The organism is Deltaproteobacteria bacterium (assembly GCA_026129095.1).
Classification (GTDB): Bacteria; JAGRBM01; JAGRBM01; order JAGRBM01; family JAHCIT01; genus JAHCIT01.
In genome coordinates, this window is record JAHCIT010000002.1 from 1 (window position 1) to 115343 (window position 115343).

The 115343-nt window shown below is 63.5% G+C and carries 41 protein-coding genes, 1 tRNA gene and 1 other RNA gene (1 of these 43 running past the window's edge); 22 read left to right on the top strand and 21 right to left on the bottom strand.

Annotation, left to right across the window (positions count from 1 at the left end; all coding sequences use genetic code 11):
• On the top strand, positions 1-1740 hold a 1740-nt coding region (locus tag KIT79_02740), incomplete at its 5' end, for a hypothetical protein (GenBank protein ID MCW5828212.1).
• A gap of 9 nt (positions 1741-1749) precedes the next feature.
• Positions 1750-2058, top strand: a complete 309-nt coding sequence (locus tag KIT79_02745) for a hypothetical protein (protein MCW5828213.1) — start codon at positions 1750-1752, stop codon at positions 2056-2058.
• Positions 2059-2155: 97 nt separating this feature from the next.
• On the opposite strand, the gene KIT79_02750 is transcribed toward KIT79_02745, so the two are convergent.
• Positions 2156-2473, bottom strand: a complete 318-nt coding sequence (locus KIT79_02750) for a hypothetical protein (GenBank protein ID MCW5828214.1) — start codon at positions 2471-2473, stop codon at positions 2156-2158.
• A 155-nt stretch (positions 2474-2628) separates the two neighbouring features.
• Here KIT79_02750 and KIT79_02755 point away from each other — a divergent pair, with 155 nt between their 5' ends.
• From KIT79_02755 to KIT79_02770, 4 genes are all read left to right on the top strand, one after another.
• Positions 2629-3564, top strand: coding sequence for an MBL fold metallo-hydrolase (locus tag KIT79_02755; protein MCW5828215.1), 936 nt, complete (start codon positions 2629-2631; stop codon positions 3562-3564).
• Positions 3561-4205, top strand: a complete 645-nt coding sequence (locus tag KIT79_02760) for a methyltransferase domain-containing protein (protein ID MCW5828216.1) — start codon at positions 3561-3563, stop codon at positions 4203-4205. The genes KIT79_02755 and KIT79_02760 overlap by 4 nt, the downstream gene beginning before the upstream one ends.
• 363 nt (positions 4206-4568) lie before the next feature.
• Positions 4569-14045 carry an SDR family NAD(P)-dependent oxidoreductase gene (locus KIT79_02765; GenBank protein MCW5828217.1) on the top strand — a complete coding sequence of 3159 codons (9477 nt, stop codon included), beginning with the start codon at positions 4569-4571 and terminating at the stop codon, positions 14043-14045.
• A gap of 54 nt (positions 14046-14099) precedes the next feature.
• Positions 14100-15671 (top strand): methylmalonyl-CoA carboxyltransferase, encoded by a 1572-nt coding sequence (locus tag KIT79_02770; GenBank protein MCW5828218.1) that lies wholly within the window; start codon positions 14100-14102, stop codon positions 15669-15671.
• A 1-nt stretch (position 15672) separates the two neighbouring features.
• Here KIT79_02770 and KIT79_02775 read toward each other — a convergent pair whose 3' ends face one another.
• Positions 15673-16761, bottom strand: coding sequence for a mannose-1-phosphate guanylyltransferase (locus tag KIT79_02775; protein MCW5828219.1), 1089 nt, complete (start codon positions 16759-16761; stop codon positions 15673-15675).
• Between the two features lie 83 nt (positions 16762-16844).
• Here KIT79_02775 and KIT79_02780 point away from each other — a divergent pair, with 83 nt between their 5' ends.
• Positions 16845-18038 carry a pyridoxal phosphate-dependent aminotransferase gene (locus KIT79_02780; GenBank protein MCW5828220.1) on the top strand — a complete coding sequence of 398 codons (1194 nt, stop codon included), beginning with the start codon at positions 16845-16847 and terminating at the stop codon, positions 18036-18038.
• Positions 18039-18046: 8 nt separating this feature from the next.
• Here the strand turns inward: KIT79_02780 and mutS are convergent, their stop codons facing one another.
• From mutS to smc, 3 genes are all read right to left on the bottom strand, one after another.
• The gene (gene mutS / locus KIT79_02785; GenBank protein MCW5828221.1) at positions 18047-20722 is read right to left on the bottom strand and encodes a DNA mismatch repair protein MutS; all 2676 of its coding nucleotides are present in this window, start codon (positions 20720-20722) and stop codon (positions 18047-18049) included.
• 86 nt (positions 20723-20808) lie between these two features.
• On the bottom strand, positions 20809-22116 hold the full coding sequence (locus KIT79_02790; protein MCW5828222.1) for a HAMP domain-containing histidine kinase: 1308 nt from the start codon (positions 22114-22116) through the stop codon (positions 20809-20811).
• A gap of 64 nt (positions 22117-22180) precedes the next feature.
• Complete coding sequence (gene smc, locus KIT79_02795) at positions 22181-25765, bottom strand: chromosome segregation protein SMC (GenBank protein ID MCW5828223.1); 3585 nt, start codon at positions 25763-25765, stop codon at positions 22181-22183.
• 233 nt (positions 25766-25998) lie between these two features.
• Between smc and KIT79_02800 the strand changes: the two genes are divergently transcribed.
• The 5 genes from KIT79_02800 (at position 25999) to KIT79_02820 (ending at position 33397) form a co-directional block, all read left to right on the top strand.
• On the top strand, positions 25999-26709 hold the full coding sequence (locus KIT79_02800) for an ABC transporter ATP-binding protein (protein ID MCW5828224.1): 711 nt from the start codon (positions 25999-26001) through the stop codon (positions 26707-26709).
• The gene (locus KIT79_02805; protein MCW5828225.1) at positions 26706-28007 is read left to right on the top strand and encodes an ABC transporter permease; all 1302 of its coding nucleotides are present in this window, start codon (positions 26706-26708) and stop codon (positions 28005-28007) included. Before KIT79_02800 ends, KIT79_02805 begins: the two co-directional genes overlap by 4 nt.
• Before the next feature lie 201 nt (positions 28008-28208).
• Positions 28209-28616 (top strand): response regulator, encoded by a 408-nt coding sequence (locus tag KIT79_02810; GenBank protein MCW5828226.1) that lies wholly within the window; start codon positions 28209-28211, stop codon positions 28614-28616.
• 315 nt (positions 28617-28931) lie between these two features.
• On the top strand, positions 28932-31871 hold the full coding sequence (locus KIT79_02815) for an EAL domain-containing protein (GenBank protein MCW5828227.1): 2940 nt from the start codon (positions 28932-28934) through the stop codon (positions 31869-31871).
• A complete protein-coding gene (locus tag KIT79_02820; protein ID MCW5828228.1) occupies positions 31868-33397 on the top strand; it encodes a HEAT repeat domain-containing protein in 1530 nt (509 codons plus the stop codon). The genes KIT79_02815 and KIT79_02820 overlap by 4 nt, the downstream gene beginning before the upstream one ends.
• A 5-nt stretch (positions 33398-33402) precedes the next feature.
• Here the strand turns inward: KIT79_02820 and KIT79_02825 are convergent, their stop codons facing one another.
• On the bottom strand, positions 33403-34086 hold the full coding sequence (locus KIT79_02825; GenBank protein MCW5828229.1) for a TetR/AcrR family transcriptional regulator: 684 nt from the start codon (positions 34084-34086) through the stop codon (positions 33403-33405).
• A gap of 297 nt (positions 34087-34383) precedes the next feature.
• Between KIT79_02825 and KIT79_02830 the strand changes: the two genes are divergently transcribed.
• The 6 genes from KIT79_02830 (at position 34384) to KIT79_02855 (ending at position 39635) form a co-directional block, all read left to right on the top strand.
• Positions 34384-35463, top strand: coding sequence for an esterase (locus tag KIT79_02830; GenBank protein MCW5828230.1), 1080 nt, complete (start codon positions 34384-34386; stop codon positions 35461-35463).
• Positions 35464-35552: 89 nt separating this feature from the next.
• Positions 35553-36437: an alpha/beta hydrolase gene (locus KIT79_02835; GenBank protein MCW5828231.1), complete on the top strand. Its 885-nt coding sequence runs from the start codon at positions 35553-35555 to the stop codon at positions 36435-36437.
• Positions 36438-38150 (top strand): AMP-binding protein, encoded by a 1713-nt coding sequence (locus tag KIT79_02840; protein ID MCW5828232.1) that lies wholly within the window; start codon positions 36438-36440, stop codon positions 38148-38150.
• Positions 38093-38923 (top strand): hypothetical protein, encoded by an 831-nt coding sequence (locus tag KIT79_02845; GenBank protein ID MCW5828233.1) that lies wholly within the window; start codon positions 38093-38095, stop codon positions 38921-38923. The genes KIT79_02840 and KIT79_02845 overlap by 58 nt, the downstream gene beginning before the upstream one ends.
• A gap of 85 nt (positions 38924-39008) precedes the next feature.
• Positions 39009-39085: transfer RNA gene (locus KIT79_02850), tRNA-His, on the top strand.
• Between the two features lie 280 nt (positions 39086-39365).
• Positions 39366-39635, top strand: a complete 270-nt coding sequence (locus KIT79_02855; GenBank protein MCW5828234.1) for a DUF4388 domain-containing protein — start codon at positions 39366-39368, stop codon at positions 39633-39635.
• A gap of 61 nt (positions 39636-39696) precedes the next feature.
• On the opposite strand, the gene KIT79_02860 is transcribed toward KIT79_02855, so the two are convergent.
• Entirely contained in the window at positions 39697-40119 is a 423-nt protein-coding gene (locus tag KIT79_02860) for a hypothetical protein (GenBank protein MCW5828235.1), read from the bottom strand.
• A 515-nt stretch (positions 40120-40634) separates the two neighbouring features.
• On the opposite strand from KIT79_02860, the gene KIT79_02865 reads away from it, so the two are divergent.
• Positions 40635-41414, top strand: coding sequence for a hydroxymethylpyrimidine/phosphomethylpyrimidine kinase (locus tag KIT79_02865; GenBank protein ID MCW5828236.1), 780 nt, complete (start codon positions 40635-40637; stop codon positions 41412-41414).
• A gap of 8 nt (positions 41415-41422) precedes the next feature.
• On the opposite strand, the gene KIT79_02870 is transcribed toward KIT79_02865, so the two are convergent.
• From KIT79_02870 to KIT79_02900, 7 genes are all read right to left on the bottom strand, one after another.
• The gene (locus KIT79_02870) at positions 41423-42295 is read right to left on the bottom strand and encodes a ParB/RepB/Spo0J family partition protein (protein MCW5828237.1); all 873 of its coding nucleotides are present in this window, start codon (positions 42293-42295) and stop codon (positions 41423-41425) included.
• Complete coding sequence (locus tag KIT79_02875; GenBank protein ID MCW5828238.1) at positions 42292-43095, bottom strand: ParA family protein; 804 nt, start codon at positions 43093-43095, stop codon at positions 42292-42294. Before KIT79_02875 ends, KIT79_02870 begins: the two co-directional genes overlap by 4 nt.
• 98 nt (positions 43096-43193) lie before the next feature.
• Positions 43194-61247, bottom strand: a complete 18054-nt coding sequence (locus KIT79_02880; protein MCW5828239.1) for a hypothetical protein — start codon at positions 61245-61247, stop codon at positions 43194-43196.
• Between the two features lie 648 nt (positions 61248-61895).
• On the bottom strand, positions 61896-75443 hold the full coding sequence (locus KIT79_02885) for a hypothetical protein (protein ID MCW5828240.1): 13548 nt from the start codon (positions 75441-75443) through the stop codon (positions 61896-61898).
• Positions 75444-75849: 406 nt separating this feature from the next.
• Positions 75850-89373 carry a hypothetical protein gene (locus KIT79_02890; GenBank protein ID MCW5828241.1) on the bottom strand — a complete coding sequence of 4508 codons (13524 nt, stop codon included), beginning with the start codon at positions 89371-89373 and terminating at the stop codon, positions 75850-75852.
• Between the two features lie 276 nt (positions 89374-89649).
• Positions 89650-101190 (bottom strand): hypothetical protein, encoded by an 11541-nt coding sequence (locus KIT79_02895; GenBank protein MCW5828242.1) that lies wholly within the window; start codon positions 101188-101190, stop codon positions 89650-89652.
• 466 nt (positions 101191-101656) lie between these two features.
• The gene (locus KIT79_02900) at positions 101657-102700 is read right to left on the bottom strand and encodes a hypothetical protein (protein ID MCW5828243.1); all 1044 of its coding nucleotides are present in this window, start codon (positions 102698-102700) and stop codon (positions 101657-101659) included.
• Positions 102701-102815: 115 nt separating this feature from the next.
• Between KIT79_02900 and KIT79_02905 the strand changes: the two genes are divergently transcribed.
• A complete protein-coding gene (locus KIT79_02905; GenBank protein MCW5828244.1) occupies positions 102816-104126 on the top strand; it encodes a HEAT repeat domain-containing protein in 1311 nt (436 codons plus the stop codon).
• 9 nt (positions 104127-104135) lie between these two features.
• On the opposite strand, the gene KIT79_02910 is transcribed toward KIT79_02905, so the two are convergent.
• The 5 genes from KIT79_02910 to KIT79_02930 all read right to left on the bottom strand — a co-directional run bounded on the left by KIT79_02910 (position 104136) and on the right by KIT79_02930 (position 108919).
• Positions 104136-104498, bottom strand: a complete 363-nt coding sequence (locus KIT79_02910; GenBank protein MCW5828245.1) for a hypothetical protein — start codon at positions 104496-104498, stop codon at positions 104136-104138.
• Between the two features lie 342 nt (positions 104499-104840).
• Positions 104841-106433 (bottom strand): hypothetical protein, encoded by a 1593-nt coding sequence (locus KIT79_02915; GenBank protein MCW5828246.1) that lies wholly within the window; start codon positions 106431-106433, stop codon positions 104841-104843.
• 163 nt (positions 106434-106596) lie between these two features.
• The gene (gene dnaX / locus KIT79_02920) at positions 106597-108123 is read right to left on the bottom strand and encodes a DNA polymerase III subunit gamma/tau (GenBank protein ID MCW5828247.1); all 1527 of its coding nucleotides are present in this window, start codon (positions 108121-108123) and stop codon (positions 106597-106599) included.
• 56 nt (positions 108124-108179) lie between these two features.
• Positions 108180-108277, bottom strand: an RNA gene (gene ffs, locus KIT79_02925) — signal recognition particle sRNA small type.
• A 90-nt stretch (positions 108278-108367) separates the two neighbouring features.
• A complete protein-coding gene (locus tag KIT79_02930) occupies positions 108368-108919 on the bottom strand; it encodes a YaeQ family protein (GenBank protein ID MCW5828248.1) in 552 nt (183 codons plus the stop codon).
• A 139-nt stretch (positions 108920-109058) separates the two neighbouring features.
• Here KIT79_02930 and KIT79_02935 point away from each other — a divergent pair, with 139 nt between their 5' ends.
• The gene (locus KIT79_02935) at positions 109059-109553 is read left to right on the top strand and encodes a universal stress protein (protein MCW5828249.1); all 495 of its coding nucleotides are present in this window, start codon (positions 109059-109061) and stop codon (positions 109551-109553) included.
• Between the two features lie 15 nt (positions 109554-109568).
• On the opposite strand, the gene KIT79_02940 is transcribed toward KIT79_02935, so the two are convergent.
• Together KIT79_02940 and KIT79_02945 are read right to left on the bottom strand one after the other, a co-directional pair.
• Positions 109569-111854 (bottom strand): Rne/Rng family ribonuclease, encoded by a 2286-nt coding sequence (locus tag KIT79_02940; protein ID MCW5828250.1) that lies wholly within the window; start codon positions 111852-111854, stop codon positions 109569-109571.
• A gap of 43 nt (positions 111855-111897) precedes the next feature.
• On the bottom strand, positions 111898-113007 hold the full coding sequence (locus KIT79_02945; protein ID MCW5828251.1) for a metallophosphoesterase: 1110 nt from the start codon (positions 113005-113007) through the stop codon (positions 111898-111900).
• A gap of 420 nt (positions 113008-113427) precedes the next feature.
• Here KIT79_02945 and KIT79_02950 point away from each other — a divergent pair, with 420 nt between their 5' ends.
• Positions 113428-115343 carry the 5' portion of a 4Fe-4S dicluster domain-containing protein gene (locus KIT79_02950; GenBank protein ID MCW5828252.1) on the top strand. The gene runs 355 nt beyond the window's last position, so only the first 1916 of its 2271 coding nucleotides appear in the window; the start codon lies at positions 113428-113430; its stop codon lies off the right edge, out of view.

The following is a 115343-nucleotide window of genomic DNA, read 5'->3' on the forward strand; positions in this document are numbered from 1 at the left end:
TGGGCTTGGGGGCCGGGCCCAACGGGGGGGAACGTTTTTTTTTCCAACCCCCCCCCCCCCCCCCCCCCCGATAACACCGTTAACGTCAATATAATTTCGTTCGAACTCGATTCTGAAATTATTCGAGATGGCGAGAGCGCCACGCTTTCGTGGACGGTCGAAAACGCCACAAGCTGTTCCATCGATCAGGGAATCGGAACCGTCGATCCCGAGGCAGGTTCGGTAGCAGTCAGTCCAGATACCGATACGGTTTACACGCTCGAATGCTTGCAGACAGGCGACAGCGATGCCGCCGAAGCGGAGCTGACGGTTTACCCTGCGGCCGGAACGTTCGATAACGCAATCCAGGAAGGGGGGACAGGAGGCGACGGATTGTATGAGATGGCGGTCCACACCAATGGGTCGCTGTACGTTTCCGGGGCCTATGGCACCTCGGATTCCATCTGGGGCGAACCGCCCTCACAAACGACACTATCCGCTTCCGGTGCGAACAGTAACGGCGTTTTCGCCAAATACGATTCAAGCCTCAACCTTGCATGGGCCAAGCGGCTCAAAAACGTTGTCGCCACGAATCTCTCTTTCCTTGGCAACGGGCAGGTCGTAATCAGCGGAACGACAGCGGGCGACGCAGAATTCAATCCAGGCGAATTAAACTCCATACCACTCACTAATACGGGGTATAATCCTTTCGTCGCCGTTGCGGATTCCGATGGCACAGTGCTCTGGGCGCGCTCTGCGACTGGCGGGAGTTCTGTTGGAGCCGGAACTAACGATTCAGCGAGGCTCAGCGATAACTCGATACTGCTCATCGGGAGTTTCTCAGGCTCCCTGACGTTCGCTCAGGGAACGCCGGGTCAGGTGACAATCACAGCCACCGGTGTCGCCAGTGGATTTATCGCCAGATATGAAAGTGACGGGGATTTCCTCTGGGCAAAAAGGATAACGGCAGGAGGAACCGGAAAAGTATATCCAGCGGCCGTGTCAGTGAATGCCGACGATACGTTTGTCATTGGCGGTGCCATTTCGGAATCGGCGATATTTGGCCCCGGTGAAGCCAATGCCACGACCTTGACCGCAACACCTGCTCCGGGATTTGGCTACAATGCTTTCATTGCAAAATACAATGCCAATGGGACACTGGCGTGGGCCAAGCAGGCAACCTCAGGAGCCAATTCCGTCATTTACGATATGAGCCGGATGGCCGGTGGCGATCTGATCGTGTCTGGTCATTTCGGCTTCTCACCAAGTTATCTCTCAGTGACGATTGGGCCGGGTTCCACGTCACCTGTCATTTTCACGGGAAGCAATCATGATCAGCATGCATGGATGGGGCGCTTCTCCGCATCCGGCGAACTGAACTGGGCCAAAAGAAGCAGCTCCGGAACGGCCAGCATCTGGAGAAACACGCTATCTAGCGGTGAAGACGAAGTGTTTTCTATGGGATCCTGCTCCGGCGGGACTGTGTTTGGCGATGGCGAAGCCGGAGAAATGGCGATTCCGGGTGAAACCACAAGCGTCTTCTCCTGCTTCACCCGGTTTTCCAGTTCAAATGGCCTGCTTCAGGATGGCTTTGCGTTCCCAAAATCTTCGAATTCGTCGCCGTCGTTTGCCATATTTGATGCCTACCGGATGGCCTACGGCGGGAATCTCGGGGAAACCACGATTTTTGGAGAAGGCTCAAACCAGAAAACGATCGTTCCCGCCGGGGGCGATGCATTTATCGCCACTTACTGGAAATAAGGAGAGTCCATGAGCGACGAAATCACCATGGGAAATGACGAGTTCATCCTGCATTTGAGGAAACGGTACAAATGGGGTGGAGATAACCGGCTGTTGGGTGAAGAAATTTGGAGAACCATCCAGGAACTAGACAACAATGCCAGGCAGGAACCGGAAGGAAAAGCTACGCCGGTCTTATGGCCCACCGAGGGAGAAAATATTGCTCCGGATCGGTTGCCGACAGCCGCACACCAGTTCGTATTCAACCGTGAAATTCTTCCCGATTTATACAGAAGACTCGGTGAGATTGGCAAAAGAATCAAAGGGTCTTTCTCCTAATACACTTCCAGAACTCCGAAAGTAGATACCGAAGTCGCCGCCACCGGGTGAAGTCACCGCATCCGGCAGTGGCACTGGCCACGGCGCCGTGAGTTGATCACTCCCCCGCCCGCGCGAGGATTTTCTCCGCCTGGGTCTCCACAGCCTCCGCCGGACTACCGGCCGGAATCTCCATGAGGGGTGCGATGTCCGGGCGGTCATGGCCGGTGCCGGGCCAGATATGGATACCGCCGGGCAGGCTTGAAAAGACGAACGCCCGGCCACCGGGGAGTTCGAACCGCAGACCCGCCAGCATCCGGCCGCCGGGGAGCGTCCTCCGGACAAAGCGGCTCGAACCGCCAAGTGCCTTCACGCGGGCGATCAGCACCTCCGACAGGGCGAGCGCATAGGCTGGAAAATCCGGGGCGTTCTGCATGACGGGAAGAATAGCTGTCCGGCCCCTTTCCTGCTGCCCTGAAATAAATACAGCCCGTTTTCGGCAAATCCGGATTTTTCGTCTATCCTGCCGATTGACGCGCTGCATCCGGCATGGGGCCGGAGCGGAATGTGTTCGCGCAGGAACTCTCCCCCATGCCAGCAGATATCGTTTCCACTGACCACGGCGTCCGGATCGGCGACCTCGAAGTGCTGTTCGGTGTCGCGGTGAAACGCCAGCTCCTCCGGGCCAACTCGCTCATTCTCCACGGCCCGCGTCCCATCGTGGTTGACCCGGCCGCGCAGGAGCCGCGGCACAGGGAGCTCGCGGCCGGAAACCCCATTCTCTATTTCACCCACTACCACGCCGACCACCGGGCGGCCGAGCACGTGTACCCAGCCTCCACGGAGGTATGGGCGAGCGAGGCCGACGCCGAGGCGATCGAGAGCATGGAGTCGTTCGTCAACCGCGTGGACCGGGGCAGCGACGGCGAGCAGCTCAGGAACTCCATCCGGGGCCTGCAGATGATGTTCCGCATCGGACCCAGAAAGGTCAGCCGCCGCGTTACCGACGGCGGCCTGCTGGAGGCGGGCGGCTGCACGGGGAAGGTCATGGCGCTCCCTGGACATACGCCGGGCCATTCGGGAATTTACTTTCCCGGGCAGTCGCTCCTGTTCATCACCGACATCGACCTCACGGCCTTCGGCCCCTGGTACGGAAACGATGCCTCCGACATCACGCTGTTCAAGGCATCGCTACAGCGCGTGAGGGAGTTCAAGTGCGACTACTACTTCACCTCGCACGGCGAGGAAGTGCTCACCCGTGGCCGGTTCCTCGAAAAACTCGACGCCTTCGAGGCCCATTTCGACCGCCGCGACCGGCTGCTGCTGGAGGCCCTCTCGACCGGTGAGAAATCCGTTGACGAGCTGTGCCGGCTGGAGCTGGTCTACCGGTCGAAGACGCTCGCTGCGATGGAACACATGATCCACTTCGAGCGCAAGCATGTGAAAAAGCACCTGGACCTGCTGGAGGCTGCCGGCAAGGTCCGCCCGGTGGATGAAAGCCGCCGCCGCTACCAGCTCACCGCATGAGAACCGACAGGAACACCTCCGGATCCGGTCCGGCCAACGCCCGCGGCGTTTCGCTCCTCTTCAGGCTGTGGAGCCGCTTTTACGACAACCCGCTGCCCCAGCAGCTTTACTACCGCCGGGTTCACCGGAAGATCCTGAAGAAATGGGAACCACGGCCGGGCGAGAAAATCCTCGATGTGGGATGCGGGACGGGGATGTTCCTGCGTGATCTTGCCGTGCATTACCGGGGACTCGACCTGACCGGTCTCGACTTTTCAGGCGAAATGCTTGAGCAGGCCCGCCGCCCCCTGCCGGGTGCATCGGGTGGCGAACCCCAGTTCGTCCAGGGGTCGGTCTATGAAATGCCGTTTGCGGACAACACGTTCGACACGGTACTGAACACAATCTCCTGCCACTTCTATCTGGAGCAGGTCCGTGCGTTCCGTGAAATCTGCAGGGTGATGAAACCCGGCGGCCGGTTCCACTGCGCCGCAATCCGGTACGGCGTCCGGGGGCCTTTTGCGCGCAACTCGCTGACGGATATTGCCGTCTACTATCCGCCGGAGATCATGACGGACCATTTCACAGAGGCAGGGTTCAAGGTGCTGGGCTACGAGGATCTGTTCCCGAACGTGGTGATTTTCCGGCTCATAAAGCCCTGATTTTCCGGAAAAAGGCCGTCCTTCAGGCGTAAAGCCTCCTTCGCACCTGCCGCATAGGGCGGTGCGTAGGGGGGTTCCCGTTTCAGCCAGGATAACGGTGTTCCGGCCCGGAAATCTGTGGATATCACACCAAATCGCCTTTTCGTGCAGGTGTTTCGGACTGAAATACCCATATTTCATCCAGTTTCCCCTTTTGGTACCCACCTTGCTGTAGCGGGCCAAACCGGGAGGCCCGGAGGCTCCATCCGTTATTAAAGCCGGATGACCGCTCCCTTCCAGAAATAACAGGCGACACTCGAAACCGGACAGGCTGTAAATGCCCGTCCTTGTTTGGGAGTTCGCGATGAAAACGGAGACAGCCGCGTGAGCGACGCAGCAGGCGAGATTTGTTTTACCCTTTTTCCCCCATCCCGGTATTTCGATGCGGAGGCCCGGGCCCTTCGGGCCGCCGGTGCACTTCCCGTAGTGGATCTTTCCTATGCCGAGGCTGACGCAAGGGCCAAAGTCCTCGCTGCTATCCCGGCGGATGTCTCAATCGGTGTCATAATCGCACCCGACCTTGCTCCGGCGGAACTTTCCGGCCGCTCCATTCAGGCCGTGATCGTTCCTGTTGACTGGGAACTCGATGAAGGGGTGGACCTCGCCCAGTTCATCGCCCCCTTCCGTGCATTCCCTGTTTGGGTCGAAGTCACCTCCCGCGCCGGATGGGAACGTGCCTCGAAGGCAAGTCCCGCAGGCATCATCCTCAAGGGATTTGAGGCGGGTGGTGTCGTTGGCGAGGAGTCCAGTTTCATCCTCCTGCAGCGCTACGAGGGGAAGCTACCCGTCCTCGTTCGCGGCGGTATCGGACCCGATACGGCCGCCGCTGCAGTGGCAGGCGGTGCCCACGGCGTCGTGACCGACATTCAGACGTGGGGCGCGCTCCCGCTGGCTGACGATATCCGCCAGGCCATCCTGTCGCTTCAGGGAACCGATGCGGTGACGCTCCGCCTCACTGACCGGCACGTGATCCGGGTCGCCGGCAAGATGGGCGCCAAGGCGATGCGGACACTCCGCCAGGCCGAAGAGGCAATGCTGGTGGCCACCGTCGGCGAGCGGACGCCGGAAACCGACAAGATCCGCTCCGAGCGGGCTGAACTGCTGTACCGGGAACTCCAGAAGATCTCGACCGCTGCCTTCACTCCCGAAACCGGAAAGGTATTCGCCGTTGGTCAGGAAGTGGGCTGGGCCAAAACCTATGCTGCCCAGTACAACACTCCGGCTGCCATTGCGGCTGAAATTCTCAAGGTAATGAAGTCCTCCCCGCGCCGGGCGACGGAACAGTTCCCCTGGGTGGAAAACTCGGCCTTCGCCAGATCAGTGGGAGCGAAACTCCCCATATTCCAGGGACCGATGGCCCAGACAAGCGATGTCGCCGCCTTCGCCGAAAAGGTCATGGACCACGGCGTCGTGGCAAACCTCGCGCTGGGCAACATGCCGGGGACAGTTTGCGAAAAGCTCCTCAAGGACACACTGGCCATTTCCAGGGGCCGTCCTTTCGGCGGCGGGATCATCGGCCTCGAAGCCAACGCCTTTTTCCGCGACCAGCACATTGCACATATGAAGGCACTCCGTCCGCCGCTTGCTGTCGTCGCCGCCGGTACGACCGAGCAGGCACTCGACCTCACGGCGGCAGGTATCCGGTCATTCCTTCACACGCCGGTCCACACGCTGCTCGTAAACGCCATGGACCAGGGCCATTCCGATTTCATTCTCGAAGGAACCGAAGCCGGCGGCCATATTGGAAAGCTCACCTCGTTCGTCCTGTGGCAGTCCGTCATGCAGGCGCTTCTGGACCGGCCGGCCGGTCGCGCCGCCAATGTCGTGCTGGCTGGCGGATTCGGCAATGCGAAGGGTGCGGCGATGGCCGCCGCCCTCTGCGCCCGTGCCCAGGCCGCTGGTCACACCTTCGGCATCCAGATGGGAACGGCTTTCCTCTTCACGAAGGAAGCGGTCGAAACCGGCGCCACCTCGTCCATGTACCAGGAGGTGCTGGTTGAACTGGAGCGGACCGAAACCATCGGCGACACGGTGATGACTCCGGCCCGCATGGCTCCGACTCCCAAGCTTTTTGCCATCCGCCAGAAGGAATACGAGCGGATGAAGTCGGGCGAGACCCTCGATCACCGCAAGCACCTCTACGAAAACGACAACCTGGGCGGACTCCGGGCCGCTGCCAAGAAACAGAAGATCGAAAAGGTGCCTGAAGGCGGCATCCGATTTGTAAATCTGACCGATAACGAGCAGATGGACCTTGGTCTTTTTCATGTCGGCATGTGTGCTGCGCTCCGCCGGGAGATCACCACCATCGCCGAAGTGGTCGCCGACAACACGGTTCGTGCCCGTGAACTTCTGAAGGCCCGTGTGGAAACGCTTTCCCGTCCGTCCGCACAGGCCCAGCCGGCAGTCCAGATTCCCGCCCAATCCCCGGTCCAGAATCCGGCGCTGCCTCCGCAGGCTCCCGCCGCCTTCAAGGGGGCAAACGGGCACAACCACGAAGGTATTGCCATCATTGGGCTGGGCGGCATGTTCCCCGACGCGCAGAATATCCCCGAGTTCTGGCGCAATATCACAACGGGCAAATATTCAATCCGCGAGGTGCCCGAGGACCGCTGGGCAACGCGGCTTTTCTATTCGCCCGACCGCAACGCCCCGGACAAGAGCTATTCCAAAATCGGCGGATTCCTCACCGAGCCGGAGTTCGATTCCAAGTCGTTCCGGATTCCGCCGGCCGTCGCCTCGACGATGGACCTCGCCCAGCGGGTAAGCCTGCTCGCCGTGCGTGAGGCACTCCAGGACGCGGGCTATTACAATGCCAAGCCGTTCGACAAGACCCGCTGCGCCGTGATCGTCGGCAACTCGCAGGGTGGCGAAAACACGCACCGCTACGCCTACAGGCTGGCACTGCCGATGATCCTTGAAAAACTGGAGCAGGATCCGGCGTGGAAGTCGCTGCCGGAAGCGCAGCGCCGGGAGATTACCGGAAATATCTCCAGGAAGTTCCTGGGCGAACTGCCGGAGATCACTGGCGGCTCCATGCCTGGCGAACTGCCGAACGTGATCGCCGGACGCATCGCCAGTGTATTTGACCTCTCGGGACCGAACTTCGTTTGCGACGCCGCCTGCGCCGCGTCGCTCGCCGCCGTGCACACGTCTGTGCTGGGCCTTTTGGCGGGCGAATATGACATGGCGATCACGGGTGGCGTGGATCGCGGCATGGACGCCGACAGCTACATCAAGTTCTGCAAGGTGGGAGCCCTCTCCGACACGATCTCCGCGCCGTTCGACAAGCGGGCAAGCGGATTCGTCATGGGCGAAGGCGTCGGCATCCTGGTGATGAAGCGACTCTCCGACGCCGTTCGCGATGGCGACAGGATTTATGGCGTTCTGAGCGGACTTGGCGCTTCCAGTGACGGAGCCGGCCGCGGCATCACCGCTCCCAGTCCCGCCGGACAGCGCAAGGCGATCGAACGGGCCTACCGGATGGCTGCCGGGCTTGATCCCAGGACCGTCACGCTGGTCGAGTGCCACGGCACTTCGACTCCGCTTGGCGATGCCACGGAAACGACCGTCCTGAAGGAATGGTTCACCGAACATGGCGCCACATCACACTCCGTGGCCGTGGGCTCGGTAAAGAGCCAGATCGGGCATCTGAAGTCGGCTGCCGGCGCGGCAGGACTCATCAAGATACTGCTGTCGCTCCACCACAAGACGCTGCCTCCCTCGATCAATTTCGAAAGCCCCGCCGCGGGCACGGGACTGGGCGAGGGCTCTCCCCTGTTCGTCAACACCAAGGCCCGGCCCTGGAATCCGCCTGCTGGTGTTCCCCGCCGGGCGTCGGTGTCGGCCTTCGGTTTTGGCGGCACCAACTTCCATGTCCTGTGCGAGGAATACACCAGCTCGACCCCGGCCAGGCTGACGGTCCCGGCAGAAAGCCGCACCCTGACTGCCGGCAATGCGGCTGTAGCCTATGCTGCCCCGGCTGAACCCGCCGCTCCTGCACAGGCAGCTGTTTCAAATCTCCCGGCAGCTCCAGTGGCGCTCGTGAACATGGACAAGGCCACCATCGAAAAGATCGTCGTCCAGACGCTCGCCGACCAGACCGGCTACGAGGCAGAGGATCTCGGCCGCACGCTTGATCTGGAGGCTGATCTTGGCATCGACACGGTGAAGCAGGCCGAGGTATTCGCGGCCCTCCGCGAGCACTACAGGCTGGAGAAAGACCCGAACCTCAAGCTCCGCGACTATCCCACCATCGAGAAGATAGTGGACTATCTCGCCATGCGGCTTTCCAGCGGGAGTTCAGCGGCACAGCCCCAGGCTGCCGCTCCCGTATCCGAAACTCCAGCGCCACAAGCATCGCCTGTCAGCGTAAACAAGAGCGATATTGAGACAGTTGTCGTCCGGACGCTCGCCGACCAGACCGGCTACGAGGCCGAGGATCTCGGCCGCACGCTTGATCTGGAGGCCGATCTTGGCATCGACACGGTGAAACAGGCCGAGGTATTCGCGGCCCTCCGCGAGCACTACAGGCTGGAGAAAGACCCGAATCTCAAGCTCCGCGACTATCCCACCATCGAGAAGATCGTGGACTATCTCGCCATGCGGCTTTCGGGGAGCGCGGCCACTGCATCAGCCCCTGCCGCCTCCGCTCCACCAGAACCGGCAGTCCAGGCCGCCGCAGAAACGCAAGCGGGGAACGACGGCCCCAGCTATGTGGTGGTTCTGGGCCATGACGCCGCCAGCCTGGCAGACAACCTGGAGACCTGGGCCGAGAACCCCTCCGGCACCCGCTTTGGCAGCGGAAGCAAGACTGCCGCGTTCGGGTTCCTGAACCGTAACGAGGCGTCCAGTCGTGCCCGGCAAATCGCACAGACTGTGCGCGCCGGAAAGCGGCCACCGCCGGCGCTCAATGCGAAGCTCGGTGAAGCCCGGACAAAGAAACCCCGGATCGCCTTCGTTTACCCCGGACAGGGTTCCCAATATGTCGGGATGCTCCGCGAACTGATGGTTTACCCGGAAGTCCGGGCCACCTTCGAGGAAGCCGAGGCGGTGGTTTCCCCGCTCATTGGCCGGTCGCTGCTGGCAATCATCCACCCGGCTGACACTTCCGAGGAAAACCTCAGGCGCTGCGAGAACGAGCTCAAGCAGACGGAAATCACCCAGCCGGCGGTACTCACTGCCGACATCGCCATTCACCGGTTCCTCAAGGCCCGCGGATTCGGTCCTGACGCTGTGGCAGGCCATTCGCTCGGCGAATACGGCGCAGCCGTTGCCGCCGGAGCAATGTCGTTCCGCGACGCGCTGGAGGCGGTTGCGGCCCGCGGACGCGAGATGGCCAACGTCAAGGTGGATGACAACGGACTGATGCTGATGGTCCCGATGGGCACGGCCGAGGTGGAGCCGCTTCTGGGCGGAATCCCCGGATATATCGAGGTCGCCAACCGCAATTCGCCGCAGCAAACGGTGGTCGGCGGGTCATCGGCTTCGGTCATGGCACTCAAGGGACTTCTGGACAAGAAAGGCGTTGATACCGTTCTCCTCAACGTCTCGCATGCTTTCCATTCCAAGATCGTCGCACCGGCTTCCGAGCCGCTCCGACGCGTACTGGGACGCCTGGGTATCCGGTCGCCTGAAATCCCGATCTACTCAAACGTGACGGCGAAGCCATACCCCACCGGTGCAAGCGCACCGGCAGAGATCGTGGACCTGCTCTCCCGCCAGATTGCCGCCTCGGTGGACTGGATTGGTTCGGTCGAGAACATGTACCGCGACGGCATTGAGGTGTTCGTCGAGTGCGGCCCCAAACGTGCGCTGGCCGGCCTAGTGGAGGCGAACCTCAAGGGCCGTCCGTCGGTGGCGATCCAGACCTGCCATCCCAAGCGCGGCGAACTGCTCTCGCTGGTGGAAGGACTCGCGCATCTGTCGGCGGAGCTGGTGACAGACGACACTCCCGCCCCCGTGAAGGCTTCACGTCCGGAAACGGCCGCTCCAGCCCAGTGGCAGGAACAGCCGCAGGTTCCGGCCCAGCCCTCGCTTCCTTCCGCTGCCGGTCCGGCGTCTGCCGGGACGAACCCGCTCGCCAGGTGGATGAACGATCCGCGGTTTGAATACTTCTGGCAGAAGAACGGGCGTGCGGTCGAAAACATGATCTCGCACCTGTGGGCGGTGACGATGAACGAGGCGCCCGCGCGTACCGTGCAGTCCGAGGCTCCATCAGTCTCGCCACGGCGGCTCACCATCGCCATGTCGATGCCAGTGCTGACCGATACAGCACCCCTCGCTCCGTCCGATCCCGGCCGCAATGTGCCGATGCAGCTCTGGAAAGCCGCGCATCCCATTGGCCGCCGTGTACCGGTCTACGTATCCGAGCCCAAGGCTCCTGCCGACACCCGGTGGCTTGACGGAAAATCGGTGGCCATCTGGTCCGTGACCAAACAGTCGGAAACGCTCTCCGCGGCCCTTGCCGCCCGCGGCGCGAAGCTGGAGTCCCCGTCGCCTTTCGGAACTCCGTTCGCCACCGGATGCGATCTGCTGGTCATTGACGCCCGTGCCAATGCACGCACGCCGGACCGGTTCGTTCCGGATCTTATCTTGCGCCTTAACGACCTTATCGCCCTCGCCCGAAGCGGCCGGGAAAACCTGACCGTGGTTGGGCTCGGAACGCACAGCATCGAACTCGATCCCAGCCAGGCCATGTTTCAGGCGGCGGTGCGCGGATTTCTTCTGACACTCAGCCATGAGTTCCCCGGCTGGAAAGTGCGCTGGACCATGGCAACCGCACTGGATGATGCCGGACTTGCCCGTGCCATCGAAGCCGATGCCGCCAGCCCCGCCCAGGTTGTGCAAAGCCGGTGGTCGCGGTTCGGACGCGCCCTGCTCGAAGGTGTTCCTGCCTCCATCCAGGGCGCAAGCGGCCTCAAGCCGCGGCCGGACCGCGTCTGGCTCGTCACCGGCGGCGCCCGCGGCATCACCCGTGAAATCGTTCTCGACCTCGCCCGCCACATGGGAGGCAGGTTTGCGCTCGTGGGTTCCTCCCCGGAACCTTCGGGTGACGTGCAGATAGCCGACGAAAAGACGCTCCGGAAGGAAATCCGCCAGAGTGCCAAGGCACAGGGTCTTCAGCCCTCGGCTGCCGAAATCGAGACAGAGGTGCGTGCACGGCTGGCAGCGGCAGAAATCCGTGACGCCCTGGTGGCACTGAAGGAACTGGGCGTGGAAGCCCGCTACTATTCCTGCGACCTTTCCAGTTCATCGAACGTGGACACACTGGTCAAGCGTGTGCGTACCGATCTGGGCGGCATCAACGTGGTGATCCACGGTGCCGGCCGGGAAATGAGCCGTTCCACCGCAGAAAAGACGATCGACGACATCCGCTCCACATTCGGCGTAAAGCTGGAGGGCGCGCTGTTTCTTGCCCTCGAAACCCGGTGCGATCCGCTCGAGGCGTTCGTCATGTTCGGTTCGGTCGTGGGCCGGTTCGGGAACACCGGACAGGCTGACTATGCTGCCGCCAACGGCGCACTGACCGGACTCGTCCGCCATTTCAGCGCTGTAGGCAATCCCCTGGCCCGCCCGCTTCTTATCGACTGGTCGGCATGGGCCGAAGTGGGCATGGCCTCCCGCGGCGTAGCGAAAGACCATTTCCGCGAATCGGGGGTCGATCTCATCTATCCCGCCACCGGTGCGCCGCTCGTGCGCGCCGAACTGCTGGCCGGCACAGCTGGCGAGATCATAGCCTGCGGCACGCTGGGGGAACTGGACCGGGCCGGAGTAGTGAAGCCGCCGTCTGGCGGGAAAACCGCCTCAAGTGAAACACCCCGGAAGGCATCCACCGGAAACCGCCTTGCGGTGTCCGCCTCTACCGAGCCCTGGCTCTCCGATCACAGTATCGAAGGTGTCGCCGTGTGGCCGGGCGTCGGCGGCATCGAACTGATGCGACAGTCGGCCGGTTTTGGTGGCAAGCCGTTCGAAGCTACCGAAGTCCGGTTTGAGCGTGCCATCAAGATATTCCCGGGCAAGACAGGCGAACTGGAAGCTTCGGCCGCAGGCGTCGCCGTCCAGGTTCCAGCTCCATCCGGTCCGCAGTTTCGCCCGCACTTTACCGCCGGTCACTTCTCTATTCCGAGCGTAAAGCCCGAATGGACTGCCCCGCTGGAGCTTTCGCCTGATGCTGCCGTCCGTGCGGCGATTTACCAGGTCTATTTCCACGGACCCCGGTTCCAGCTCATGACGGGAGCCATCCAGCCCACGGCCCGTGACTGGTTCTTCGGTGCACGGGCTGGCGACGTATTCACCGGCGGCAGTGCCCTCAGGACTCCCGACGCCACTGCCTCGGCCATTGAGGCCGCCTTCCAGGCAGCAGGACTGAGGACCATGATCGAAACCGGGACGAGCGTGCTGCCTTCGGGAATCCAGTGGCTTTCCGTGCACCGTCCAGTGCGGTCCGGTGAGCAGCTTCAGGTGAACGTGGCCCCGGTAAGCCATCCATCTGAGCATGTCTGCCGGTGCAACGTCCGTGTGTTCGACGCCGCCGGCAACGAGCTGCTGAGTCTCGTTGGCTATGACCAGGTGGTGACAGGCCAGGTGAAGGAACTACCGGCTGCACTGGCCCGGCTTCGTGACAGTTGCCCGGCCGAAGTGACGCCTGCGGTACCGGTCAATCCCACCACAGCACCTTCTGCCAGGCCCGCTGCCTCCCGTGGCGATGTATTCGGCAAGATCATGGAAGTGCTCTGCCGCGAGACCGGTTACGAGCCGGAGGATATTTCTCCGGCAGCCGATCTGGAGGGCGATCTCGGGATCGATACGGTCAAGCAGGCCGAAGTGTTCGCACAGGTTCGGACAGCCTACGGCCTCGAAAAAGACCCGGACTTCAAGCTCCGGGACTACCCTACCTTGAACAAGCTCACTGATTATGTGCTGAGCCGGCTTGGCGGAGCGTCTGCCGCGCCCGTATCTCAACCGGAAATCGCGCCTGCGGCGAAAATACCGAGGGCTGAAGTCTCCGCTCCCGCTTCTCCACTACCAGAGCCCTGGGCGCGCTATGCCGTTATCGACATTGGTTCGGTGCTCCGTGAACTGGATACCGATCCCGCCGGAGTGCTCGGCCGCCTGTCAGCCGACGAACGGGCCGATTACGGCACGATGACCTTCGAGAAGCGCCGGCTGGAATGGCTGGCGGGGCGGCTGGCCGCACGGCAGGCCCTCAAGGGTTTCGGCACCAGTTCGGACGTTACTGTCAAGGCTGACGATTCGGGCGAGCCACGGTTTGCCGGACCCCTCGGCGACAAATACGGGCTTACCATATCGCATTCGAATATCTGGGCCACCGCGATCGTATGGGAACGGAAGGGCCAGCTCGGCGAAGAACGCCACGTCGGCGTTGACATCGAGCGGACCGGCGACCGAAGCGAGGCATTCCTCGAGGACAACTTCTCGGCTGCCGAACGCGCAGCACTGCCCTCAAACGGACTGCGGAGCGAGACCGCCACTCTTATCTGGTCGTTCAAGGAATCGGCACTTAAGGCCCTTGGCACCGGTCTTCGCCTCCGGCCTGACCAGGTATCGGTCACGCTGGACACCGGTGCAGCTACGGCCCGCATCACCCTTTCCGGCGAGGCCGGGACCGTCCAGCAATCACTGGGCCTTTCGGAACTCACGGGGCGGTACGTCCGCGCCGGGGAATATGTCGTCACGGCAATCGAGGCGCCGCGTTACCCCGGCTCCGGCACAAAGATTGATGCCGGACAGGGATGGACGCTCGGTGGCTTCAGCCTGAATGCAAAGAACAAGTCCTGATATTTCAACACGAGGGTAATGGCCGCACCGACGCGGCATGAGGAAACAACGATCATGGCCTGGAAACTCCGCACACTCACCCACGAAGAACCGGCAAAGCCCCTGCCGCCGCCGGCATCCGTCAGGACGCCCGCCGCAATACCGGCAATCCCGCGTCCGCTCACTCCGGCCGAGCCGGCCCAGACCGGACCTTCTCCAGCAGAAAATATCCCTGCCCGGCGGCTTCAGACCCTGTTCGACGATGGCCGCTACGAGGAACTGGACGCTCTCGTCCAGCATCAGGCCCGCGGCTGGGGAATGGAAGGAAAGCGCGCACATGGCGACGGCGTAGTGGTCGCCACCGGCAAGATTCACGGACGCCCAGCTGTGGCGTTCGCCCAGGACCGCCGTTTCATGGGTGGTTCGCTCGGCGAGGCCCACGCCCGCAAGATCTGCAAGGGCATGGACATGGCTGAACGGATCGGGGCGCCGATCATCGGCCTGCTCGACTCGGGCGGCGCGCGAATCCAGGAAGGCGTCGCCGCGCTGGCTGGCTACGGAGAGATCTTCCGCCGTAACGTGAAGCTCTCGGGCCGTGTCCCGCAGTTTTCGGTCGTTCTGGGTCCCTGTGCCGGTGGAGCAGTCTATTCGCCCTCCATCACCGACTTCATCATCCTGTCGGAAGCCGATGCCCTCATGTTCGTCACCGGCCCCAAGGTGGTAAAGCAGGCGATGTTTGAAGACATCGATGGCGAGTCCCTCGGCGGTGCGCGGGTTCATTCCGCCAAGAGCGGGGTCGCGCACCTTGCCCGTCCCGATGAAAAAGGGGCGATCGGCGTCACCCGCGACATCCTGGGTTATCTGGTGCACCAGAAGATCGAGGCCGTCGAACCGGCCACGAACATCCCGCTGACCCAGATCGTACCGGAAAATTTCCGCAAGCCGTACGACATCCGCGACGTGATTGCGCAGATTGCCGACCGGAACACTTTTCTGGAAATACAGCCGGATTACGCAACGAGCGTCGTTGTCGGGCTCGCCCGGCTCGCCGGCCGCTCCGTAGGGATCATCGCCAACCAGCCAATGGTCCGCGCCGGTGTTCTCGACATCAATTCATCCCGGAAGGCTGCCCGGTTCATCCGGACCATGAGCTGTTTCGGAATCCCGCTCGTCTCCCTGGTGGACGTGCCCGGCTTCATGCCGGGATCGGTGCAGGAGCACAACGGGATCATCACTCATGGCGCGAAGCTCCTCTATGCCTATGTGGATGCACGCGTTCCGCGCCTTACGGTCATTCTCCGCAAGGCATTCGGCGGCGCCTATATCGTCATGTCATCGAAGCACCTTGGCTCGGAAGTGAACCTTGCGTGGCCATCGGCACAGATATCGGTCATGGGCGCAGAGGGTGCGGTGGAAATTCTCCACGGCAAGGAGATCAAATCAGCCGCCGATCCCAAAGCCCGCTTCGAGGAGCTCTGCCAGAAATACCGCGAGCAGTACATGTCGGTGGGGCTTGCAGCCGAGCGTGGCTGGATTGATGAAGTGATCCAGCCCAACTCCACGCGGCACAAGATGATCCATTACCTGGACATCCTGTCCGCTTCCCAGGGCGAACCGGCCCCGCTGCACGGGAATATCCCGCTCTAGGTCAGACCTGTTTCGCGCCGCGCCTCTTGAGCTCGGCGACGGCCTTCGCCACATCCTGGGAGCGGCCGGCAGGCACGACAAGCACGCCGTCAGCGGTGACGGCAACGACCACGTTGTCCATCCCCACGACAGCAACGGCCATTCCGGGCGCGTCGCTCACGACGACGGAGTTTTTCGTACCGATCAGCACCGGATCGCCTGCCGTCACATTCCCGTCCTGATCGGGTATCATTGACCGCTGGAGCGACTCCCAGGTACCGAGGTCATCCCACCCGAAGCCAGCCGGTATCATCCAGACCTTACGAGCCTTTTCCATGAGTGCGAAATCAATGGAGATATTCTCCAGTGCGCTGAACAGGCTGGTGGCCTGTTCACTGTCCTTGGCTCCAAGGGCATCCGCAAGGGGCCGGACCACTGCCTCCAATCCAGGATTCGCAGCGGCCAGTTCCCGGCAAAACTCATCCAGCCGCCAGAAGAACATCCCCGAGTTCCAGAAATGCCGGCCTGAAACGGCATACCGGGCGGCGGTTTCCTGGTCCGGCTTTTCGCGGAAAGCCTGCACTCTGGCTGCCTTTCCTGTCTGGGTGGCTGCCACCTCGATATATCCGAAGCCGGTGGCGGGCCGGGCCGGAGGAATACCGATCACCACCAGCCCTCCTTCCTTTTCGGCTGTTTCCAGCGCGAGTCTCACATCCTGCCGGAATCTTTCATCCGGACCAATCCGGTGATCGGCAGTAAAAACCGCCATTGACAGGTTGCGGTCACCAAACTTCGCCAGCAGGGCCGCCGCAGCATAGATAAGCGCCCCAGCAGTGTTCCGCTTGGCCGGCTCAGCCAGTACGTTTTCAGGCGGAAAACCGGAACAGGCTGTCCGGATAGGCTCCGCAAGGTGGGTGCCCGTGACGATAAAAGTCCGCTCCGGAGGAAACAGGGGCCTGATACGATCAAGGGTCTGTTCCAGCATCGAACGTGCCGGATCGGCCAGTTTCAGGAGCTGCTTGGGCCGGTGCTGGCGCGAAAGCGGCCAGAACCGCTCGCCGGAACCACCGGCCAAAACCACGGCAACCCGTATCGGTGTGTCATCAGACATCGAACTCTTATCTGTCCCGAAGGCAGGCAGGGGGCAAGGGGGGCTTTCCCGAAGGCTCCGGCAAGGCTATCGGTAGCCAAGCCATGTTTTCCCGGCGGACACCTTCCCGGTACGACCTGAACCCGCTCGCCCGGGCGCTCGAAAAGGCGCGGCAGATGCCCGGCGACATCCTGGACCTCACGGTTTCCAATCCCCAGCGGGCAGGAATCATCCCGCCCGAAAATCTTGTTCTGGCGCCGCTCCAGCACGGTGGCGCGATACACTATGAGCCCGACCCCCACGGCCTCCCGTTGGCCCGTTCGGCTGTCAGTACGCATCTCGCCCGGCGCGGGATTCGGTCCGATCCTGAAAAACTGTTCCTGACCGCCTCCACCAGCGAGGCCTACGGATTCCTGCTGAAGCTGCTTTGCGATCCGGGCGATGCGGTACTGGCACCAGAGCCCAGCTACCCGCTGCTGGATCACCTGCTGGATCTGGAGTCAGTACGTCGGGTTCCTTACCGGATTGCCTACGAAAACGGCTGGAAGCTGGATCTGGATTCGATCGGCAAGGTGCTTGCTGACAGCAGCCAGCCCCGAATTCGGGCCATTGTCATCGTAAGCCCCAACAACCCGACCGGAAACTACCTGAAACGGAACGAGCTCGATCACCTTGCGGAGCTGGCCCTCCGCCATGAGCTGGCTCTCGTCTCAGATGAAGTCTTTTTCGACTACCGGCTGGGAGATCCAGCCCCCGGTTCCATTTCGCTGGCCAGCGGAAGTTCAGTTCCCGCGTTCACCCTGGGCGGGCTCAGCAAGACGCTGGGATTGCCACAAATGAAACTGGCGTGGATCATCGTCAATGGCCCGAAGGCATGGCTTCCGGGTTGCCTCGAACGGCTGGAACTGATTGCCGACACCTATCTGTCCGTGGGAACCCCGGTGCAGCTGGCGGCCGGAACCTGGCTGGAGGCGGAGGCTATTTTCCAGAAGCCCATCCACGAACGCGTGCGCGGGAACTGGGAGATGCTTCAGCATGTTTTTTCCGGCGCACCCGGGCAGGCCGAACTCCTTCCGGCTGAAGGCGGGTGGTATGCCATGCTCCGTGTTCCCCGGTATGAAGATGACGGGACCATGGCCGTTTCCCTGCTGGAGCATGAACGGGTACTGGTGCAGCCAGGCTATTTCTATGACTGCCATGCAGGGGCGCATTTCGTTGTCAGCCTGCTGACAGAACCCGGAGTACTGAAGCAGGGGACAGGCCGGCTGATCGACGGACTCAGGCGAATCGGCGGGTAACATTCCGCCTACTCTTTCAGCTTTTCCTTCCAGCGAATCAGGAGATTCAGCGCATCGATGGGGCGCGTGTCGTTGGGATCAAGGCGGGCAAGCTCCCTTTCCAGTTCGCGCATCACCTGCTCTTTCGGATCGGCGAGGAGCGAAAGCTGTGGCGGCGGCGTTGCCGGGAGCCCTTTTGCCGTAGAGCGCATGCGGGCCGCTGGCGCGTGGACAGCCGTTTCAGACGACGCGCCGCTTTCAAGATCACGAAGAACGGACCGCGCCCTGTCCACCACCTCACGGGGAAGGCCAGCCAGCCGGGCCACCTGGATGCCGTAGCTGCGTGGAGCCGATCCCCGTTCCAGCGTGTGAAGGAAAACAATATCGTCCTGCCACTCCCGGCAGGCGACCGTATAGTTTACTGCCCTCACCTTCGTATCCGTGATCCGGGTCAGTTCATGGTAGTGAGTGGCGAAAATGGTACGGACACCGGGGCCGCTCCCGTCCGTTGCAGGCGTATCATGCAGGTGTTCGGCGACCGCCCATGCGATTGAAAGCCCATCAAAAGTGGATGTGCCGCGTCCGATCTCGTCCAGCAGGACAAGACTCCTCGGCGTCACCCGCCGGAGGATTGCCGCCGTCTCGGTCATTTCCATCATGAAGGTCGAAAGGCCCCTGGCAAGCGCATCGGAAGCCCCGACACGTGTGAACACCCTGTCAATGATACCGATCGACGCCTCGGCCGCGGGCACAAAGGAGCCTGCCTGCGCCAGAATGGAAATCAGCGCCACCTGCCGCATGATCGTCGATTTTCCCGCCATGTTGGGGCCGGTCAGGATAATCAGCTGCTCGCGCTCGCCATCAAGGTCGAGATCATTCGGCGTAAACCAGTCGCGTCCGGCGGCGGCTTCCACTACCGGATGCCGGCCGCCACGAATCCGGAGCTCGCGGGTACCGGCAAGAACCGGACGGCACCATTGCTCCGTGCTGGCCAGTTCGGCCAGGGCCGACACCACATCCAGCTCTGCCAGCATCCGCGCCTGCGCTTTCAGTGCCGCCGTCCCGGTCTTCACCCGGCCGCGGAGCTCAACAAACCGCCCGTACTCCAGCTCCTTCAGCCTGTCCTCGGCGCTTAAGACCTTCTCCTCGATCTCTTTCAGTTCCGGCGTCACGTACCGTTCGGCATTGGTCAGCGTCTGCTTGCGAATCCATTCTGCCGGAACCCGGTCCTTGTGGGTATGCGTGACCTCCAGAAAGTATCCGAACACCTTGTTGAATCCGACCTTGAGGTTCGGGATGCCGGTCCGGTCCTTTTCGGATGCCTCGATACGGGCGATCACGGCGCGTCCGCCCGAACGCAGTTCCCGCAGTTCATCTATTTGGGGATCGGCTCCCTCGCGAACGAGCCCCCCTTCACGGAGCGCCACCGGCGGATCATCTTTCAGCCACCGGCGGATATCGGCACAAACGGGTTCCAGCGGATCGAGGCTGGCCTGCAGCCCCATCAGTGCCGGATCCTGTATATGGGCTATGTCCGCTTTCAACTCCGGTATCTTCTCAAGCGTGGCCGCCAGTGCCACCAGATCGCGGGCCGAGGCCGATTCCAGCGAGATGCGGGCGAGGATACGCTCAATATCGGCAGTCCGCTCCAGCCGTTCGCGCACGTTCCGGCGGGCTGGCCCGTCCAGCAGAAGGCTTTCGACCGAGCCCAGCCGGCCTGCAATTTCCACCACATCCAGAAGCGGATACCGGAGCCGCTGCTTGAGGAGACGCGAGCCGGCGGCGGTCTTCGTCCGGTCGATGACGGAAATCAGTGTGCCCCGTTCAGTGGAGTCCTGCTGGCTGCGGAATATCTCCAGATGCCCGAGCGTCCGGTCGTCCAGCAGCATGGACCGGCGAGAGGGAAGCGTACGGATTTCACTCAGATGTGCCAGCGCCGCCTTCTGGGTATCGCGCACGTACCCCAGCAATGCCCCGGTGGCCCGCAAGCCCGGCTCCCCGATACCCAGCCCTTCGGTCGTTCCGATGTTGAACTGCTGGCGAATCAGGTCCATCGCCCGGTGTACATCCCACCGCGAGGGATCGGCCGTCTGGACGTAACAGCTTCCGGCGAGTGCCGGCGGTTCGTAGCCATCCGGACGGAGCAGTTCGCACGGCCCCAGACGGGCCAACTCGACCGACAGTTCCTCGGCCGATTCGGGTTCGGCCACAGGAAAATCCCCCGTGGCAAGATCAATGGCGGCGAGTCCGGCCCTGCCACCGGGATCCAGCCACACGGCCGCGACATAACGGCTCTCGCGCTCGGCACCGTCCTTGAGGTGAAGTCCCGGTGTAAAGACGCGAACCACGTCACGCTTTACAAGGCCCTTCACCAGCTTCGGATCCTCAAGCTGCTCGCAAAGGGCAACCTTGTATCCAAGGTTCAGGAGGCGCTCAAGGTATCCTGCATAGGAATGATGCGGAACTCCTGCCATGGGAATCGCATCTTCCGATTTGGAGCGTGATGTGAGCACCAGCTCCAGCAGCGGTGCGGCAGCCTGGGCGTCCTCGAAAAAGAGCTCGTAAAAATCGCCCATCCGGAAGAACAGGATGCAGTCCGGATACTGGGCCTTGAGCCGCCGCCACTGCTCCATTGCGGGCGATAGCTCACGGCCCGCCAGCTGGGCGGCAGCCGCCGGAGTGGATGACGTGGGGATCCCGGCCATGCAGGAAAAGTTATAACCGTCCGGAACGCCCTTGTCTGTACGGGCCCGCGTGGAAATGCCGCCAGGCTGGCGGGAATCACTTCGGTTCAGTTCAGGGCGCGGGGAAGACTGAATTCGAAGGTCGTGCCCCTGCCCACCTGGCTGCGCACACGGATCGTCCCCCCGTGCAACTCCACGAGCCGTTTGGCGATCGGCAGCCCCAGACCCGTACCCGAGTGCTTGCGATTAAGGGCCGAATCCACCTGCTTGAACGGATCAAACACTTCCTCCAGCCGGTCGCTGGGGATGCCGCGTCCCGTATCCGAAACGGCACAAACCAGACTTCCGTTCTCCCGGCTCAGGCTCACACGGATACCGCCATGGTCTGTAAACTTGACGGCATTCGAGAGCAGGTTGAAGAACACCTGCCGGACACGGGCAGGATCAGCCTCCACAATAGCCAGGGTCTCATCCCCTTCGGGCCCGGATATTTCCAGGGAAAGTCCCTTGGACGTATAGGCCGGGAGCAGAGCTTCGGCTGATTCGCGGGCGAGCTGGATCACATCGCACCGTTCAGGTTTCAAGCGCAGATCCCCCGACTGGATTTTCGCCATGTCGAGAATGTCATTCACTATGTTGAGGAGATACCTGCCGCTCCGGTGGATCGATTCGAGGTCTTCGCGCTGGGCGGGTGAAACCGGCCCTTCCAGTCCCTTCAGCATCAGGTCCGAAAAGCCGATGATCGAGTTGAGGGGGGTCCTGAGCTCATGGCTGACCATATGAAGGAACTCGCTCTTGTACCGGTCTGACCGGGAGAGGTCGATCATCCGCTGCCGGAGCTGGAGGTTGGCGTGCTCTAGGGCGGATGAACTGCTATCGGCTTCCTGCTGATGGATATCCAGCGTGCGCTTCGCGTAGTACGATACTGCACCGATCAGCGCCAGATAGCCGCCCACGAACATAGCTTCGAATGCAGTCACAAGGGGCGTTCCCAGCGTGTATTCGGGCAGGACCGCCATCGCCAGCAGGTAAATGATGTACGCCTCGGCCGCCATCCAGACCGCGGTCGAGGGCTTGTCTACCAGCCCTGCAAAAACGACCGTGATGCTGCAAACCGCGTAGACATGGTAGTGCCAGGGGGCAGCGAGCTGGTAAACGATGTAAAAAACGAATGCCAGATCCACTGCGAAGTGCGCCAGCAGGATGACGGTGAAGTGACGGGGCCAGCGGTCGATGACCGGCTTGGTCCACCACCAGGCTGCCACCGAGTAGGCCGCCGCCCAGAGCAGAAACCAGGCGGGCTGGGGTTCGTGGTCCAGAAGCCGCCGGATAATCCATACAGCCACCAGAATACCGGCAGCGGCGAGCCGTGCCGACTGGCCGATAAAAATCAGTTTGAGGCGGGTTGTGTTCATGGCGGCGGGACAGCCCTGCACTGATCCCTTCTGGAACCGGCTGCTTCCGGAAGAGCGGGCGGGTTCAGTGCAGCTTGACGCTGACCAGCTTGCTGACGCCCGGCTCTTCCATGGTGACACCCGAGAGGGTATCCGCCACTTCCATCGTCTGCCTATTATGGGTGATGACCACGACCTGCGCCAGCCGGGTCAGCTCCCGGACCACGTCATTGAACCGGCCTATGTTGGCGTCGTCCAGCGGAGCGTCCACCTCATCGAGCAGGCAAAACGGCGATGGCCGGGTGAGGAACATCGCCAGGACAAAGGCGATGGCGGTGAGCGCCTTTTCGCCGCCCGACAGCAGATTCACATCCTGAAGCTTCTTGCCCGGCGGCTGGGCCATGATTTCGATACCCGATTCCAGCAGGTTGTCCGGATCTGACAGGTGGAGTTCGGCCCGCCCTCCGCGGAACAGCCGGACAAACACCTCGCCAAAACGCTGGTTGACGAAATCGAACGTCTCCTTGAAGCGGTCACGGGTAGTGCGATTGATCTTCTGGATCGAATCGCGGAGGTCTTCAAGGGCTTTCTTGAGATCCCCCTCTTCTTCCATCAGCTTTTCGAGCCGCTGGTTCACGTCGCTCTGCTCGTCGAGCGCCTCGATGTTAACCGGACCCAGGCGGTCCCGATCGCGGCGGATCTTCTGCACTTCCTCGTCAAGCGTCTCGTACGATTCGTACTCCGCCGATGCCCGGAGCTCATCTTCGGTGGCTTCGGGAAGGGGAAGGTCCGTTTCGTACCGCTCGCGGACCTCCCGGACCAGATAGTCAAGCTGAAGGTTCTGTTCATTCTGGCGAGCACGCCAGCCAGCCAGCTCACCCTGCACTTCCGAGAGTGAATCCTGGGTCCGGTGCAGGCGGGTCTCAAGCTCGGCCACCTGCGCCCGTCCCTGTTCATACGCTGCGACAGTGGCTTCCACATTGGAAGCTGTCTTCTGCTTTTCAGTTTCGATGCCCTGAAGCAGTTCCTGGAGCTCCTCCAGTTCCCGGCGGCGGCTGGCGATTTCGGCCGCACGCTGCTCCGAAGCCCGCCGGATCGCCTCGGCTTGGCTCGCAGAAACCGACTGCTCATGCTCCAGCCGTGCGCGGTTTTCTTCATGGCGGCGGAGTGCGGCCTCAAGCCCGACGATATCTTCCCTGAGTCCCGCAAGTCCCGATTCAGCCTCCCGGGCCGCCACATCGGCCGCAAGGAACGCCTCTTCATGGCCGGCAAGTTCTGCTGCCAGCCGTTCACGGTCAGCCTTCAGTTCCGTGATCTTTCCGTCGAGCGCCATCCGCTCGCCCGAAATGCGGGCAAGGTCTTCCTGCACACGGTCAAGCTGTGCCCGGAGGCTGGCGATGCCGTCAGACAGCCCGGCCTCGCGGTCGCGGGCCTGCTTCAGGTCGCTCCCGCCCCTCACGACGCGGATGTCCTCGCGGTGGAATCCGGCCCGCAGTTCATCAAGGGCCGTTTCGGCAGCGATCCGGTCCTCCTTGATACGGCTCAGCTCCAGTTCGGCGGACGCCAGATCCGAGGCGAGTTGGCGCACGGTCTGGTCGATTTCGCGCAGATCGCGCTTCTTCCGCAAAATGCCCGACTCCTGCGGCAGCTTCCCGCCGGTAATGACCCCCTTGGGGTCCACCACGTCCCCCGCCATCGTGACCAGCATCTGCCGCTGTCCGGTCCGGGACCAGATATGGAGGGCGTTATCGAGGCTGTCCACAAGCAGCACATCCCCCAGCAGTACGTCCACCACCGGGTCAAAACCTTCCTTGACCTGCACCCGGTCGCGGAGCGGACCAATCAGGCCCGGCGCATCGCCTCCCTGCACTGCATCGGCGAAATAGGCGCGGCCCGACAGCGGCACGAAGGAACTGCGGCCCACCGACATCTGCTTCAGGTAGTCCACCGCCTCGATACCGACTTCCTGGCTCTTGACGACGACCGACTGGAGACGGCTTCCCAGCACGCTTTCCACCGCCATCTCGACGTCGGCTTCCGGCTCGATCACGTCGGCGACCAGGCCATAGATTCCATTCTTGCCCTCATGCGCGAGCCGGTGCTCGGCATGAAGCATGATCGCCTTGACACCTTCGTCGTAACCTTCGTACCGGGCCTCGAGCGCCCGGAGGGATTCGAGCTTTGCCGCTTCGGCCGAATGCTGGCGGCGAATCTGGTCCACATGACCGGCGGCGGCCTCCTCACGGCGGACGGCCCCGGCGACCCCCGCCTCGGCTTCCCCAATGCGCTGCTTCAATGCGTCGCGGCTTCTCTCCGCGTCCTTCAGCTCGTTTTCGAAACCGAAAGCCATCTGTTTCAGTTCAGCGAGCTGGGCCTCGCGGGCGGACAGATCAGACTCCACGCCGCTCCGCCGCCGGATCAGCTCGTCGATCCGCTCAGAAGCGGTTTTTGCCGCCTGCTCGCCCTTTTCCAGCTCCTTTTCGGTCTGGAAAGCGGCTTTCTGGACTGCCTCGCGCCGGGCAGCGTGCTCGCCCCTTACATGGGCAAGTTCCCTTGCCCGGCCAGACTGTTCGGCAAGCCGCGCCCGTGCGGTTTCAAGTGAAGCGGACGTTTCCGAAATAGCCCGGATGGTAGTTTCGGTCTCGACGGCCATTACTGCGATCTTCTGCTGAAGGCCCTCTATCTCGGTCGCGGCCTTCACCTCGTCGGATTCCAGGTGACTGATGCCGCCTTCAACGAGCCGCACCTTTCCGAGCGTGCTCTCGCGGTCCACATCCGCACGGCGCATCATTTCACGGGCGTCGTTCATCGCCTTCTCAAGCCGCTGGAGCTCGAGCCGTACTGTTTCGCGCAGGGACTGGTCTTCGGTGGCGGCACGCTGCCGTTCGGTCAGCTGCGTCTCCAGGCCGGCCACCCTGGCAGAGGCTTCCTCCAGCGCACCCGAAATCCGCTGGTGCAGACGCCGGAGCCGCTCACGGTCGAGAAGGTTCAGCCGTTCCGACAGCTCCCGGTATTTGCGGGCCTTGCCCACCTGCCGCTCAAGGTAGGAAACGTGACGGCTGAGTTCCTTCACCACATCGCCCACGCGGGCGAGATTCTGCTCGGTGCGCTCCATGCGCGAGAGCGCCAGTTCCCGGCGGCTCCGGTACTTGACGATTCCGGCCACTTCCTCGAGGAACAGGCGCCGCTCCTCGGGCTTGGCCGTGACAAGACGGTCCACCTGCCCCTGCTGGATGATCGAAAAACCGCGGAGCCCGCCGACTCCGGCATCCATGAAAAAATCCTGGATGTCACGGGCCCGGCACTGGACGCGGTTGATGAAATACTCGCTCGTGCCGTCACGGCTGAGACGCCGCCGGATCTCCACCTCGCTGTAGTCCTTGAGCGCGCCCTGCACCCAGCCCTTGCCGTCGTTGACGAAGGTGAGCGCCACCTCGGCCGTATCCTGGGGCTTGCGGCTGTCGGAGCCCTGGAAGATCACGTCGAACATTTCATGGCCGCGCAGGTACTTCGCGCTCCGCTCGCCCATGGCCCAGCGGAGGGCGTCCACGATGTTCGACTTGCCGCAGCCGTTGGGACCGACGATGGCCGTAATGCCCTCGTGGAGATCCAGCGCGATACCGTCTGCAAAACTCTTGAAGCCCCAAGCTTCGATTCGTTTGATTTTCACGACATGCCCTTTTTACGCGGCACCCAGTTTACCGCGTCCACCTACCGTTGTGGGGTTCTTTCCTGATACCATACCATACATATATGGTAAAGAACTATTTCATTAAACCTGTGGATAAGTTGTGGTAAACGCCACTTTCCCGTCTATGGGTTGTGGTTGTGCTGGCTTGATACGTGGTGAGCCGTGGTGAAGCGTGGCGGCCCGGCCCTCACCCTTGTGCTACCCTCCCCGGCATGGCCGCCCCCGCCATCGAAATTGCCGGACTCCGCAAAACTTTCCCGCTCCCCGGCGAAGGGGGTGCGGAAGTCGAAATCGTGAACATACCGGCCTTTAGCCTGGAGACTGGATCCCAGACAGCACTTGCCGGGGAGAGCGGTTCGGGAAAAACGACCCTTCTCAACCTCATATCCGGCATCCTCATGCCCGAATCGGGCAGCATCCGGATAGCGGGAACCGACATCACCGCCCTTTCTGAAGCCGCCCGGGACCGCCACCGGGCGCGGCACACGGGCTATGTGTTTCAGTCGTTCAACCTGCTGCAGGGCTACTCGGCGCTGGAAAACGTTACGCTCGCTTCCAGCCTCGCGGGCACTGCGAATACAGCACGGGCAAGGGAACTGCTGGACCGTGTGGGCCTCGGCGGAAAACTCCGCCACCGGCCACGGGAACTGTCGGCCGGACAGCAGCAGCGGGTCGCCGTGGCACGGGCGCTCATCAACCGCCCGACGGTGGTATTGGCCGACGAACCCACCGGAAGTCTCGACGCCAGAAATGCCGCCGCCGTTCTGGATCTCCTGCAAACGCTCTGCCGCGAGGAAGGTGCGGCCCTGCTGCTGGTGAGCCACGACCCGAAGGTGACGGGAGCATTCGGGACGGTCATCGCCTTCAGCGAACTGAACCAGGCATCAGGAAGCAGGGGTATCCAGGGGGGAAACGCCGCATGACGCTTTTTCTCATGGCCCGCCGGAGCCTGCAGCAGCACGCCGCCGCCGCGTGGCTCACGGCGCTGTCGGTGGCGCTCGCCTCGGGGCTCGCCATGTCGGTCTGGGCAGTGGAGGCACAAGCCTTCCGTGCGTTTACAGGCGGGCCCGCCGGATTCGACGCCGTGCTGGGAGCGCGGGGTAGCCAGCTCCAGCTTGTGCTCAACACCGTGTTCCATCTGGAAACCTCGCCCGGCAACATCCCGTGGTCGCTCTATGAGGAGATGAAAAGGGATCCCCGCGTCGAACTCGCCATTCCGTATGCCGTGGGGGACAACTACCGGGGGTTCCGCATCGTCGGAACCACGGAAAGCCTGTTTACCGATTTCCATTACCGCGAGGGACAGCGGTTCGGGCTGGAGCCGGGCGGCAGATGGTTCGCGCCAGACCAGCCGGAGGCAGTGATCGGCAGCGCAGTTGCCCAGCGGACCCGGCTGAAAACGGGAGCGCGGTTCAGGCCTTCGCACGGGCTCTATTCAGCCGCAGGCAACGGGCACGGGCACCATGACGGGGACCATGAAGACGACGCCGATGAACACGCCCATGAGGACGTCTACACGGTTACAGGGGTCTTGAAGCCCACCAATTCACCCTCGGACCGGGTGATCTGGATACCGGTCGAGGGTTTGTTCCGGATGGACGGGCACGTGCTCCGGGGGGCAGGCGCCGAATACCGGCCGGAACCCGGCGTCGAGATTCCGGACGAGCACAAGGAAGTGAGTGCCGTCATGCTGAAACTGAAAACCCCCATGGCGGGATTCGCCCTGCACCAGTCGGTGAACCGGCAGGGCAGGGAGGCAACGCTCGCCTGGCCAGTAGCCAGCGTGATGGCCGGCCTGTTCGACAAGCTGGGATGGATGAGCCGGGTGCTTCGCCTGGTCGCCCTGCTGGTGGCCGCCGTCGCGGCGGCATCGGTGGCGGCGGCGCTGTATGCGAGCCTGAACGGGCGGCAACGGGAGTTTGCCATCCTGCGGGCGCTCGGCGCCCGGCGCCGGACGCTGCTTGGCGCAGTGATGCTGGAGACGGCGGCCATTTCGGCTGGCGGCGCCATGCTTGGGTGGGCGGTTTATGGAGCAATTCTCGCCCTGACAGCCACCGTGATCCGTCAGCAAACAGGAGTTGTCATTGCGGTTCTTGAGTGGCATCCAGCGCTCGTTGCTGTTCCGGCAGCCCTGACCCTGCTCGGTACTGCCGCCGGACTGTTGCCGGCAGCGCGGGCCTACCGGACCAGCGTGGCCACCGGGCTGGCACCCGCGAACTAGGAAACCTGAAATAAAGACGTGGATTGTTACCCCAGTCACCGACAGGGCAGGCGGGATCAATTTAAGGTGTTTACGTATTCGGTATCGTTGACGCGATGCGTTGGATGCGGTTATATTCCGCTTGACTCCCTGCTTGCCGGGCGGGGAGTATTTCGACCTTTCAAAGTCTCTGGTATTTCAAAATGATTCGCGGGTAGGGAAATGGGCGAGAACGGGCCAGCTAAATCAACAATTCTCATCGTCGAGGACAATCCGATGATGCGCACGTTTTACCAGCTTGCGTTCAAGGCTTCGCCCATCAAGCTCGCGTTCGCCGATCATGGACAGAAGGGGTACGACCTCGCCCGGCAGATCCGGCCAGACCTGATTGTCATGGACATCAACCTGCCCGGAATGGATGGTCTGGTTGCCACGAAACTGATCCGGGCAGACAATGACCTGGCAGGGGTGCCGATCCTCGCCGTCACTGCCCGGCACAAGGAAGACCCTTCCCTCCGGACCGGCACATTCACCTCCATCCTGTTCAAGCCGGTCAAGGTGGACGAACTGCGCGATGCAGTGATGAGGCTACTGCCCGATTTCGAGGGCGAACCTGACCTGAACCCGTAAGTTCACGTACCAGGAGGTTCTGCTTCTGTACGGCCATCTGGGACCACTACATACGGACACCCACCAGTTAATACACAAGATATCTGGACAACCGTACCGCTACGATACATAGCGCAAGGATTTCTGCTTTAAGATTTCCTGCAACTTCATATCATCCCCATAAAAGACCGGGATTCGTGGCCGTGACGACGGCCAGTCGCTATAATAAACCGATTACAGTTTCGTTTTGTCGAATGACATCGATCATGGAGCGCTTGCGCCCAGCTGATAACATTTGAATCAGCAGCAAGTCCGCTACCGCACTGGAGTCATCAGGTGATTGGCGAGGCCGAAAAGAATACACCGCCCGCAGCGGACTCCAGCCGGACCGACCTGATTGGTTTCAGATTTCTGCCACTGCTCGTCTTCGTGGCCTTCAGTATTACCTGGATATACTTCACGGACGCTCTTGTCGCCCTGGTGGTCAGTGACTCCCGGATCGTAGCTGACCTCCAGACGGCAAAAGGGATGATCTATATTGCTGGATGCTCCCTGTTTCTTTACTGGCTGCTTCGCCGGCATCAACGCTCGGAGGCAGAGGCACAAGGGCGCGCCAGCCTCTATGCCAGCGATGCCAGGCACGCCCGCACCGAGCGGGACCGCCTGTTTGACCTTTCCCAGGACCTCCTGGCCGTCGCGACCAAAGATGGATGGCTGATCCAGGCGAACCAGGCCTGGACGGATACCCTCGGCTGGTCGAAGAAAGAACTCCTTTCGACCCATGCCCTCGATACCACCCATCCGGACGACCAGGAGCAGTTGAAACGTTTTTTCGCCGAAGCCCAGGCCGGGAAGGAGCATTTCTCATGGCAGGACCGGACCCTGACCAAGGACGGCGGTTACCGGTGGATCGCCTGGAGCGCACGGATGGTTCCCGAGACAGGTATCGTCTATCTGGTCGGACGGGATATCACCGCCGCCCGCGAGCAGCAGGAACAGATACAGCACCATTCGGAAGCGGTGGAGCGGCTGAACCGCTCATTCCGTGTAATCCACGAGTGCAACGGTATTCTGGTGGAGCCCACCAGCGAGCCGGAAATGCTGCAGGCCATGTGCAAAATACTGAACGAGCTGGGCGGTTACCGGCTCGCCATGATCGCAATGCCCGAGCAGGATGCGAAAAAGACTGTCCGGATCGCCGCGTTTGCCGGACTCGACAGTTCGTTCATCGAATCCCTCAATCTTTCATGGGGTGAAGGCGAACGGGGCAACAGTCCCAGCGGCATTGCCCTCCGCACGGGCGAGCGTGTGGTTTCCCGCGACATCGCCACCGACAATTTCATGACACCGTGGCGTGACGCCGCCCTGTCGCGGGAGATCCGGTCCATCATTGCGCTTCCCCTGAAAACTGCCGGGAAAACAGTTGGCGTTCTCAGTATCTCCGCAACGAAGCCGGATGCTTTCGACAAAGATGAGATCGAGCTCCTGGAGGAACTCGCCGGAGACATCGCCTACGGTATTCACGCCCGGCGCATGGCAACCAGCCGCCAGCGTGATGAGGACGAACTCCGGCTGGCGGCCGGGGTGATGGAAACCTCGCTCGACGCGATCCTGATCGTCCGCGAGGACGGACGCATCCGGACGGTGAACTGGAGTTTCTGCGGACTGACGGGCCATGCGGCGGACGAAGTAACCGGCAAGTCCATGGAGTCCCTTCTTGTCCTGAACGAAACCGGGTTCCGGCAGCAGAAGGAGGCGGTCGCACGGCGGGGGGCCTGGCAGGGGGAGTGCGAAATCCGCAAGCGGGATGGTTCACGGATTCCGTGCCAGCTCCGTCTGACAGCAGTATCGGCAGGCGGCGGGAAGATTGCCGCATATGTGGCCAGCCTGCAGGACGTGACCCCGCTGAAACTCGCTGAAGGCGACCTGATGAAATCGAGCCAGTATGACCGGCTGACCGGACTGCCCAACCGGCTCAAGTTCCTCGGCGATCTGGACGCAATCATCCGGTCAGTCAGGCTCCGGCGTGAAACAGTCGGCGTTGCGGTGATTGATGTGGACCGGTTTGGCAGCATCAACGAACTGTTCGGCCATGAGGCGGGCGACGGCCTGCTTCAGGAAATCGGCCGCCGCCTTGCGGACAACCTCAAGCAGGGAAGCTGGGCGGCCCGGCTCGGCGATGACGAGTTCGGGATATTGATCGCGGGAGCCGCGAATGTGACGGAAGTGACGGCGGAGGTGCAGAGGCTCCATAGCCGGCTGTCGCAGCCTTACTTGCTGGACGACCGGCAGGTCTTCCTGAATGTCAGCATGGGCATCTCCACGCACCCTGGCGGCGGCGAGACTGCCGCCGAACTTCTGCTGAATGCCGGAATCGCCCTCAAGCATGTGCGTGAGGAGGGCGGCAACCATTTCCTGCTGTTCCAGAACCACTGGAAGCAGCAGAGCCGGACCCGGTTCGATATCGAGACGCGAATCCGCCATGCGGTCGAGCGTGGCGAACTGGTTCTGCACTACCAGCCCGTTGTGAATATCGAAACCGGCCGGATCTCGGGGCTTGAAGCCCTGGCGCGATGGACCAATCCGGATCTGGGCCCGGTTTCACCATCCGACTTCATTCCCGTGGCCGAACAGAACGGGACCATCCTCTCGATCTGCGAATGGTCCATGGAGACCGCCTGCCGGCAGATTGTGGAATGGAAACAGGCAGGCCTCCGCCCGCCACCGGTGGCGATCAACCTGACCGCCCGGCAGTTCCACGAGCGGGATCTGCTCCGGTGGATCACCGATCTTCTGGAATCGTACAAACTTGGCGGATCCCATCTGGCTTTCGAACTTACCGAGGGGAGCGTCATGCGGCAGGTCAGCTATGCGATGGCCGTGCTCCGGGCAATCAAGGCACTGGGCTCCCCCGTCTATATCGATGATTTTGGAACGGGCTATTCGTCATTCAGCTACCTGACGCGGCTCTCCATCGACGCGCTCAAGATCGACGCCTCGTTCATCCGGAACCTCCACCGCAATGCGGACGACCAGACGGTTGTCCGTTCGATGATCCTCATGGCGCACAACCTGGGCCTCAAGGTCGTAGCCGAAGGCGTGGAAACCCCGGAGCAGGCCGACTGGCTGCGGAACGAAAAATGCGACCGGATCCAGGGATTCCTGTACAGCCCGGCGGTGGACGGTAACTCCATCGCCCGGATGCTGCAAAACGGGAACCTGACTGGCTCCGCAGCCATCCAGCCGCCCATTAAAGGCACGGAGAAGTCCCTGTGATACGGACGGAACTCCGGACCGTGTGTGCGGCTGCCCTGGCGGGCCTATTTTTTGCTGGTTTGGCCGCCGCCGAATCCGGACGGTGGCCGCCGCCGCTCTGTACAGATACGCAGTTCGACCTGCACAGCCGTGACGGCATCCCCGCCCTTGTCTCCTCCGCCAACCGCCCACCCCGCATCAGCGGAACCCCGGGCACGCGAATCCTGGCAGACAACGACTATGTGTTCCTTCCCGACGCGAGCGACCCCGATGGCGACCGTCTGGAGTTTTTCATTGCCAACCAGCCCGCGTGGACCGAGTTCAACCGCGAATGGGGCAGTCTGTCAGGTATTCCCACCGAGGCAGATACCGGTGTCTATCCTGGCATCTCGATTTCGGTTTCCGACGGTCGCTCGGCCCCGGTGTCTCTGCCGCCATTCACGATCACGGTCACAGGACGTGACGGCCGGAAACCGGCAACCGCAGCTCTCCGCGTCCAGCGTCCAGCCGATCCCCTTTATAACGGCATTCCCCTGAGCACCTGGATACGGTCCCTGGACAGCAGCGATATTTCCGAACGCCGCCGGGCACTTCAGGTGATGACGGCCATGGGACCGGAGGCTTCGGCCGCCGTACCGGTACTCATCGCCATTTTGCAGCGGCCGGTGGAGAACCCTCTGGTGCGGGCCGGATCGGCAACCGCGCTAGGCCGGGTCGGACGCGGAGCCCGCGAGGCGGTTCCGGCCCTCATCCGTTACCTCATGGAAGGTGGAGCCCTGAACGTGGAAGCGGCCGCCGAAGCGCTCGGGAAAATCGGCGAACCGGCAGCCGTTCCCTTCCTTGCCCGGTATCTGGAGCGCAGCGAACCGGCAATCGCCCGCAAGGTCGCAACCGCGCTGGGGGAGATCGGACCGGCCGCCTTCGAGGCCGTGCCGCTTCTGGTGAAGTCGATGCAGAAGGGCAATGAGCAGGCGGCCGAGGCCCTTGGCCGCATTGGCGACCCTGCAAGCGTTCCGGCGCTGACGGCAGCACTGTCCGACTGGCGCATCGCCTATGGGGCCGCCTCGGCCCTCGGGGCGATCGGTGCCGAGGACGCCCGCGTCGTTCCCGCCCTTGTCCGTGCGGTAGGTTCGTCCGCGCCGGAGCCGGTCCGGGTGCGTGTGATCGAGGTTCTCGGCTCCTTCGGCATACGGGCGCAGGAGGCCATCCCCGCCTTGGTGGGACTCCTGAAGGGCAGCCATCCGGCCGCGGTCCGGGCAGCGGCCGCGCAGGCGCTGATGAACATCTCGACGGAAAAGGAGGGCGGGCTGCCGGTGCTGATCTGGGCGCTGGGCGACGCCCCCGATCCGGCCGTCCGGCGCTGGGCGGCCGAATTCATCGGACGCCTCGGACCGTCGGCCATCGATGCCATTCCCGCCCTGCTCAAGGCCACCGCCGATCCTGACAGCGGCGTCCGGGCAGAAGCCGAGCGGTCGCTTCGCAAGCTCCAGGGCCGTATGGCCGGGAAGCCGCTGCCCGGAAGCGACCGGCTGGCCTCCGGTAAATAGGTCCGTTACGGTCCGTCTGGTCCGGCAATCCTGTCCATGAATCCGGAGGCGAGCCTGAGCAGCGGCGCTTTCAGTTCCGGGAGGCGCTGGTATTCGCCGGTACCGACAAGGCTTGTCACCATCGAACTCACCGCATTCACCAGCAGGCGCACGGCGAACTTCTGGTCCGGATCGTCGCCGGGCATGCCGGAAACCCCGCGCAGGGCTTCCGATATGAGGGTCACGAATACCTCCATCGACACCCGCCGCTGCTCGATGGCCTTCGGCCCGGCGGCATAGACCTCGACGAGAAACGTACGGGCCAGCTGGGGCTGGCTCGCCAGTGTGCCCAGATAGACCGTAAGCGCCCGGTCCAGAATGCGCACCGGATCCTTCGGTTTTCCGGGCTGGAATGCCTCGGCCACCATCGCACGGATTCCGTTCGTCATAAGCAGGGCGATCTGCCCGGCAGCCGTTTCGTAGGCTTCCCGGAAACACTCCTCCTTGTCACGGAACATCGCATAGAAGGTGGCGCGGGAGACTCCAGCACGGGATATGACGTCGGCGACCGAGGTGTTGGCATAGCCCTTTTCCGCGACGGCATAGGTCATGGCGAGGAGCAGCCGCGCCCGCTGGGACTTTTCGACCTCCTCCCTGGACAGGCTGTGCGGGCCGCGGGGGAGCGCCCGGGATGGCTTCGCGTGGCTCATGGCTGGATAGTGGCAGAAATTTTCTTGATCCGGGAGTGGAATACAGGGATATTTTCTACTTAGTGCGGCAAACTTCAAACGATCTGCTGTCCTAAATTATTCAAATAAAATCAGATAGTTAATAGTATTCCCCCAATTTCCCATCGGCAGGAACCCCGGTAAATCGTGGGGCAGGCAAAAAAGTTGTAGACATTGGTGTTTATAGTTGATAGGGTCGGCCTATCAAATTATAAACATAGTCGTTTATATCTCTACGGGGAGCTGAACGACCCAGAAGGAAAACCAGGGGGAAACCGAATGAAAACGCAGGAAACAAACTTACAGACAGCCAGAACGCGCCGCGCCTTTGCGCTTGCCGCCATCCTCGCCGTGGCGCTCGTCGCCGGTAACGTGCGGACAGCCGAGGCCGGAGCACCTCCGCCGCCTCCTCCACCGCCTTCACCCAACGTGCTGGGGCTCGCCTCCGGCTGGGGAATTACCGTCCACGGCTCGCGCTGGATCACGAGCCGGACGGCTGAAGTGGATATCTCCACCGGCGCGGTTGCCACCAACGCGGTCAACGGCCCGCACCGGATCCGCATTACGCTGCCGGGCAACTACTACTCGAGCGGCGGCACACGCTTTCCGGTGCTGTATCTCCTGCATGGGGGCGCGGGAGGAAACTCGGCCCAGTGGACCACTGGCGGCGGCGCGGCCGAATACATCACCCGCAACAGGCCGCTCATTACCGTCATGCCGGACGGCGGCAAGGTGGGCTGGTACACCGACTGGCTGAACATGTCCGCCGGATCGCAGGCCTGGGAGCACTTCCACCTCTACCAGCTCATTCCGTGGGTGGATGCGAACTTCCGCACCATCGCCCGCCGGGAGGGACGCGCCATCGCAGGGCTCTCGATGGGCGGCTTCGGCGCGATCCACTACGCCCAGCAGCGGCCCGACCTGTTCATCTACGCGGGCAGCTTCTCCGGCGCGCTTGATCTGGAAAACCAGGGAATCCGGACTGTCATCACGGAACAGACGATGCAGAATGGTTTCCCGGTCGATGGCCCCTTCGGTTGGCCGGTCATCGGCCTCGACGGTGCCTGGATCGCCAACAATCCGCTCCGCCGGGCCGACCGGCTCCGGGGCATGCATATCGCCCTCTATGCGGGCGACGGCATCCACGACGCCGATGTCCTTGAACGTACCGTCGGCTGGTCAACCTACCAGATGCACCTGTCGCTGAACGCCGCCGGTGTGCCACACTTCTACTGGATGTATGGCCGCCCCGGACCGGGAACCCCGTGGAACTGCGACGGCGGTCACAACTTCGGTTGCTGGAACAAGGCCCTTGAGCACATGGTACCCATGATGATGAACGTCCTGTGGCATCCATGAGCCGCTGACCCCGGGATCAGCCATCCGGCCGGACAGCGGGATTCGACAATCCCCTGCCCGGCCGCTTCACTTAACGGAAAGTCTGCGCAATGAAAACCTTCGACTTCCACGGCTGGCCAGTAAAGTACGCCCATGCGGGCAGCGGAGAGCCGGTAATCTTCCTGCACAACGGCGGAACTTCCCATGCAATCTGGAATGAAGTGATGCCGCGTCTTTCCCGGCATTACGAACTGTTCGCGCTGGATCTTCCCGGTTTCGGTGCTTCCGCCCGCCCCGGGCCCGGTTTCACGCTCGACCACTACGTGGCGATGATCGGGGAGTTTGTCGATTGTCATCGCCTTGCGCCGGTAATGCTCACCGGAAACTGCATGGGGAGCGCCATGTCGCTGGCCTTTGCCATCCGGCGTCCACGGGATGTCCGGGCACTCGTTCTGGTGAATCCGCTGACGGCGGCGACGATTTCGGCCGGAGAACTGGGCCCGGTCATCCAGTTCCGCCGCCGGGCACCAGCTCTGGCCGGTCCGGCGTACGGAATGCTTGGCCGTCTCCGGCTGACAGAATGGATCGGTGGCCAGGTTCTCCGGTTCCAGACCGGACCGGAGGGCCGGGCCCGAAACGTCGAACAGAACGCCGAACTCAGGCAATGCTACGCCGCACCCGGGCAGATGCAGGCCCTCCTTGCGGTTGTGGACGACATCGAAAGCTACGCCGCCCTCGACCGGTTTACCCCGGACGGGAAGTTCCCTCCCCTTTGCACGATCTGGGGGCTCGACAACCGGGTGCTGTCGCCGAAGGCCGGGCGCACCCTGAACCAGACCCTCCGGCCCCGCCGGGAGGAATGGCTGGAGGGCTGCGGGCACCTGCCCATGCTCGAACAGCCGGAGACGGTCGCCGGCATCATTGAGGATTTTCTCCGGGAACACGGCCCGTCCCGGCTCCGGGTCGTCAGCCCCAAAACCGTGGAGGCCCGCTGAATGAACCCGCTCGAAAACGGCATTTTCGATCTCGCCAGCATCGCCCATGACGTCGCCCTCAACGACCCTGCACGGATCGCGGTGGTTGAACCGGCCGGACGCGGCCCCAGCGGCGTCCGCCGGTACCGGCGGTACACCTACCGGGAACTGTCGGCAGACGTCGAGGCGGTGGCACCGGGACTGAGGGAGATCGGCATAGCCGAAGGCACGCGCACGGTATTCATGTCTCCGCCCAGCTATGAAACCTGCGTGATCGGTCTCGCCCTGTCGCGTGTCGGCGCGACTCTCGTGCTGATTGATCCATCCGTCGGCTACCGGAACGTGGCCGAACGGCTCCGGCGCATCGAGCCAGAGGCCTTCGTCGGCATTCCTGTCGCCCATCTCGGCCGTCTTGCCTTCGGCTGGGGGCCCCGCACCCTGCGCAAGCTGGTGGTCACGGGAACGCCGGGCTTCCCCGGCGCCCATACGGTCCAGTCGCTCCGCCGGAAAGCTCCGGACACTCCTGTTCCGCCAGCCATTTCCCCGGATGACCCTGCCGCGATCATGTACACGACCGGAAGCACCGGTCCCGCCAAGCCCTCCTACTACCAGCACCGGCACTTCGCCGCCGTCTGCCGGCAGGTACATCAGAGCTGGCGGTTCGATCCGAAAAGGGAAATACCGGTGGACATGCCGGTCTTTCCGGCCTTCTTTTTCATCGCACTCAGTGCTGGCGGTACCGTTGTCGTTCCGCCCATCGATTTCGTCCGCCAGGGACCCGCGAAGGCCAATCCGGCGGCACTGGTGGAGGTCATCAACGACTGCGGCGTGAGGTCGCTATTCGGTTCCCCGGTCCTGCTGGAAAACCTCGCCACGCATGCCGTCCGGAATGGTCTCCGGATGCCAACCCTGAAGCGGGTGATCGGCGGCGGCGCGCCCATCGTCGCCTCGCTGGTAAAGCCCATGCTCGATGTGATGGGGGAAGGCGGCGACGTGGTCTCGAACTACGGTTCGACCGAGGCGCTCCCTTCCACGGAAATGAGCGGCCGGGAGATGCTGAAAGAAACCTGGAAGGAAACCGGTCAGGGGGCGGGGATCTGCGTCGGACGGCCCTTCGACGGCACCGACCTGATGATCATCCGGATCGTGGACGGCCCGCTGGAATCGATGGACGCAGCGGAAATCCTTGGCCCCGGCGAAACCGGGGAAATCCTGATCCGCGGGGCGCATGTGAGCCCGGCCTACTTCCGCGACCTCGACAGCACCCGCAAGAACAAGATACCGGACGGCCAGGGAGGCGTGTGGCACCGGATCGGGGACGCGGGTTATCTGGATGCCCAGGGACGTCTCTGGTACTGCGGACGGGCCGGGCAGCGGGTCAAGGCTGCGGGCGGACCGCTGTTCTCGCTCCAGTGCGAGCCGATCTTCGACACGCACCCGAAGGTGCGGCGGAGCGGGCTGGTTGGAGTCGCCGTCAACGGACAGGAAATACCGGTAATCTGCGTCGAGCTGAAAGCAGGTTTCCACCGGGATGAACTGCCGGAAATCCGCAAGGAACTGCTGGATCTCGCTGCCCGTCATCCCGTCACCCGGCCCATCCGGCAGGTTCTGTTCAAGCGGCGGCTACCGGTAGACCCCCGGCACAACTCGAAGATCGAACGCCCCGCGCTGGCCCTGTGGGCTGCCAGCCAGATCAGCCGGGCGGCGGCGCCAGGACTGGCCTCCGCCGCCTGAAGTCCGCCGTTTGCCATCCCGGCACCAGCGGGCTTTCATGGCCGGTGATGTGTGCGGCCGGCTGGAAAACCGTCCTTGAAAAGTTTCACCGGGAACTGGTGCCGGCCGGGATTGATCTGGCCGCACCCTTCGGCGTCCAGGACTACAACAGCAGCGTGGGTGCGTCGTGGCGGCTTCCTGACTTCGGGCGGGAGCGGACGCTGGCGATCGTGGTGGCAGCGTCGCGGGCGTTCTGGCGGCCGTTTCTGGATGCCTGCAGGAAAGACCCTGGAATCCTCTCGAATCCTCATCCCGTGGATGACTGGTCCGAACTGAACATCCGCCGGGCGGCAGCCGCTTCCGGACTGCCCTTTGAACCGAGATGGCCGCACCTGAGAGGGCCCGAAACAGTCGCCATCCAGCGGGCGGCCGTCCTCGCCGGCCTTGCACATTTGTCCCCCAGTCACCTGTGCATCCATCCGGTGCATGGACCCTGGATCGCGCTCCGGGGGGTGGTGGTGTTTGACATGGAGGGGCCGGCAAACCCCCTTCCGCCCGCACCCGATCCCTGCACGGCCTGTCCGGCCCCGTGTCTGGACGCCCTCAAGACGGCCCAGGCAGGGCTTGGCAATCATGTCCCCGGTACCGACAGCCCGCTCCCCAACTGGCCCGACTGGGTCGAAATCCGCAGCGTTTGTCCGGCCGGAACAGCAAGCCGTTACGAACCTGACCAGATCCGGTACCATTACGCCAAGGACCGGACCGTTCTCGTAAAGGCCAGCGGCGGCCGGTAGGGGGTGCCCAATTCCCCCTTGAACTTGGGCCCCGGCCTGCCTACATAGGAAGCCCTTGGCGCGTCTCCCGCGCCAGAAACCCGTGGTGGGTGTAGCTCAATTGGTTAGAGCGTCAGATTGTGACTCTGAAGGCTGCCGGTTCGAGACCGGTCACTCACCCCAATCCTGAACTCCGGTTCATCCACGTTCTCATTCCTGCCGACGGACAAACCTGACCATTCCGGTCACCCTGTTACGATCCGGTACTGAAACAGGCCAAATGCCAGAAACTTGACAGCCACTGCCGGTCTCCAAAACCCCATTTCGGGCAGAAACCGGACAGATAATGCGTGTTATTCACGATTTTCAGGCCATGGCACAGAGCTTGAACAGATATCTGACAGTGCTGCAAGACCTGACAGATGGAAGGTCCAAGGCAGCCGGCAGGAGAAAGACCATTCATATGACCGGACACGCGACCAGCCAGGTTCCTTCCCATGCACTGACCGGAGACCTCAAGCACCTGCCGCTGACCAACCTGTTCAGGATAGTCCGCGACAGCATCGCCACCTGCTGCATCACCTTCTGGAGGGCCGGTGAAACCATCGTCGCCTGCTTCCAGAACGGACTGCTCAGCCAGTGCCGCTACCGGGACATGAATGACACCGACGCCCTCAGTGAACTGTGCACCTGGGACAATGCGAACTTCCTGCTGGAGTTCCGGACCTGCTAGCCGAGCCCCCCTCGCGGCCGGAATCGCCCGCGGTCAGCAGCCTGGACAGAAACAGGCGGACCTACTCCCGCAAACCGAACTTCTTCAGCTTCGTGGAAAGCGTGCTCTGCGGAATGCCGAGCGCCTTGGCGGCGTCGCCCTTGCGGCGGTGCATTTCCAAGGCCCGCTCGATCAGGTATTTCTCAAGCCGGTCGAGCTGCTCCGGAAGCGAAAGACTGTCGTCAACGCCAACCGGCTGCGTCTTGAGGCCGCGCAGCAGTTTTTCAGCGGCAGCGACCTCCGCCACCATGTGAGGACCGATCAGCCCGTTCTCCTTCAGCACTGTCTCGATAAACCCGCTCGCCACCGTTGAATCGGCCATGCAGTTTGGAGCGATACGGGCGAGTGCCCGGAAAATGCGTTCCACGTCGGCCGCGTCAGCCGCAGGAACCTTGCCCTTCAGCACCGTCCGCAGACTGGCCTTGAGCTGTGCATCTGTCACCATACCAGGCGTCTGAACTCCTGCTTCCGGAAACGCTCCAGTTCGAAACCAAAGCCTGCTTCCGCTGCCAAACCTGCAATTTCGTGGCCGTCTGAAAACGTAAAACCAGCGGCCCTAATTCACCATAATCCTTCGCAACTGAAAGTCTACATCAATATATGAACTCGCGGTTTTGACTGTTTTTAATTTCAGTTTTCACATTTGATATTCCAGCAACTGAAAGCAGAAAACCACGACGCAAATCCGGTTTACTTCGCATGGCCCAGGTTGCCCATTCATGCGAACACAGCGGACCACAGAGGGTTCGCCCGCACACAGGCTGTTCTGCTGGTCACGAAAGCCCATCTCCGGCGCGAAAACCGTTCCGCAACAGTACGGCAACATCGTCTTTCGCCGTGTATTTTCAGATGACATACCGGTGAGTCACCTCACTTGTCCGCCGGTACGGCATTCGGATAAATACAGAGCGTTAGACTGTTTTCCGTCTTTTATTTCGTGATTTTCCAGCGGAGAAAAAAGTGAAAAAAGTCACCAGTAGGGTGCTGGTTATCTCCGCCCATGATCCTTCCGGCGGAGCCGGCATGGCCGCCGACCTGAGGGCGCTGTACCATGCCGGAGTCCAGGGTGAAGGCTGCCTGACAGCGCTCACCGTGCAGTCAGCGGTCCGGCTTCGCAGCACCACGCCCATCACACCGAGCCGCCTGCGGGAGCAGGTCACGGCCCTTATGGACGATGGAGGCGCCCCGGCCGCCATCAAGACTGGCGCACTCGCGGGCAGCGGACAGGTGCTCCTGCTGGCGCGGCTGCTCAAAACCCGGCTCGCCGGCGTGCCGGTGGTCTGCGATCCCGTGCGGGGGCCCACGCGGGGGCCTGCGTTTGTGGGCAGGCGGGATGCCGCCCCGTTCCGCCGTGCCCTGATCGAAAGACTGCTGCCGCTGGTCACGGTACTGACGCCGAACCGGAACGAATATGCCTGGCTGTTCGGAACCAAATCCCCTGAAGCGGTATCGGCCGCCTCACCGGCGGCCATCCTTGTCAAGGGCGGACACGGTTCCGGCACCCGCGTCACCGACCGGCTCTACTTGAAGGGGAAACTGGTACTGGAGCACTCCCGCAGGCGTGTGCCCCAAAGGATCCGGGGAACCGGCTGCGTGCTGGCCTCGCTGATCGCGGCGCGGCTGGCGGCAGGTGATGCGATTCCGAAAGCTGTGCAGAATGCCGAGCGGATGATGGACGGCGCGATCAGGAGCGCACGGCCCGCCCCCGGTGGACAGGTTTCGATGCTGCTGCTCCCCTGAAAACCGGGCTAGCGTCTTTTCAGGCGGGCAATCACCGTGTCGAGCATGTCGAGGCTGGTGTAGTGGATCACCAGCGTGCCGCGTCCGCCCTTGCGGGCCTTGACCTCGACCCGTGCGCCGAGCGACCGGCCCAGTTCTTCCTGGAGCTGGCGGACGTTGGGATCGGCGCGGACGGCCTTGCGGCCGGCTTTCGCCACGGGGGCCGACTTCATCCGACGGACCAGTTCCTCGGTTTCCCGGACCGACAGCCCCTTGCCGGTCACGGTGGCCGCCGCCGCGATCACCTGGTCGGCATGTTCGAGCCCAAGGAGCACCTTGGCGTGACCGGCCGACAGATCCCCGCTGTCCACGGCAGCCAGCACCTTCTCCGGCAGCCTGAGCAGCCTGAGCGCATTGGTCACCGTCGCCCGGTCAAGCCCCGTGCGGCTGGCGATCTGTTCATGGGTATAGCGGAACTCGTCAATGAGCCGCTGGTAGCCCCGCGCCTCCTCCACGGGATTCAGATCCTCCCGCATGAGGTTTTCCAGCAGGGCGATTTCGAGCGATTCGCGGTCGTTCAGTTCCTTCACGACGGCGGGAATCCTGTCCAGCCCCGCCATCCGCGAGGCCCGCGTGCGCCGTTCCCCGGCGACCAGCTCGTACCGGCCGCCAGCGAGCGGACGCACCAGCACCGGCTCCAGGACCCCCTTCAGGCGGATCGAGCTGGCAAGGGACTTCAGGGCGTCCTCGGGGAAGTGGACCCGCATCTGGCGCGGGTTGGGATCGATCAGGGAGAGCATTACCTCCTGGACGCCGGGGGCATCCGAACCGCCCTCGCCCCGGCCCGCTCCCGGTATGAGGGAACCCAGTCCCCGCCCCAGAGGCTTGCGGGCAGGCTTCATGGCCGCCCCCCCGCCCCGGCCTTGCGGTGTCCGCCGGAAAGGCCCCGGCGGTCCAGGAACTCGCTTGCCAGGCCCATGTAGGCCTCGGCCCCGCGGCAGGTGATGTCGTAGGCGATGATCGGCTTGCCGTGGCTGGGCGCCTCGGAAAGCCGCACGTTCCGGGGGATCACGGTCCGGTAGACGGCCTGCGGGAAGTGCTGCCGGACCTCGCTTTCGATCTCGGAAGAAAGCCGGTTCCGGGTGTCGTACATGGTAAGGACGATCCCCTCCAGGTTCAGGGTCTTGTTGACCGACTTGCGGACCAGCTTCTGCGTCTCCAGCAGGTGCCCCAGCCCTTCGAGGGCGAAATACTCGCACTGGAGGGGTACCAGCAGGGAATCGGCCGCCGCCATGGCGTTGATCGTCAGCAGTTCCAGTGACGGAGGGCAGTCGAGAAAGACGAACTCGAACTCGTCCCGGACCCCGGCCAGCGCATCCTTCAGTTTCAGTTCCCGGGCGATCTCGCTCACCAGTTCCACGTTTGCCCCCGCCAGCGACTTGGTGGCGGGAATGACCGACAGGTTGGGCACTTCCGAGGCCGCCAGCGCCTCCTTCCAGGGGCATTCGCCCAGGATCACGGCATAGGAGTCCCGGCCCTCATCCCCCGTGATACCGAGACCGCTCGTGGCGTTTCCCTGGGGGTCCAGGTCCACAACGAGGGAGTGGTGCTCGGCAGCGGCAAGGCAGGCGGCCAGATTCATGGCGGTGGTGGTCTTGCCCACCCCGCCCTTCTGGTTCACAACGGCGATGATCTCACCCATCGGGGCGAACCTAGCACGTCCATGCCCCGGTCAACAGGCGCGGGGCGGCTGGCCAGGCCAGCCGCCTCGCGGCTTTCAGGACTGGTTCGCGGATCCGGTCAGGGCGGACAGCCCGTGGCCGGGCAGCCGACCGACCGCCGGTAGTTGACGGCAGGCACGCTGGGCGCCGATATCCTCACTTCCGTGCTGACGCCATCGAAGCTCGGCCAGTAGAGATCGGCGGTAGCCGTGCCGTCCTTGGGTGCGCTGGCCCCGACATTGGCCCGGACCGTCGCAAAACCGCCCGGCCGCGACAGGCCGCCGGCGCACTGGGGCGGGGCTCCGCCCGGATTCCGCAGGGCTTCCTGGCTGCACAGGAGGCGGCCCTTGGCGACCGTCGTGTTGTGGGCCGGATAGAGCAGTTCGGCGTTGAAGGTATCGCCCGACAGGGCCTTCACCCTCGCGCCGGAAATCTCGATCCGGTCCACATGGAAGGCGTGCAGGCCGCTGCCATTGGTCGGGTTGTTGGGGCTGTAGCAGGCTGCCGGAGAAGTCGGGTGCGTACCACCCGGAGGGTTGCCGCTGCATGCGCCGGTCGCGCCCATGGTGTGGTAGTAGCTGTAGTTCGACACCATATGCGAGGGGAGCACCGTCTCGCCGTTGTAGAACACGTCCTTGAAGTAGATCGGCATGGAGCTCGGGTTCGGGTTGCCGGCAACGCCGGCGGCGATCGCCATCTTCTCGTTGACCGAGTTCGTTTCCACATAACGCGTGTAGTATTCGCGCCAGTTCTGCCCGCTGGCGTTGCCCGACTGCTCCACCATGGCGAGGAACAGGCCGGTCCGCGACCACACGCGATGGCGGCCGGCCAGATGATCGGTGTTCGCGGTCGCACACGGGATCGCTGCTCCCCCCGTGGGACGCACCTCCTGGTACTGGTTCGCAAGGTCAGTGTTCACCTGGCTGGTGCACCGGACGATCCGGGTATGGACACGGTTGTAGCCGCCCATCCACAGCGCCCGCCGGGGGAGTCCGATGACGCGCAGGGCGAAGGTTCCCATGCCGCCCTGCCCGTATTCGGTCGTCAGCAGGTCCGTCGTCCGGATGTTGGCGGGGATGTCGCTCGTGTCGATGTTGATCGGGATGGGCGGATCTTCCGGACTGCCGCCATCCTGGTTCGCAATCCCCTTGTAGTGCGGTTCAAGCCACAACGAGGAGGTGTAGGCGCTGATGAACGGCACCAGGACCGTATGGGTGACGTGCTGCTGGTTGCCGTTGCCGGGGTTGGTGGTCGGGAACCAGCCTCCTTCACCGGGGAACCAGTTGGTGGCACTGTAGTTGAACGGCATGGCGGCGAAATCAATGCCCATCCGGCCCGACTTCACCTCGTCCGCGCCGGCGATCCGCTTCGGAATCATCAACTCGTGGTTCAGGAAGCCCGGAACCAGGTTGTAGTCCGCCGTCAGCACGATCGTCACGAAGATGCCGATGATCGTGTATTCGTATTGGAGCCGGCGGCCGACGTTGGCGTTGTTCGGGCTGAAGATGCCGGAGGAGTTGTCGGCGTAGTTGAGCCGGACGGCGCCCACCTGCGTGGAGAAGCCGGCCTCGTCCACGACCCGGTCTGCCGGCCCAGGCGAGATCCCCCACCAGCCGGAGGCATCCTCGGCGGCGGGAATCGCGCCGCCGCCGTCAGGCGCTGCCGCCGGGTTGTAGTTGTTGCGCAGGCAGTTCCGGTACCGCTCGTTTACGGAAGTCGGGGATGTGCCACTGCAGCCGCTCATGCAGCGGGACTGGGTGAACAGCATGACGTGATGCCACACGCCGTCGGCGCCGCGCTCGAAGTTGCCCGACGAACAGCTGAGGCGCCACGCGTTGTTCTGTGTCGTGGCATTGAAGCTGCCGCGGTTATTCACGAAGTGGGCGTATTCATACTGGCAGGCGTTATCGACGGCCGTGCTGCCGACCACGCAGAACTTGTCGTCGTTCGCCGTGTTCGGGTTCGCCCAGACAAACCGCAGGCCCCGGATATCCACCGCGTTGCCGGCGCAGTTGACGAGACCGGGGACCGCGTTGAGGTCCGCCACGCTCGTCATGTCGCACTGCTCGGACAGCCACTTGATATCATCCAGCTCGATCCATTCGCGCAGGGTTCCCGGCGCGGCCGAATCGGGCTTGGGCGTCACGGCGGCGACACGGGCGGTGAAGTCCCCGTTGGCCGCCACCTGCGCCGGAGCGGCGCCGGGGTCGAACCCGAGGATGCGGATCCGGTCGCCCGGCATGTAGCCCGCCAGCTCGTGCAGCACCACGACGTTGTCGCCGTCGTTATTCTCGTTGTTTTCCTCTGTGCCGCAACTGGCAGCGGCACACACGCCGGTGCCGCCGCACAGGCAGACCTCGGGCAGCGTGTCGTTCTCGCTCGCCATCAGGCTGGTGTCATAGTGGACGGTGGGCCGCCGCACGATGCCCGCATTCAGCCGGAGGCCCATGTAGGCGCCCGCCACCTGCGGATAGCCACGGACGCGGATCGCGTTCTTGGGCTGGGTCACCTGGAACGTGACCGGGATCGGCTGGGTCCACGGCCGCCGGGTGGCTTCCGTGCCGGGAACGGTGGGGTTGCCGCCCGTGCCGGCTCCGCTGCTGGCGCTGACCGGCGAGAGAACCACCTCGAACGCGTTGCATCCGCTCAGGACGGGCCACACGCCCGCGCCCGTGCCGGCACCCGCGCCGTGCAGGTCTGGCTTCTTCAGGCTGGCACGGATCAGTGAGGAAGCATCCGGATCGTTGTTGAGCAGGTTCACGATATTCGCGCCCGATACCCCGTTGGTCAGCGTTGCCGGTATCAGTACGAGCTTGTTCAGCACGGTGATCCCGCTGACCGGCGTCGTGCAGTCGCTCCGGAAGTTGGAGACCCGGACCGAGATACCGGTGCCGGCCTCGCCCGCGTTGCGGGCGGTGAAGAGCACGGCGTTGTCCGCATTGCTCGGATCGATTGTGCCCTGGTTGATGGTGGGCCGGTCGTACTGGGTGAAAACCCTGACCTGGAGACGCTGCGGACCGGAGCCCACCATCACCTGGGTCAGGTTCGTGCCGAAGACCGTGCCGGCGTTTGTGACGGTGACCGGACCGTAGGACTGCGCCGACCCCGGGCTGGCGGCAAGTAGCTGCGCGTTGCTGCTGCCGGGCGCCGCCTGTGCATAGAGCAGATCCTGCGCTGCGGCGGAGGCATTCAGCATGGCGATCACGAAGTCGCGGTTGCGGTTCCAGAGGACGTTCACGGTCACGAGCGAACTGGCCACCAGGACCGACTCCGTGCCGCCGTTCGGCAGCGCATTGACGACCACGGTCACGCCCGCGCCCGCAATACCCGGCCGGCGGGAAGTAAACAGGACATCGTTCACGAGCGTGCCGGTCGTGCCCAGGTTGGGCAGGTCAATGACGTTGAAGGCGTAGTCGTTGGCGAACTCCATCTTGGCCGGCGCCGGTGGCGGCAGCGCATTGACGGACCAGTCGAACGGAGCGATGAGCTGGGCGTAGTTCTCCACCTGCGGACTCACGCAGGAACCCGTCGTGCACGATCCGCCGGCGGTATCAACGCTGACGCGCACCTCGTGCAACCCGGCCGCCGGGCTCATCGTGTAGACGCGCCGGTAGCGGCCAGCCGACAGCACGTTCGGCTTGAGCGCGATCTGCGGATTGCCGCCAACGGTGACATCCTGGCCGAAGCTGCTGCCGCCGGGGCAGCGGACACCATAGGTTCCGCCGGGGCAGAAACGGGCCGCACCGACGGCACTGTTGGTGGCTGCGGTCAGGTTCGGGACGCCCTGGTAATACAGCTGAACGCCGCCGAACACGGCCGTCGTGTCGGCGGTGCAGGAGCGGTTGGCGTTGGCTCCGGCCGTGCTGCCCAGCGGACAGTTGACCTGGTTGTTCCAGTCCGGCATCGGAATGTACACGCCGTTGCGGAAGTCGGAAGCGGGGATGGCGGACGTCATGACCAGCTGCGGATCGTTCGCCGCGCTGGAGATGACCCGGAGCCGGGTTCCCAGAGCGCTGGGCGCACCCTTGACGGTCGTCGTGAAGACGGTCTGGAGCGCCGTCGAGAGTCCTCCCGGGGTGGTCAGCAGGGTGTCGTATTCGGCCGCGGTGTAGATCAGGCCCCGCATGCCGTCCATCAGGCCGGTGGAGGAGGCCATGACGAGGCCCTGCGTCGCGTGCGGGCAGTAGGCGGGTCTTGCCGCCGTGTAGTTGTTGCACGAACTGGGCGAGATCCGCATGACACGCCCCGAATCCCATATCTGCTTCTTGGCCGTGTTGCCGCTGCCGATCTGGATGTTCCGGATGTAGGAGTGGACGTCGGTGGTCGGCGAATGGCCGGCGCCCGTGCCGCGCCAGGCGGACAGGAAGACGCGGCTGCCGCGGGCGATCGGCTCCGTGCTGCCCGTGTCGAACGCCCCGATCTCGATGCCGTCGGGAACCGGAATCCGCCGGTAGTAGAAGTTGCTGATGGGGTCGGGCTCGATATTGGTGCCGCCCCAGTCCTTGACCGGGCGCGAGGTATGGTAGTGGATCCGCGGCGCGGCCGGCACGCCGTACTGGTCCAGCGTGCGGTGATCGATGACCGGCGACGTGCAGGTGAGCGTTCCGCCCGCCGTGCAGGAGAAACTCCGCATGGTGAATCCATACGCCGGGTCTGGCGCCGGGGGCATGCCGAAGATCGCGCCCGTGCGCAGGGTCTTGGAACCGTCGTCCGGACGGACCGACTTCATGTCAACGATGACCGACGGGGCGGCCGGGACTCCGTTAGCCACCGCCGCGTTGCCCTCCACCATCGGATAGAAGATTTCATATTCCAGGTAGTCGCCCGGAGCCCACACATAGGGCCCGATGCTGTTGTTCTCGCCCGTACCGAGCACCGTCTGCGATATGTCGCCGCCAGCCGACCAGCCGGAGAACTGGAACTTGAGCAGCCGCGGCATCAGGATGTTGTAGTACGCGTCGATCGTCTGCGCCGTCGGCGTGGCCGGAGCGGCCGGGTTCCGGTATTCGGTGAAGACGTTTCCGAACTGGTCCAGCATCGCCATGTCCAGGAACAATGCATCATCCTGGGACGGCTCGCCGATCGTGATGTTGTTGACCACGGCGGGGTCGTCGATGGCCGGCTGGCGGTAGACCGGCCGGTCTTGACCCGTGGAGGTCACGTTGCGCCAGCGCCAGGGCCGCGGCGCATAGCCCGTCCGCATGGTGAAGGTGAACGGACCGGAATCGCCGCCGCGGTTCATGTAGTCGTTGACCACCGGGTTCGACTGGAGCGGACAGATGGCGTTGATCGTGAACTGGTGCCCGGGGGCCGAGTTGCTCGGCAGCCCGGGTGTCACGGTGATCGTGTTGGTCGCCGGCGTGTAGGCGCTGATGGTGCGCGTCTGGCCCGTATTCGGCCCGGTGTTGAACGTGAGCGTCCGGTTCACCAGATCAGCCGACGTGTAGTAGGTCTCGTTCAGCTTCTGGGCGGTGAATACGGTCATGGGCGTCCCGCCGACCGTGAACACGCTGAAATCGGTCAGACCGCACCGGACCTGCACGTCGAGTTCCGCGTCGAACGGCATTTCGCTCGGCCGGATCGGCACGATCACACGGCCGTTGACGTTGTTGGCCATGATCTCGGCGCGGTTCTCCGACCGGGCGATCACCCGGCCCATGGCGCCAGCGATGGAAATATCGTTGCCGACCACGCACCCGCTCGCCGGACAGATATCCACGCCCTTGCGGATGTAGTTGGCGGCGGAAACCGCGGGGAAGGCCGCCGAGATGGTATTGGCCTCGTTGAGCCCGCTCCAGACCGCCACTGTCGGGTGGCAGGCCGTCGGGTTGGCAAGCGCGGTTGGGTTATTGGCCGTTCCGTCGCACAGTTCGATGCCGTTCGCCAGCGTGCTGCTGCCGTCGTAGATATTCACCTTGACATCGTTGCCGTTCACGATCCGGACGAACGAGACATATGCCTCGGCCCGTCCCCTGACCGGATGGGTGGCGCCGTCGAACACGAAGTAGACGCCGCTCCAGGGCTGGTTCGGTTCCTGGCGTATCCAGAATCCCTGGTGCGAAACCTCACTGGTACCGGAACGGGTCAGCGGAATCCGGCGGATCAGCCACTTGTCGGCGGCAAGCTCCGAAAGGTCCACGTTGGTGTCGATGCGGGTGCCGTTCAGGTCGGTGCTGCCGTTGTAGCTCATCGCCAGGTACTGCAGGCAGCGCCTGTCGCGGTCCGACATGCGGGCAAACCGGTTGCGCGTGTTCGGATCGAACGGATCCACGCGGGTATTGGGCAGCGTCGGCGCATTGGTGTGGCAGTTGTCACCGGTCAGGATGCCGCCGTCCTTCTGGCCTCCGAAGGGGGTGGCCCATGGGACCGCGTTGGTCTGCATGCCCTCGAATACGATTTCCACGGCCGCTCGCCGCACATGCGATGTCGAGGGGATCAGGATGCCGTACTCCAGGACGTCGCCCGCGACGATCTGGTACTGGGTCCGGCCGATCGCCGGCTGCTCGTCGGTCCCCGGCCGGTTTCCGCCCACCGGCGTCGTCATGATGCCGGGCTGCCACAGGTGGTACCAGAGCATGCCGTTGGCTGCAGGTCCCAGGTTGTTGTAGCCGGCGAAATGGAGGGCATTCGTCACGCCCTGCAGGGGGCTGGACGGCCGGCTGAGGGTAATGACCGCGTTGTCCAGCGGCGCCGACCCGCTGATCGCGCCGCCCATGCTGTCAACGCCCGGAATCTGTCCCTTCCGGGCAGTCACATCGAGCAGGTAGTTGCATCCTGTGACGCTGGTGGCGCCTTCGGCGCATGCGACCGGCACTGCCGGGGCCCCGTAGCCGTCGTTCACGCGGATCTGGGTTTCGGTGGTGGCGGCGATCACGCGCGGCGGCAGTTCGCGCGGCGTGAACTTGAGCGGCTGCTTGGGCTCCTCGAAGAAGGCCGTGCTGAAGCTCCGGATCAGGCGGACGAGGTCCGCTTCGGTGGTCGTGATGCCGGTCGTCATGTCCGTCCGCGTCCGGAGACGGGTGACGCTGCTCAGGAAGTCGAACACGTCAATCGACTCGACGCAGGTATTGCTGGTGAGCGAGAACGTGTTGCCCGCCGCCATCGCCGCCGGCAGGGCCGGCGAGACGGTCAGCACACCGCCCGCATACCCGGTCACTGTGCGCGTCTGGCCGATGTTCAGGGCATTGCCCGTCAGCACCTTGAGCGACCAGCCCTTGTAGAAATCAAGGGCGGTGGACGGCAGCGGCACGGTCGTGACAAACGCGCTGGTGGTCGGAGCCGGCGGACCGGCTCCGACTGTGGCCGACGCAATCGGGTTCAGGGAGGGATGACCGCAGAACAGCTTGCCCGAATATCCGGGGAAGAATGATATGTAGGGCTGGTTCGGATCGGCCGACGCACTCGTCATGACCTTCGCCATCTGGAAGATGCGCTCGATCGGGGTGGTCATCGTGCCGGCCCCGAGCATCGTTTCCTCTTTCTGGGAAAGCGGCGGGATCGTCATCACCAGAAGATCGAAGAACGGCAGCGTATCGAACAGGACGATATCCTCGGCGATGCCGTCAAACAGGTCGGGATCCGTGTACGTCGTCAGCATCAGACGGCGGATCAGCGGGATCATCAGCTCGAAAGGCGTTGCATTGTCGGTACCCTGGTCGAGGTCGATCGGGGGCATGCCGCGCACGCTGGCCCGGCACTCGACGGCCGGATAAGGGGAAGTCGGGTCAAGCTGTCCGATCGTCCGGGTGGGGTTGGCCGCATCAATGCAGCCCAGACCCACGGCGGCCTCCTGGCAGGTCTGGAGCCGGTAGGGCGTTTCGCCCAGCCGCGGCAGGTACACGTAGTCATCGATCTCAGGCGTGTTGGCCGTGGCGATCGAGCAGTCAGCCGGTACCCGGTTCGGGCCGGGCGTGGGGTTGGGCTTGATGTCGATCGGGATGAGCAGGGCCAGCAGCGCGTCCAGCAGCGGCTCGACCGGGCGGAGCTGCTGCGGGTTGGCAGCCGTCGACTGAAGGGGCGTGTTGAACAGCAACTTGAAGACTGGCAGGCCCTTCTCGAAGTCGGTCATCTCCTGCGGCCGGGTGACGGGATATCCGAACCCGAGGCGCACCATCGGAATGGCAGCAGTGCCGCCCATCACGGTCTGGACCTTGCGGATCGCCGTCCCGTTGGTCGAGACGAAATCCATGTGGTCCGGCGGAACCGCACCGGTGATGTTCGCGGCCTGCCGCTGCAGGACCTCATGCATCGTCCGGCCAGCCGGGTACTGCGCCGTCGGGGCCATGTAGGAGGAGGCATCGAGACCGATCTCGATCGGCTCGGCACCGGTCTGCTGGATGAACACAAACGCCACACCGCCCGCCGGCACAGTCACCGGTGGGTAAACACCGATGGTCTGGAAACCTTCACGCGGACGGACGTAGAAATCCATTTGCCGCTTGGCGACAAATACCGACCCGCCCGGACAGGCACTCAGGCCATGAACCAGTGCATTGTCACAATTGATCCCCGCAAAGAAGTTGGCATTCGGCGTCCAGCCCGCGCCGATCATGGCGGTATCCGTCCAGCCGGCAGGGTTCGAGCTGTAAACCACGATATGGGCGCGTGCAGCACGGTCAACCACGCTGCCTGCCCCACCGGCGCGGCCGGAGTGGTAGAAGGTAATTCCGCTACCCTGGACCGGCTGTCCCGACAGGTTCTGGAACGACAGTCCGGCACTGAAATGCGGGTCGGAGACGCCACGCGACAGGGAGTGCGACGCGACGCCTTTATCCCAGCGGGAGATGAAATCGGCGATACCGTCGCCCGGGGCCGCGCCGCCGCCGAAGCATTCGTCGATGATTCCGTCCGGCTTGGGCTCCCAGACCGGTGCTGTCACGGCCGGTGTGCAACTGCCATCGGGGTTGGCGGTCCGCACGTCGAGACCGCCCAGGCCGGCGCCACCCAGGAACGGCTTCAGCATCGAGTTGAAGTCCCGCGCCCCGCCCGTGGAGCAGGGATTGTTGGCGTTGGTATCCCACGGCAGGTACGACCGGGCCGTCACCGTGCTGTAGCACTCGGCCGCCAGCGGGCTGGCGGACGTGGTCCGCCACCAGGAGCTGGTGGCGTTCAGCGACCCGATGATGTCAAGAACCGGATCGATAAAGGCGACGCACTTCGACGCATCGGCCGGCGAGCAGCCCGCCGTCTGCGAGTTCAGGCGCAGGTTTGATTTCGGGTTGTAGGGATTGATCGTGTTGTCGAACGACCGCTGTAGCGCAAACTGCTCGGTCGGATCCTTGATCGCGCCATCCCGGAGGAACGGGATCAGCTTGGCGACAGGCGCCCGGCCTTCGACCCCTAGGTAGGTCTGTCCGCCGGTAGAACCCAGCAGGTTGCCCACGGCGTCGATCATGCCATCACGGATCGCCGGGAACGGCTTGAGGGAGAAGATCGCGTTCCGCAGCCGGCGCGCATCGCCATTCAGCGGATCGCTGTCGATGTAATACATCACCGTGTCGAGCAGCAGCCCTTCGGTATCGCACCGCAGCACGTCGGCAATGATCGAATCGAGGTCTGTCGCATCAAATGCGGGAATATCCGGATCCTGGTTCAGGTCGTTCAGGATTCCCTGGCCGATGGCCCGGAGCGCCCGTGCAACGCTGGTCCTCTGTCCGGTCTGGAGAACGAAATCGACCGCCCGCGGCTGGGTGGCCGCAACGATAATGCCGGGATCATCAACCGCCACCGCGTCGATCACGATCCGGTCGTTATTGAGCCGCTCGATGACCCGGTAGAGGTGGCCGGTATGGGAGCGTTTATCAGTGGGCGTGAAGGTCATGTTGAATGCAGTGCCGTCTTCCTGGTCAATGATGCAGACACCGCCGGTGAGCGCATCACGCGTGCAGGTAATCCGGACATAGTCGGCATTCACTGACGGGTCGCAGAACCCGTTCGCATCCGGGGAGCAGCCGGTCACCGACGTGACGACGGGGTTGAAGGCGCCGGACGAGAAAATCTGCCCGTAACCCCTGGTCTGATAGGTGGCCGACAGCGCCGCACAGCCATTGGTGGCTGCCGTCGCGTTGCAGATGACGCCATTGGTCCGGGACTTGACGCCGGCCATCTGGTACATCGCCGGAAAGAGCGGATAGAGGAACGGCTCCTTGTCCCGGGCGCCGGTCATCGGAATCCCGTCAAACGGGACCGTCGAACCGTCGGCCGGCGAGATCATGTTGTCGATGGCCGAGAAAATAATGTCGAAACCGGTCATGCCCTGCGGCAGCTTGGGGTTGTTGGCCGCTGACACCTCGCGGGCATCGCCGAGTATTTCGAAGATGCCGTCGAGCACCTCCCGGTCCGGGCCCTCTTCCAGGGCGGCAAACGCGCTGACGATCGCCGGCGCACCGAATCCCAGCACTTCGATCTGGGACAGGCTCGCAAGCACCGCCGGCGACTGCCCCCACAGTAGCCGTTGCGTGCTGCCGCAGTTGTTGAGCGCGCAGTCGGCATTGCACTTCGACTGGTAAAGCCCCAGATGCTCCTGGCCGCTCGCTTCCTTGGGGTTGATGGTACCAACCATCTTGACCAGGAGCCGCTGGAGCGGCGGGAAGGCATCGTTGTCGATCAGCGGGCCAATGGCCCTCGACCGGTCGATAGTGCCGGTCAGCCGGAGCTTCGTGTCCACCGACAGGGTCCGGTTGCCAGTATCAGCCGCAATAAAACCGGTGCACTCAGGCGTTTGTGCCGGACTTCCGAAATCCTCCGAGTCGTAGCGGATCATGGATGACAGGGAGCCAGTCAATACGCCGCGGGCGCCATAGAGGGAGGTGAACAGCGCTTTCAACTGTTCCCGGTCCACCGGCGCCGTCAGTCCGAATATCTTGTTCGTCAGGTTGGCCGATGGCATCAGCGGCGGATTCGAGAAACCGGAGATGTCCGAGATCAGCTTGTTAATGCTGAGCAGGAAGTCGCCGTTTCCGATAATCGGAACCTGCGAACCCAGATCGACGCCCATCGTAGTCCGGAACGCCTCGTCCAGCCCACGAAGCAGGTCCGGCGAATCCCAGCAGTCGATGGGTGTTTCCGGCAGGGCAGCGGACGACCAGCCCTGCACGTCCACCTTCCAGCGGGCGCTCGCATTGTAGGTGCTGCCCAGATTCGTACCGCACCCTATATAGGGGTTCGGAAGCTGCTGGGTCAGTTTCCCCTTGGTGTTGCAGTCGTTGGAGTTCGTGAGGACGTTGGCTGACCCGCCGCACTCATTGGCCGAACCCGCCACAAGGGTCCCGTCCTGCCGGTTGCAGCGGGGGTCGCTGTCCGCATCGCAGCAGTTCAGGTTATCGCACAGGTACTGGTCATAAGGATTCCGTCCGCGGCTCCGGATTCCTACGGTGCCCTGGAGATTGTGCTGGTGCATGTAGTTCGCATCGCCCGCCGTTGGAATGGCGGACGGGTAAGGTATCGGCTGGCTGGTCGAACAGCTTCCGCTCGTCCATGCCAGGCCGTTGGCGCACATCACCGGGCTAGGGAAAGCGCGGTCTGGCGGCCACTGCTGCGCCCAGCCGGCCGTGCGGTTTCCGCTCTCGACCCAGTACGTGGAGTAGTAACGCTGGGCGGCACCTGCCGGACGCGATGCGCTGTCGTCGGTGCTGCCAGAACTGTTGAACCAGCGGTTATACGAGTCGCGCGGACCGGGGATGAACCGCCGCGGATTGGCCCGTACGTTGCCGGCCGGTGTGTTGGCGCCCGTATGCCAGGCGGCCATGGTGGGCAGCGCCTCCATGATGGCGTCACGTTCGGACTGGCCCATTTCGTTGTTGAGCATGTCGCTCATGAGCTGCCAGAGGTCACGCCTCGGATCGAAATCCTTGCTTCGGAGCGCCACGCAGGCGTTGGTCTCGGTAACAGTCGGCGCCCGCCATCCGTTGACGCAGCCGCCGGCGGTGCCGGTACAGGCCTTGGGGCAGGTGCAGCAGGAGGGCGGATTCTTGACGAACAGCTCGTCAAAGGTGTCCAGGAAGCCGGCCATCGGCGTGTTGTGGACCCTCTCGAAACAGGGCGCCGGCCGGGGCGGATATCCGGGCCGCGTACAGGTGCCGGTGCTCTTGAACGGCGCCTTGGCCGAGGTCAGCAGGTCGGCCATCGAATCCAGAATGACATCCACGTTGGGAAGACCGGCCAGACGGCAGGCCGGAGCGGTCAGGGTTTCCGTACCCGGTGTGCCGCATTCCGGAATCTGCGACCGCCGCCCGCGGTTATCCTGATCGAACGCCTGGCCGACAACCGGGAAAATCCGCTTGGTGAGGCCCAGGTCGTGGGCCGTGACCAGCATGTTCAGAAGGTCGTCCGTATCCGGGAACTGGAGGATGATACGGGTAATCTGGCTCAACAGGTTCTCGTCGGTAATGAACTCCAGGGCCGGATACAGGAGGCCGAGCGCGTCCTCGTCGGGGAAGATCAGCTCACCCGACGAGCAGAAATCGGCTGGCGCACGGCCCGCTCCGAGCCTGATGATCCCTTCGAGACGGCCGGTGCTGTTGTTGCGGCACTCCATCCGGCGGAATCCGTCCACGCGCCTGAGTGTCGCCCCCGGCGACGTGCAGCTGGCATACAGGGGAGTGATCGCCACCGGAAGTATCTGGCCGCCCAGGGTACATTCGGCCGCATACCGGCGCCCGGTCTGGTTGACCAGGGCCGCCAGCGTCGGAATCAGGCGGGCGATCGGGCTGTCGCGGACATTCGATGAACCGTCATCGATCGGCTCCAGAACGCACTGGACGACCTCGATCATGCCAGTCAGGTCGGACACGCCCGTGGACGGATCGATCGCCAGAATTTCATGCAGGACGGTCCGGAGGCCCTTCAGGGTGGGATCCTTATAGGTAATGCCGGCATCACAGGCGGGGCTCGGGCCACCGACCGCGGCACACTGGTCATTCATCAGGATGTACAGCGCCCGTCCAAAAGACCGGCTGTCGCTGTTCTGGTCAATGACGATCCGCGTCTGGTCCACGCACCAGGCCGGCGCTCCGGTCACGCCGCAGTAGCATTCGTTCAGGCTGTTCTTGAACACGATGCTGGAGTAGTTGGCGTTGGCGCAGACCACCTCGCCCGCTTCGGGGGCAATGCCGTTGGCGTTGGCGTCGTAAATGAACGCCGAGTTTCCGTTCACGCTGTCAACGAAGAAATACGAGTCGTAGAGATCGACTATGCCCTCAAGGACGTCATAGAGCAGCGGTATGGTTTCGCGCCGTTCTGTTGCTGTCTGGCCGGAATACACAACCTCCACATCCATGATGCGAAGCCGGTTGATCACGTCGATCGTGCTCCGAATATCCTCGAACGCCAGCAGGTCAAGAAATGCCGGAGTCGCCCGTACGAACGGAGAGCTTGACTTGTCCTGCGAGGAACCGCCCTCGACACGGAACCGGCCTCCGTCCAGCGACAAAAGCGTTCTGAACGTCGCCGTCAGGGACTCGATGCCGTCCTGTGTCAGGGGGTTGTTGTCGGGGTCATACATCGCATCAAGCGTGATGAGGGGCAGTTCGCGGAAGATCTGCCGGTCGATACCGTTCTTGATCAGGTTCAGGATGGTGACGATATCGCTGTCCGGATTACCGTCGGAGAACAGCCCAGGGAAGATGTCCTGAAGGCCGCCGAGGGCGGTAAGCGCCATCGGATTGGTAAGGATCTGGGAGCCGATATCCGCCTCGCCCACCGAACCCAGAACGAAGGCGAAAGCGTCAAAGAACGCGCCCAGTACGTCATGCCCTCCCCGGACACTCGTCGGGTTTTCGGTCAGCGTCGTGAATATCTTGTCCAGGAAACAGCTGAAGAGGGTTTGCTCGTTGCCAAACCGGTCATCCGGGCAGTTGCCGTCGATATTCCCGAAGATCCCGATGAAGTCGTTGACGGTCGCCTGGCCGGCTGTCAGCACCACACCAAAGTTCACCGACACCGGGGCTGCGGAGGTAGCGGTGACATTGGGCGGAACCGCGAGATCAGCGGCCCACACTTCCATGCGGTAACCACCCCGTTCCTCGGTTTCGTCGCCCAGGGTGTAGCCCGAAAGCTGATGGCCCGTCAGCTGCGGGAAACTGAGCGGATTGATCCGGCAGTTACGGGCCCTTGTCCGGACCATGAACTGGTCACCGGCCAGCGGCACCGTCGACGCAGCCGGGCTGATCGTGAACCGGCGCGGGGTCGGGCTCATCGAATAGGCCGTCACGGTAAACGCCTGACCGGCTAGGGGGCCCGAAATAAAGGTGATTTCATCGCCCGCATAGATGTTGTCCGAAGACGACAGGTTGCTCGTCCCGTTGAACTGTGTGGTGGTGATGCTGCCCACGCCGACCGTGGTTTCGGCGGACCTGACCTTGTCCCAGCTGTACAGGAGGAAGCTGTTACCGACCGCCGGGTTCGCGGAAAACGGCTGATCCATGATCAGGCGCCGGTTTGCTCCGCTGTACTGGGACACCGTGCGCGTCTGGCCGCTCGCCGGGCCGCTCGTGAACCGGAGCTGCCAGCCTATGTAGTAGTTGTCCTCGTTGACCAGTGAAGATGCGCCATCAAACACCGACGCGGGGACATTCGACACGGCGGCAACCGTCGCCGCCCTCTGCATCGGGCCAGTGTCATGGTTGAAGAAGGTCGCCGGATAGCACTGGTCCGCCGGAACCGGCAGCGGCACAACCCGGTTCGAAAAATCATAGTTCATCTTCGCGACGGTCCGGGATGGATTGGATGGATCCATCAGGACATAGACACCCTGATACAGCCGGAATCCCGTAGGGCCAGTGGAGGGATTGCTGTCCCCGTCGGTATTTAGATGCGCATCGGTAATGGAGATGCTGGGCGCCACCGTCACGTTGGTATACCCGTCGGAGACACCACTGATGACCAGCTGGGGAGCGGCGCGGTCGGTCATGTAGCCGAACGGGACCGTCACCTCGGGCTGCGGATTGGCGGCCGCGTCATGCACGACCCGGACGTTGTCGCTCCTGATTCCATCCTGGACCGCCCGCATGATGTTCGTGAGGGTCGTTCCGGGACCGCCGGCATACGTCGTTGCGGGAATGCGAACGCAGGTCCGGCCGACCAGCAACGCCTGCCCATTGCAGGTGAAGGTTCCGCCGATTGCCTGCTCCAGCACACCAATGACAGGAACCCGGTTTCCGCCATTCAGCAGCGGAACCTGGATATAGTCTCCGGACTTCATGCCACCGGGTATGACCAGCGGGCCGGTCACCAGGGCCGCATTCACGATCAGGTATTCGACCGGCGAGGCCTGCAGGGTCACAGCCGGACTCGCCCCGATCAGTATCGAGCTGTACTGGGGGGCCGGTACCGTATAGGTGAAGTGGAAGGCCCTTGTCTGTCCGGCCGGAAGGTCCGGATCGACGAGCGCCGTCACGTTCCCCGACGTTACATTGACTCCATTGATAAAGAGATCCGGCGTGGGGTTCAACCCCGTGGTGTCGTAAGGAGGCAGTCCATCGTCCGTAAAGGCGACCCCTTCGATCCGGACACCTTCATAGTTTCCAAGAAGACGGCTAGTGGACGGTTGCACCAGGCGGTGCCGGGTGGCTCCCGTCAGGGGGCCGACGGGCACCGTGCCGCTGACACGAAGCACTTTTGCCGTCGTCGCGTTGGTTACCGACTTGACCACGACATGTGTCGAGCCAACCCGGACGGCTGTTCCGGCCTGCAGCAGTGCCGTAAAATCGACACCACCGCCCGCCACCGTCAGGTTGTTGGCGGCGCTGATGCTGAATGTGTTGGCCCCGGTTCCCATCACCGTTCCGGGTTCGATCTCATAACACCCCGGACCCGTACAGGCCTGCCCGCCGGTAAATGCCTGCGCTGCCGAGAGGGTGGGTGCAACCAGCATCCGCGTGAAGTTCACGGTCGGTGCGGATGCGGACACCGATGGGGTCGAGTAGTTGATCGTGAGCTGCTGGGAGGTGATCCGGCCTGCGTCGTCGGTGATATGCAGCGTAATCAGGTTTGGCCCGACCGCGAGGTTCAGGCCGATACGGAACGGGACGTTCGAACAGGGGTTACACAGGTACCCGCCCTTCACATCTTCGCCGTCCACCCAGACCAGCTCGGCGGAACTGCCCGACGGCGCGTCATAGGCAAACCAGGTGGCGTTGGCGTCATTGGCCAGCGCCCCGGCTCCGTCGATTGCCGTGGAATTAAGCGAGACGGTCCGTGCTCCGGCATTGATGGCCGTGATCTTCCACCGGCGGTTCAGGTTGCCCCCGGTGGCACCGGTCTGGAACATGATGACGTCATTCACACCAAGACCGCGGCCATAGTCAGGCGCGCCGCTCGTGAAGATCTGGTCCCACGCCTTCTGCTCGGCGGTGGTGGCCCCGCCGGGAAGCGACAGCAGGCAGGCACCGGGACAGCCGGTCAGAACGCCGCGCATTGGCGCAAAGCCGGTGTGCCGAAGCGTGAAGCTCGCATTCGGATCGAATACTACCGGAGTTCCATCTGCAGCGGTGTCCAGGATGGTGAGAACCGTGCTGGTGCCGTTGGTTCCGATGGCGGAGATCCGCACACGCTTGGCGCGGTTCAGCTGGCCGGGATCGTCAATAAAACGGATCAGGTCGCTGACCTTGACCGGAGCCTTCTCCGTCAGCCGGGCCATTTCGGAAGCAGGAATCGTTATGGTGGTGGCGCCAGCCATCGGCGTCACAACGAATGTGTTTCCCGCCCCCGGAGTGCCGCCAAACCCTGACGCCATGGTGAAGCGGCGCAGCGCCCCGTCATAGGACTGGACAACCCGCGTCTGGCCCGCGAGGAGCCCACTCGTGATCTGCACGGTCCATCCCCGGTAGAAATCATTGGCGGAACTGAGTGCCGTACCGCCAGTGAATATCGTCGACGAGGTTCCGGTTACCACCGTCGAGGGGGCGGCATCGACGGCCTGGGAGGTCGTGTCATAGGCGATCGAATACACACGGCCTGGCGAGGTGTCACTGAATATACCCTCGATCGACACGAAGGCGGCCGGATTGGTTACTGATGCTGTCAGCGGGATACCGGAAAACAGCGCCGTGGCGTTGCTGGCGTCACGGACCGAGAAGGTCGATCCAAAAGTGGGCGCCGATGAGTCCTGGACCAGCCGGATGTCATCCGGATCGGGCGTCCCGCTCTGGTCGGCACTCAGGATGTTGAGCGAGTTGCGGGCCCGGGTATGCACCAGGGTTTCGGCATTGGCCGGAAGCGTGATCGAGGTCTGGAGGTTCAGCCAGCCCGCCTCCGGAGTGCCGGAACAGTTGTTTGCCTCGGCGGCATAGGGTCCGGTGTAAGTCTGCTGGAGCGTTCCGCCCGACCCGCCGTAGAGCACTTCAACACCGAGCAGGTTGGGATCGGCCGGAGTCGGGGTGCCGACATTCGGCTTCACTTTTGCCGACATCAGATAGCTCGTTGCCGACCGGAAATACCGGATTGTCGTCCCGCCCTCGACCGAACGGCGGTCGTTCTCGCCGGGACGGTCGGTGATGCAGATCTGCGGGGTGGCAGAAGCCGGCGAGGTGTAGTCCACGCGGTAATATTCGGTTTCGGAGAGGGCCGGGCTCGCGTCCGTCGCCGTAACGCCGATCAGCAACCAGCCGCTCGTCGCACCGCCACCCACAAAGTTCGCGGGATTTAGCTGAAGGTCGACACGGAAAACCGTCCCGGCCAGTTGCATGCCGTTGGCGGAAACCACGCAGGGACCGGCAGCCGTACAAAGGCTGCCGGCGGTCGGAATGACGGCCGCGCTGAAGCAGGAACTCGGATTCCCGCCGCACACGTCCTTGACGGACACGTTGCTCCCGGCGGCGGCAACCGTCGCACTGGCGCGAATGGTCGTGCCCGATCCCGCAGTGCTGGTGGTCACGGGTATGGAGTAGTCAGTATTGGAAAGGGGAAGCGTCGGCGGAACACACGCGGCGGCATTCGGCCCGCATGCGCCGCTGCCAGGCATTGTCTTTGAGGCTGAGCCATCCTGCACGGTCAGGCTCGATACTGTGAGCAGGTCGTTCGCACCGGCGTTGTAGGCACCCGCCGGCGCGCCCGATAGCGCCACCATGACGACCACAGCCCATCCGGCCAGTTGGGCCAGCAGCCGCCGGTACTGTTGGAGGTTATTCGTTCTCATTCGCACTCACCCGCCTGTTGCCTGGTCGCTGGACTTGCCGCCGGAACTTCCGGCCTCGACCCGTATCATTTGCTGTTAGTCCACCTGTTATGACGCAATTTTCATGCCGCCAGAGGTATCAAAATCCAAAAACACGCGCATTACCCGGTCTTGTTTTTATCAGTGTTTTCAATAGCTTGGATAACATTACATGCCTTGGCACCGGCTGCGCGTATCCTGATCTCCTTCGGATCAAACCCGCCACGCAACCCTTGCGTGGAAAGGCAATTAACTCCAGAAAATCCAGCTCAAAATCCTGTTTTATCCATTCCAATATAGCACTGGGAGGGATGGCGAGCCAGTTCACGGGTCACAGCAATGACGGAATTTTGGGGCCCATAGTGCCCAAAACCCGTTGCTCCAGGGCCACTTTTCAGCAGGCGGTGGCAAGCCTTGCCTATATAGCTCCAAGAACCCCTGAAATAGGTCAACTGGCTTAGTGTCCGGAAAACAGGACACCAAATGACTGGTTGTTAACCTTTGCACTTAAGGAACAGGGCCCGTGAAGCAGCGATGGGGCTCCGGAAAAGACGAACGGCCGGGGGAAACCCCCGGCCGTCCGCGTTTTGGTTACTGCCAGTTTCCTGTGAAACCGGTTCGCCCGTGGGGTCAGTTCCCCACGTTCGAATCGATCAGCAGGTCGCCCAGGGCGGTCAGCAGGTCCACGAAGGCCGGATCCACGGGCAGGCCCGTTGAGATATCCAGTTCGCGGATGGTCAGCTGGTCCATGGACTGCAGCGGCGTCGACGTGCGCGGCACCTGGTTGTTCACGATGAAGGCGTAGTCTTCACGTGCAATCAGGTCGGCAAGGCCGTCGAACAGCGCCGCGTTGACGCCGTTCAGGTTGCCCAGCGTCACCACACCGTCAGCGGCGGTGAAGCCGATGCGGAAGCGGCGGTCGGTGTAGCCGGCGGGCGTGCCAGCCACTTCGGGATCACCACTGGCGCCATCGGTGCAGGCCTCCAGCAGCGATCCGGCGGGGAACCCGGCAGGCGGCGAGCAGTCGAAGACGATGTTGTCGACTTCAGTGCTCGGGCAGTTGGTCACACAGGCTGCCACAGCGGGATCGTCAAATACCGACATCCACGGCGCGCCGCCGCCGAATGTCGTGTCGAACACACCCGCCAGGGCCGCATCGCCAATGGTGCCGTTGCGGTTCAGGTCGTCAGTGATGAGCGGATCGTACCGGTTCTCGTCATCCTCACGCACAATCCGCGGATTGACCGAGGCCGAACCCGGAATCAGCGCCTGGATGTCGGCGAACAGGGCGTCGGCGATGGTCACGCCGGTCGTGTATTCCTGTCCGCAGAACTCGCGGTCGATGGCACCCGAGCCGCAGCCGGGGGCGTTGCCGAGATCTGTCGGATCGATCGGGCCCGTTCCCGACACCGGATCGTTGTCCAGTGCGTAGAGCTGGGAGCCGATGATGCCGGAGATGAACGGCAGCGCGCCGATAACCTTCGACTCCGCATCGCCAGCGAGCAGGACCGACAGGCTGCTGAACAGATCCTCGCGGAGGATCGGCTGCAGCGGCCGCTCGACCAGCACGCCACGGTCGCGGAAGACCGCCTGCGGGTTGAAGTCGACGCAGGCGTCGTAAGTCACTGCCGCATTGACGCCACGGTCAAAGTCAGCCGTCGCCGTATTACAGTCGGTCGGGTCTTCGATCAGGGTATTGATGAAGTTGCCCACCACGTCGAGGCCGGACCGGTAGAAGTCACCGGCGCCAGTCGGCGTGTCGATGATGTCGCGCTGGGCGAGACCCACCTGGACCGAGAGGATGTTGTCGATCGTGCGGTCGTGACCGGACGGCGTTACCACCGTGTCGGTATCGGTCGCAATGTCACGGACGAGCCGAAGCGCCTGGCCCAGGTAGTTCTGGGTGTTGAAGGGGTGTTCAATCCCGTCACGCACCGAACCCATCAGGTTCGCCAGCAGATCCTGCATGGCAACCAGCTTGTTGCGGTAGCGTTTGTTGTTCAGCGACTCGGCATTGTCGAACGTCGGCTGCGTGCTGCTGCCGTCCGTGTAGTCGATCGCCTGCTCGAAGTCGTCCAGAACACCCAGGATCGTGCGGACGAGCGCCTGAGTCGGACCCTCGTAGATGCCGTCGACTGCCGTGGCGCCAGCGAGGATCACCCGCTGCTGGCCAGCAGCGTACGTGCCGGGCACGTACGGACGGCTGTCGTAGAGGAGACCGCTCTCATCACCGTTGTTCGAACGTGCCGAACGGGAGATGATGTTCGCCAGCGCGAGACCGTCGATCTCGAGACCGTGGAGCGTGTTGTTGTCGTCCACGACCGTGCTCTTCGTGTCACGCGCAGCGGGGGGTACCAGATCGGTCTGCTCGGTGAGGATCTGGATGCCCGGAATGAGCTGCCGGATCAGGTCCGTCTGGATGAACTGCGTCAGGACGCTGAACAGGAGCCGCGGATCATCCGAGAACCCTTCGCGCGAGTGGCCCGGGAGCACCGCATTGGCGCCCAGCTCGCCGTCACGTCCGTCGCGGTCACCCAGCGTGCCGAGCAGTCCGGAGAGCGCCAGGAGCTGGTAGTCAACCGCGTCGTTGATGGCGTTGCCGTCGCAACCGGGGATACCGGTGTTCGAGCAGTCGGCACCAGCCGGGGTCGGCCAGCCGGACGCATCCACGAAGTTCGGGTAACGGTCGTAACGGTCCTCACGGCCCTGGACAATGAAGTCGTCGAGACCGATCGCCGCCGGAACCCCGGTAACCGTGATGGTATCGGTACCAGGATCATAGGCCGTCACGTAGGTTGTCACGCCGGTGTTCGCGCCGCTCGTGAAGGTGATGGCACGGCCAAGGAGGTCGGTGTCTGCCGGATAGGTGCCGTTGATGCCCGTCACCACAAAGGTGTCGAACGGAGCCGCACCGTCACCCGTCGTGACGGTCTCGGTTACCGAATCCAGCGTTGGCACACCGGTAGCCGCCGTCAGCCGGGCGAACAGGGTCGTCACCGCCGACAGGGCGCTCCGGGTCGGGCCGTCGTTCAGCATCCGCTGGACCGGGCCTTCTTCGGTCTCCTCGAAGCCGTTGGCGCCGAAGATCAGGTTCTCGGCCATCGAGCGGTTGTTCTCGTTGTCCGGGTTCGGCTGCACCACGAAGGTAATGAGGCCCACCGCACGGTCGAAGAAGCTGTAGTCGGCTTCAGCACCACCGCCCGTATCCACGGCGTTCACGCCACGGTGCAGGTGGTCCAGCGTGCGGAGCAGCAGGTCCATGCGCGAATCGCGGAAGGGGTTCACCGGCAGCGGCGTCGGGCCGCCGAAGCTGGAGAGCGCGAGGCCAAGGCCCTCGCCGCCGATCACGTCGCCGCCCACGCAGCCGTTGTAGGGCTCGCGCATCTGGCGCACACGGTACGAGCAGCTCTGGTCGCCGAAGAGACGCACCGAGCCACCGGTGGGATCATCGGCCACATCCAGTCCGGTCACCGTGAAGGTGATCGGGCCCGGACCGGCTGTGTTGGCCGTAATGGTCGCCACGTCGCCAGCGGACACCGATACGTCGGTGGAATCCGTGACGAAGACAAGCTGCTGGCCGGCAAACGCATCCACGCCGATGCTGGCAAGCGAGCCGTCGCCGGCGCCAACCACGATGGTCACATCCGTGCCGCCAGTCACCGCATAGCGCCGCTGGTTGCAGTTGAGCGCCATGTAGCCCTGGATATTGTCGTAGGCCGTCAGGAACGGTGCCGACACGTCGTTCTGGAACGTCACGCAGTTGCGGAGCGTGCCATCAGCCGCGCAGTCGTTCGTCGCCACGAGATCCGGGGCAGTCGTACCCGGCCGGGCGGTCAGAGGGGCACAGGCCTCGTCATATCCGCCGGGCTGGTCGGCGCCACGGGTCTCGATGCAGAGGAACGCGCCCGGGCCCACGCCGCCAGCATTGAAGTTGGTCGTGGAGGGCGGAAGCGCCTCGCTGTAGATGGCGCCCCAGTTGCGGGCCTCGGCCTGGCCCACGTCACCGGCGTTGTCGTCCGATCCGGTGAGGGCAAGGTCATTGCCCGCCATCAGCACGCCCACGTTCACCGACGAGAGCGTGACCGCGTAGCGGTTGCCGGCAACCGGCGCCGCGGACAGCGCGTCAAAGGTGAACAGGTATTCGGTACCCGCCGCCAGCGCGTAGTTGGTGATCCGGCGGGTTTCCCCTGCTGCCGGACCATCCAGGAAGGTGATGAGGCCGCCTGTGTAGAAGCCCGCCGTGGTGGAGAGCGTCGTCAGGGCCGTATCGCCACGGACCGTCGTGGTCGCGTTGTCGGCGCCCAGAGCCTCCGCTTCCTCGCGGGCCGGATTCTGGTCCAGCGGGCCGCCCGTGAAGCCGCGGCCGATGCCGTTGACGTCCGGAGTGGCCGGGCAGTAGGCGACGCCGCCTGCACCCTCCGGGGTCTCCGTGACCAGCGTGCGGTTGGTGCCGTCGTTGTTGCCCGACGCACCACGCGCACCCGAGAAGGCATCCAGGAGGATGAGCGTCAGGTCTTCGCTGGACTTGAGCAGCTCGCCGCCCTTGATGTCGCGGCCGTTGGCGCCGGGCGCGTCATCCACGCCGCAGGCGCGAACCGCACGCAGCAGGTCGAGGATCTGCTGGGCAAGGCCCGATGCGCCGAGCGCCTGGACAACCGGGATGATGTCGTCGATCACGCCATCGGGCGCCGGGTTGCCGTCACCATCCGGATCGGCCAGCGCGCGCGCGGCGGCCGTCGAACGGGTGATGTCCTGCGGGTCCGGCACGGTCAGCGTGCCGTTGATCGGCTGGATGTCCTCGGCGATCTTCAGCGTGAGGAGGAGGATGTAGTTCACCGCGTCGGTGGCCGACATGACGGCGATCTGTTCCAGCGCCTCGCGCACGACGGACTGCTCGAACCGGATCAGGCCGCCGCCCGAACCGATGGCGAACGGGGCGTCGAGGATCATGGCCAGGTCAATACCGAGCCGCGAAACCGACAGGAGCCGCTCGTCGGTGCCGTTCGGGTAGCCGTTGTTCACGTAGCAGCCGCCCTTGCGGGTCAGCGTGTCGCCCTGGGCGGGATCACATTCGGCGAAGATCGAGTTGATCCGGTCCTGGCTGTCGTAGCCGAAGCGGAGCGCCGTGTTGATCACTTCCGGCAGGATGTCGAGGGCCGCCTGGTCCACGGCAATGCCGTCGCCACCGTTCGGGCCGCGGTTGCCGCCGCAGTTGTACGCACCCACCGGGTTGCCGGGGTAGTCGTCGATGTCGTCGGCGCCGCCGGGGCCGATGTCATTGGCCTCGAAATACTGCGTGTTCGGATCGTCGAACAGGCCGTCGATCAGCACACGGACGTACTGCCGGTTGTCGCCGGGGTTGAACGAGCCGCAGGTGTTGTCGCGGAAGTTCTGGTGGCGCGGATCCTTCGGAGCCGTCTCCACGAGCTGCGCGACCACGTTGAGGAGCACCTCGATCGGCGTGCGGCCGGCGAAGTAGGCCTCGCTGCAGGCCTTGGTATTGACCGAGGTGCCGTCAGCCGAGACGTTCTCCTGGACCGGCGAGGACTTGCCCACGCGGGTCAGCAGCACGTTCAGCGCGTCGGTCGTGTAGTCGAGCGACGTGCGGAACTGGGCCGGGTCGTTGTCCAGGTTCGGGTCGATGGTGGCGCCGCCCAGCTCGGTGATCACGCGCAGGATCGGCGGGTTCACCGTGTAGGGGTTCGGCGGCTGGTCCGCGAAGCCCGTGTTGCGGACGTTGTTCACGTAGTCGAACGCGGTCAGGTCGCTCACGTTCGTGCCCGGGTCGAGGATATCCGCCAGGCGGTCGATCACGTCTTCCAGCCGGTTGTCGCGGAGCACCAGTTCGATCGCCGGGAGGAGCTTCTCCAGGACCGACTGCTGCACGCCGAAGGTGAACGGCGGGAAGGGGATGCCGCGCGGATTGTCATCCGGGTCGTCCGAGATCGCATGGAGCAGCGGGAAGACCGCCGTCAGCACGCTGTTGACGGTGGTTGTCGCGCCGTTCTTCAGCGTGATCGTCTGGTTCGGCAGCGACACGCCGTTCGGCCCCATGATGTAGGTGGACCGCATCAGCAGGTTCATGCGCGAGTTCTGCCGGTCGTCGGGGCTGGTGAGCAGCTCGTAGTCCGGATTCGGGATGGCGGCCAGGGGCTCTGCCATCAGGCCGGTGCTGCCAATCTCGTCGCTCAGGAGGTCGCGGGTGATGAAGCTGACAGCTTCCAGCACCGTGGCGCCACGCGGGGCGAGCGGGTTCGTCGCTTCACGCGGATATTCGCTGATCGCGGCGCGCACGAGGTTCAGCAGGCGGCTGATGAACTCGACGCCGTCGGCCGGGTTGTCGTTGTCCGACAGTTCGTAGATGAGGTCCATCATGCCCTGGAGGCTCGGCGCATCCTGGATGTCGGCCAGCGTGTTCGGGCAGATACCGGTCGCCGGGCAGACCAGCGAGTAGCGGTCGGCGGCCGTCGGGTAGGAGCCGACATAGGAGGGATCATTGAAGTCTTCCTGCGGGTTCGCCATGGACTCCTCGATGAGGTGCATCAGCGACGAGATCACTTCCCGCTCGCCGAAGCGGCCATCGTTGTCGAGGTCCATGAACAGCAGGTGGTCGGCCAGATCGAAGATCGGCTCCATCGAGGGACCCTGCGGCGGAACCACGCGGAACGCGCAGCCCGCGCCTTCGCAGCCGCCCACGCTTGTGCAGGCGGTGGAGAGGAGCTGGTTTACGGTGTAGGCGTCACCCGCACCGGACACCGCACAGGGACCGGGCACGCAGCCGGCTGCAAAGGTAAACTCACCGGTCACATCGTCGAAGGACGTCACGGTAGCGGTCTGGAGGACGTTCACTCCGCTCAGGATCCGTAGCGTCTGGCCGGTGTAGAGGGCCGGGTCATGGCCAATCGTCGTCGAGTCTTCCAGTGTCGTTGCGGTGATGCCGCCGTCTTCCGTTGACGTGTACACGCCGCGGAAGGGCTCGGTCTGGATCTGCGTGTCACTGTTGACAACCGTCACGCGGGCACGGCCGCCGGCGCAGGCTCCGGTGACGATCTCGATGTAGTCACCCGGCTGTGTATTGATGAAGGAGTCTTCCTCGCCGGGGTTCGACACCGGGAGGAATCCGCCCGTGGCCGAATCACACACGCTTTCGCCGGCCACCGGCACCGGGTTGATGATGAGGTCGATGCCCGACACCCGCGCATTGAGCGTGTTCGTGTCGGCAACGGTCACGTCGGTCGCCCGCATGCGGAGCGACTGCTTGCTGTCGAGGGCGTTCTTCACCATCGGCAGCGTGTTCTTCACGGTGCCCGGATCGTCGTAGCAGTTGTACTGGTTCACGCCCACGTTGCATGGCGTGGCGGCCTCGGCCGGGTCACGCATGATCTCCTCGAGGAAGATCGAGGAAAGCGTTGCATCGCCCGGATCGGTACGCGGACCAGCCGGGAAGTTCTCGCGTGCACGCGGATTGATGATCGCCTGATCGTCCAGCAGCGGCAGGAGGTCGTCCAGCACGCCGTTGTCGAGCAGGATGCGTCCCACGTTCGCCAGGATCACGACCGTCGAATCGGACGGACCGGTTCCGTCCACATCCTGCAGCAGGGTGCCGAGGACGATGGCGAAGTCGGTGCGGGAATCCAGGTAGAACGCCTGCCGCGGGTTCGAGGCGACGGTATCATTCGGCGCGCCGAGCAGCAGCGAGGTGTGGAAGTTCAGGTTGTACAGCACGCCTGAGTTGGAGAGCTGGTCCAGCGTCAGGGTGCGAAGTTCGGTCGGGTCGCTGATGAGGCTCACCACGGCCGGGTTGGACGAGATGATGCCCAGGGCGCCCGAGAGCAGGCGGTCAACCGCCGACTCGACGATGTTGAACTGGACCGCCGCCACGGAGCTGCGGCCCACGCGGTCGTTGGCGGCCACTTCAACACGGTAGGCCATGTCCTGGCCGGGACGGCACTGGTCGTCGCCGTCGGCGTGGTTGTCACCGCACGAGAGGTCAACATCCAGCGGCCGGGCCGGGACATCGCCGGTGAGCAGCGCCGCCTGGGCCTGGCCGAGGCTGGTCTGCGTGGCCAGAAGCGACTGCGCCGCGCCAGCGGTGTTCTCGCTGTTGCCGGTCAGCCGGTCGGCGAAGATCCGGTAGTCGCCGCGCTGGTGGGCGGTAACGTTGTCCTCGTCTTCGCCGTTGTTGTCCAGGCGGGTCACCGCGATGAACGAGCGGTGCTGCGCCGGCAGCGTGGACGAGGAGCCGAGGAACAGGGTCTGGTCGGTCATGAACACGATCGGGTTGGCCGCGACCGAATCCTGGTTGTTCACGACGCCCTGGATCACGATCGCCGGCGGGAGCGTGTCGCGGATGACGGCGAACGGCACCACGGTCTGGTTGCCCGACAGCGGGTCGTTCGGGTCGCTCAGCACCGAGTCAATGGCGATGAACAGGTAGCTGTTGATGCCCTCGACCGGCACGGAGAGGCTCGGTGCGCTCCACACATAGGCGGACTGCACGAACATGCCCAGCGCATCGGCCGGGAGCGGCTTGTCGAGGGTCAGGTCGAACGGGGCAAGACCTTCGCAGAAGGTGCCCGTCACGTCCAGCGCCTCGCAGGCGGTAATGCGGAACAGGCCGACGTTCGGGGACTGGCTGCCCTGCAGCGACGAGAGCGAGATGAAGTCGCCCGGCCGCAGGTTGTCGGTCACGAACACGTCGTCGGCGATCGAGATCACCGAGCTGCCGTTGCCGCCGGCGACTGCCAGCGTCAGGAAATCACGCGCCGGGTTGCCCGTACCGTTGCCGTCAGCCGGCATCAGGTCGCCCGAAACCTTCACGATCGTCGGGTCGGCGCCCAGGTATACGGTCGGGGGCAGCGCATCCAGCGAGAGCGTGCGGCCCTGCAGGAAGATGCGGTCGCTGCGCACCGTGCGGAAGTCGAGCTGCGGCATCACGCCGGCGCCCAGCGTGTCGAGCGCGCCCACCGAACGGTAGTTGCGGCCGTCGCCGTGGCGCAGGACGAGCTGCGCGTCGGTATCGAGGTCGCAGGCCGCGGCTGTCGTCGTCACACTGAACAGGCCGGTAGCGGCAACATAGTCAGTGACCGTGAGCACAAGACCTACCGCGCAGGTGCCCGTCGCGCCGGCGTCTTCCACCGTCAGCGTTCCGCCCACGTAGGCGTCATCCACCGTGGAGAGCCCGGCGACAGCGCCGGTATCAACGTCAACCGGGTTGGTCGGGACGGTCGAAAGCGCATCCAGCGTGTCAACCATCGTCGCCGTGCCCGTGGCAGCGTCATAGTGGCCGAAGCTGGCCAGCGTGAAGATGTCACCCGGAGCTGGGGCCGGGCTGAATGCCGGAGTCACGGTGAAGGTGGAGGTACCGGCATTGTAGGCCGTTACCGTGCGTGTCTGGCCGACGGCAAGGCCGTCGGTGAAGGTGATGAGATCACCCACATGGAAGAAGTCCGACGCCGTGCTGATGGAAACCGAAGCCGGGCCCTCCACGGCCCCGGCACCTGTGCCCGCTCCGGACACGAGGCCGGTCGTCACGGTCGGTCCCTGCTCACCCACGAAGTCGCCGAAGCGGCCGCCGGGGTTGGCGCTGTTGTTCATGTCGAGCGAGCGCACGACGATCGGGGTGTTCGGGTTCGACGAGTTGGCGTCGTTCTCGCACATGATCGCACGCGGCGGTGTGTTGCCGTCAGCCGTGGCGCTCGTGACGAGAGCGGGGGTGTCTTCCACCACGCAGTCAATGGCGAAGTGCGGGGGCGTATTGATATTGCCCTCGAACTGCCGGACCGAGAAGCTGAAGGAGGTCGTGTTGCCCGCCTGGTCCCAGGCCGTCACGGTGAAGTTCGTGAGCGCGCCTGTGCGGAGCGAGATGTTCCCATAGCGGAAGAAGCCGTTGTCCACGCCGGCATCGCCGTCGGTATAGGGGACGGGGTTTCCGTGCTCATCGAGGCTTCCCGCACCCGGGCTGGCGAACGAGTCGTAGTTGTTGTCCGACTGGACGCGGACCAGCGTGCGGCCGGCCGCTTCCGTGTCGAACGCGGTGGTGGTCGAGGTGTAGTCGATCACATGGCCGCCCACCGACACTGTCGGGCTGAAGCTCGTGAAGCTTCCGCCGCCGGCAGGGGCGTCGGCCGGGAGCACGAACACGGGCCGGCTGCAGAAGTTGCCCGGCGGCGGAGCCGTGCAGTCAATGCTGGCGGCCGCCTCGTAGCGGGTGGTGTCATAGGCCGGATCCTGCGAATCGGCGATCAGGATCGGCGGCGTCACGTCGCGCACCACTTGCAAATTGGCCGTGGCGGCGCCGTCAACAATTTCGCAGCGGTCGGGCGTCGTGTCGCCCGGCACGATGGCCGAGCAGGCCAGCGGATTTCCGAGGAGGGCCGTCTGGGCGATGTCGCTGGTCAGGTTGCCCGAGCCATCGGTCGCCTGGATGTCGAATACCGTGCCGCCCTCGGCGATCGGTATGGTCGCCGTAAAGCAGAGCGAGGAGTGGCCGCTCATCACGAGGTCCGTGAAGGAGGGATTGCACTCGCCGCCGCTGTACTGGCCGACAACGATGTTGGCGTTGCTGGACTTGATGCGTCCCACGAAACCCAGCAGCGCGCTCGGATCCGAGCCGCCGAAGGTAAAGACCGGGCCCAGGGCCCCGGCCGTGAGATCATAGGCGCCCGTGCCGGTGGAGCCGGCGTCGTGCATCGCCTTGAAGAAGGCCGAGCGGCCCGACTGGCCGGCCATCGCCACCGGAACACCGTCGTTCGCGGGCTCGAAGAGCCGCTGGCCGTCGTTGGTGTTGACCAGGGTGAACTGGTCGGCCACCGAGATGTCGTTCGTGAAACCGGGCGACACCACGATCGTCCGGGTGGCCGCCGTGTAGCTGATGATCTGGCGGGTCTCGCCGGCGTTCGCGCCGGTCGTGAAGGTGACCGTGCCGGCGGTGTAGAACTGGTTCAGCGTGTTGTTCAGCGTCGTGGCATCGAACGTCGTCCGGGGGTTGGCGCCGACGGCGGCAACCGGTTCGACCAGAGTCGTTGGGCCCGCGGCGAGCGAGGCGCGCACGAAGAGCTGCGCGACCGGGTGGGTGTTGACGAGGCTCACCACCTCGGCGGCGCGGAGCGTGGTTCCACCGGTGCCACGGTTGATAATGACCGTGACATTCACCGGGTTGACGCCAACCTGGGTCACCGTGACGCCCGGAGTGGCGCCATCAAGAATCTGGGTCGAAACCGCGTAGCCGGTGGCCGCGTCGCTGCCGCTCAGCACGTTTTCGAACAGGATGTCGTTGCGTCCGCCAGCGCCGTCGGCCGAATTGACCTGCCGGCTTCCGCGGGAGCCCTCGTTCACGAACTCGACGATCTCGTCCGCCGTCGTTCCGGCGGGGGCCTCGATCGTGAGGTTCACGCCGTCATCGGCGGTCACATCAAGCGCAACGCCGTCCTGGATGTCAATTTCAACGCCGTTGGCCGCGGCACCGGCGGTGCGGGCGTAGAACCGGATCGCCGTATTGGCTACCGGAACACCCGTGCCGTCAATGTCTTCATAGACGGCCGTCGCCAGGGTCGGGTCTATCGCCGACTGGCTGCGGGTGATGACCGCCGAACGGGTCTGGATGGCGCCGGTCACCTGGTTCACGCCGCGGACGGTGATCTGGGCAATGTCGCTGCCGATACCCGGAATGAGCGCGCCCTCGGTAGCCGGATTCAGGGGGAGCGAGCCGGGAGGCGGAGGATTGATCAGGCCGTCAACGGCCGCCGTCACAGCGGCGAGCCCACCGAACGGGATCGCCTGCACGAACCGGCGGGCCACCGGGTGGCTCGCCACGGCCGCCGCCACAGCAAGCTGCGTGGTGGTGCCGGCATCGTAGTTGATGTTGATAATCAGGTCGTTGTCGTCACCAGCTGCCGGGGCATCCGGGCCGCCGATGTAGTTGGCCGGCCACTCGGCAATCGTCACGCCGAGGGTGCCGGTGTCGGTAAACTGGATGCGGATCCGGTTGGAGGCCGCACCCGACTGGGCGGTCACGAACGCCAGATCGTCGTTCAGGTTGAACGGAATGCTGTCAGCGCCGGTGAAGATGATCACCGCCGGACGGCCTTCTTCGATCGTGCCGGTGACGACGGCCGAGTTGGCCGAGGCGAACCGGACATCCTCGATCACCACGTTGCCGCCGGTCTCGCGCGGGCGAAGCGCCTGCACGTCGGCGTGGGCAATCAGGTACTGGGCGGCCGACGAATCGGCCGGAACGGACGCGGTGAGACCCAGAAGACTCGGCGAGACCGCCGCGCCACCCTGCCGGATCAGCAGCGTGTCGCCAGCGGCAACAGCGGCCGGGAACGCCGGGGAAACGGTCAGGGTTCCCAGTGTCGTGTCCGAGGCGACGATCGTGCGCGTGACGCCAACGTTGGCAGCCGTGCCGGTCTGCCCCGTCACCGTGCCGCCGACGAGGATGCCGTCGGAAGGCATGCTGGAGAGCAGTGTATCGGCATCCACGATCACCGTGGCGCTGGAACCCACATCGGCCTCAACGGACTTCTCGACAGACACGCCCGCGATCACGCGCGTGCGGCCGTTGTTGCCATCCGACAGGAACGTGATGAGGTCATTGCCCTGCACGTTGCGGGAGACGAAGTTCTGGCTGCCGGCCGTCACCACCGGGAGACCGGAGGTGGTGCTCAGGTCGTCGAAGTTCTGAAGGTAGCCGATCGGGCCGTAGGGGAGCTGCCGCGGAATGCCGCCCGTGACGAGCGGACCCACCGTGGCAGGACCGTCAGTGCCGCCTTCGAGGTTCGTTCCGCCGCCGCCGATGACATACGTCACTTCGTTCGCGTCGGCAGTCGCAAGATTGACCGCGTTACCAGCCGTGCCGCGCTCCGTCGCGGTAACCGTGATCACGCCGCCGACCTGGTGGGCGATCACGCCGCCCAGCACCGGGTGGCGGTTGATGAGGTCCACGAATCCCTGGGCGTTGACGTCGGTATCGTTCACTGCCGTGTCGCCGTCAGCATCAATGTATTCGAAATCGGTCAGCGGGTCGGCGATCACGCCACCCACTTCGACCACGTTGAAGGTCGTTCCGTTGATGGTGATCGAGGAGGCGACATCGGCGCCCACGGTCACGTCGCCGCCGCCACCGGTCGCCAGCGTGATCGTGTTGCTGGCGCGGGTGTAGGAGCTGGCGTTGATGTGCGGCGGGAGGGCGTCAAAGGTGAACGGGAAGTCGTTCACGCCGGTGACGTTGGCCTGCAGCGTGAGGCTGGGATCGAAGCAGCCGCCCACGCAGGCCGGGGCCGGCAGCGTCGTGGCCAGGAGCGGCGCCGTGGCGTTGGAGTTGCCGCCAAAGAACTCGAACCGGAAGGTCACCCAGAAGTCCGAACCGTTCAGGAGAACCGGGTAGTTGGTGAGCGTGCTCCAGCCGCGGTCGCTGCCGGAGGCGGTGATGCGGACCGGAACGACCGCTTCACAGATACCGGTAGTGGCAGCCGTATCGGCATTGGAGTTCGCGGGGATCACGCCGTTGGTGGGCTGCGCGTTCCCGCGCACGCCGCTGGCGGCATGGTTGATGAAACCGGTCACGCCGTCATAGGTGGGAGTCAGTGCACCGCCCACCGTGACGCCCAGGTTGAGGCAGTTGGCGCTGGCCGTTTCGCCGCAGACCGAAACGCCGTCCTCAAAACGGCCAAGGCCCGCGATATCCGGGTCCACAGCGTTATCGGTGGTAAAGCCGGTGTCGATCACCAGCGTGTCCGCGAAGGCGCAGGTGACCGTGTTGTCGGTGCCGTTGCTGTCCAGCGTGGTTCCCCACGGAACCCGGTCGGCGAACACCAGCATGCGGTTGACGCGGTTCGGAACCGGAGTGGCACTGGTCCCGAGCGGCTGGGGCGAACTGGTGGCTGCAAGATTGAACTTGCCCTGCATGGCAACCGACAGGGAGGTCTGCCGGTTGGGCACCACGGTGCCGTTCAGCACCTGATATTGCGGATTGCTGATCTGCGCGATCTCGGTGCTGGTGGCACCGAGCTTGATCGACACCGCAGAACCGCCCGCATCGGGGTCCGGGCTTCCCGGATTCCGTACAAACTGGTCCAGCGGAACCGCCGCCGTTTCAGACTGCCGGCTGCATCCGCCAAGCGTAAGGCCCGCGGCCGCCACGATCATCACCATCCAACGCATCATTCCGTACTTCATTGTCGCCACTCCTCCAGTTCCGCTTCCGGTCTCCGGCTGCATTCCGCTTCCGGCTGCCTTCGCGGCAATTGGTATCTTTTGTCTTTCCCGCCGTCCCGGCTTCTCCCGCCGGGCGGCGCTCTTCAACGCTATTGACGGATATGGCATCCCTCTCCCCTGATTGGGAGAGATCCGCCTGATCCGCATCACATCGGCTTTCGTTCCGGAGACGAGAGGCTTTACGCCCGCGTCCCCGCGGTGTGCCGACAGTCACCTTTCTATTGGTGGTCCTAAAATGGCAGGTCACCATTCATTCCGGCAAGTTAACGGTTGTAAATCCCTTGTTCATATTCCTCTACATCTTCACCTTGGGTGCTCGCGTCAAAATTCGGTATCACAAAAACTGCTGCGTCCATCATGCACTGCGTTAAAAATTGGTATTCAGCAACAGTTCGCCAAGGCCCTCCAGCAGGAGCAGCAGATCGCCCGATACCGGCCCCCCTGCCGACAGCACCCGCTGGGTGTACTGGTCGATTTCCCTGTTTTCCGCCGAAAAACGGCGCACCGAATAGGTCCGCGGGAGCTGGTTGTTTACTGACCGTCCAAGGTGCCCGGAGGCGATCAGGTCCGCGAAACCATCCAGCGTGGCGGCATTCAGCCCCTGGATATTGCCCATCGTGACCACGCCATCGGCCGCCGTAAACCCGATCCGGAACCGGCGGTCCGGATAGCCGCCGCCAGCCGCCAGCGGAGCGCCGGTGACATTCGTGCAATGCACGAGCGGGTCCGATCCGGCCGCACCCGGCGGCGGCGAGCAGTCGTAAACAATGTTGTCATTCAGGTTGACGAGCTTCCCGGCAACAATGGCGTAGTTCTGCTCGGACTCCTGGAGGTTCCCCACCAGGCCGAAATCATCGAAAACCGAGTAGCGGGCGGGCGTGAGGGCGCTGCGCCCGGTGCCCTGCAGCCCCGTATCGGAAACCTGTCCGTTCCGGTTGATGTCGTCGCTCAGGATGGGATCGAGCCGGTCCTCGGCGGCGTCCGGGATCAGGTATTTGATGTCGGAGAACAGGGCATCAATGATCGCGACCCCCTTCGTGTATTCGATGAACTCGAAACCGTCGCGGTCCACGATTGGCCGGGACGAATCAGCGACCACCCGAGCCAGGAACGGCAGCCCCAGTTCCAGGTTGGTATCGGCAGGACCGGCGATGAGGGGCCGGAGCCGCTCGAACAGCTGCTGATGCAGCGCATAGTCGAGCATCCGCTCGCTCTGGCTGGTCACAGTGGGCTGGTCGTCGTCGTCGAAGATGGCGTCGTAGCTGCCCGCCACGCAGCCCACCCGGCCCGCCTGGAACACCCCGCGCTGGGTGCCGAGCGACGCGCCGGCCGGATCGGCCTGGTCCGCACGGTCACAATCGGTGGGGTCTTCGAGCCACAGGGCCACAAGATCGGCGCCGGTGTCATTCGGCGAGCGGTTGTTGCCCGGCTGGTAGGCTTCGCGATTCACGGCGAGCACCGGGGCGATGATATCCAGATTGCGGTCATGCCCGGCCGTGGCGATGTCGTGATCCTCGGTAATGTACCGGACCAGCGTGAGCGCCCTTGCCAGCGTGTTGTCCCGGGGAGTCGGCCCCACACCGAGCAGATGCGCGGCAATCCGCTCGGTCGAGACCACGCGGCTCCGCCGCTTGCCGACCCCGGCGTGCCATTCATCCAGCGCGAGCTTGGCCGTCCTCGCCAGCACCTGGACAGCCCCTTCGCTCACGTCCGGTGCATCAGTGGCCCCGTAGGTGACGGCGCTCTGGCCGGTGGGAACCGTGGCGGTGGTCTCGGTGCCGTCCGGATACGAAGCGGGCGGCCAGATGGAACCGGTTTCGTCGCCATTGACGGAGGCCGACACCCGGCGGCTCACGGCAGCGAGCACATCCGAATTGAATCGCGGGTTGTTGTTGTCCACCACGAGCGATTCCAGGTCGCGCACCCGGTTCACCAGGGTGCTGTCGAACTGCGGCACCGAGTCAAAGGTTTCAGCGGCAATCTGGATACCGGGCAGCAGCCGCTGCGGGAACCCGCCATCAATGAGCAGCGCCGTCAGCTCGAAAAGCACGGCCGGATCGTCGGTAAACCTGAACAGTGACGAGGCGGGGTTATTGTTCGCCCGCGGGATACCATCCTGTCCATTGCGGGTTCCAAGCACCCGGAGCAGGCCTTCAGCCGCCAGCAGGGCGAAATCGGTGCCGTCGTTGACGGCGTTGCCCTCGAACGGCCGCGTCCAGTCGGTCTGCGAGAAGTCGCAATCCGGCCCCTGGTTGCAGGGATAGGAGTCCCGTCCGTCCTGGACGAGGCCCGGTACCGGATCGTTGGCCGAAAGCGTCGACAGGCCCTGGATCTGAAGCAGGTTGCCGATGGCCTGACGGGCATTTTCATCATTGAGCAGCGCCTGAACGGGCGTCTCCCCCACGAAATCGAACGCCTCGCCGCCCAGCAGGAGCTTGGTGGCAAAGGCCGGCTGGCCGCTTTCGTCCTGCGTGATGGAAAGGTAGAGAAGCTGCTCGATCCGGTCCATGGCGGAGTAGCAGTTCTGCTCGTCGGCCACGGTAAAGCCCGGCGTATTCAGGCCGGCACAGGCCCCGGCGGCGAGATCGACCTGGTTCAAACCTGCACCCAGATCGGCCATCGACCGGAGCATCAGGTCCAGAAGGCCGTCGCGCCAGGTGTTCGGGAACAGTACCGGCCGGTTGACGACAACCGTGTCGCCCGCCCCCGGCGGCACGGCAAACGGCGCCGTCGTGAACGTCCGTGTCGCCGCGGCATAGCCGGTAATTGGCTGCACCTCGTTGCCGAACCGCATCGTGCCGCCGGTATAGGCGCCATCGTTCAGGGCCGAGAAGTTCCGGTCGCCGGCAAACGAGCCCGGGCCGCCTGACGATTCCACCGTTCCCCGGACCTCGAGCGCGATGGGTGAGAATGCCCCGAGCGTCATCCCCAGTCCCGCGCCGAACCCGAGCGCCGGTGACGGCCCCACCCGGTCACCGGCGAGACAGCCATTGAACGGCTCCCTGAGCTGGCGGATCCGGAAGGAACATTCGTCCGTGGGCAGGTTCGTCTGGTCGCACCGGGCAGCCATGAAAGCGGTCAGGCCCACAAGGTCATTGAACTCGACTTCGCCCGACCGTGGCAGCGGACGCCCCACAATGCCGGCGCAGGATTCAAGGTATCCGCCCGGTTCGTCGGCATGACGTATCACCACGCAAAGGGAAGCGCCCGGCCCCACGCCGAGATCACGCAGGTCGGCGTTGGGGCCCGTGATCAGGAACCCGTCACCCGGAGCCGGAGCTGCTCCAAACACCGGGCTCACATTGATCGTGGGAGCGCTGAAACCCGAGATCACGCTCGTCTGGCCGGCAAGAACGCCCGTCGTAAATGTGACCAGCGACCCTGTCAGGTCGCCCGACAGGCCGGTTCCGTCGAACTGCCCGGCCAGCGGCGCTCCCGCAACGGTCGAGGCAAACGTGGACGCCCAGTTACCGGCGAACGCCCGGCCAGTACCGGTCAGCCGGAGCCGGTCGCCAGCAGCCGCCACACCCGCATTCACCGGCGAGCGCGGCTGGATACCCGGTGCACTCTCGTCGGAATCTTCCAGAACGAGAGGGTTGGAATCGAGCGCGCCGCCCCGGTTTCCGCGTCCATCCAGACCGGCGGCCTCGGCCGGGCAGAGACCGCTTTCCGCGCCGCTCTGCGGATCCAGCAATGAAAGGATCAGGTCTTCCTGCGCGTACAGCAGCTCGCCGCCGCGGATGTCCTTCAACTGGTGCAGGATGCTCTCTTCCGGCTCGACGATGCCGCACCCGCGGACCGCCCTGAGAATATCGACCAGCTGGTCCGTTGCGCCGGTGGCCGACAACGCCTGGGCGAGCGGGATCAGGTCGCCCAGCAGTCCATCTGGCAGCGGGTCGCCGTCGTTATCCGGATCGGCAAACACCCGTGCGGCGGCGGCTCCCTTGGCGATATCCTCAGGCGTCAGCGCAGTAGTCGAACCATTGATCGGTTCGATATCGTCGCTGATCCGGGAGACAAGCAGCACGATGTAATCGATCGCCTCGCGCTTCGACATCCGGGCAATTGTCTTGAGGGCCTCGCGGAGCAGCGACTGCTCGAACCGCAGGATGCCGGTAACGCCGGAACCTACCTGGAACGGCCCGTCGAACTGGAACGCGATGTCGTTCAGGCGCCGGAGATTCGAGAGCAGGCGTTCCTGGGCAAACGGGAACGGATAGCCCTTGTTCTTCGGGCATCCCGCATCCACATCCGTGCAGTAGGCGAAAATGCTCATCAGACGGTCGTTCTCGTCGAAGCCGAACCGGGCCATCACGTTGAGGGCTTCCGGCAACTGGTCGAGGGTCCGGCGGCTCACGGCGAGGCCATCGCCACCGTTCGCGCCACGGTTGCCTTCCACCGGATCCGGGAACGGATCGGCCGGGTAAGAGAGCAGCTGGAGCGGATTCGCGGGATAGTCGTCGATATCGTCCGGAAGGGAGGGCTCATCCACATCCGGATCGTCAAAAAGGGCATCCAGAATGATGCGGACCTGCGACCGGTTGATGTTCCCCGGTACCGGATCCGATGTCGTGACGTGATCGTGAATCGATTTTTCGCGGGGATCGATGGTGACCGGTCCAAGCATCGGCGCAAGACGGGTCAGGATCAGTTCTATCGGCGCATCCCCGTTGAAGTAGCTTTCATTGCAGGCATTGGTGTGCACGACTCCATGAACAGGATCCAGATTGTTGTCCAGCAGCGGATCGTTCAGTTCCAGCCGCACGCCAATATGGCGGAACAGCGCATTCAGGGCCCCGGCGGCGGCGTCCATCGCGGTCTGGTCACCGGCATCGATTCTTTCGTTGCGGTTGGCATCCAGCCGCATGGCTGAAACCTGCGTCAGGACCCGGATAAGGGGAGGCGTGCTGACATATGGATTGGCCTGTTCGGGCACCGTAAAGGGATACGTGTATACGCAGTCGTTACCCGCACAAGCCGCCGCCCGGCCGAGATCCCGGCCGCCATTGTCGGCGAATGCGGTCAGGTCGCTCACTCCGGTTCCGGGATCAAGCAGGTCCGCCAGCGCCAGCAGCAGATCTTCCAGGCGGTCATCGCGGAGAATAAGGGAGAGCGGCCCCATCAGCTTCTCGCCGGGGCTGCGTTCGGGAAATGTGCCCGGAGCGAAGCCGATGCCGCGGGCATTGTCATCCGGATCGTCGGCGATCTGCCAGAGGACCGGTATCAGCGCCGGCACTGCGCTGAACAACACGGCCTCCGGCGTTCCGTCGCGGGGCGTGTAATCGTATGTCGCGGCGAAATTCATCGGCTGGGAGAGGAACCATCCACTGCGAAGCAGCAGGTTCAGCCGGGTGTTCTGCCGGCGGGAGCCGGATACCAGCGGCCCGTCCCCCGCAGCCCAGGGATTCGGCGAACGGGTCAGCACCGGTTCGGCGAGCATTCCCCCCGTTGACGGCGCATTATCCAGGAGATCCCGGGCGAGGAACAGCAGGGCCTGGGCACGGGTCGTCCCTTCGGGGACCATCGGGTTAATGGCCTCGCGGTCATAATCCCCAAGCATGAACCGGGCGAGTTCCAGCGCCTGCGGGACGAACTCCACGCCGTTGTCCTGGTTCTCGTCGTCAGACAGCTGATACAAGAGGTCATTCAGCGCCTGGAACGAGGCACTGTCGGCGAATGCCTCCCGGTGAGCCGGATTTTCCGGATCGTTCGGACAGGTAATACCCTCGTCGCAGATAACCGACAGGTCGCCAGCGGCAACGAGGAACTGCTCCTCAGCCAGATGCAGAACTGCCTGGAGAAGATCGTTTTCGCCGCCTGTCAGCACACCATCCGAGATTGACGACGCACCGAGCGCATCGCGTCCATCCTTGTTGGCGTAGGAAAGCAGATCAGCCAGTTCCAGTACCGGGACAAACGCCCGCGCAGGAGGCGGTGTAATGGCAAACGCACAACCCGCACCGCCACAGGCCGAAGCCGCCGCGCAGTCCACGTTGAAGGGTGCATTTCCATCCGGCCAGATGAACGTGTCGGGATCGATAATTCCCGGCGGGACCGGAGGGTATGGCGCGCAGGAGGTTTCGAGGGTCTGACTGTCAATGACCTCCAGAACCGCCCGCGAGGTGCCTGTGCAGGCGCCTGAAAGTACCGTCACCCGGTCACCCGGCTGGACATTGGATTCCGAACCCACAATGGGCGACGGCTGGAATCCGTCCGGAACCGATGTCGTGAGGGTGCAGTGGTCGGCAGCACTGATCACCAGATCGGTTCCTGAAATCCGGTTGTCTGTCCGCCGGGGATCCAGCGGGTTCACCGTATCCATCCGGATGCGGAACGAATCCTGAAAGTCGAGCAGTTCGCCGAGCAGCGGGAAGACGCGGGATATCTCGCCGGGGGTAATACGGTAGCCGCCGGTAACTTCCCTGGTTGCCAGCAGTTCGGACAGGAACCGGGACACCCGGGAGGGATCGCCCTCGACCACCGGGCCGCCAGCACCGAAGTTGGCGCGGCTGTATGTCTGCTGAAGATCAGGGGTGTTCAGCGTCGTCAGCAGGTCATCGCCTGCCCCGTAATCCAGAAGAATCCGGACAACATCCAGTATCCCGGCAACAATCGATTCAGACGGCCGGTTCGGGTCCGGTCCCCGCAAAAGGTCCGAGACAAAGAGCGCGAATTTCGTCCGGGCGGGATTGAGTGCGAAGACGAGCGGATTGGATTGCGGCGTATCGTTGGGCCGTCCGAGCAGTTCCGCCAGATGCAGGTTCTGGTTGTACAGGACTCCGGAAACCGCGAGCTGATCCAGAAGCATTGTGTTCAGTTCAGTCGGATCGGACAAAAGCAGGGATAGCACCGGATTCTGGTTGATCAGGCCCAGCGCGCCCTGGGTTATCCGGCCTTCTGGCGTCTGGACAATGGTGAAATCCACTGCAAGCTGCGAATGGAGCCCCACCCGGTCATGGGCCGAGGCTGACAGGCGGTATGTGACCGGCTCGCCGGCATCGCACTGTCCGGAACCGTCGCCGGCGTTATCGTTGCAGGCGAAATCGCATCGGACCGGGATTGCCGGCTGGATGGCACCACTGCCGTCGAGGTATGCCGCCTGGATCAGGCCGATGTTGGTCGTGGAGCGGACACGGAACTGATCCAGCCCCGGCAACGACGCATTGCAGAGATAGGCCGCACCCGGAGCGTCGTCTGCGTCGTCCAGATTGGCCGATCGGTCGGCCCCAGCCACAACCGTATCGAAGGGGGCGGTGTCGTTACCGTAATAAACGACAAACTGCTCTCGTGCGGGCTCGTCCGGCGGAACCGGCCCACCCTCTCCGCTTTCATCAAGCCGCTGGAATGCAACGGTCGTCGCGGGAACCGTCGGCAGGCCGCCCACCAGTCCGCCAAAGAACATGGACTGGTCGGTAAACAGGACTGCTGGTGAGGCATGGAAGGTTTCGAATCCGGAAAGCACCCCATTCACCACGATTGCCGGCGGGCGGGTATCGCGGAGAACGGAGTAGGCCCGCTGGGTGTTGACACCATCATCGTCAACAACGGTGAAATGGTATGTATTGAGCCCTTCCTGGGGTACCGGCAGCGGCTCCGACTGCCAGCGATATCCGAGAATCGCCGTCATCCCCGCCGCGTCAGCCGGAAGCACCCTGTCGAGCGCGACGTTCGTGCCGGTACAGATGGCTGGATCGGCAAGATCCGGCGGCACAGGCGGCGGGACCGGGAAGGTGTCGCAGGATACCACCCGGAACAGCCCGACGTTGGCCGCCTGGCTGGGACTCAGGCTGGATAGCGTAACAGCATCGCCCACCCGGAGATCCGTTTCGGGAACAGGCAGCGGATCAAGATGAATGATATTGCTGCCATTTCCGCCGGAGGGGCTCACCAGGAACGCATCTCCACTGCCCACCTGCACACCCAGGATACGCACCTGCGAGATATCACCGTTGATGGAGATCGCCGGCGGCAGCGCCTTGCGGGTGATCGCCCTGCCCTCGAAGGTCACGGTCGCCGCCCCCACCAGCCGCCGCTCAAGGGCCAGGTCCGCCGCAGTGATCACGGCGCCGGAAGGAATCGCGCCGAAGTTACTGGTCTGGCCTGCGTTATTGTATTCGCCCGCATCACCGAAACGGGGGCCGCGGGCTCCGGCCGCCGCATATGCGTTGCCGCGCAGGTTCACCGGCGAGTTCGGATTGTTCGAGAACTCATCGTCCCCGCACCGGATATCACGCGGGCCGTACGGCACCACGGCCGGTACCGGAGCGCCGCTGGCGTCCAGCGGACGGTTGTCCACGAAGCAGTCAATGGTGAAATAGGGCGGAAGCGGCTGCGGCGTCTGCACGAACAGGGTCACCTGCGCGGGATTTCCCGCCAGGTCAACAGCCCGGATGACGAGCCGGCTCTCGCCCGGCGGCAGGTTGAAACTCATGGAGAAAGCGCCTGTGCCCGGCAGTCCCAGCCCGGTGGGGCCCATGAAAATATCCACCGGAACCCCGTCAATGGTGACATCCATATCGCGGATGCCGACGCCCAGGGGACCATCATCGGCAAAGCCCCGCAACTCGAATCCCTGCTGGTTCAGCGACAGGTGGCCGATGCCATTCACGTCCAGCGCCACCGGAATTCCGCCTCCCGGCAGGTTGCAGGGGTTCTGCGAGTTGAGAGGTGCGCCGCTCGTCGGCACGCACAGTCCGTATATCGCCGGCGGCCTGGGGTCATAGTGAATCAGGGATCGCTGGTTTTCAGGCAGGTTCTGGAGATGAAGCCGTGATTCGGCCCGGACATACAGGGTATTCAGGCCTTCGGTCAGTTCGATCGCATTCAGAACGAACGATCCGTCGGGGAACTGGAACGCCTGCTTGCCGCCTACCGTGATACCGGTGGTGTTCACATCGCCGGAAAACACGTCGGCAACCACGAAGGCGGCCGGGTCCGAAACAAAGCCGGACATTGACGTTGAGGGATAGGTGGTGACCAGCTTGCGCGCTGGTCCGGGAAACGAATTGGCCAGCACCGCAAACGAGACATTACTCTGCGGCTGGATGGCGCTTCCGTCGGAGGTTCGTATCTGAAGCACTCCCGGCGAACCGATGGACGCCTCGGCAGTCACCACGAACATCTTGCCGTCGTTGGCGCCGGGCGCGCCCTGGTACTCGCCGGTCACGATCAGGTCGTTGGCACTGACGCGAACATCCTCGAAACCGCCGAACCCGGCCGGCTCCACGTCCACGGCGAAACGCAGGGACGCTGAAGCGAGCGTGCCGGTCGAGGCCCCTGCCCAGTTCGGAACGATGATACCGTCGCTCCCGTCGAACCAGACCGGATTGCGGAGACGGACAAACGGCCTCGTGGTCACCAGCGGAATACCAACACCATCCACATCGAATGCGCCGGCCAGGTTGTTCCGGAATGCAAGATACGAGATATCGATGATTTTCAGCGGGTCGACGGCACCCAGGAAATGGTAGACACTGAACTGGTTCCAGTTCCGGTCGAGCAGCGCCGGAACCGTTCCGTGAACAACGTAACTGTTGTCGCCCGGCGTAGGGAGCAGAAGATTGCGTTCGACGAGGGCGACCCGCGCTCCCGGCGGCGGTACCGATGCGACCGTGATGGTGCTGGCTCCGTTGAAACCTGTCAGCACAACCGCCGTCCCGGCCCCGATGCCGTCGAAAACATACAGGAACGAGGGATTGGCCGGCCTCGTTGCTGTCGTATGAACGAGTGAAGCGTAAGTCGGCTCCAGGAACGTGACATCCATAGTTCCGGGGACAATACCGGGACGGAAATTTCCGGCCGCACCGACCGTGCCGATCGCAATGATCCGGCCTGCATGATCCACATCGTCGCCAATGGTGCCGGAGACAAACAGCCCGGTCCCGAGCACTCCATCACGAATCACACCATCGTCGAGATCAATATCCACGAGCGACTGGGTGGATGGCAGGCGGGTCACGGTGACGTTGGCCAGTACGGCCCGCCCGTTCTGGTCAAGGGCGACGGCCTGGATGACATTTTCGCCGATATCGACCGGCAGCTCACGCAGAACGAACCGGCCCGTCTTGTCGACCTGGACGGCCCGGCCATTCACCACGACTTTCAGGGTTTCCGTATTGCGGAGCAAACGCCCCGTGACATCCACCACTGCTCCGGCAGTCACGTAGCCATCTGGCGGCGAGACGATTTCGATTCCTGTCCGGCTGGGGGAGAGCACCCGGAAGTTCCGGCGCAGCCCCGATTCGGTACGGCGTGGGTCCAGGAACAGCGGCACCGGCTGGGCGGTCGGGACCATCACGCCGCTACCCGCGGAACCGGCAGGAAGGGCGGACCGGAACAGCCGCGAAGCCTGAGTATGCGCCCGCACAGCCGCGACGAGCTCCGCCGCGGTCGTCACCACTTCCCCTGTCGCATCGGTTGCCAGGCTCACGGTAAGCTGGTTCACCAGCTGATTGACACCGAGCGGCGATGACGGCACGGCAGGAGCCATCAGGAACACAGACAGCGGCAGGCCCGACACGCCTTCAGCGACGGACGAGAAGTCCACCGCGGCATTGGCAGACCGAAGCACCAGCGTATCGCCATTGGCAGGGGCGGCCGGAAGCGGAGGATGAACCGTGAGAATCTGGGCCGCGCCGTCATAGTCCACCACGACGCGTGTCTGCCCGCTATTCGCTCCCGTACTGAATGTGACCCGTGCATCCACGTAGAAGTCATCAATCGCCGAAACCGGTCCCGTCACCGAGAACGCCGCCGCGGTTGGCGCGACTGTGCTGTTCACCGACAGTCCACCAATTTCGATCACATCACCAACCCGTGCCGAGGCGAACCGTTCCGTGCCGGTGCCTGAACTGCCGTGACCGCCGGTGACATTCACGTTGACCGGCTCAGCGCCCGGCTGGGACAGGCGGGCAACGGCGAGAGCGCCCTGGGTTGCACGCGAATGGCATCCCGCCGACCCGGGACAAATGAATGCATTGGCTCCGTCCACGAGCGGCTGCGGCCCAATGGCCAGCACCGCGCCAAGGCCGCTGTTCGACGAGCCCACGCCGGCATGGGTATCCGGAGCCGTGAGCGTTGCCACAACCAGCGCGGATGCCGCAGCCGACCTGTTCACTGCCCGTACGATATCGCGGGCCGTCGAGGTAATGACGCTGGCACCGTTGGTTACCGGTGCCACCGAGATATCCGAGCCCGTGACCGTGACCTGAATGGACGGATTCGACGGGCCAGGGTTTGTGATCGCAAAGGTGATGGGCGACGCGGGTAATCCCGGCTGGCGGGCGACAAGCGTCAGCTTGTTCCCTGCACCAGGGCCACCACCCGGATCCACATCCAGCCGGACCGGAAGCGCTGGAGCAAGCTGGCTGATCTCGCCCGCTGCATTGGTCACCAGATCGCTGACGACGAAACCCAGGTTCCGGTCGATCCGGAGCTCAAAGGCCGGAAAGTCGATCACTGCCGTTCCCTTCGGCGGCCGGACGCCATCCATCAGGAACGAATTGGAGACGTAGTCGATATCCCGTATCTGGCCCGTGACCGGAGCATCGAACAGGAACGAGGCGACCGTTACCTGATCCCCCCGGCGGACCGGATATCCGTCACGGGGGTTTGACAGGTCCACTCCATACACCGTGATACGGCCGGATGTGTCGATGACCAGCCTCGAAGCGGCGTCGGTCACGGAAAGCGGACATCTTCCGGCCGCCGCAGCAGCGCAGATGACACCTTCGGTTATGAATCCGAGCGGTGCGGCCAGCCGCACAGCAGTCTGGCCGGCCGAGCAGATCGTCGAGGGACTTGCTTCCACGGCCATCACGCGGCGGCGCTCGGCCAGAACATCATCACCCACGCAGTAAGGATCGGCCGGGGCGGGATGGACCGGAAGCAGCGAGGCTCGAACCAGCACCGAAGCCTGTGCATGGAAGCTGATCGCCTGAACCACGTCCCGGACCGTGGACACGATACTCCCCGCCGCGTTCGAGCCGAGCGTCACCGAAACGAGCGTTCCGAACACGGAAACCGTCAGCGGGATATTCGCGCCCGGGGGGTCCAGGATTTCCAGCGACAGTGTGTTTCCGACTGCGCCCGGCTGCATGGCGGTCACGAGAAGTCCGTTATCGGGACCGGGAAGATCCACCTCCAGCCGGGCGGACCGGCCCGGTGCTCCGCCGCTGAGGCTGGCCGCCGTGAGAGCAGCAGCCAGCCCGTCGCCGGTGTTCCGGCCGGTGTTGCAGGACGGATCGCCAAGGATGGTGATCAGGTTCTCGCGGAGCGTCTCCGTGGCGCGGAGTTCAGGGTACACTCCTTCCCGGGTACCGGGGAGGCAAATCGTGTCGGCAAATTCGGGATACGGCGCCAGAAACCGGGATGCGCCCGCCGGAGCTGATACGGGCCGGCCATCCGGAGACACTTCATAAAGGCGGGCTTCAAAACCCGGGAGCGGCGGCGCCGGAAGATTCAGGTTTCGCGGCACGTTGACCGGCGTAAACGGCTGGCTCTCCCCGCTGATGAGCCGCACCGGCACCGGCGGAGACAGTCGCCCCAGGCTCAGTTCCGGGAGCACGAATTCGGACACCTTGAACGTGTGACCTTCCCCCGGCGTCAGGACGGCCAGAGAAACATCCGCGTGGAATGAATCGGGGAGTTTCAGCCGGACCATCGGCTGCGTCACATTGCCCGCCGGATCCTGGATTCGGATCGAAACCGAGTTGGTGCCGGAGCTATACGGGACAGGCCGGCCAAATCTGTCGTTGAACGGCGGGATGGAGAAGCTGCCGTCAGTGTCGACGAAGAAGCTCTGATCCGGAAGCCCCGTATCCACGTAGGTAGCCCGCACCACCGAGCCGGGCGTGGTAAAGCCCTTGATCTCTTCCAGGGGATTACCGACCGGAGCGTCGAAAGCCCCATCGAAAAAGTTCCGTGTGGCTGCCGGCGAAACCAGCCCGAATACCGGCTTCTTCGTGAGCACCTCGAAGTTCAGGATCGAGCGCGTCACGTTGCCGGCCCGGTCGGTGAACAGGATATCCAGCGAATGCACACCCTCGGTAAAGGAAAAGTTGGGCATGCTGAACAGCTGGCCGCGGTTCAGGAACCGGACGTTGGCTCCGGTTTCCGGATCGATGTAGGCGATCGTGTTGAACGGCTCGTCCGACGTTCCGAACACGTTCACGATCGGAGTGTTCAGGATCTTGTCATGAACCGTGCTGAAGTAGGTGATGACCGGAGACCGGGTGTCGAAGACAAACTCCACCTCGGCGGCAGTCGTAAATCCCTCGCTGTTTGAGGCCTCCAGCGTGACCGTGTTCGTCCCCTCGTTGAACGGGACATCGGGGAAACTGAACCGGCCGATCTCGTCAGCCACAGCCGTCCGGATCACCGAACTGTTGCTCACGCGCAACGTCACCTCCAGGCCTGGCTCCGTGAAACCCTCGACCGGAAGCTTCCCGTCGTCCGGAGCCGAACCGGACCGGTCGTTGACGCGGTTGCTGGTTTCCAGGGAGAACGCGACGCCCTGACGATCAACCGGTATTCCGGTCAGGCGGTAGAAGCCGCTGTCCTCGCGGGAACGCACGCTCCGCTCCCCTCCGGCGAAAGCGATCCGGACGTCCACATCCCCCAGTGTGTTGCCGCTCATGTTGACGAGTGTCGAAGCGCGGACCTGCACCGCGCGGTCTTCGGGAAAATCAAACCGGAACGGGCTGGTGAGCGTGAGGGGCACAACGGTCGTCGGAGCCAGAGAGGCGGACCCGATCTCGGTCGCCGTGCAGGAGAGCATGGCCGTCGCGAGGCACAACACCGCCGTCCGCAGGAAAATGCGGAAGCCACCGGTTCCGCCTGTGCGGACCGGACAGACGCGCCCCCGGCGAGCGTGTGTCTTAATGCGAATCACGTCGCTGTTTCGTTCGTTCCAGGCCCGCACGGCCGTCCGGAAAACCACTTCAGCCCGGCAAACAGGGCGGGAAACGGACCGTTGAATCCGTCACCACGCCACACGCTCGCCCGGCTACAAGCAGCCGCACGGTCTTGCGGGTCTTGCAGGCTAGAATACCCTGAAACTCCGGGGGTTTGGGCAACCGGAAGGACACACTTAACCAAGTTTTACGGGCCGCCAGCCGCTATCCGGCTGACGGCCCGCAAATGGCCATTACAGTGATGACGCGATGCGCTACTGGTTGCTTTGCAGCAGTAGGTCGCCCAGCGCCGTGATCATGTCGTTAAACGCCGGATCCACCGACTTCACACCCAAAGCCCGGGCCGTATAGTGGTCCATAGTCTGGCCGGTGTTGGTCCGGGGGAGCTGGTTGTTGACGATCCGCGTGTAGTCCTCAAGCGCGATCAGGTCGGCCAGGACGTCAAAGAAGGCCGCATTGATGCCGTTCACGTTTCCGATCGTCACCCCTCCGTCGGCAGCCGTAAAGCCGATCTGGAGACGGCGGTCGGCAAAGTTGGCATTCGGTACTCCGTTGGCCAGCGGAGTTCCGTTGGCGGCCGTGCAGTTCTGCAACACCGTTCCGTTCGGAGTGCCCTGCCGGGGCGAGCAGTCGAAGGCGATGTTATCAACCTCGATGTGCGGACAAACGCCCGGACTCGCAATGATACAGGCCGCCACCGCTGCCTGATCGAAAATCGACATCCAGGGGCCTGCCGCCGATGAGCCAAAGCCGGCCAGCGTCACGCTGGCTCCATCGAGCCGGCCGTTCCGGTTCATGTCATCGGTGAGCAGCGGGTCGTACCGGTTCTCGTCCTCATCCGGGATCAGATCCTGGATGTCGGCGAACAGGGCGTCAGCCATCAGCACGCCGGCCGAGTATTCGATACCCCGGTAAACCACCGTTGCCGTTCCGGTGGGCGGCTTGTTCTGGATCTCCTTGGTGTACGAATCGCGCACCAGGGCAGCCAGGAACGGCAGCGCACCGGTGATCTTCGAGTTGTCGCCACCGGCAAACAGTTGCGACAGGCTGGTAAAGGCCGTTGGATCCAGGATCGGCTGGATGGGCCGCTCAACGAGCGGTCCCACGTCGCGGAACACCGCGTTCGGGTTGGCCACGTGGTTGGCGCTTCCGATATCGCACTGGGGCAGGGTGCTGGTCCCGCTTCCGCGCTGGAACCCGTTGGTGACAGCATCGCAATCGGTCGGGTCTTCCACCAGCGTGTTGATGAAGTCGGCCACCACGTCGAGCGCCGACTTGTTGGTATTCAGGGGATCAACCACCCCGCGCTGTGCGAGGCCTACCTGAACCGACAGGATCTTGTTGATGCTGCGGTCGACAGTGGGGCCAGCGGATGTATCCAGCACGATGTCATAGAGGATGGAGAGCGCCTTGTTCAGGTGCTTCGGACCTCCTGTGGCGCCGGTCAGCGTGCCAACGAGATCCTCGATCGCCACGAAGCGGCTCCGCTCCATGCGGTTATTGAGACTCGAACTGGCCGTCGCACCGAACGGCGGCTGAACACCGGCTGTCGAATCGTAATCGCGGTTCGACTCCCACTGGTCCAGAATGCCGAAAACCGTCTTCACGAGGCCCTGTATGGGGCCTTCATAGACGCCGTTGGGCGCCGCACCGAGGTTGGCCAATATGCCGCCCTGTGCGGCAGGGAACGAAGCAGCCGGCCAGTTACACTCGCCGCACACGCCCTCCTCGCCGCCGTTGACCGACTTGGCGGTCCGGCGGGTAATGCGCGACAGCGCCTTCGCCTCGATCTTGTTGCTGATCAGCGGGGCGTTGGCGGCTTCCGGATTGGCCCGGACGTCCATGGCGCTCATCGGCACCGCGGTCGTCGCCTCGGAAATGATCTGAAGCCCCGGCACCAGATTGCTGATGTATTTCTCCTGCAACATCTGCGAAACGCCGCGGAAGAGCACCCCCGGGTCATCGGACCATCCTTGCCTCGCCGCGCTGGCGGTGCCGTTGATGCCGGAAATGTTGTCCGCGCCGTCCTGGTCGCCCAGTATGGCCAGCAGCCCCTGAACCGCGAGCAACTGGTAGTCCACCGCGTCGTGGATGCCGTTGCCATCGCAGGTGGTGGCGCTGTTGATACAGTTCGCCCCGGCCGGCTCGGCCCAGCCTGATGCCGCAATGAAGTTCGGGAAGCGGTCCAGCGGATCCTCGCCGCTCACGCCCGGAACGGCCACGGCAGCCGCTGTCTGCGAGAACAGGTTCAGCGTCCCGGCGAGCGCGCTACGCGCCGCCGAATCGTTCAGGAGCGCCTGCAGGGGGCCGGTCTCGCCGGAGGACGGACCCGCCACGCCGAACATGAACGTGGACAGAATCGACGGCTTGGCCAGCAGGGTATCGGGCGTCCCGATCGTATTGATCAGGTTGCTCAGACGGCGGCTGAAGGATGACGTGGTCAGGTTCACTTCGTTGCCACCGTCGGCAAGGAAGTTGAGCTGCCGGAGCATCAGGTCCAGCCGCGAATCCCGGAAGCTGTTGGTCTGGATCGGATCCAGGCCGCCAGAGGACGACAGCCGTACGCCGAAACCGGTACCGCCGAAGGCGACACCTCCGACGCAGCCGTTGTAGGGCTCGCGCATCTGGCGGATGCGGTAGGAACATTTGCCGCCGCTGGTAAAGCCTGCCGGGTTGCGCTGGTCGCAACCGCCCATGGCAAGCGCGACCACGTTGCCCAGGTTTCCGGATGTCGTGTTGTTGAACCGTAGATATCCGCCGGTCGTGCTGGGAGTGCCATTGTGATAGGGCGCTGTCCCGGCTGTGTCACTCGACAGAATCACACCGCACGCTTCGTCATAAGGCGTGAAGGTCTGCACCACGCAGACAAAGCCGTTGACACCGACACCCAGCTGACCGAACCGGCGGCTCGGCGCGACAATGGTAAAGGTCACGCCAGCGGCTGGAACTGCCGAGAACGGAGGCGTTACCGTCAGCGTCGTCCCGTTATAGGCCGTAACGACCCGGGAACGGTTGATGAGAGCTCCGGAGGTGATTGTCAGCAGGGAGCCAACGTAGTCGCCCGCGACTCCGCTTAGCCCGCTGCCAGCGAACACGCTTGCCGTTGGCGCAGGTGCGGCTCCGACAGTACTGTTCACCGCGCTGGCCCAGTTGCCCGCGAATACGCGGAAGTTGTTGGCAACACCGCCGATGCCACCTTCGTTATCTTCGACGAACACACGCAGGTCGTCACCAGCAGTAATGACACCGCGATTCACCGGATAGCTCGCGCTGGTGGCGCCGTTCGGATTGCTGTCCAGAATGCCGCCAGCGAGACCCGGGCCGCCTGGGGCAGGCCCTTCCTGCGGGCAGAGGCCGGCACCATCGGTACTGGGTGCCGTGCCACCGGCAAGCGTGGGATCGGAAGGCGTATAGCCGCCAAGGGCCGTGTCCTTGAGGGCGCCCGAGAACGCGTCCAGCATCGTCAGGGTGACGTCCTCGGCCTGGAGCAGCAGCTCGCCGCCACGGACATCCTTTTCGCCGGAGGGGATATCCACACCGCAGGCCCGCACCGCACGGAGCAGATCCAGCACCTGCTGGGTCATGCCGGCCGCCGAAATCGCCTGGATGAGCGGAACGAGGTCGTCCACGATGCCGTCAGGCAGCGGGTCCCCGTCCCCGTCCGGATCGGCCAGCGCCCGGATCAGCGAGGTTGACCGGGTGACATCCTCGGGATTCGGGATCTTCAGGGTGCCGGTCACCGGAGCGATACTCTCGGTCATCCGGTCGAACAGCAGCACCACCTGGTTCACAGCCTGGGTCGAAGTCAGGTTGGCGATGGCCTCGATGAATTCGCGGGTGAGCGACTGCTCGAAGCTCACGATACCGGTCGTGCCGCCACCGATCTGGATCGGCTGGTCCATGATGAGCCCAAGGTCGATCATCATCCGCTGGCCGGAGAGCCAGCGCTGGGTGCCCGTCGGGTAGCCGTTGTTCTTCTCGCAGGCCGCGCCAACGCAGTTGGCGAAGATCGAGGTGAGCTGGTCGCTGTTGTTGAACCCGTAGCGGGTCAGCGTGTTGAGAATCTCCGGCAAAATGTCCAGCGTGCGCTGCGGCACGGCAAGGCCGTCACCCGCGTTCGCCTTCCGGGTTCCGGACGGGGCAGCGCCCGAGCAGGAACCGGTCGTGATATTGTTGTGGAACGCCCGGTTTCCGGCACGGTAACCGGCTGTAACGCCGGGAGTCACGTCGTCCCAGCCATTCACGTTGCTGGCGTCACCGCCTGCAATCGAGAACGCATTGGGCGCAACGACGCTGTTCGTTGCCGCTGTGGAGTTGTCATCGTCGGTATCCGGATCATCCGTAAGCGCGTCCAGGATGATGCGGATATAGGTCCGGTTGTCGGACTTGGGATCGCCTTCAGCCACGGTCGCATGGCAATCCGGCAGCGTCCGGTTCCGGTAGTCGTAATCCTTGGGATCCTTGGTCGCCGGCTGCGCGAGCTGCGCGACGATATCCAGCAGGAGTTCCATGGGCGTGCGGCCCTGGAACCACGCCTCGCGGCAGACGTCGGTATTCACCGACAGGAGCACCGGATCGAAATCCTCGCCGCCAGTGTCCGTGCCGATCGGCGTCAGGAGGACGTTCAGCGCGTCCACGGTCACGTCTACCGGCGTCTTTTCGCCGGTATCGAAGGTGCCGTTCAGGTTGCCGTCGATCCGCGACTTGCTGAACTCCATCAGCACGCGCAGGAGCGGCGGGTTCACCGTGTACGGATTCGGGCTGAGCGTGGTCGTGAAGGGCTGCTCGGAGATGTTCCCGGTGTACTGGAAGGCCGTGAAGTCCGAGATGCCGGACCCGGGATCCAGAACCGAGCTGAGGTTCAGCAGCAGGGTCGGGAACCGGGAATCCTGCAGGAGCGTGTCCAGCGGGGTTTCCAGCTTGTCGATGATCGACTTCTGCTCGTTGGATCCGGGAGGGACAAGCACACCACAGGCCGGGTTTCCGCAGCCGCGCGGATTGTCGTCCGGGTCGTTCGCAAGCGTATGAATCAGCGACAGCGTCGCCTCGATCGCGTTGTCGGCGGTCGGGTTCGACGGGCTGCCGAAATTGATCGTCACCGGCGTCCGGTCGTAGGACAGCGCCGCGATGGAGCGGAGCAGAAGGTTCAGCCGCGTGTTCTGGCGGGTGGTCGGCGAGGTCATGCTCACCAGGTTCGGGTTGGTGAAGCTCGGCTCCTGGAGCAGGTTCTGGAACATGTCCTTGGCGATGAAGCTCTTGGCCTCGATGTTCGTGGCGCCCTTGGGAGGACCGCCCGGATCGCCCGCATCGTTGTGTTCCTGCAGGAGGAAGTTGACGAGGTTCAGCACCTGCGAGACGAACTCGGTACCGTCATTGGCATCGTTGTTGTCGGCCAGCTCGGCAAACAGGTCCAGCGAGCCCTGGATGTTCCGGCCCCGCGTGAAGTTCAGCATCTGGGCGGCCGTCGTGGCGGTTGCGGCGCACGGATCAGCTACGCCGTCGTTGGCCGGACAGAGCAGCGAAATACGGTCGTAGGTCGTTTCCGCGCCGTTGGAAATGTTCCGCATACCCTCTTCAATAAGGTGCAGGATCCCCTGGATCGCCTCGCGCTCGCCGCCGCGGCCGTCGGCGTCAAGGTCGGCGAACAGCATGATGTCGGCCAGCTCGATCACGGCGTTGAGCGCCGGACCTGCCGGAGGAGTGATCCTGAACTCGCAACCGCCGCCACAGTCGGTCACGCAGTTGGCTGACCAGTTCGTCGTCACCAGCACCGTGTTGCTGGTGATCGACACCACTTCAGCCGTCGATGTGTTGCAGGAACTTCCCGTCTGCGTGATCGTCACGATGTCGCCGGGCTGCACGTTCACGACCGACGTCGGAACCGCACCGACCGGCTGGAAGCTGCCGGTCGCGGAGGTCACCGTCGTCGCTGTCAGCACGGCATTGGTGCCGGAAACGCGCGGCCGGGTGGAGGCGTTCTTCATCCGCAGCGAATCGCCGTAGTCCAGTGTCGCCTTGATGGCGTCAAAGGTTTCCTTGACCGGGCCCGCGTTGGCGAAGCAGGTGTATGCTTCCTGGGCATGGGGACCCACATTGCAGGCGGCACCTGTTTCGTTGGGATCCCGGAGCAGTTTCTCCATGAAGTCCGACATCTTGCTGGCATCACCCTGATCCGGTCCGCTCGGGAAGTTGGTCCGGGCCTTGGGGTCCAGAATCCGCGTGTCGTCCAGAATCGGGAGGACATCGTCAAATACGCCGTTATCCAGAAGGATGCGGACTACGTTGGCCAGCGTGACGGCCGTGGACTGGGCCGAGCCGGAACCGTCCGGATCGGTCAGCACCGTGCCGAGCAGGCTGCCGAACTTGTCGCGGGAATCCAGATAGAAATTCGCGCGCGTGTTCACCGTCGCACTGATCGGCTGGTTCGGATCACCCAGCAGCGTCGCCATCCGGTAGTTCAGGTTGTAGAGCACACCGGACGTCGAAACCTGGTCCAGCGCCAGGGTACGCAGGCCGGTTGAGTCACTGAGCGCGCTCACCAGCGCCGGGTTGGTCGACAGCACTCCAAGCGCGCCGCCAAGAAGGGCGCCGGCCGTGGATTCAACCAGCGAGAACGAGGCCTGCGCCGTGCTGCTCCGGTTGCCGCGGTCCACGGCGAAGGAGACAATTTCGTAGGTCAGCGGGCTGCCAGGAGTGCACTGGTTGTTGGGATTCCCGTCCTTGTTGGTGCAGGAGAAGTCGCAGGTCAGCGGCTGGACGCCCAAGGGTGCCGCCCGCGTCGCCGCGGTCGCCTGCCCGAGCGCGTTGACGCCGCTCAGGGCCGATCCGGCCGTGCAGCTATAGCCCACACCGGCGGTGTTGTCGGCGTTGTCCAGGCTGGAGGCCCGGTTGGCGCCCTCGGCCACGCCGCTGCCCGTGTATGCAAAGTGTTCGGTCGCCGGGACGATCACGAACGTATCGCCGACGAGAACGTTCTGCGGATAGGCGGGGTTGACGGTAATCTGGCCGCCGACGGTCGAGGCCGTGATAGAGCGGGTCACACCCAGGTTCTGGGCGGAACCGCCGCCGGTCGTGAGGAACCGGACTTCACGCCCGACACACTCGTTGACCGCCCTGCGGCAGGCGTTGGTCGCCGTCGTGCTGGTGAATACCGTCGGACTTGCGCCAGTGGTGACCGAGTAGACAAGACCTTCACCGTTGGAATCGCTCCGCTTGACACTGATGTAGGACCGCGGGTTCGACACCGACGTACCGAAGAACATGGACGAGTCGGTGATGAAGACGATCGGATTGACCGACTGCATTTCCACCGGGTCGAGCGACGACGGATCCACGAAGATGCCCTGGATCACGATCGCGGGCGGCTGCGTGTCGCGCAGCACCGGAATGGAGTAGTTCCGCTCATTGCCGAGCGCATCGGTGGCCTTGAACGAGAAGGTGTTGACGCCTTCGGCAGGCACAACGAGGTTGTTCGCCATCCAGATCCAGGCGGCCTGATAGAACATGCCCGTCGCGCTCTGCGACAGCACCCGGTTCAGTGTCAGGCCGGTGCCCGTGCAGGCTCCGGCGGCATTGGTCGTGCAGCCCTCGATCTGGTACAGGCCCACGTTGGAGCTCTGGTTCGGATCGAGGGAGGAAAGCGAGAGGGCATCGCCCGGCCGCAGGTTCAGGTTCGTGACCGCCGTGCCGGTGACGATCTGGTTCGTGCCGCCGCCGCCCGAAGCCACCGTGCCCAGCACGTCGCTGGAACCGGCCGAATCGCGCGGCATGATGTCGAAGTTCGTGAACACGCCGCCGCTGCCGTTGACCAGCACCGTGGGCGGCAGGCCCTCCAGCGTCAGGTAACGGCCCGAGAAGGATACCCGGTCGGCCGAGACGATCGTCTGGCTGAGCGGCGGAATGGTCCCCGTGGGCAGGCCGGAGAAGGTCAGCGCGGAGGTCTGCTCGCTCGGAGCACCGCAGTCGCCGAAGCGTCCGTTGGCGCTCGGATCGTTTTCACACGGATCACCCGTGGCACCGCCAATTTCAGGAGCCTGCGTGCGGATCACGATGGGCGAGTTCGTGTTCGGCGTGAAGTCGTCCATTTCGCAGGCGAGGATCTGGGTGCCTCCAGCGTTGCGCGGGACGTTATCCACGATGCAGTCCAGCGCGAACGCCGGGGGCGTCGTCGTGGCCGCCTCGAAGTGCTGGACCGTGAAGCTGTGGGTGGCCGAATTGCCCGCCTGGTCCCATCCGGTGACCGTGAAGCTGGTAATACCGCCCGGCCGGAGCGGCACATTGTCGTAGTGATAGTAACCGCGGTCGGCGGTAGAGGGCGCCGTCACATCCGCGTCGGTCGCCGGGATCGGGCTGCCACGGGCATCGGTACCGCCCGAAATGGCGAAGGAGTCGTAACCCAGGTAGTCGGACTGCACACGCACGTAGGTGCGCCCCGAATCCCGCGAGGTCGTATCGTCCACGGTGATGGTGCCGGGGACAAAATCCTTCACAAGGCCGCGGATCGCCACCGTTGAGGCGAATGTCTGGTAGGCACCCGCACCGGGATTTGTGGCGCCCTGGGCCCATACCTTCTGGCTCTCGAAACCGGTGGCCGCCAGCGTGCCGTTTCCGTACTGCGACAGAAGCTGCGGCGGAGTACGGTCCACGATGAGGTTGGTCGTCGCCGGGTAGTGGCAAAGATCGGTGGCGCCCGCCGAGGTGCAGGAGCTTCCGTCGCGGGTGGCGTTGCCAGTAGCGTCGTTCGCCCGGACCTCGAAGACGGTGTTGCCTTCGGTGAGATCCAGCACGGCCGTGTAGCAGATGGCGGCAAAGGAAGTGCCAATGCTTTCGTGGTTCAGCGTCACGTTGCTCGGGTTACAGTTGCCGCCCCAGTAGGGCGCCACGATGATCTTGGGGTTGCTGGAAACGAGCGCGCCGGTCGCCGCCGCGCCGCGCATGACCGCCGCGGCGGGCGTCGCCGCCACGGTGGGGATACCCGCGCCGGTATCGCCACGGGCAGTCATCGCCTTCAGCCAGCCATTCCAGGCAGTGCCGCCAGCCAGATTGGTCGCCGCAAACGCCGAGACGTTGGAGGCGCCCGTCGTGCCACGGGCAACGCTGGCATAGACCCACTGGGAGGCATCGGTGCTGGTATTGATCATGTTCGCCACAGCAGTGGCCGTGGTGCCCGGAATGGGCGTATTCACCGTCACCACGATATTCGGCGCGGTTCCCGACACGACGACGCTGGGGGTGGCATTGTTGACGTACGCAACCTGGATGCTGTTTCCGTCGGTCCCGGCCGCCCTCGCCCGGACCCGGACCCGGCCGTTGGCATCAGCACCGGCCGTGAACAGGGTCGCGTAGTTTCCGTTGTTGACCGCATCGATAATTTCCTCGGCGGTCGAACGGGCCGTGGCACCCGACGTGCGCTCCAGGTTCACCGTGACCGTTCCGGGCGTTCCCGCCACAGTAATGCTCTGGCGCGTAAAATCTGCTCCGGGAAGCACGTACGAAACCGTCGCACCATTGCGTGTCGTGTCGCCCGCCGGACCATGGAACCGGATCGCATCGTCCGTGACGCCGGAATCGTCCACGACGATCTGCGTGGGAGTACCCACCGTGCCGCTCCGCGAGATCATGGTCGTGGTCTCGCTCGTGACCGATGTCTGCGTGTTGGTGGACTTGACTGTCACGCTGGTGACGTTCGATCCCCTGCCGCCGGTAAAGCTGGCCAGGGCGACGCCGCCGCTGACGGCGTTGCCCGCGCAAGGCTGGATCGAGCACTGGGCGGTCACCAGGTTGCGGGCGCCCGGATGGTTGTTGATGAGGTTCACCACTGTCTGGGCAGGTGTGGCATCGGGGAAGGTCACCGTGATGTCGAGATTGTTTGCGCCCCCGATCGTGACGGCGGCCGCGCCGACGGTCTTGGTCACGGTAAGCTGGTTGCCCCATGCCCCCGGTGCATTGGCCCGGAGCAGCACGTCATCTGCACCACCAGCCGCGCCATTCGTGATTTCGCGTGTCGCCGCGCCCTGCGGCGGTGCGACAGACGTGCCATCCCAGATCACGCCGGAAACGGTCGCCTGATTCACGAAGCCATGATTGCGCTCCGCGAAGCTCTGGCCCTTGGTGGTGGTTCCGGACGTCTGGAACCGGAGTTGCTGGACGTCGGCGTGATAAATACCGTACGACACCCCCGTTCCCGCAGCGGTCAGGGGGTGGGAGAGGTTCATCGTGCTCAAGGGAGCGCCGGCCCTCGGCAGCGCCGGCACGATACGGCGGACATCGCCGCCGTTCACTCCGCTCTGGATCACGAGCAGGTCGTTCTGGGCCACGTTGAGGGCGGCGAAGTTCTTCTTGGTCGAGGAGGCCGTCGTGCCGCCCGCGCTCACGTCCAGATCGGCAAAATGCTGGATGTAGCCCACCGGTCCGAACGGAAGCTGCGTCGGGAAATCGCCCACCATCAGCGGCGAAGCGATGGATGTGCCGTCCGCTCCGCCGGTAAGATTGCGCACATCGCCCGACGGGTTAGTGAATCCGCAGCCCGTCAGGTTGTTGGTCACGCCGCTGCTTTCATCCTGCACTGTAATGGCATTGCCGGCCGCGCCACGCACGAGCGACCAGACACGGAAAACCGTGCTGCCTCCGGTAAAACTGGTGACGGCGCTGCCGTTATTGGCGAACTGGTCGGCATTGACCGCCGCCACGATCCGCTGCGCCACCAGTTCCTGGTTCGCCGCGTTGTTGGGCGATGCATCCTGGAAGTGGGTGCCGACAGTGTAGGTGCGGCCTGCGATGACGAAACTCTCGCCTGCATTGAAGACGGAGTTCGCCACGGTGATGTCGCAGAAGGCGCGCGTGAAGGCGGTGTTCAGGACATGCGGCGGGATCGAATCGCGCGTTACCAGCAGGTCGCCCACATCAGGACTTGCCGGCGCGGCGAACGGAAGGTCGCAGTTGCCCGCGCAGTAGTTCAGTGTCGTGCCAATCCGGACTTCCGAACCCAGCGTACACGCCGAGTTTGCACAACGGAAAAACTCCACGCGGATCACGTGAAGCGTATCCCCGGACACCGCCGGATCAACTGTCAGGTCGACGGCTGGAGAGGCGTTCCACTGGCGCTGTCCGGAAGCGGCGAGAATCCGTGAGCCTCGGCAGTTGGCGAGAGCAGCATTCAGGTCGGCGGGATCACCGCCGACACCCAGCGCGCCAGCCGATGAAGCCGGAACCGTCGCCAACGCCGGACACGCCAGGACGCCGGTATAAACGCCGTCAGTAGTATCATTCTGATAGGTATTGCCTGTATCGAAGATGCGGCGGTCCTCGGTGCCGAATGATCCGCCCGTGGTGTTGTTGTACGGCGGACGGTCCAGCCAGGCGATCACACGGATGGCATTCGCGAGATGCGGATTGCCCGCCGACTGAACGGCAGCGCCCGTCATGGCACCACCCACTGTCAGCGTGTCGAACACGGTATTCAGCGGAATGACATTGCCGCTGGATACGTTGTACTGGGGTTCGCTGATCGTGCCGATGGTGTCGCTGCCGTTCTTGATGTCGATCGCGCTTCCCGCCGTCTCCGGTGCCCGGGTAACGAGCTGCGCCTCGTCCTGCGCGTCATGCTCACCCTGCTGCCCCATGCCGCAGGCGGCGGCTCCCAATGCCAGCACCATCGCCAGCGCGCTGTTTCTGATTGCCCCGATGATCGTCCGCATAGTCGCTCCTGATTTCACCCGCACGAAGCAGGTCCGCGCTCCATCTGCGCCGGTTCCGCATCCACTGTGCTGTCCGGCTGTTCTGTTCTTCGCGTCCATGTTCGTGCTCCTTAAAACGGCTTCCGTATTCGCACACATGCCGGCACGGTTACCATTTAAGGCACCATCGCCGGGGAAGTCCCGCCTCGGTCCAGTCGCAAACAGGGCTGTGCTTGTTGCAGAACAAAACACAGACCTTCGGCTGACTTATTAAAAGGAATTATAAGGAGGGAACATCAACGATGCAAAGGATTTAACCGTCCGTAACTGCCCGGCTTTACGATTGTTTTCAACGTGATGCGCCTCATTCGGGTGAGGCGTGTCCGGGCGGGCGGACACGCCAGACAGCGCATCGCGTTATAGCCGCGCAATACCTCGACCAACTACCCGGAACTCCAGCGGACTTCCAGGCTCACTGTTGATGCAAAACGTGACAAGGCACTTATTATCCAAAATCCGTGATTCGGCATCGAGTAGCCAATAAAGTTATCCACATTCATCTGACGCATTCCGTCAGATGCCCGTTTCAGTCCCAAACGGCGGCCACCGGCGTGAAAAGCGAGAGCGATTTCCCCAAATGTGTGGCCGAGACGAGCCCCACGAGCGATCCGTCAAGCGAGATGACCGGGCCTCCCGAATCCCCCGGACGCACACGCTGGTTGAGCACAAAAAAGGGAATTGCGTCCTGGGCACCGGACCGTCCGATCACTGTTCCTACCACCGGAACGTATACCCAGGCGTCGGTGGCGCTCATGCACTCACCCTGGGCCTGCGGCGGGCGGCGGCACATGTGAACGGCAAAATGAACCTGATCGAACTCAGCAGGTGACCGGACAGCGCCGGGACGGGCATCTTCAAGAAGCCGGTGGGCCGCAGCTTCCGGAGAAATCCGCGGAGCGCCGGTCCCCGACTCCCGGGTGGCCGAGATTTCCAGGCACCGCGAGGGAAGCCCGCCCCGCACCAGTTCATAGCCGGCCAGATCCAGAACCCCTTCCCTGCCACCCAGACGTCCTGCCGGATTCTCCAGCCCGTCTCTCCGGCAAACCGTATGTTCGAACACGACCAGCGCCGGCGCCTGCTCCGGCACCAGCAGGGCGTTCAGGGGATCGTACCGGTAGCGAACCAGATGAACCCATCCCTCACCTTTCAGTTCGGCCACGCAGTGTCCGGCCGTATAGAGGCGAACGTCGTCACCGCGGCGGACAAGATAGCCCGTGCAGCGGCTGACACGTTCATTCCGGCCGTGAACGATGATGAGCGACACCAGCCCACGTGCCAGGTTGTCCAGTGGCGCAGCCGCACCGGCACCAGCTGTCTCCAGGAAACCCTCGAAAATGGACTGGGCCAGGGCGAGCTGCCTGCGCAGCTTCTGCTCGGTCGCCTGCCCGTCGTCGATGCAGCCCGAAACGCCCTGCACGAGCGTCTCCCGGTCGCGGTAGCACCGTTCCAGCGCCGCCTCCACCTCGCCCAGCCGCGATTCCGCCGGCTGTGAAGCGGCCTGAACGGGCATTTCGGGCGTCAGGCGGCGCGGCGAACCACTGCTCCGTCCCCAAATTGCGAACAGGCTCAAACCCGCAACCAGTCCAACAGCAAACGCCATCCACGTGCGAAACCCCGCCTTTCCGTCCGGCCTCCCTGTGTCTCCGTTTGCCTTGGCTCGCTCCATCGGGTTCCCTTGCGCAAGCATGACCTCTCCGGCCACAACTTCCCACCCGTCCGATTCGCCTCCCCCCTCCCGGCTTGCCTGGCGGGTCACGCCGGCAGGCCTCGCCCTGATCACTACGCTGGTCTACTTCGGAGTGCTGTCGGGCCTGTGGACCCTGTTCCGGCGGGATACTTTCCAGAACTACTTTGACGGATACGTGCGGGCCTCAAGCGAAACCGTCCGCCGCCGTTACCGCGCCAAGTTCCAGCAGTCTGCGCCACACGACTCGGACGGCCGCCTGCTGGCGATCCTTGAGGCGCCGGACTCGACGCAGGCGGAACGCCTCGCCGCCACCGAGCTTCTGGGCCGAAGCGGGGCCACTGATATCCTGCCGGTGCTCATCCGGCTGGAGCAGCAGTCGCAGGAGCCCCAGATCCGGCTTGCCTCCATCATGGCAATGGGCTCGGTGCCGTCGCATGAAGCCCGTGCGGAACTGGCCCGTTTGCTCGCCTCGGAAGACAGGGAAAGCCGGATTGCCGCCCTGAAAGCAATCCGCATGCACCGGCGTCAGGATCTGGGCGATTCCCTGCGCGAACGACTGACTGCCCCAACCGCTGACGAGCGCCTGGCGGCGGTGGCTGCGGCATCAGTTACCGGCGGCCTTGAATCCAGGCTTCTCGGTGTTTTCCGGTACGATCCGGACCCGGCAGTCCGGCTGGCCGCCGCCGGCAGCCTGCGGGAACTGCCCCGGCACGGGGTTATCCAGACACTGGCCGCCGCCGGTGACGGCTGGGTCCCAGTCCAGCCGGATCTGCCCCGGCGGCGGGTGAACCACATCCAGCGGATGCTGGAGGGTTCGTTCCTGTTCAGCATCGAGGACGCACTGTCGCAGCTCCAGGAAGGCGATCCTGATCTCGATTGCGAGGCGGAAGCCTGCCGGGCCGAGCGGGATTTCTACCGCGATCTGCTCCGGCGGCGGTCATCAGCCCGGATGGATATCATCGGCTTCCAGAAGGGGCGCCAGTCTCTCTACTTTGTGACCGGAACCTGGCTTACGGGGAACGTGAACCGGTACGCGGTGCTCGCGATGGTGCATGGCGCAGGCGAGCGGGACGCGGCATTCACGATCCGGGAAACACCGATTGGCATGCTTGGCCGCGGCGGACCGGCACCGGGAAACAGGCCAGCGCTGGGACAGGTGCTTTCGGTAACCGGCACCCTGCGCGACGACAGCATCCGCGTGGAGATACTTGAACCGGACGGACGGCTGGCAACCTATTCGTTCCGTAACGGCGTATTTCACAACGTGGCCGCCGATCCCCCGGCCAATGGCGGAACGACTGTCCCCTGAAGCAAAAGCCTACGCGTAGCAGAGCGTTGAGTTACCGAAGAACGCCTCAAGGCCCTGCCGGTCAACCAGGGGACTGTCGCTTTCGGTCAGGTCAACGCCGATTCGCTCATGGCCGGTAATGATCACACCCCGCCGCTGCATGTGCTGGAGAATGCTGACTGCACCGGCGTCCACGAAGCTGGCAAGGGTGAGGTCTATCTCCAGACCTTCGGCGTCGTCGACAATCTCGTCGGCAAGAAACTTGAGGGCGGCGGCGGACTCCTGGACCAGTGAGCCCTCAACTTTCCAGACGCGGATATCACGCCGGTCACGGCGGGGCACCTGGCGCACGGCAACTTCCGCTGGACAGGACAAATAAAGGATCGAATGCATGCTGGTCCCCTCCAAATTCGTGCAGGGCTGGCCGGCCTCTGGGGCTCACCTCTGCACTTGGGGACTAACAAGAACCGTGCCGTCTGACGGGAGATGCTGCGGGTATGCAGAAATGCGGACTGACGAGCATTTTCAGAACCTAAACGGCCCCAAACCGCCCGTCTGCAGTGAACCCTCACCGCAATAGTCAGGTTCAGTGACGCCTTTTGCGAACAGTCCAGTACAAGTCACGCATCCCTTGCGTGATATTTGTCGCATCCGGCGGGGAAATATTCATCATGGCGAAGAGATATCTGCGCCAGACTGTTTAATTGTGGAATGGTCCCGAAGAGAGCCGCGTCACTATTTTCTGGCTGCGTAAAAATCGGTCCACAGCGATTCCGACTTGCGGATCCACTGGGGCGGCGGCTTGTTGCGGTCAAAAATGAGCTTCTGGTCGGGCTCCTTGGAGGCGATGATATGGTAGCTGTAGTGACCGCCCGGCTTCAGTCCTTCAGCAGGGTGGTTGAGCTGGGCCTGCATTTCGGGGGGCAGATTGATCCGTTCGATCGTGTAACTCGTCTGGTTGGTCACGGCGATCAGCACGGTCGAGCGCTGCTGATGCTCATCGATATAATGCAGCGTCAGCTGGTATCTGTTGGCGTCCTCGAACTTGTCCCACTCGATCGTGGGCCGGAGATCCACGTTTCTCTGGCCGTTAACCGGGTACTTCGGCTTGACCGAGGAAACGATCTGGATGTCGGGCAGTACCGCCTTCTGGCCCGCAATCACCTCGTAAATGGCGGAAGGCGCACCGGGGATCAGGATCGCTCCGCCCTGCATGACGTCGAGGATCGTGTCCCCCGGCTGGGGCTGCATCTCGATGACCGAATAGACCCCTTCCTCCAGCGGTATCTCGAAGTTGCCATCTTCGTCGGTCTTCGATTCGAGATAGGGGAACGTCTTGCGCTGCCCGGACTGCCGCTCCACCCTGTCGATGGTGATCCTGAAGGTCACGCTCTTCACCGGAAGTCCGCTCTTGGTGATACGTCCCGCCAACACCCCCATTTTCCGGTTCAGCTCCATCATGGTCGCGGCTTCCCGGGCCTTCACAGCCAGAATCGCCTGTTCGGTATTGGAAACACTGAAGCTGACCGGCTTTGACGTGGTCTTCAGCGAGCCGTCCTCGTTGAATACCATCAGCGTCCAGCGGTACACGCCGCCCGGATTGAGGGAGCGTGTCGGATGCTGCGGATTCAGGGCGCGGAACGCCTCCGTGCCGAGGGGGCGGCCATACGCATCTGCGAAAGCAAATTCCCACTCGCTCGCTTCGGCCTCCAGATACAAGGTGGCCGTCGCCGCCCTTGAGCCGGTCTCGAAATAGGCCAGATCGATCACGTACCGGCTGGCGTTGGGATATGGCACCCACTGGAACTTTTCGTCCGGCATGATGATGGAGCCTTCCAGCGGACCCAGTATGCGGCCCGCCCGGCCCACCCGCACAGCCTTCATGTCAAGCAGGCTGTCGGCCACCACCAGGTCACGCCCCACAGGCGAGTCCTTGCGGATGATTTCCAGGCTGTCGTTTCCTACCTTGAGAAACTGGGGGTCTTCTGCCGCGTTGACCAGACGATAGGTACCCGGCCGGAGCATGATCTTGTAGTACCCCTGGGCATCGGTTTCGAGCAGATCCCGGACGACCCGGCCGTCCTTGTCCTGCACCTGAAGGTGCACTTTTGTCCGCCGGACCACCTCATTGTTGATCATCACCTGGCCATACAAACCGCCTTTAGGCCGCGTCAGTGTCCAGACCGACACAGCCACAGCCACCAGGGCAGTGAGCGCCAGCAGGATGGCAAGCGGACGGCGGTTTCCACCAGGAGCACTGACCTGCCGGGAGAGCTCGGGGGCATCGGGAGGTATTTCACCGGGTTGTTTCTGGTCTTTATCTGTCACGAAAATGATTTTCCTTCACGGCCGGACGGGAAGCCGGCGTCCATTGAGCAGACACCTTGCGGCGGCAGACACGAGCCGCCGCCTCTCACAGCCACTGGCCAACTCTCTAACCGGGCGATTATGGGGAGCACTGTCGAAACCGGTCAAGACACCCATCAATGAATCAATCTTCATTCTGGTTCCGTATGCGGATATCCACCGGCTCGGCCACCTCAATAAGTTCCCGCACCGCCGGTTCAGTCCGGGCAAGATCATTGACCGCCGGTGTCCGGGCGGCTGGCTTCGCGGCAGCAGTCGCTGGTGCCTGACGTCTGTCACCTCCATCGCGAACCGTACTGTTTGCCTGACGCTCTGGCGGAGATGCACGGACCGGTGCAGGAGCAGGCACAGCAGGACGCCGGGAGGCATTCCCGTTTGACCAGCGGTTAAGGATCTCCGCGCCGGGGATGTTCGCAGATGCCGTCGCCGGGGGGCGGCCGCCTGCCTCACGCGCCGGTGACGGTGTGCTGTTGTGTGACTGCTGGCCTGGAACTCCGGCAGCAGGCGGCCCGCCAGAAACCAGTCCCGCCAGTTCAGAGGAAGCAAGAGCTTCCGGCAGCTCGGCCATCCGCACCAGAGTGACCTCCAGAACGGCCCGGGGATGGCTGGTCCGGGCGAGGGTGTCTTCCGCCCGCTGGCAGATCTGGAACAGGTGATCGAGATGCTGGAGCGAGTGGTTCTCTGTCAGTTCCCGCAGGCGTTCGATCTCATCGGTCGTCAGGTCCAGCACATCGCCGGGCATTTTCACCGACTTTACGACGATGGCGTTGCGGAGCATCCACAGAAGGCGTGAGTGAAAATCCTTCACGTCGAGCCCATAGGAGTAGACCGTTTCGACAACCTCCAGGATCTGCGCCGAACTGCGTGTCAGCACCCCGTTGACTGTTCGCCAGAGCAGATCCCGGTCGGCAAGCCCCAGAAGTGCCGTTACCTCATCTGCTGTTACCGCCCCTGCGGAATCCTTCCGGGATGAGGCAATGAGATCCACCAGAGCGAGCGAGTCCCGCATGCCGCCCTGCGATTCGCGGGCGATCACCTTGAGCGCTTCGGCGTCGAACCTGAGGCCTTCCGCCCCTGTTACCCTGGCAAGCTGATCTACCTGGACCTGCACCGGAAGACGCCGGAACTGGAACCGCTGGCAGCGGGACCGGATGGTTTCGAGCATCTTGTGGGGCTCGGTCGTTGCGAACATGAAAATGACATGGGGCGGCGGTTCCTCAAGCACCTTGAGCAGCGCATTCGACGCCTCGTTAGTCAGCATGTGCGCCTCGTCGATCACGAAAATCTTGTATTTTCCCCGGGCCGGGGCGAAACGGGCGGCTTCACGAAGCTGCTCAGCGTCTTCCTTGCCGCGATTGGAGGCGGCATCCAGCTCGATCACATCAACCCCGGTGGAGCGGGTGATCTCGACACAGGACTCGCAGCGATTGCAGGGAATACCGTTGCTGTTTTCGAGGCAGTTGAGCGCTTTCGCGAAGATGCGGGCGATGGATGTTTTCCCGGTGCCGCGCGATCCCGAGAACATGTAGGCATGGGCTACGCGCCCGAGCTGGATGGCGCTTTGAAGCGTATTCGTAATGTGTTCCTGCCCGACGATCTCCTCGAACGTCTGGGGCCGGTATTTCCGTGCCAGTACCAGATAGGATGACATCGGGTCAGTTCTCTCCGTTGCTATGCGGGCAGGAATGCCGCCGCCAGACCACCCCCGAAGGCCGGGCCACTGCAACACACAGGAGGCTCGAGTGCCGTTGCTTCCTTCCGGACCTGGCGGGGTTCGTCGGCTCGCTGTTGTGCAGGGTCCGGCCATCGCGGGAGGCCGGGCGGCAGGGGTTCCATAGCATCCGGAACCACCGGGGGCGAGAGTGATTTTTCCCCGCGGATTAACCGTCAGCGAATCAGCTTTCCGCCATCTTGCGGAAAACCTGTGTCTGGGCCCAGTCCCCGTTCATGGTCAGCTCAAGCGTGTCCTCGCCAGCCAGATTGCACACCACATCATTTTTATCAGTCAGGAGCCGGAGAAACCGGTCACAAAAACCGTCTTCAAACCAGACGAACCCGACCCTGCTGCTCCGTTCCACATGCCGGCGCACCTGCTCCCGGACGCTCTGGATGGCGCGTTCGCTCTGGTGCAGGACATACACCCGCGCCGTTGAATACCTCCGCGTCACCTTGTCCAGCTTGCGGGCACTGGTATTGCCCACCTCTATCCAGGCGTGGACCGTTCCATCCAGCCGCTGCACCACGAGATCCGGGCGGTAGTCGGGATCGACGTCCTGCTTCTCAACCGACAGGTTTTCATGGTGGAAAAGACACCAGGCCAAAAACTTGAGCAGTATGTGGAGGTCGCTCTCCTCGGGCGCGCTCCGCCCCAGCACCACCTTGCCCCGGAAAACCACCTGGTAATCATGAGTCAGTTCGAGCTGGAAATTGAACGTGGAAATGGCCATTTAAAAGACACCCGGGACAGTAAAAGCGGCCTTACCCTGCCCGCTTGTGGCGAATCAATTCCTTATGAGATACATCATTCCGGTCCGCGACGGATTCCGGATATGTAATTCGCCGGACGCGCAAGGAGCATAAACCGTCATGAGCACTTTCACGCCGAAGCAGGTTCTGGTTCCGGTCGATTTTTCCGACTTTTCCGCCTACCTCCGGGATGTCGCCATGGATTTCGCCGAAGAATGGGGATCCGACCTCACCTTCCTCCACATCGTTGAACCCGTCTCTGGCTACACGCTGGCAATGGCCGGGCTGTCGGCCGGGGATGATATTCTGGAGCGGGTCGAAGAGGGCTCCCGGACCGAGATGGAGAAATTTCTCAAACCGGTTGCCGCCCGGGCCAAGAAGTCGGGGATCAAGGTCCAGGGCCGGGTCGTGCCGGGATTGCCCGTCCAGGAGATCCGGCGAATAGCCGAGAAGATCAAGGCGGACCTGATCGTCACCACCACCCACGGACGCACGGGACTTGCCCATGCGCTGATCGGTTCGGTAGCCGAACGGCTCGTGCGCGAGTCGCCCATCCATGTGCTCGTGCTCCGGGCACCGCTGCTATTGTCCAAGCAGCCAAAGAAGAGAAAGTAGCCGGCGAATCCGGGGTTATACCGCCGCGCCGCCAGGCCGGGCGCCTCCGCGCCCGCGTCCTCCGCGGCGGCCACCGCGCCGCCGGGGCCGGCCGCCAGCAGCCTGCTTTACGGCCGAATCCAGCGCCCGGTTGACGGCATCCTCATCTTCCTCGTCGTCGGCGAGATCCCCGTCATCGCCCGCTTCGGCTTCTCCTGTAACGGAACCGCTCCCGCCTTCGCTGTCCGGCGAGCCGGCTGATCCCCCGTCTGAACCGTTGCCCCCGGCTGCCGCAGCGTCTTCGGGATAACTTTCATCACCAATCGGGACCGCTTCCTCGTCATCGGTGGCAAAACGGTCATCATCAAATGCCGGACGGACGGCCTCCACGATCTCGCGGGGCGTCACGCTTTCCCGCGCTGGCTCCCGCGGCGGTTCGCCGTGGCGGCGGACCGGCTCCGAAGGAAACGGATCGTATATCGAATCGCTGGCTTCCCCGGCTGCATAGGATGAGATCATGCGGCTCTCCCGCTCGCGCCGTTCGCGGCGCCGTTTCTCGCGGGCGGTTTCCGTGCGCCCGCGGCCCGGCTCCCGATGCTGCCTTGCACCCCTTGGCTCCCGTTGATCACGGGGGCCAAGGTCATCCGTTCCACCCTGCCGTCCGGATCGGGGCGGGGCCTGCGGCGGTGCCTCGTCCTCTATCGCTTCTTCTTCCTCGTCGCCTTCCTCACTGGCAACCGCAAGGGCATCCTTCAGGGTCACCGCACCCTCCGCCCCTCCCGGGCGGACCTGCTGGCGGGTGACCACCTCTTCAGGATGATCCTCGAAACGGAATGCCTCCGAAGTACGCTGGACCGAGAGCTCTTTCACATGCGCCGGTTCAATGACGATTTTCACCCGGCCTTCAATTTCCAGCTTCCGTATTTCGTAACGCTTCTCGTTCAGAAGATAGATTGCCGCATCGTGCGGAACCTTCGCATCAATCAGCGTTCCTTCCTTCGATGACGCCACTTCCAGTGCCAGCGCCCGCAGCACAGCCATCGCCTCGCGGACCGGATTGCGGACCCGGCCCACGCCGCCGCAGGCGGCACAGGGTGTCCAGCCGGCGGTGCCGCCAGCCGTGCGCATGCGCTGGCGAAGCAGCTCGATCGTGCCGAACTGTCCGATCCGGCCGAGCGTAATCTGCGCCTTGTCCGTTGAGAGCGCCTTCGACAGTGCGCCCTGCACTTTCATGCGATTCTTGCGGTCCCGCATGTCTATAAAGTCGCAGACAATGATGCCGCCCATGTTTCTCAGGCGAAGCTGGCGGGCGATCTCGCCGGCGGCCTCCAGATTGGTCTTGAGCGCCGTGTCCTCAATGGTCCGCTCCTGGCGGGTCCGGCCGGAGTTTACGTCGATGGCCACCAGCGCTTCCGTCTGGTCGATCACGATTGATCCGCCCGAAACCAGCGGCACCTGCCGTGTCATCGTGTTCTCGATCTGTTCCTCGACATGGTACCGGGTGAAAAGCGGAACCCGCCCATCGTAGAACTTCACGCGGTCAACGAACTTCGGCAGGGTCAGCTCGAAGAATGCCTGAACCGCCGTATAGGTCTCCTGCTCATCGACCCACACTTCCTCAATGTCGTCGTGGAAGTAGTCGCGGACCATCCGGAGCGCCACACCTTCCTCACGGTACAGGAGCCCCGGACCCTTCTTGCCGGCATAGGCCTTCTGGATGGCCTTGAACAGCCGCTCCAGATTCTTGAACTCTCGCTTGAGCTCTGCCGTGGTCCGCTCCAGCCCCGCTGTGCGTACGATCACCGAGGTGTCGGGTGGAAGGTTTAAACCGGCTATCTTCTCCTTCATCCGGTTACGCTCGCCTGAATCCTCGATCCGGCGCGAAATGCCTCCACTGCCCTCGGTTTGCGGCAGATAAACAAGAAACTGGCCTGGCAGCGCGATGTAAGAAGTCAGTGCGGCACCCTTCTGTCCGATCGGATCACGGGTCACCTGCACCAGCAGTTCCATCTTGGGCTTGACGCCCTCATCACCGAGCGGCTGAAGCGCGCTCGCCTTCTTGCTCCGGCCCTGCCTGGGCACCGCGACAAGCGCTCGCGGGTTGACCTCATCAAGCGGGAGGAAGCCATTGCGGTCACCGCCATAGGTGACGAAAGCCGCCTGTATGGCCGGTTCGATATTCACGACCTGGGCCCGGTATATATTTCCCTTGATCGAGTTCCCTTCGCCGACCTCGATATCCAGGTCTTCCAGACGGTCCTCGTCGAGAATGGCGACCCGGACTTCTTCGGTCTCGGCCGCGTTAATCAGCATGCGTTTCATGATGTTCCTTTCTGTGTGTGCATCCCGCCGGAACCGGACCGTCTCAATCGTTCGGTTCGCAGTTCCAGCGTGTGCGCTCGAACCGGCAGCGGTCCAATACCGCGCCAGCCGTGTCTTTGGATTCCATGACCGCACCGTTGTCAGACAACTGGACGGTCACGAAACCGAGGGTTTCGAATATGGTCCGGCCCACCACGTCGGGAGGCCGTTCCCTTTGGCCCGAATGCCAGTCACTGCCGGCGTGGCCGGCAGTGACGTAAAGGATTTCGGGTTCAGTCAGCTTGAGATTGCGCTCATAAAGATGGCTATGCCCGGCAAGGACGAGCCTCACCCCTGCCCGCCGGAGCCGGGGCAGCAGAACCGACGCAGCCGGCTCATGCGGCCCCCACTGCCCGGCCCACGTGACAACCGGACGGTGAAGCATGAGGATCCGGAACTCGCGCAGCGGCCGCCCAAGCACCTCATCGAGCCAGGTCAGCTGAGGCGAACCGTCGTCCAGCCATTCGTCGGTAGCAACCACGATGATCTCCGCAGGCCCGCGCACCATGCGGAACCATCGCTCGTTGCCGGGTAACTCAAAAAAGTCGTGAAACTCCTCGGCAGCGTCTTCGTGATTGCCCATCGCCGGGACAACCTCCGCTTGCATCAGCAGCGGGGCCAGGGGACCGAAAAAGGCCGTGGCGAACAGTGAGCGATCACCCGGATAGTTCACCAGGTCGCCGGTATGCAGAATCAGGTCGAAACGCTCCTGGGACGCCGCCCGGGCCACGCTGCGGGCCCGATCGGCATAACGGCGGCTGTCGCCGAGCACGAGCACCTGGAGAGTCTCGGTCGCTTCGGGAACCGGACGAACGGTCGCGGTAACCACCGAAGCAGTCGTATCGACTGCCTGGGGCTCGATCCGCACCGTATACCGCTGACCGGGCTCCAGACCGGACAGTTCCAGATGCCGCAGACCTGGTGTAGCAGCGAGGTCGCCCGTAACTTCGGCGGCCGGATCGACGGTTATTTTCACCGGGACCGGCTGGCGCGTCTTGAACCGCAGGATGGCCTTGTCGCCTTCGACCTGCTGCCAGTAGGGCGGAATCACAAAACCGGGCCAAGGATCGGGCGCGAGCACTGTCCCCAGCGCGACAGCCCCAGATAGCGCCACCAGTGACACCACCAGAACCAGAAGCTGGGTAACGCCGTACGATTTCAGAAGCGAATCTCTTTCCGTACGGCTTTCTATTTATACCCGGTGCTTCAGGAAGGGGGCCGCCGGTCCGGGCTTCACGTCAGCCGGGGCGCGGGAACGCACTTCATGAACGGTATTCGGTACCGGGATATCCGCCGCACGCCTTCGTCCGGGCATTCCCTCCTGCACCCAAACTGTCGCAGGAGTCCCGGCCGGAGCCATCCAGAACCATCAAACCCGAAACTTCGTTGACGGTTCGGGGGGCCTGTGATAACCAGCCTTCCCGAGGGTCACATCCGGTTCGGATGCACATAGACCCTTGGAAACGCTTGCGTTTTCACGGCGCCCATCGCCCGAGTGTCTACCACCCCCAGTCTCCGGAGGCAACTAGGTCCCATGGCGAACACTTATTCCAAGGAAAACTACCAGAATCATCAGAAGAAAACCGAACGCGATGCCGTCAAGCGGATTGGCAAGGACAAGGTCCAGGAACTGCCGCCGCATGCACTGATCGGCGAAAAGGCGATTTCCAAACCTGAGTTCTTCAACCTTGCAACGACCGAGAGCGGGCTTTTGGCCGTCAAGGGCGGGCTCTATCTCGGTTTTGTCATTTCGATGGTGTTTTTCATCAAGGGGTTCTGGGCGATGATTTCCCGGTGGCGGAAAGCCAGCGGGAAGTTTGACCTGAGTGACATCGGCCAGCGGGTGAAGGACTTCCTGGTATACGGCATGCTCCAGAAGCGCGTATCCGAGCGCCGGCTGGCCGGGATCATGCACCAGATGATCTTCTACGGCTTCATCGTGCTGTTCATCGGAACCACGATCGTCGCCATCGAGTACGATATCACCCGCAAGCTGGACGAGCACTTCGGCACCAGCCTCGCCTTCTGGCATGGTGATTTTTATCTCGGCTACTCGTTTTTCCTCGATGTGATGGGACTAGTATTCATCCTCGGTCTCGGTATCGCCCTGTACCGCCGGTTCATCAAGAAACCAAAGCATCTGGAAACTTCCGTTGATGACCTACGGATCATCGGCATGTTCGGCGCCATTGCCGTCACCGGCTACCTGCTCGAAGGTGCCCGCATCGCCCTCGTGGACGAACCGTTCCGGGCCTGGTCGCCCGTTGGAAGCTGGACCGGCTACCTGCTGACCGCCATCTTCGGCGAACCCGGCACGCCAACCGGCTTCCGCGCATGGGACCAGGCCCCTTACTGGTTCAACGGACTGGGTTATTTCCACAATTCAATCTGGTGGATCCACATGGTCCTTGTGTTCGGATTCATCGCCTATATCCCGTACGGAAAACTCGCCCACATCATCACCTCGCCGCTCAACATCTTCCTCCGCACCCACAAGCCGACGGGCAAGATGGTGACACCGTTCCAACTGTTCAACTGGAAAAAGGACGCCGACGGCAACGAAGAGTTCGAAATGCGCGAGGATATGGAGGAGTCGGAGTTTTTCGCCGGTTCATTCGGCAAGATCGAGGATCTGTCGTGGAAGCAACTCCTTTCCGTGGACGCCTGCACCAAGTGTGCCCGTTGCACGACCGAGTGCCCGGCCACGGCCGCCGGGCGGGATCTCTCACCCATGCATTTCGTATGGAACGTGGCGGGTTATTCGGCCAAGTACATGAATACACCCCTCGACCAGCGCCCCTCGCTGGTTTCCGATGACGCCATTCATCCGGAAACAGTCTGGTCCTGCACGACCTGCAACGCCTGCGTCACCGCCTGCCCGGTCTTCATTGAGCATGTAGACATGTACATGGGCATGCGCCGCCACATGGCGAATGAGGGCAACCAGTCGCCCCACATGATCGAGACCATGAAGAAGATGGAGAACAACAAGAACCCCTGGGGCATGGCCCGCGGCGACCGCATGGCCTGGGTCAGCGACTCGCCGGTGAAGCCCGTTACGGTCGAGCAGCAGCCCGAGTTCGACGTTCTCTACTGGATCGGCTGCGCCGGAAACTACGACTCCCGCAATACGGAAGTTACCAAGTCGGTCCTGAAGCTCCTCGAAATGGCTGGCGTGAAATACGCTGTGCTGGGCAAGGAAGAGGGCTGCACCGGCGACACGGCCCGGCGGCTCGGAAACGAGGGGCTGTTCCAGCAGCTCGCCATCGAGAACATCATGATGTTCAAGATGACCGGCGTGAAGAAGATCCTCACCCAGTGTCCCCACTGCTTCAACACGTTCAAGAACGAGTATCCCGATCTTGGCCTCGAAAATGTTGAGGTGGTTCACCACTCGGAATTCCTCGACGAACTCGTCAAGGGCGGCAAACTCCGGCCCAAGAAGAAGAT

Bases quoted from the DNA above. Each gene is read 5' to 3' on its own strand.
- KIT79_02830 (MCW5828230.1), top strand. From the start codon at position 34,384: ATGAAAACGCAGGAAACAAACTTACAGACAGCCAGAACGCGCCGCGCC.
- KIT79_02855 (MCW5828234.1), top strand. From the start codon at position 39,366: ATGACCGGACACGCGACCAGCCAGGTTCCTTCCCATGCACTGACCGGA.
- KIT79_02935 (MCW5828249.1), top strand. From the start codon at position 109,059: ATGAGCACTTTCACGCCGAAGCAGGTTCTGGTTCCGGTCGATTTTTCC.
- KIT79_02825 (MCW5828229.1), bottom strand. From the start codon at position 34,086: ATGAGCCACGCGAAGCCATCCCGGGCGCTCCCCCGCGGCCCGCACAGC.
- KIT79_02875 (MCW5828238.1), bottom strand. From the start codon at position 43,095: ATGGGTGAGATCATCGCCGTTGTGAACCAGAAGGGCGGGGTGGGCAAG.
- KIT79_02800 (MCW5828224.1), top strand. From the start codon at position 25,999: ATGGCCGCCCCCGCCATCGAAATTGCCGGACTCCGCAAAACTTTCCCG.
- KIT79_02770 (MCW5828218.1), top strand. From the start codon at position 14,100: ATGGCCTGGAAACTCCGCACACTCACCCACGAAGAACCGGCAAAGCCC.
- KIT79_02930 (MCW5828248.1), bottom strand. From the start codon at position 108,919: ATGGCCATTTCCACGTTCAATTTCCAGCTCGAACTGACTCATGATTAC.
- mutS (MCW5828221.1), bottom strand. From the start codon at position 20,722: ATGGCCGGGATCCCCACGTCATCCACTCCGGCGGCTGCCGCCCAGCTG.
- KIT79_02840 (MCW5828232.1), top strand. From the start codon at position 36,438: ATGAACCCGCTCGAAAACGGCATTTTCGATCTCGCCAGCATCGCCCAT.
- KIT79_02805 (MCW5828225.1), top strand. From the start codon at position 26,706: ATGACGCTTTTTCTCATGGCCCGCCGGAGCCTGCAGCAGCACGCCGCC.
- KIT79_02750 (MCW5828214.1), bottom strand. From the start codon at position 2,473: ATGCAGAACGCCCCGGATTTTCCAGCCTATGCGCTCGCCCTGTCGGAG.
- KIT79_02860 (MCW5828235.1), bottom strand. From the start codon at position 40,119: ATGGTGACAGATGCACAGCTCAAGGCCAGTCTGCGGACGGTGCTGAAG.
- KIT79_02780 (MCW5828220.1), top strand. From the start codon at position 16,845: ATGTTTTCCCGGCGGACACCTTCCCGGTACGACCTGAACCCGCTCGCC.
- dnaX (MCW5828247.1), bottom strand. From the start codon at position 108,123: ATGTCATCCTATCTGGTACTGGCACGGAAATACCGGCCCCAGACGTTC.
- KIT79_02905 (MCW5828244.1), top strand. From the start codon at position 102,816: ATGACCTCTCCGGCCACAACTTCCCACCCGTCCGATTCGCCTCCCCCC.
- KIT79_02760 (MCW5828216.1), top strand. From the start codon at position 3,561: ATGAGAACCGACAGGAACACCTCCGGATCCGGTCCGGCCAACGCCCGC.
- KIT79_02880 (MCW5828239.1), bottom strand. From the start codon at position 61,247: ATGAGAACGAATAACCTCCAACAGTACCGGCGGCTGCTGGCCCAACTG.
- KIT79_02745 (MCW5828213.1), top strand. From the start codon at position 1,750: ATGAGCGACGAAATCACCATGGGAAATGACGAGTTCATCCTGCATTTG.
- KIT79_02835 (MCW5828231.1), top strand. From the start codon at position 35,553: ATGAAAACCTTCGACTTCCACGGCTGGCCAGTAAAGTACGCCCATGCG.
- KIT79_02885 (MCW5828240.1), bottom strand. From the start codon at position 75,443: ATGAAGTACGGAATGATGCGTTGGATGGTGATGATCGTGGCGGCCGCG.
- KIT79_02940 (MCW5828250.1), bottom strand. From the start codon at position 111,854: ATGAAACGCATGCTGATTAACGCGGCCGAGACCGAAGAAGTCCGGGTC.
- KIT79_02790 (MCW5828222.1), bottom strand. From the start codon at position 22,116: ATGAACACAACCCGCCTCAAACTGATTTTTATCGGCCAGTCGGCACGG.
- KIT79_02755 (MCW5828215.1), top strand. From the start codon at position 2,629: ATGCCAGCAGATATCGTTTCCACTGACCACGGCGTCCGGATCGGCGAC.
- KIT79_02810 (MCW5828226.1), top strand. From the start codon at position 28,209: ATGGGCGAGAACGGGCCAGCTAAATCAACAATTCTCATCGTCGAGGAC.
- KIT79_02895 (MCW5828242.1), bottom strand. From the start codon at position 101,190: ATGGACGCGAAGAACAGAACAGCCGGACAGCACAGTGGATGCGGAACC.
- KIT79_02775 (MCW5828219.1), bottom strand. From the start codon at position 16,761: ATGTCTGATGACACACCGATACGGGTTGCCGTGGTTTTGGCCGGTGGT.
- KIT79_02870 (MCW5828237.1), bottom strand. From the start codon at position 42,295: ATGAAGCCTGCCCGCAAGCCTCTGGGGCGGGGACTGGGTTCCCTCATA.
- KIT79_02910 (MCW5828245.1), bottom strand. From the start codon at position 104,498: ATGCATTCGATCCTTTATTTGTCCTGTCCAGCGGAAGTTGCCGTGCGC.